Genomic DNA, 89586 nt, shown 5'->3' with positions numbered 1-89586 from the left:
TGTTCTACGGGCCGGGCGCCGAGGGCTACACCGACTACCCCTCCCTCGAAACGGCTTGAGGCCCACGGTCACGCCTGTCCGTGCGGCAGCCCCACTCACCCATGGACAGGCGGCCCGACCGTCGACACCGTGCCCGCCCCTCCGAACCCGCGGTCACACCGGCGATCACCGGCTCCAGGACCCGTCGGGTCCATCAGGGCGTTGAAGGGCCGCAGGCTCCTGGTCAGCAGCCTGCGTTCGGTGACTTCGTCGACACCAGCCGACACACCATCGGCACCTGACCGCGGACCCTGGTACGGCTGAAGGGGTTGGACTATCCGTTGTGTGCTTCGAGCTCGGTCGCCAGCGTCTGTTGGGTGGCCGCCCACGACGCCAGGAGCGCCAAATTGTCAGCGGTCGGTGTGCCCGCGGGTGCGGTGTAGATGTTGAGGTGCAGGCCGGGTTCGGCGGGCAGTTCCAGGGATTCGACGTCCAAGTCGAGCCGGCCCACGATCGGATGGTGCATACGCTTGCGGCCGGACCGGTGCAGCCGCACGTCCTGAGATGCCCACCGCTGCCGAAACAGCTCACTGCACGTTGACAGTTCGCCGACCAGGGCGATCAGTTCCTCGTCGTGCGGATTGCGGCCGGCTGCCATGCGCAGCTTCGCGGCCGCGTCACCGGCAACCTGGTCGTAGTCGACAAAGAAATGTCTGGCCGTCGCGGGGTTCAGATAGACGAACCGCGCTATGTTCGCGGGCCGTCGCGGGTCAGCCAGCACCGGTGAATACAGCGCGCGAGCGAGTTGGTTCATGGCGCGCACGTCATAACGGCCGTTACCGATCCAGGCCGGCGCACCGGAGATCGCGTCGAGCACCTGCTGCAGCGTCGAGCGCACCGCCACGGCGGGCCTGCGCCGGCGTGGGCCGCGGGGCGCCCTCGATTGGCGCGCGAGGTGGAACAGGTGGTCGCGCTCGGCTTCGTCGAGCTGCAAGGCAGAGGCCAACGCCTCGAGCACGCCGTCGGAGGCACCGGCGAGGCTGCCGCGCTCCAGGCGTACGTAGTAGTCGACCGATACCCCCGCCAGTAGCGCGACCTCCTCGCGGCGCAGACCTTTGACCCGGCGGTTGCCGCCGTAAGCGGGCAGGCCCGTCTGCTCAGGTGTGATGCGGGCGCGACGTGAGCTGAGAAACTCCAGGATCTCGGTGCGTAGATCCATCGCGGTCATCTCCTCACCGTAAGCCCGTCCCGCACTCTAATGGATACCCGATGCGGTCGTTGCGGTACCGCCGTCCACCGGGATGATGGCGCCCGTGAGGTAGGACCCGGCCCGGCTGGCGAGAAACACGGCGGCACCCGCCATGTCGTCGGCGCGGCCGAGCCGGCGCAGAGGGGCCGACGCCGCGATCGTGTCGCCGATGGCATCGAGCGTGGACGCCATCATCTGCGACGGGAACACTCCCGGTGCTACCGCGTTCACCGTGATGTGCTGTGGGCCCAGCTCCCTGGCAAGTACCCTGGTGAGTTGATGGAGTGCCGCTTTGCTGCTGGCGTACGAGTAGTTGGGCGACGGGGCGACGTGGATGGCGGCGATGCTGCCGATGTTGATGATCCGTGCGGGATCATCGGCGGTGCCCGCCTTGCGAAGTGCCGGGAGCAGTGCCTGCACCAGCCAGAACGGCGACTTGAGGTTGAGGTCGAGCACGGCATCCCAGGCCTCGTCCGGGAACGTCTCCAGCGGCTCGCGCCGCATCGCTCCCGCGTTGTTGACAAGGATGTCCAGGCGTTCCGAGTCGGCCTGGACAAGATCAGCGAGGCGCTGACACTCGTCGTGCCTGGACAGGTCGGCGGGAATTGCTCGCACGTCGCCGAATTCGGACAGCAGACGCTGTGCCTCCGCGCACGTGTCTGCGTTGCGTGAGCTGATGACGACGCGGGCGCCCGCCTGGAGAAGGCCGCGCGCTATCATCATCCCAATACCTTTGGTGCCGCCAGTGACAAGGGCGTACTTTCCCCTCAGGTCGAAAAGTCCTGTGTGAGTGGTGAACTGGTTCTCCGCCATTGGTCTCCGTCTTTTCTGTCGTAAAAGAATGCGCCGACACGGTCGCTTATTCGGGCAGCTGAATTGAATTGGTGTCGGCGTTTTCGACTCCGCCAGGTTGACAGGCGTGTGGAATTTCGGGGAGACCCTTGTGATACAGGTACTGTCAGAACCCCCTTCCCCGGTGCGCTGAGTCAGGATCACCCCGGCTTGATGCCCGTGGATGGTTCACCCAGAAACGAAGGAGATGCCGGCGACGCTCCAGGCCCGTCGGATCCTTCCGTTCTGCGGCAGGAAGCTGCCGTCCCGGCGGGCGGCCACGGCTCTCTGGATCTGCGCACCGCTGCGGCGAATACACCCGTTCAGGGACAGCGGACGGGCGGTCGCCGTTCATACCGTTCTTGGTGTCACCCCGGCGAGATGAACCGCGGGGTCCAGGACGAAGGAGTCAGCGTGAGCGGCCTGATTGTTCGGAAGACATTCGCCCAGATCGAAGAGATCCGGTCCGTGGCGGGCGAAGGCGACGAGGGCGGCCCGCTGCGCAAGGTGGCGGTGTGCGCGGTGGTCCGTAACCCCTTCGCGGGGCAGGGATACGTCGCCGACCTCTCCCGGATCGTCGAGGGCTCGGACGAGATCGGTACCTACCTCGGGGAGGAAGCGGTCCGCCTGCTCGGCTCGGCTCCGGAGAGCTACGGGAAGGGCGGCCTGGTCGGCACCTCCGGTGAGCAGGAGCACATCAATGCCGCCGTCACCTCGACGTTCGGCAACGCCCTGCGCAAGGCGATCGGCGGTGGCGAGGCCTGGATCACGTCCGTCACCAAGTCCTCCGGCACGGATGCCACGATCGACGTACCGCTCGCCTTCAAGGACGAGATCTGGGTACGCAGCCACTACGACGCCATGACGGTGCACATCCCCGACGCTCCGCACCCCGACGAACTGGTGATCATCGCGGTGGTCGCCAACCGCGGGCGGATCAACGCGCGTGTGGGCGGGCTGACGAAGGCCGAGGCGCAGGCGCGGGTGACGTCATGAGCACCCTCGCCGTCGTCGGCGCCGGCACGGTGTTCTCCGGTGACCACCGCAGTCCGCTGATCGCCGACGCGGACACCGTGGTCAGTGAGCACGGGGTGATTGTCGCGGTCGGCCGGCGCGACGATCTCGCCGGACTCGTCGAGACCGCCGAGGTGGTGATCGACGCGAACGGATCGACCGTCGCCCCCGGTCTCATCGACTCGCACTGTCACGTCGTCCTGGGGGACTACACACCGCGGCAGAAGACGGTGGACTTCCTCGCCAGTTACGTGCACGGCGGCATCACCAGCGTGGTGTCCCCGGGCGAGATCCACGCCCAGGGCCGCCCGCACGACGCCACGGGCGTCAAGGCGCTCGCCATCGCCGCGATGTCCTGCTTCAGGAACTTCCACCCCGGCGGCATGACCGTTCACGCCGGTTCCGTGGTGCTGGAACCCACCCTGACCGACGACGACTTCGCCGACCTGGAGAAGGCCGGCGTGCGGCTGGCCAAGTTCGGGTTCGGACTGTACGAGGACCCCGCCGACGGCTACGACCAGGTGCGCTCGGCCCAGGCGCACGGCATCACCGTGATGTGCCACTCCGGCGGCGCCAGCATCCCCGGAAGCAAGCCGATCACGCCTGACCACCTGCTCCACCTCGCTCCCGACGTGTGCGGGCATGTGAACGGCGGCCCGACCTCACTGCCGGTCGAGGGCGTCGACAAGATTATCGAAGAGACGTCGATGGCGTTGCAGCTCGTACAGGCGGGCAATCTCCGGTCGGCGGTCCGCATCATTCGCAAGTGCCACGAGGAAGGCCGTTTCGATCGCATCGTCATCGGCTCGGACACCCCGACCGGTACCGGTGTGATGCCGCTGGGCGTCATCAAGACCGTGGCAGAGCTCTCCTCGCTCTCCGGTATCGATCCCGCACGGATATGGGCCGCGGCCACCGGCAACAACGCCCGGACGTGGGACCTGCCCGCGGGATTCATCGCCCCCGGAGCGGCAGCCGACCTGGTGGTCATGGACGCCCCCTGGGGATCCACCGCCTCCGACGCGATCGGGGCCCTCGCCATCGGCGACATCCCCGGTATCACGGCGGTCGTCACCCAAGGCGTCCTTCGTAACCTGACCAGCCGCAACACACCGCGTGCCGCCCGCCTCGTCGACGTCACCCCGCCGATGCCGCACCTGTCCGCCGCCGGCCACTAGGCCGCATCACAAGCAATCAGGGAGCGTGTCATGTCCCTCCACGTCATCTTCGAATCGGCCAAGTGCCAGGGGTACGCCAACTGTCTGATCGAAGCGCCCGAACTCTGGGACTTCGACGAGGACAACAACACCGCCGTGCTGCGGCTGGAGAACCCCCACGACGCCCTGCGTGCCCACGCCGAGGCCTCGGCACGCTGCTGCCCGGCCCAGGCCATACGCGTGGAGGGCCCGGCATGAACCGTGTCGTGGTCGTCGGAGCCTCCCTGGCCGGAGTCAGCGCCATCGACTCTCTACGGGAGCGCGGTTTCCGAGGGGACATCGTCCTCGTCGGTGCGGAGGACCGGCTTCCCTACACCCGGCCCCCGCTGTCCAAGGACGCTCTTGCCGCAGGGCTGAGCGAACCGGCGCTGCGCCTGCGGGAGAGGGAGTGGTTCGACGAGAGAGGCGTCACACTGCAACTCGGAGAGGCGGCCACCGCCCTCGACACCCGTGATCGCCGGCTCTGGCTCGGTTCCGAGACGTCCATCGCCTACGACGGTCTGGTCATCGCCACCGGATCGATATCGCGCCGGATGCCCATGACCCTGTCCATGCCGACCGCGCACACCCTCAGAACCTACGACGATGCGCGACTGCTGCGTCAGGCACTGCGGCGTGGCGGTCACCTGGTAGTGATCGGCGCCGGGTTCATCGGCCTGGAGACAGCGGCCACGGCTCGCACCCTCGGCCTGGATGTCACCGTCGTCGACGTCATGCCGACCCCCATGTACCGGTTCGGAGAACAGGTCGGGGTCTGGTACGCCGATCTGCATGAGCGTCACGGAGTCCGGATCCTCTGTTCCACCGGGGTCGACTCACTGCGTGCGGCCGGCGACCGCGCCCACGTGGTGCTCGACACGGGGGAGACCCTGACCGCCGACACGCTCCTCGTGGGTGTCGGCGGCATACCGGCCACGGCCTGGCTGACGGGTTCGGCGGTCGGCTTCGCCGACGGTGTGCGCTGCGAGCCGGACCTGTCCACCGGTGTCCCGGGCGTGGTCGCGGCGGGGGACATCGCACGCTGGCACAACAAGGCCTTCGACGAGACCATGCGCGTCGAGCACTGGACCAACGCCGTCGAACAGGGCGGGCACGCGGCGGGAACGCTGCTGGGCGAGCGCGCCCCCTTCGAGTCCGTCCCCTACTTCTGGACCGACCAGTTCGAAGCGAAGCTGCGCTGCGTCGGACGGGTCTCCCCGGAGGACGACATCGCCGTACTGCGCCGGGACGAGAAGTCGCTCGTGGCCGCCTACGGACGCGACGGCACCATCCGCGGAGCGGTCTGCGTCAACGCCCCCCGACAACTGGCCACTCTGCGCGCTGCCATCGCGGAGCGCGCGGACTTCCGCGAGATCACCGGTACCACCCCGGCTACCACAACGTCCTGACCCATCCTCTGCGAAGGAAGCCCGATGACCCAGTCGTCTGTCGCCGCCAACCGCGACGCCCTCTCCACCATCGAACTCTTCCCCCAGGACGAGGACTGGTCACTGCAGACCATGCGTCTCCTGGCCCAGGTCGCCGTCGGCGGCTCCGACCTGTTCGAGTGTGCCCGTACGGCCGCCCGCATCGGCCGTACCACCACCGACGGCGAAGTGTGGCAGAAGGAATGGAGCCGCACCGCACAGGAGGTCGCCGCCGCGGCCGAAGCCGCTCTCGCCGAGGGCAACATCACCACCGCGCGCCGGGCGTTCATGCGCTCCTGCGGCTACTGGCGTCACTCGGAGTTCTTCCTCAACTCCGAAGACCCGCGCCGTGAACTCGCGTACCTCAGTGGCACCAAGAACTTCCAGCGCGCCGTCGAGCTCTCCGACGGTCTCGTCGAGCGCATCAGGGTGCCCTTCGAGGGCATCACCATGGACGGCTACATCGTGCGCCCCGACAACTCCGGGAAGCGCCGGCCCACCGTCCTGTTCCTCGGCGGCGCCGACTCCTGGGCCGAAGAGCTCTACTTCATGGGCGGGACCGAGTTCCCCTCCCGTGACATGAACGTGGTCATGGTCGACACCCCCGGCCGCGGCAGCTCGCTGCGCTTCAAGAAGCTGTTCAGCCGCCCCGACTACGAAGTCCCCGTCGCCGCCGTCCTCGACTTCCTCCAGCAGCGTGACGACGTCGACGCCGACCGCATCGGCGTGGCGGGCGTCAGCTTCGGCGGCTACTACGCCCCGCGAGCCGCCGCCTTCGAACCCCGCATCAAGGCCGTAGCCGCCTGGTGCGGCACATGGAGCATCCTCACGGACTTCTACGAGTTCTACCCGCCGCTCCAGCAGCAGTTGCAGTGGCTGTCGGGCTCCAAGGACGACGCCGAGGCCCGGGAGAAGCTGGCCGCCTTCACCCTCGACGGCGTCGCCGACAAGCTGTCCATCCCCGTGTACGTCATGCACGGTACCGACGACATCATCATGGACATCGCCGGCGCCCGCCGCTTCGTCGAGGCCCTGACCACCAAGGACGTCACCGTCGACATCTACGACGGCGCCGGTTCGCTGCACTGCAGCTACGACTACTTCTCCGTGGCCACCGCCCGCGTGGCGGACTGGTTCCTCCACAAGCTCGACGCCGGCCGCGCGAGCGCCTGAGCACACCCCGGAGGCGACGTCGTGTACGAGATCCACCAGCTCCTCTGGGACATCCGCCGCGATCCAGAGGTGAAGAAGGCTTACCGGGCCGACCCCGACGCCGTCCTCGACTCCTACGGCATCGAGGACACATACCGGCAGTGGATGAAGGACCTCGACTTCAAGGCCCTGTACGAGAGCGGCATCAACCCCTACCTGCTCTACTTCTGCGCCATTCAGCTCCAGGTCGACCGAGCCCAGTACTACGCCCAGATTCGAGGGGAGACGCAACGATGAGCGGTAACGGACGCATCGTGGGGGTCTTCGCCGCCTCCCACTCACCGGGCATCACCGGCTGGCCCGAACGGGTTCCCACCGATGTCCGCGCCACTGTGGAAGGCGCCTATGCCGAGGTGCGCACGCGGATCGAAGAGCTGCGGCCCGACGCCGTCATCGCTGTCTCGGTGGAGCACTTCACCAACTTCGGCCTCGGCAACCTGCCGGCCTTCGCGATCGCCATGGCCAAGTCCTACCTGGGACCGACCACCGCGGAAATGGCCGCCTTCCTCAACGTCGAACAGCACCAGTACGCCGGTCACGCGGATCTGGGCCGCCACCTGTACGCCCACGCTCTGGGGGCGGAGTTCGACCCGGCCCTGGTCGAAGGCGGTCTGGAGTTCGACGAGAACTTCTGTGTCCCGCTCAAGCATCTCGACCCGGACTCGAAGTACCCGCTCGTGCCGGTCATCGTCAACGGAGTCAATCCGCCCTGGCCCACCCCCAAGCGGTGCTACGACCTGGGCCGGATGATCCGGGACGCGGTCGAGGCCCAGAGCTTCGCCCCGCGGGTCGTGGTACTGGCGACCGGAGGCCTCTCGCACTGGGTGGGCCTGCCGGAATCCGGCTCCATCAACGAGGAGTTCGACCGCGACTTCATCGCCCGCCTCGAGTCCGGAGACCCCGGGCGCCTGACGGACTACACCCAGGACACCATCGACGCGGCCGGCAACGGAGCGCACGAGATCCGTACCTGGCTGGCGGCGGCGGGTGCCGCCGGAACCGGCTTCGACGTCCTGGCCTACGAACCCGTGCCCGAGTGGCTCACGGGCACCGCGGTCGCAGCCGCCCGGCTGTGAGACACCGTTCCCACCCCTCTCTTCAAGGAGAAACCCCATGAGCAAGCTGCCCAAGGTCACCGGTCGCGACATGCGGGGTGTGATGGCCTACCCGCCCACCCCCGCACTGCCGGGCGCCGAGCGCGTCGACGCCATCGACACGGTCGACCTTCAGGAGACCGAGCGCATGATCGGTGCCCTGATCCGTGACGGCGTCGACGCCATCGCCCTCAACGGCACGCTCGGCGAGATGGCGACCCTCACCCTGGAGGAGTGGAAGGCCTTCGCCGCCTGCGCGGCCGAGACCGCCCGGGCCATCGACCCCGACTTTCCCCTCTTCATCGGAGCCACCACGCTCAACACCCGGGACACGGTGTCCCGGATGAAGTTCCTGGCCGACCTCGGTGTCACCGGCACACTGCTGGGCCGTCCCATGTGGGGCGAGATGGTCGCCCCGGTGATGGACCGCTTCTACCGCGACGTGGCCGGCGCGGTGCCGGAACTCGCCATCGTCGTGTACGACAACACCGCGGCCTTCCGCGGGATCATCCCCCGGAGTGTGTACAAGACCCTCGTCGAGCTGCCGCAGGTCGTCGCCGTCAAGTACGCCGGAGGCGCCTCCGTCGGCTTCCGCTACCACAACGACATGGCCCACACCGGCACCAGCTTCCCGCTGATGGCGATCGAGACGGACTGGTTCCCGGCCTGGGAGCTGTACGGCGAGGAGCTCGTCGGCATGGCCTGGTCCTCCACCACGGCCATGGGTCCCGGCCCGGTCCTGGAGCTGCGCGACGCGCTCCAGCAGGGCCGCACCGACGACGCCCGCTGGCTGACCGAGCGGCTGCGCTGGGCCCACGAGCCCTTCCTGGTGGGCCAGGACTTCATGGAGTTCGCCAAGTACAACATCCCGCTCGAGAAGATCCGGGTGAACGGCGCCGGCTACATCAATGTCGGCAAGTGCCGTCCGCCCTACACCGAGGACCTCGTCCCCGACGTACACGTCCGGACGACGGGCCAGCACGTCGAGCGTTACGCGCAGGTCAAGACCGAGATCGAGAAGCGGTTCGGGCCGCGTACGCCGAAGCACCAGGGATGACCGATGACACCACAGGCGGAGCAGCAGCAGCTGGATGCCTGGGTTGAGAACACCCGGGTGGGGATCACCGCCGGCCGGTTCCCCGCCCGGGCGTTCAACGACCAGGCCGTGTACGACCTAGAGCAGGAACGCCTGTTCTCCAAGGCGTGGTGCTTCCTCGCGCACGAGAGCGAGATTCCGGCACCCGGTGACTACGTCACCCGCAAGATCGGCAACAACAACCTCATCGTCGCCCGGGACGAGCACGGCGAGATCCACGCCAGCTTGAACATGTGCCGGCACCGCGGCAACGTGATGTGCAAGTCCGAGATGGGCAACGCCTCGCACTTCCGGTGCTCGTACCACGGGTGGACGTACAAGAACTCGGGCGAACTCATCGGAGTGCCCTACATGAAGGAGGGCTACGAGGGCCAACTCAAGCGCAAGGACTGGGGGTTGGTCGGCGTTCGCGTCGACAGCTACGAGGGCCTCGTCTTCGGGACGCTCGATCCCCGGGCCTCCACGCTCGACGAGTACCTCGGCGACTTCCGCTTCTACCTCGACCTCTACCTCAAGCACGGCTTCGGCGGCGTCGAGGTGCATGGGCCGCCGGACCACTGGGTCGCCGACACGGACTGGAAGATCTGCGCCGAGAACTTCGCCGGCGACGGCTACCACACCCCTGTGGCCCATCAGTGGGGCTTCAACCTGGGCTACTTCCCCTCATCCGGGTCCACGCACAGCCAGGGCTGGGCCGCCAGTGTTCCCGGCAAGGGGCACGGCATCGGGCTGGGGCACAGCCCCGGCTTCCCGGCCTTCGGCGGGTTTCCCGGCGAACTGGTCGAGGAGATGAAACAGACGCTGACGCCCGAGCAGGTCGAGGTCTTCGCCAAGACCCGCACGGCTGTCGGCACGGTCTTCCCGAACCTCTCCTTCCTCATGCAGCCCTTCAGCCTGGTGCCAGGCGAGCCGGGAGTCCGCTTCGTCACCATGCGTCTCTACCACCCGGCCGGCCCCGGACGCATGGAGATGTACTCCTGGTGCCTCGTGCCCAGGAACGCCTCGGAGGAGTACAAGGCGGAGGCGTACCGCGCCTACACCCTGGCCTTCGGACAGGCCGGGACCTTCGAGCAGGACGACTTCGAGAACTGGACCAAGGTCACCCAGTCCGCCGGGGCGACCATGGTCAAGGACCTCGACTTTCCCTACGTCATGGGCATGCGGAGTGAGCCCGACCCCGAGTTCGCCGGTCCCGGCCATGTCGTCACGCCCTACGTCAACGACACCAATTTCCGGAACCTGTGGACCCGCTGGGGCGACTACCTGGCAGGGGAGGCGTGATGGGCGACCGCATTCCCGTGAACCGCACCACGGTGGCCGAGATCCAGGAGTTCCTGTACCGCGAGGCGCTCGCCCTCGACGAGCGGCGGTTCCGCGACTGGCTGGCCATGCTCACCGACGACATCACCTACGAGGTGCCGGTCAGAGTGACCCGTGAGGCCCAGGCCGACTGGGAACTGGCCCCCACCTCGCGCATCTTCGACGACGACCGGCAGACGCTCGAAGTACGCGTGCGGCGGCTGGAGACCGATTTCGCCTGGGCCGAGCAGCCGCCCTCCCGCACCCGTCACTACGTCACCAACGTGATCGTCGATGCCACGGACCTGCCGGACGAGTACCTCGTGCACTCCAACTGCTTCATCTACCGGAGCCGAGGAGACAGTCCGACGCCCAGTTTCTACTCGCTGTCCAGGAAGGACACCGTCCGCAGGGAAGCCGACGGATGGCGGCTCGCGCGCAGGTGGGCGGCGTTCGATCAGGCGCTGATCAACGCGCACAACCTGTCCATCTTCGTCTAGTGCCCCGCACTGATCAGGAGGCCATGGTGGACACGTCGAGCCACACGCCGAACATCGAACGCCCGGACATCGGAGAAGAGTCCCACTACCCCGAAGGGCCGGGAAACGACGGGCCGGTCATCATCGCGAACGAGTTCGCGGACGTGGTCATCCGCAAGGTGGCGACCAGGAACGGCATGCGCCTGGACATCTGGTCGCCCCGCCGGGGCACCCGCGTTCTGCTGGACGCCGTGGCCCTGGACTGCCTCAGCTTCCAGGAGCCCGACTTCATCACCGAGATGCTGGCCAGGAGGCCCGCACCATGAGCGGGCGCCTGGAAGGGATGCGTGTTCTCGTTGTCGGAGGCGGCGCCGGCATCGGCAAGGGCGCCGCGATCGCCTACGTGGAGGAGGGCGCGGTCGTCACCGTGGTCGAACGGTCGGAGCGGCACGCTGAAGCGCTCCGACGGGAGGCCAGGGGCAGACCGCTGGAGGTGGTCGTCGGAGATGCGACTGCTCCTGCCGTGCTCTACCAAGCGCTGTCGCAGGCCATCAGCACGACCGGCGGGCTCGACCATCTCACCTGCTGCGTAGGCGTGTTCGACCACTACGCCTCGCTGCGCGAGCTGTCCGTGGACGAGCTCGTCAAGGCGGCCGAGGAGATCTGGCGGGTGAACGTCCTGGCCACGCTCGTCGCCGTCCGGATCGCCTGGCCGGCACTCCACGAGGCCGGCGGCTCCGTCACCCTGACCCTGTCGGAGTCGGCGTTCCATCCAGTGGGCGGCGGCGTGCTGTACGGAAGCTCCAAGTGGGCCCTTCGGGGGGCCGTACAGCACCTGGCGGCCGACCTGGCTCCGTCCGTCCGTGTCAACGGAGTGGCTCCCGGCGGCACCAGCGGCACGGGTTTCTCCGGCCTCGCCGCACTCGGGGAGAGCGAGTCGTCGGTCGGTTCGGTCACCGGCAGGGACGAGCGGATCGCCGCGGGCACCATGCTCGGGGTGACACCCTCACCGGCCGACCACGCCGGGGCCTACGTATACCTCGCCGATCCGGGAGCCTCCCGGGTGGTGACCGGCACAGTCATCAACAGCGACGGCGGGCGCGCTCTGCGATAGCGCGCACCGGCACCGGGCGCGGTTCCCTGACGGGGAGGCCGGGGTGGGCCGAAGAGCAGGGCGGGTGGAGACCTTAAGGCCTCCACCCGCCCTGCTGTGTCCGCGGAGTGGGGAGTCACCGACCTTCGGGGCCGTGCGTCGAGGCCCAGATCAGCTGGATCAGCCCGGCACGGTTGGTGACGTCCGTCTTGGCGTAGATACGCTTGAGGTGCTGTTTGACCGTGTTCTCGGAGACGAAGGCGCGTTCCGCGATCTGTTTCGTCGTCAGGCCCTCGCTCACGAGCCGCGCGATGTCCTTCTCCCGGTTGCTCAGAACCTGCCAGTCCGGCAGCCGGCCTTCGGACTGCCGCCCGGAGTGCTCGAAGAGCACGGTTGCCGCGGCAGGCGTGCCACCCGCCAGCCGTACGGTTTTCGCGACGACGCTTTTCCCACCTGCCATGGAGACCGTTCGGCTCACCACCTTCTTGCCGTCGTGGGCGAACCGCTCGGTGGCGTCCATGATGGCCCGTGCCAGCCCGTCGGCGATGGGCAGACTGCCGTCGGGGCCCAGCGGTACGGGCCATTCACGTCGAGCGGCACGGTTGAAGAACAACACTCGGCCGCCGAGATCGGTGATGATGACCGGGTAGTCCAGATGGTCGAAGGCGTTCTCGATCAGAGCGGTGCGCTGTGCCGTCGCTTCGAAACGCAGGGCGCGTTCCATAGCCCGTCCGACGTGTTCGGCGATGCGCTGGGCACCGCTCAAGTCGGCATGTGAGAAGGGCTCCTGGGATGTGCCGCGGGCGAAATTGATCGTGCCGAAGAACATCGTGCCCGACATGACCGGGGCCAGGAGCGAGTGGGCGTACCGGGCCACCGCCAGAGCCTGACGGGCTCCACTGCGGTCCCACTGGTTGCCGGGCAGACGTGACGAGTCCAGTGGCGTCCTTTCCTCCATCACTCGGCTCAGGACCGGATCGTCGTTCCTGCCGTACGCCTCGTAGGCGTCCAGGAACTGGTCCGAGGTGACGGCGTGCACGTCCAGAACCCGCCGGGACTGCTCGTCGAGCCGGTACAGGCCGACGGCACTGGCCGGGATCACGGTGCGCGCATGGGTGAGGTAGGCGTCGACGACCTCGCTCCGGGTGAGGGCCGACTGCATCGCGAAGGCGAACCGCTCGGTGCTGTGAGGGCTCGGGCTGGTGGTACTCATGATGGCTCCGGACGGTGGAAGCACGAATGAGGCGTCTGGTGGCAACGACCACGGACCGGACACGAGGGTGGGGCGCTGCCGCCCCACCGCACGCGTCCGGTCACCTGACAGTCCGGCAGTACGGTCCTGCCGGTCAGGGCCTGTCGGTCACGTCAGAGTTGCCGCGTCGCGGCCGGACCTGATGCCGGTGTGGATCGCACCGTCGATCAAGGCGTAACTGCCGCTGGCCAGGTCGGCTCCGGCGAACAGGATCCGCCCCGTTCGGTCCCCGATGAGATCGAGCTGCTGCTGCAACTGTCCCGGCGCGGGTACGGCCCAGGTGCCGCGGAACATCGGGTCGGTGGTCCAGCTGTGCGTGGCGACCTCCAGTACTTCGAGGTCGGGCAGCCATGCGCGCAGTACTCGCTGCACTTCGGCGGGGGAATGGCCATTCACCGCGGTGGCGTCCGGGCCGAAGGCGACAGCGATGTGGTCGTCGCCATGAGGGCGGTCGTACTGAAGCAGTACGAAGGGATGTCCCTCCGGCGCGAACGCCATGTACGGAGCCCTGTCCCCCCTGATGCGGCAGAGGACCTTCAGGCCCGCGGAGATCTGCCCGGCCTCGGCGACGGCGGTGACCTGTGGCCGCTCGGGCGAGAACTCGATCTGCGACAGGACGTTCACCGGCACGGCGCACACCACCGCACCCGCCGCCACCGTGGACCCGTCGGAGAGTTCGATCTCCGCGCCCGAGGACGTCTCGGTTACCCGGCGGGCGGTCGTGGACATTCTGAAATCGGCTCTGGTGTCGGAGACGATGCCGTCGATCAGCAGCCCCGTCCCGCCGGTGATCTTGTAGCGGGAGATGACGTCCAGCATGACCTGCCAGTCCCAGCCGGCCAGCGCCAGCCAGCGGAGTGCGAGGGTCAGGCCCGCTTCGCCGAGCGGCGCCTGGCAGGCGGCCGACCAGAACGAGGACACCATGGCCCTCTCCTGCCGGCTCATCTCCACCCGGTCGAGGAAGTCGCCGAGGCTCAGCTTGTCGAAATCGAGGGCGGCGGGGGAGAAGAGCGGGTCCTGCGGGCGGGGGTAGGCTTTTCGGGCGGCCTCGGCCAGGGCCTGCATGCCCTTGTCGAGGAGGCCGAAGATCTCGTCCTCCGAACCCTCGGTGACGGTGCCGTCGTCGAGGAAGAGCAGCTGCTCCGGTGGGGCGAACTCCTCGATCTCCAGGCCGTAACGTGACACCTCCGACCACACGTGGGGCTGCAGCCAGTGAATGTCGGTGCCACCCATCTCTATCCGGGTGCCGAGGCGGTCGTCGGTCCAGGTCCGTCCCCCCAGCCTGTCGAGCGCCTCGATGAGGATCACGGACCGCCCCAGCTGGGAGGCTTCCCGGGCGGCGGCCAGACCGGCGAACCCACCGCCGATGACCGCGACGTCGTATCGAGAACTCACCGGACCACTCCGATCTCCACCGAGAACTTGCGGAAGGGGGCGTGGAACGTCCAGGTGGACTCGCTTCCACGCGGGAAGAAGGCGGAGTCGCCGGCCCGCAGTACCAGCTCCTCCTCGTTGGTCTTGACGTGGACCTCGCCCTCGATGATCCAGACGTACTCGTCGGAGTCGAAGAGGTAGGGCACCGCGGTGCGGTCCGGGTACGCGCCCTCGGCCACACGGAAGACGCCCGTACGGACATCCTCACGGCCGCGGACTTCGGAGAGCTCCCCGGTCCGGCGTCCCTCGACGAGGAACGGGACGTATCCGTCCTCCAGTTGGGCGGTGTCCACGACGATGTGCTTGGCTTCCACGGGGAGATCCTTTCGGTCGTGCTCCAGAGTCGGCCGGCCCGTCACCGTGCCTCGGCCTTCCGGTCTTCTGACAGGCCCTCAGCACCGCTCGAGGGGCCCGTGGCTTCGCGGGTGGACCGGCCGGGCAGCATGAACCCGGCCACGGCCAGGACCGGGACGATCCAGGGCAGGGAGTTGGCGAACCAGGTGGTGGAACCGGTCTGGACGCTCCAGTTCCTGAGCAGGAACACGGTCACCGTGCCGAAGCCCGCCCCGGCGATCAGCGGGGCCACCAGCCGAACCCACCAGTTCTCCCCGCGGTGGTCACGGCCGAAGAAGTACATGACCGCGACACACAGCACCCCCATGAGCGTGATCAGCCCGAACGTTCCCACGGCCAGCAGCAGGGCGAAGACCGTGGTCGGAGTGACTCCCGCGAAGTAGCAGGCGAGGATGGCGAGTATCGCGATCACGGTCTGCGTCAGGCTGGAGTTGTGGGGTGACTTCCACTTCGGGTGGGTCCGCGCCAGCTTTCGGGGGAGGAGGCCCTCCCGTGCCAGCGAGAACTGGTACCGGGAGACTGCGTTGTGGATGCCCAGGCAGGCGGCGAACGTGCTGGTGACGAACAGGACCTTCATGACGACGACGAAACCGCCTCCGAGGCTGTTGTCCGCGACCGTGTAGACGAAGTTCGTCATGTCGCTGAGTGCCGCGTTCTGCACGTGCGCGGTGCCGTACGCCAGCACCAGCACCCACGAGGAGATGATGTGGAACACCGCGATGACACCGACTGCCACGTAGGCGGCACGTGGGATGGTGCGACGAGGATCCTTGGCCTCCTCGCTGTAGATCGCGGTCGCTTCGAAGCCGATGAAGACCACGACGCAGAACATGAACCCGGCCCCGAAGTCTCCGTGGAAGATGTGGCTCAGCTGGAACGGGGCGGAGGTGAAACCGCCGGCGGGGGTCTGGAAGATGACGGCCACGTCCATGACGGCGATTACGGCGACCTCGGCCAGCATGAGGATGCCGAGCACTCCCGCGCTGAGGTTGACGTCCCGACGTCCGAGGACGCCGACCAGGACGAGACCCGTGAGCATCACGGCGATCCAGGAGACGTTCCAGCCGGTGGCTTCGTGGACGAACGCGGAGGTGGTGAGCGACAGCAGTGCCCACAGGGCGAGGACCATGGTGTGGTAGCTGAAGAGGGCCACCAGCCCCGCGGCCTGCTGTGCCCGGCGGCCGAAGGCGGACCCGATGTAGACGTAGAACCCGCCGGCGTCGACGACATGTCTACTCATCGCTGTGTAGCCGACCGAGAAGAGGATCAGCAGCGCGGCGACGAACAGGAACAGGCCGGGAACGCCCGCTCCAGGACCGAGAGCGAAGGCGAGAGGGATCCCGCCGATGAGGGCGGACATGGGACCGACGGTGGCGACCACGAAGAAGACGATCGCGGTGACGCCGAGCGAGCCGGTTCGCAGAGCGGTGTGCTGGGCAGGGGGCCCGGGCGATGCGGCGTTGCTGCTCACGGTGGTGTCCCGGCTCACTGGTAGGGGTAGATCCGGCGGCCGTGGTTGACCGAGACCCACTGAAGGGTCGTGAGTTCGTCGATGCTCGCCGGGCCGTTGAGCCGGCCGATCCCGGACTGCTTCTCCCCGCCGAACGGCACGATCGGTTCGTCGGCGATGGTGGCGTCGTTGATGTGGATCATGCCGGTCTCCACCTGTCGGGCGATGCGCATCCCGCGGGCGATGTCCCGGGTGTGGACGGCGCCACTGAGCCCGAAGTCGCTGTCGTTGGCGATGGCTATCGCCTCGTCGTCCGTGGTGAACTCCAGCAGCAGCACCACGGGCCCGAACAGTTCCCCCCGAGCGATGTCCGCCGAGGCGTCGACGCCCTCCAGCACGGTCGGGGCGAACACGTTGCCCTGGGCGGAACCCCGCAGCAACGCGGTCGCTCCGCAGTCGACCGCCGCGTCGACCTTCTGCTCCAGCGTGGCCACGGCGCGAGCGTTGATCAGCGGACCGACGATCGTGTCGGGAGCGGCGGGGTCGCCGGTCCTCAGTTCGGACACCTTCGTGAGGAAACGCTGCTTGAACTCCGCCGCGATGGAGGAGTGCAGGAGGACGCGGTTGGCCGACATACAGATCTGGCCCTGATGGGTGAAGCGGCTGAACACGGCCGCGTCGACGGCGTAGTCGAGGTCGGCGTCGTCACACACGATGAAGGCGCTGTTGCCACCCAGCTCCAGAATGGCCTTCTTGAAGTGGCGGGCCGCCACCTCGCCGACATGGCGGCCGACGGCCGTGGACCCGGTGAAGGCCAGGACCCGGGGCACGGGGTGTTCCAGGAAGTAGTCGCCGATCACCGGGATCTCGGTGACGGTGACATTGAGGAGACCACTCGGCAGGCCCGCCTGCTCGAAGATCGAGGCGAGCAGAGTGCCGCCGGTGATCGGTGTCTCCTCGTGCGGCTTGAGGACCACTCCGTTGCCGGTGGCCAGGGACGGCGCCACACACTTCATCGACAGGAAGAACGGGAAGTTGAACGGGCTGATCACGCCCACCACGCCGACCGGCTTGCGGAACACGAAGTTCTCCGTGTCCTCGACCGGGGAGGCGAGGATGCGTCCCTCCATACGCAGGGGAAGCGTCGACGCCTCCTTGAGAGAGTCGATCACGAGTCCGATCTCGAAAGCCGCCTTGAGCCGGGTTCCCCCCACCTCGGCGACGATCAGCTCGGTGATCTCGTCGGCTCGCTCCCGCACGATGCGGGCGGCGTTCTCGAAGACCGCCCGCTGCGCGTAAGCGTTCTGTTTGCTCCACGACTGCTGTGCCGCCGCCGCGGACCGGTACGCCTGGTCGACGTCCTCCCGGGTCGCCACCGCGAAGTCGCAGATCGGGTCACCACTGTAGGGATTGAGGTCGACGAGTCTCTTTTCGCTGGACCCGTCCCGCCAACTGCCTGCTATGTACTGCTGTGCCAACTGCACCGCGTCCATCAGTCGCCTCCGATTAGGGTGACCGGACTCACAGAGGTCCGGCTTGACCGGTGTGGGGCGATCGTGGCACTGGCATCAGCGGTTGACTTCAGTAGAACTACGGAGACGGGCCTGCGGACTACGGAGGCGCGGTACGGATCCTTCGCACCGAAGACGGGAGAAGTTGTGCTGGAGGACACGTTGGCCGAGTACCGTCCGCCGCCGCACGCCGGTCTCTCATCCCGGCCGGCCCTCGCGGTCGGCACAGAGCATCCAGGTGGCGACCTGGGTACGGTTGACCAGCCCAAGCTTCGTCAGGATGTGGTCGACGTGGCTTTCCGCCGTCCTGGGCGAGACGGCAAGCGTGCGCGCGATCTCTCGGTTGCTCATTCCCTCCGTCAGGAGGTGGGCGACCTCCAGTTCCCGAGCCGTCAACGGTGTCGTGGCTTCTCTACGGGGCCGGGCGAGGCCTTCCTCCGACGCCGCTTCCAGCAGTTCGTCCCGGCTGAGCCGTCCACCGCCGGCGTAGGCCTCACCGAACGCCTGCTCGCCCAGCGCGCCGCGACTGTCGCTCAGACATCGTTCCCGGTGCTCCGAGACGAACCGGAAACCGGAGAAATAGCCGCCGAGCACGCTCCACATCCGGTCGGCGACCCCGAACAGCCGGGCCGCGGCCTGATGCCGGCCACCGCGGGAATCGCACCATGCGAGCAGCTCGACGCAGTGGGTGAGCAAGAGCTGGTCGTGAGACGAGCGCAGTACCGAGAGCGCCGACCGCCGTGCGCTCCGCAGGTCGCTCTGCATCCACGCGTTCACGCCGAGCGCGTAGTCGATGTAGTCGCGCCACATCACGTCCTCGCAGTCGTCGCAGGCGGCGAGGCCACGCTGCCCGAGGGCGACGGCCTGGGCGGAGTCCCCGGACAGCGCGGCCAGCAGTACGGCCACTCCGCTCGCGTCCATGAACAGCAGCCGGGCCCGCGCGCCGTCCAGCCGTTCGTAGACCGCCAGCGCATGGTCGAGCCGTTCCCGGGAAGCGTCCAGTCGGCCGTACGCCATCTCGACCATGCCGGCGACCTGCAGACCGAGCCCTTCGCCGAGCCCGTCCTCTGCTGACCGGTTGTCGGACCTGTCGGTGTTCAGCAGCCGCTCCGCCAGGCGCAGTTCGTCCCGCAGTACGTACAGGTAGGCCAGTACGTACCGCGTACGCGAGCGGTCGGCCCCGTCCGAGTCTTCATGGGGGGCGGCCAGAACGCGTCGCAGGACATCCGTGCCTTCGGTCAGGCGACCGCTGACGAACCAGAAATTCCACAGGTCGCCCGCCATCCGTAGGGCGATCGCGCTCTGTGAGGTCGCGAGAGCGTGGTCGATGGCCGCTATGACGTTGGGGTAGTCGAGCTGGAGCTGGTCGAGGCGGCGGAACTGGCCCGGGCCCGGAAGATCGTGGGTGAACCGCCTCAGCACGTGTTCGTAGTGCTCCATGCGCCGATCGGCCAGCCGCTGACGGTCGTCCGCGTTGTCGAGTTTCTCGCTCCCGTAGTCACGTGTGACGCGCAGCAGTCTGTAACGACTGGGGTCGGTGTTGTCGTCGACCATGACCACGGACTGGTCGACCAGGGAGACGAGGACATCGAGAAGATCGACGTCGTCGAGGGGAGTAGCTCCGCACACCGCTTCGACGGCAGCCAAATCGAACGTATCATCGAATATGGTGAGTCGGCGCCACAGGAGCTGCTCCGGCTCCGAGCACAGTGCGTAGGTGCCGGCCGTCAGGGAACGCAGTTCGCGGTGGCGCGGAGCGACGTTCCGCGTACCGGCCCGTGGAAAGTACGGGCTGCCCTGCATGCGGTCGTTGATCTGCTCCACCGACAGGGCCCGCACCCATGAGGCCGCCAGTTCGATGGCCAGCGGAAGTCCGTCGAGGCTTCGGCACAGTGCGGCCACGGCTTCGGCGTTGTGCTCTGTCACCGCGAAGTCGGGTCGTACGAGTCGGGCACGTTCCGCGAAGAGCTGGACAGATCCGTAGCCCACCGCGCCTTCATTCGTCGTCCACGCGTTCATGGGCGGAACCGGCAGGGGCGCGAGGGTCATGAGTGTGCCCCCGTCGACGTAGATAGCGCGTCGACTCGTGGCGACGAACCTCGTGCCGTCGCCGGCTTGCAGCAGTTCCTGAACCGTGGCCACACCGTCCGCCCCGAGCAGCTCGCCACCGTCCAGCACGATCACGGCCTCAAGCTGCCGAAGGCCTTCCACGATGTGTTTCAGAGGCACGGACGCGTTCTCCCGCATCCCCACGGCGGCGGCGATGGCGGAGCACAGCTCCTTGGGCTCACGCACCTCGGAGATATCGGCGACGAAGACGCCGTTGTCGTACTGCCCGGCCCACTCCTGAGCGACCTCGGCGATCAGCCGCGACTTGCCCACGCCGCCCGGTCCGATCAGCCCGACAAAACGACTGGCCTGCACCGCGTGGCGGAGCGTCTCCCCCTCCCGCTCCCTGCCGACAAAAGTCGTGGCATAGCGGACAGGACGTGACCCGACGCCGGCATCGATCAATTCAGTCCTCGTGTCTCCACCACATCCCGCCCGATACGTTGGGTGTCTCGGGCCGGGTGCCGGGGGTGTCCGCGCCGGTCAATGCACCCCTTGACGTCAGGGGAGTGCGCCGACGCTCAGACGAGTGTTCCCGTTGCATGTCCCATGATGGCATCCGGCCGATTCGATGCGAAGGGTTCTCCGAGGCCGACATCCACGAGATCGACGCCCGGGTCGGTGTGCTGATCGAACCGGTGTGAGTGTCTGTGCTGCCTTCCCTCACCATCGGCGCAGGGTGGCGCTGGTCGGCGTGGCGCCGGGATCGCGCAGCACGCCGAGAACGTTGCCGGGGTACCGGGCGGGATGCCCGTTGCCTCTCAGTCCCCGACCCGTACCAGCCCGCTCTCGTAGGCGAAGATCACCGCGTGGATACGGTCCCGGAGGCCGAGTTTGGCCAGGATCCGGCCGAGGTGGGTCTTGACCGTCGTCTCCCCGACGAAGAGTCGGTCCGCGATCTCGCCGTTGGCCAGTCCCCGGGCGACCAGGGCGAGGACTTCCCGTTCCCGTTCGGTGAGAGCCGCCAAGCGGCTGCGCTGGGCGGGTGTGGACGCGGGGGCGTGCAGTACGAAGCGTTCGACCAGGCGCCGGGTCAGCGAGGGCGCCACCATGACCTCGCCTCGCAGCACCGCACGGACGGTCACCAGGATCTCCTCGGCGGGGGCGTCCTTGACGAGGAAACCGTTCGCGCCGGCACGCAGGGCGGCGTAGGCGTACTCGTCGAGGTCGAAGGTGGTGACGACGAGGATCCGGGGCCCATGGGGTCGCGCGCAGAGCTGTTCGGTCGCGGCGAGCCCGTCCAGACCCGGCATGCGCACGTCCATCAGGACGAGGTCCGGCTCCAGGGCGGCCACGCCCGCGATCGCCGCGTCGCCGTCGGCGGCCTCGCCCACCACAGTGAGATCGGGCTGACTGTCAACGACCATGCGCAGCCCCATCCGGATCAGCTCCTGGTCGTCGCAGATCAGCACCCGGGACGGTGACGCGTTGCGAGCCGGGGTCGGTGCCGGGCCGGTCATCGGGTCGCCGTGGTGGGTTCGGGCCCGGCAGGGCGAAGGGTGGCAGCGAGCCGGTAGCCGCCGTCGGGTGTGGGCCCGGCGTCGATACTCCCGCCGTACAGGGCGGTGCGCTCGCGCATGCCGGTGAGTCCGCGACCGGACGGGAGCAGCGGGGCGGGACGCTCGGCCGCCGCTGCGGCTGCCGCTCCGGCTCCGGCTGCGGCTTCCGCTTCGGCTCCCGCTCCGTCTCCCGCTCCGGCCGAGTTCTCCACTGTGACGCGGACCAGCCGTCCGGGCCCCCGCCTCCCGGTGTCGACCCGTACGTGGATCGTGGCGTCCGGCGGGCCGTGCTTGACCACGTTGGTGAGCGCCTCCTGCACGATGCGGTACGTCTGCAGGGTGAGATCCGCCGGAAGGCCGTCCCGCTCGCCGCGAAGGTCCAGCAGGGCGCGCCTGCCGCTCGTGTTGAGGCGTCCGACCAGCCGCCGCAGATCCGCCGAGAGGCGCGTGGTGGCCCCATCGGGACCGGATCCGGTGTCGGTGCCTGTGCCTGTGCCTGTGCTGGAGCCGCCGGCCGAGGCGTCCGCGTCGGGGGTGCGCAGCACCTCCAGCAGCCGGCGCAGTTCACCCAGGGCCTCACGCCCGGTCGCGCTGATGATGCCGAGGGTGCGGTCGACAACGGCGGGGTCGACCTGCCGCATCAGCCTGCCACCCTCGGCGTTCAGCACCATCACGCTCACGCTGTGCGCGAGGACGTCGTGGATCTCGCGGGCGATGCGCGCCCGCTCCTCGGAGACGGCGACCCGGGCCAGGGCGAGGCGTTCCGACTCGGCGAGCGCGGCACGCCGCTCGAACTCGGCGATATAAGCGCGCCGGGCACGGATGTACTCGCCGAACACCCAGGCCCCGGCCAGGAGAAGCCCCACCGCGAGCGGAGTGAGCCAGGCACCCCGGGCGCCCGGGCCCCCGTAGTCCCGCTGCCACGCGGAAGTCCACAGCAGAACGCAGCCGGCAGCACAGACCACCGTCGCCGCGGCAGCCCGGCGCAGGCCACGTACCGTGAGAGTGGCCAGGACAGCGGCCAGGGCGACGGCGCCGCGTCCCGGTTCCTGTCCCCACACCTGCCCGAGGAACTGCGCCCAGAACGCCGCCGTCACCAGGGCCGCGACGAGCACCGGCCGGCGGCGGCGCCACAACAGGGGCAGCACCAGAGCGACGTACAGGCCCGCCTGTACCCAGACCGGACGCCAGCCCGGCTCCGGGCGGATCACCGGCGGCATCGCCACCAGCACGACCAGCAGGACGTCCGTCAGCCACGGGTGGCCCCGCCGTAAGCGGGGCAGAGTCTCCATCAGCCGATGCACCACCTCACGCTACGGCCGGGACCTGATTCCCCACATCGTCCTGACGGGCGTCACGGGGTCCACCCCCGGTCGTACACGCACCGGCCGGGGATACGACGTGCGGCCACCCGGGGGCCTTCCACCATGGCCGCCATGTCAATCACCACCGAGTTCCTCAGACGGCCCCTCATGACCGGTGCAGTAGCGGCCAGTTCGCGACACCTGGCGCACGCGATGACCGAAGGCATCGGTCTGGAGCGGGCCCGGACCGTTGTCGAGCTCGGCCCGGGAACCGGTGTGTTCACCGACGCGATCCTCGCCCGGCTCGCGCCCGACGCGCGACTCGTCGCGATCGAGCTCAACCCGGTGCTCGCGGCACGGCTGTCGGCCACCCGGCGCGACACGCGGCTGACCGTGATACGGGGCTCCGCCGCCGAGTTGGCCGCGACGGTGGGCGAACCGGCCGATGCGGTGATCTCCGGGCTTCCGTGGACGGTCATGTCACGGGAACAGCGCGGGCACATTCTGGACGCCGTAACCAAAGTCCTCACGCCCAGCGGCCGTTTCACCACCTTCGCCTATCTGCACGCGGCCTGGACTCCGCCCGCCCGCCACCTCACCGCCGAACTCGCCTGCCGCTTCAACCGGCTGGAACGCTCGAAGGTGGTATGGGCGAACCTCCCGCCCGCCTTCGTACACCGAGCCACCCAGAGGTACTGACCACGAGGTCGAGGCCGCCTGCGTTCACGGTCTCACCGAACTCGCGGACCTGGCGCAGCTCGACACTGGCGTTTACCCCGGCGTCCACCCCGACAACGATCGGCCGGCAGCCGGTTGCGGTGGACTGGCGAGGTGGACGTCCTCGCCGTGGTCGCCCTGGTCCAGGTCGAAGTCGCCCGGCCACGCCAGATAGCGGGAGACGTCGTCGTTCTCCCGGACGGCGGTGATCAACGACTGCATGCGGTGCGTCCTCCAGCAGTGATCATGCCGCTCCTGAGCCCGGTCGCCGCGGTGGTGATCGCTTCACGATGGACGGTCCGCGGAACAGGTCGTGTACGTGCTGTCAGTCGGCCACCCGCATCGCTCGCGCGTGGTTCAGGAGCCCCTTCAGGCCCACCTCGAACGCGCGGTCCGCGCGGCCCTCGCCCACCGCTGTCAGGGCCTCGGCGAGTTGCGGGGTCGGTGTCGACTCCGTCACGACCCACATCGTCTCCGGCGCCGCGAGGTCGAGGGCCGAGCCCAGGACCAGGTTCTCCAGGGCGATGATCAGCGGCATCACGTCGACGAGCGCGAAGCCCGCGTCCAGCAGCAGTGTCACCGCGCGCTCGTACTGCTCCAGCACCCGGGGCGCGCGTACGGGTGATGTCATCAGCAGTGGGATCGCCTTCGGGTGCGCGGCGAACGCGGCCCGGTACGAGCGGGCCCAGGCGTCCAGGGCCATGTCCCACGGCGCCACGTCCAGCGTCCGGTGGTCGATCGCGGACGCGATCCGTTCACGCAGCATTTCCACGATGCCGTCCCGGCCGTCCACATGGTGATACACCGACCCGGTCTGCGCCCCGAGCCGCTTCGCGATCTTCGGCACGCTGAAGTCTCCGTGCTCATCGACGAGTTGCATCGCCGTGGTGGCGATGCGCTCACGGTCGAGGAGTGGTGTGCGCGGCCGTCCCATGTGTGTGATCCCCCTGAAGGTGCGAGATGGGGCTTCCCGGATCCCCGTGATGAGGCTACATTGCCGAAACCGAAAGCCTTTAGATTAATGAATCCGGGGCCGCCGTCACCCTGCGACGTCCCCGGAAACACCGGTCACCCGCACGCCCGGATCCGTTCCCGTCCGCCGCGCCCGAAGGGCTTGCCCATGTCCGTGACCACCTCCGACGCCTCCAAGGAGAGCACGCCGCCCGCCCCGGCGACTCTCCGTTCCGGCTCCCTCGGCACCGCCGACATCGCCTTCTTCGTCATCTCCGCCGCCGCCCCGCTCACCGTCATGGCCGGCGTCGCCCCCCTCGCGATCCTGCTCGGCGGCATCGGCGCCCCCGCCGGATACCTCATCGCCGGCATCACCCTCGCGGTCTTCGCCGTCGGCTTCACCACCATGAGCCGCCACGTGAAGAGCGGCGGCGCCTTCTACGCGTACATCACCCGTGGCCTCGGCAGACCCGTCGGCATCGGCGCCGCCCTGCTCGCCCTCATCGGCTACAACGGCATGGAGATCGGCGTCTACGGCCTCCTCGCCAGCGCCTCCCAGGACAGCCTGCACGCTCTCTTCTCCGTCGATGTGCCCTGGCTGCCCGTCTCCCTCGCCGGTCTGCTGCTGGTCGGCTACGGCGGTTTCCGCTCCATCAACTTCGGCGCCAAGATCCTGGGCGTCCTGCTCCTCGCCGAGACCGGCATCCTGGTGCTCCTCGCGGGCGGTGTGCTGATCAAGGGCGGTGCGCACGGACTGTCCGGCGTCTCCTTCGCCCCGAGCCAAGTATTCGTCTCGGGCATGGCCGTCGTCATGGCCTTCGCCTTCGCCGCCTTCACCGGCTTCGAGTCGACCGTCATCTACCGGCGCGAGGCGCGCGACCCGGACCGTACGGTGCCGCGCGCGACCTACGTGGCCATCGGCTTCCTCGGCCTCTTCTACGCGTTCATCGTCTGGATCGTCATCCAGGCGTTCGGGAACGAGGAAGTGATCGCGGCCGCGGCCAAGGACCCCGCGGGCCTGTTCTTCTCCGCCATCACCACCTACGTCGGCGGCTGGGCGGCCGACCTCATGCACATCTTCATCATCACCAGCATCCTCGCCTCCCTGCTCGCCTTCCACAACGCGATCAACCGGTACGCCCTCTCCCTCGCCGAGGAGGGAGTCCTCCCGAAGTCGCTGGGGCGCATCCACTCCCGTCACCGTTCTCCGTACGTCGCCGGAATCGCCCAGACCGTCCTCGGCGCGATCGTCGTCATCGCCTTCTGGGCCGCCGGCGCCGATCCCTACCAGCAGCTGCTCCTCTGGGTGAACACCCCGGGAATGCTCGGCCTGTTCATGCTCCAGCTGCTCGCCGCGATCGCCGTGCCCTGCTACTTCCGGCGGGTACGTCACCAGGAGGGCAGCCTGCGCACGGTCGCCGCCCCGCTCTTCGCCGCCGTGATGCTGGCGACGGTGATCGGGCTTGTCATCACCCACATCGACCTGTTCACCGGCGCCTCGCCCACCGTGAACACCGTCCTGATCCTCACGGCCCCCGCCACGTTCGCCGTAGGACTGGTCCTCGCGTGGTGGCTGCGCCGCACCCGCCCGCAGGTGTACGCGAACTTCGCCGCGGAACCGGCCGAAGCCGCCGACCATTCCGAAGCCGCCGACCATGCCGAAGCCGCAGAACCCATAACCCTTGCTCGACCCGCCGAATAGCCTTACGACCAGAGGAGTTCACCGTCTCATGCCCACCCCCGACCTGATCCTCACCGGCGCCAAGGTCCGCACCCTCGACCCCGCCCTGCCCCACGCCACCGCCGTCGCCGTGCGCGACGGTGTGATCGCCGCGGTCGGGGACGAGAGCGACGTACGGGACTGGCGGGGGCCGGGCACGGAGGTCGTATCCCTGGCGGGGGCGCACCTCGTGCCCGGACTCGTGGACGCGCACAGTCACCCCGTGTGGGGCCTGGACATGGCGACCGGTGTCGATCTGTCGGGCGTGGCGGACCTGGCGGGGCTGAGGGCCGCCCTCGCGGGGGCCGAGCGGACCGACGGGTGGGTGCTCGGCTTCGGCCTCGACCACAACGCGTTCGAGGGCCGGCCCATCGACCGTGCGCTCATCGAGGACGCGGTGGGCGGCGCGGCGGCCTTCCTGCGCCTCTACGACGGCCACTCCGCCCTCGCGACCGGCGCGGCGCTCGCCGCGGCCGGTGTGACCGGGCCGCGGGACTTCACCCAGCGGTCGGAGGTGGTCTGCGACGCGTCGGGCCGGCCCACCGGACACCTCGTCGAGCACGCCGCGATGGAGCTGCTCACGGGCGTCATGCCCCGGCCGTCGTACACCGCCCGCCGCGCCCGTCTGGTCGAACTCCTGTCGGCGATGGCGGCGACCGGTCTGACCGGCGCGCACGTCATGGACGCCGGTGATCCGGAGCTGGTCGGCTCGGTGGCCCGTGAGACGGTGCTGCCGGTGCGGCTGCGGTTCGCGCCCTGGTGCATGCCGGGGGTGGATACGGCGGGTCTGGAGGAACTGATCGCCCTCCAGGGCCGGGCCGGCCGGCACTGGGAGGTCGGCGGGGTCAAGTTCTTCATGGACGGCACGGTGGAGGGCGGCACGGCCTGGCTGGCGGACGCCGACTGCCACGGCCGGGGCACCGAGGCGTTCTGGCCGGACCCCGAGGCGTACGCCGCCGCCGTACGGCAGCTGCATGCCGCCGGGGTCCGTACGGCGACGCACGCCATCGGTGACGCGGCGGTACGGCACGTCCTGGACGTGGTGGCGGGGCTGGGGCCGGCTGCGCGGGGGCTCCACAGGATCGAGCACATCGAGACGGCGCCGGACGAACTGCTGCCCCGTTTCGCGGAGTTGGGGGTGGCCGCGTCCATGCAGCCACCGCACGCCGCGTACACACGGGCCGACGGCACGGACGAGTGGTCCCTCCGCCTGGGCGCCGCCCGCGCCGGACACGCCTGGCGCCTGCGCGATCTGCGCGACGCGGGAGCGACGGTGGCCCTGGGCTCGGACTGGCCCATCGCCCACTACGACGTACGGGCAGTCCTGGCCGCGGCACGGGTGCCGAAGGGCGCGGCTTCGACGCGGGCGGGGCTGACCGGGCTGGAGGCGCTGGAAGGCTGCACGACCCACGCGGCACGGGCGGCGGGGGAGACCGGGACGGCGGGCCGTATCGCCCCCGGGCAGCGCGCCGACCTGACGGCTCTGGCCCTGGATCCGGTCGAGGCGCCGGCGGACGAGGTGGGCGAGGCGCCGGTGCGGCTGACCGTCACCGGAGGGTACGTGGCACACCGGGAGCAGTGAGGGCGCGGCCGGTTGGCGGTCGGTTGACGGCCGGTTGACGGTCGGTTGGCGGTCGGGTCGCCGGGTCCGAGGCGGTCGCCCGGCCGCCCCCTCACCCCTCCGCCGCGGCCGGGAGCGTGAGCGACTCGTCCAGGAACTCTTGTACGTACGACAGGACTTGGGCGCGACCCGTGCCGCGCAGGCCGATGGCCACGTGGATGGAGAAGCCGTCGAGCAGAGCGCGCAGCCGGGCCGCGAAGCGGTCGGGGTCGACGCGGCGGAACTCGCCGCGCGAGATGCCCTCGGCGAGCAGCGCGACGAGGTCGCGGTGCCAGGCACCCTCGATGGCGGCCTGGCGCTCGCGGGCGTCCGCGTCGGCGGCGGCGCTCTTCGAGCGGTTCCAGACCTCCAGCCAGAGGGTCCAGTGCGGGTCGCCGTGGCCCTCGGGGACGTACAGGCCGACGTACGCGTCGAGCCGTTCGCGCGCCGGTGCCGGCCGTACGAGCAGCCGACCGCGCTCGGCGCCGAGCCGGCCCTCGCTCCACTCCAGGGTGCGCAGCAGCAACTCGTCCTTGGAGCGGAAGTAGTAGAGGAGATGGCCGCTGCTCATGCCGACCTCACGGCCGAGCGCCGCCATGGTGAGCTTCTCCAGACCGCGCCCCGCGATCATTTCCATGGCCGTGGCGAGTACGTCCTCGCGGGGCGGTGCGGTGTGGCGCCGCTGGGTGGTCACGCGGCGGCCTCCACGGGCCCGCGCTCGGCCGGGCGGAGCCCGCACACGGCGCACAGCATTACGTTCACTGGTCTGTTCTACCTGACTTTCACGGCCGGCGGCTCTCAGGCCTTCGGCTGCTGCTGCGTGATGCAGTGGATGCCGCCGCCGCCCGCGAAGATCGCACGGGCGTCGACGAGCGCGACCGTCCGCTCGGGGAACAGCCGGCGGAAGATACCGGCCGCGAGTTCGTCACGCGGGTCGTCGAAACCGCAGAGCACGACCCCGCCGTTGCAGAGGTAGTGGTTGATATAGGAGTAGTCGGCCCAGTGGCCGTCGGCCTCCAGGGCCGTCGGGGCGGGCACCTCGACGACCTCCAGGCGGCGGCCCCGCGCGTCGGTCTCCGCCGCCAGCAGCCCGATGATCTCCTTCGACACCTCGTGGTCGGGGTGCGCCGGATCCGGCTGGGAGTGCGCGACGACGACTCCGGGCCGGACGAAGGAGGCGACGATGTCGACATGGCCGAGTGTCCCGAAACCGTACGGAGGGTAGTCGGCGGTCAGTCCGCGCGGCAGCCAGATCGCCTTGCGTGTGCCGAGCAGACCGTGGATCTCGGCCTCCACCCGCTCGCGGGTCCAGCCGGGGTTGCGCTCGGGTCCCAGCTGTACGGTCTCCGTGAGCAGGACCGTGCCCTCGCCGTCGACGTGGATCGCGCCGCCCTCGTTGACCAGCTCCGTGGCGTACGTCCGGGCCCCGGCCAGGCCGGACACCTGTCCCGCGATCCTGGCGTCGTGCTCCCAGCGGGCCCACCCCTGGGCGCCCCAGCCGTTGAACGTCCAGTCCACTGCGGCCAGTTGGCCCTTGCCGTCGGTGAGGAACGTGGGGCCGATGTCACGCATCCAGGCATCGTCGAGTTCACACTCGACGGTGTCGATTCCGGGCCCCAGCAGGGCCCCGGCCCCGGCGGCCTGGCCGGGTCCGCACACGACGGTGACCGGCTCGAAGCGGCGGACCGTCCTGGCGACATCCGCCCAGGCCAGGCGGGCCTCGGCGAGGTCTTCAGAGGTGTCGAAGGTGGGGTTCGGGCCCGGCCACGCCATCCAGGTGCGCTCGTGCGGGGTCCACTCGGGAGGCATACGGAAGCCGTCGGCGGCGGCAGAGGTGTCCATGGGGGTCCTTTAGAGGAAGTACAGACGATTGAGGGACACGGACTCGGCGGGCTCGGAGCGCAGCGGTTCGCCGTCGAGCGTGACGAGGCCGGTGCGCGGATCCACATCGACGGTCCCGGTACGGGAGTTGAGGTGCAGGTCGGCGGGTCCGATGCCACGTGTGCCGCGAACGGCCACCCGGCGGCGGCGCGTTGGCATGGCGTCGTTGCCCTGGTCGAGTGCGGCCCGCGCCACGAAGGCCACGGAGATATCGGCGGGCGTCGTACCGTGCGCCCCGAACTGCGGTCCCAGGACGAGGGGTTCACAGGTGTCGGTGGCGGCGCCCGGGTCACCCACGACGCCGTACGCCGGGAAGCCGGACTTCAGTACGAGCTGCGGCTTGGCGCCGAAGTACTCGGGCCGCCACAGCACGATGTCGGCGAGCTTGCCCACCTCGATGGAGCCCACCTCGTGGGCGAGGCCGTGGGCGATGGCGGGGTTGATGGTCAGCTTGGCCAGATAGCGAAGGACGCGCGCGTTGTCGTCGTCGGCGCCGTCCCTTCCCGGGAGGCCCAACTCCCCTCCCTGGAGGCCCGGATCCGCTCCCCGGGGACCCGGATCCGCTCCCAGGGGGCCCAGCTCCGCCTTCATCTTCCCCGCCATCGCGAAGGTGCGGCGTACGGTCTCGCCCGCGCGCCCCATGCCCTGCGCGTCCGACGAGGTGATGCCGATCGCACCCAGGTCGTGCAGTACGTCCTCGGCGCCCATCGTCCCGGCCCTGATCCGGTCGCGGGCCATGGCGGCGTCACCGGGCAGGTCGGTCTTGAGGTCGTGTACGGAGACGATCATCCCGTAGTGCTCGGCGACCGCGTCCCGCCCGAACGGCAGGGTGGGGTTGGTGGAGGAGCCGATGACGTTCGCCACGCCCGCCATCTTCAGTACGTTCGGCACGTGCCCGCCGCCGCAGCCCTCGATGTGGAAGGCGTGGATCGTGCGTCCTTCGAGCACCCGCAGGGTGTCCTCGACGGACAGGCACTCGTTCAACCCGTCGCTGTGCAGGGCGACTTGGACGTCGTGCTCCTCGGCGACCCGCAACGCCGTGTCGAGGGCGCGGGTGTGGGCGCCCATGTCCTCGTGCACTTTGAATCCGGACGCGCCACCCTCGGCGAGAGCCTCGGTGAGGGGCGCGTCGTGGGACGACGAACCCCGGGCCAGGAAGCCGATGTTGACCGGCCAGGCGTCGAAGGCGTTGAAGGCGTGCCGCAGCGCCCAGGGCGAGTTGACGCCGACGCCCCACACCGGCCCGAACTCCTGGCCGATGACGGTCGTCACACCGGAGGCGAGCGAAGCCTCCATGATGCGCGGCGACAGCAGGTGCACGTGTGTGTCGACGGCGCCGGCGGTGGCGATCAGCCCTTCACCCGACACGATGGACGTCCCCGTACCGACGACGACGTCCACACCGTCGAGTGTGTCCGGGTTCCCGGCCCGCCCGATCGACGCGATCCGCCCCTCTCTGATCCCGATCGACACCTTCCGGATGCCCTGCACCGCGTCGATCACGACCACATTGCTGATGACGACGTCACAGGTCTCCCGGACGGCCGCGGCCTTGAGATGCAGCCCGTCGCGGGCGGTCTTGCCGAAGCCGGCGAGGAACTCGTCCCCGTACCGCTGGGCGTCCGACTCGACCCGGATCGTCAGCCCCGAGTCGCCGAGACGGACCCGGTCACCGGCGCGGGGGCCATGGGCGGAGGCGTACTCGTACGGGTTCACCGCTCGGCCCCTTCGGCTGCCTGAGCCCCGGCTCCCAGATAGCCGCAGGCGGAAGCCCTCCGCAGGGCCTCTTCCCTGGCGCCGGGTGCGTCCAGCGGGCCGTCCACCAGCCCGGCGAACCCGATGGCGATCCGCTCGCCCCCGATCGGCAGCAGTCCGGCCTCGACGCGCGCTCCCGGCGCGAAGCGCACGGACGAACCGGCGGGCACGGCGAGCCGCATCCCGTAGGCCACCGCCCGGTTGAAGTCGAGCCGCGGGTTGGCCTCGAAGAAGTGGAAGTGGGAGGTGACGGAGACCGGGACGGTCGCGGTGTTCGTGACCGTGAGGCGTACGACCGCCTCGGGCCGGGCGTGCTCGGGCCCCGGCAGCAGCGCACCGGGAGCCTGGTCGCCCAGGCCGCCCCCGATGGGGTCGGTCACGACCGCGAGCCGCGATCCGTCGTCGAAGACGGCCTCGACGTGCACCTCCGTCACGATGTCCGCGACACCCGGCAGCACATCGTCAGGCCCGAGTACGGCCCGCGCCGCCTCGACGGCCTCCGCGAGGCGCCGTCCGTCACGGGCGGCCTCACACACCGTGTCGGCGATGAGCGCGGTCGCCTCCGGCACGTTCAGCCGCAGGCCCCGGGCCCGGCGCGCCCGAGCCAGCTCGGCCGCTCCGAAGAGCAGCAGTCGGTCACGTTCCGTGGGAGTCAGCCGCACGTGCGGCACCTCCTGCCTTCCCATAGTTAGAGCGTTACTCTAACCATGGTGGCTTTCAGCCGCCCAGGTCGATGCCTCATGGCCAATCTCACATTGAGCGTCGATCCAAGCACCGCGCTGCACGCCGTACGGAGAGTGGCCGCCACCGCGGACGCGGACGCGTCAGACGCCGTCCCAGAAGTCGGCGAGCATACGTGCGCCCCGGGCCGGGTCCTGAAGCATCCACCAGTGACCGAGGCCATCGAGCGTGTGGATCCGGGCGCCGGCGCGGCCCGCGGCCCGTTGGCGCTGCTCGACCGACCCGACATTGCCGTCTTCGGTCGCGATGATGGCCAGCCCGGGCCGCTGAGCGGCCTTGGGCAGGTTCTCCCCCCGCCGCGCCAGAGCCGGCTGGGCGCCGGATCGGTACAGCGCGAGAATCGCGGCGGCCATCTCGGGGCCCTGCCCGTCCGCGACCTCGCGCGCCGCGGGCGGGAGAATCCCCATGTCCCGCATGCGTTCCGCCCGGTCGTCGGTGGTTCCGCCGAAGAGCTCCTCGATGAAGCGCTCTCCCTCGTCCGGTGTCTGCCAGATCCGGGCGACCGGGTGCCACACGTAGTCGGGTTCGAGCACTCCGATCACGTCGCTCGCCCAGCTGTGGACGAGATCGGGGCGCGTCCACACCGCGCCGAGGACGTGCCCGCCGCCGAAGTCGTGGCCGACCAGGTCGACGGGCTCGTCGAACGTGCTCAGCTCGCCGATCAGCCAGTCGCGGTAGTCGTCGACGGTCGCACCGAAATCCGCCGCGCGGGGGGCGCCGAACGCAGGGGGCGACAGGAGGACGACGTCATGGTCGCCGAGAAGATCCAGTTCCTTGATCAGGGGTGTCCAGATCGCCGAGGTCTCGGGGACTCCGTGGACGAGGACGCGCTTGCGACTGTGGTTCTGAGTCATCTCTGTCTCTCGTGGGCGTGGTGTGGTTGTGGTGGTTGTGGTGTGTGGTCAGCGTCCGGCCCCCTTGTCCGGCACGATGCCGTGGTGGATGAGGGTGTCGGCCGCCGCGACGATGGCCTCTTCCGCCGGGCGCGGTGTCCAGCCGAGTTCGCGCTCGGCCTTCTCCGCCGTGACCAGGGTGCGGACGCCGTAGTAGCTGAGCCCCACGCGGACGACGGGGTCGCGCCGCGCGCCCAGCCACATCAGCCAGTACGGCAGTGTGCGGGTCGGGATCCGGTAGCCGCGCGCACCGAACCGGGCCTTCAGGACCGTGGCGATCTCGCCCATCCACAGGGCCGGGGTGGCGCAGATGTACCGGTTCCCGGCGGCTTGGGGGGTCTCCATGGCGAGCAGATGGGCGGTGGCGACATCGCGGACGTCGACGACGGCGTAGTGCAGACGCGGGACGGCGGGGAGCCCGCCGGCCATGAGCAGGCGGACGACCTCCATCGAGGCCTTCGGCGCGGCGTGCAGCAGGGGACCGATCACGAGGCCGGGATTGATCGTTACCAGTTCGAGCTGCCGGCCGGCGACGTACGCCCACGCCGCCTGCTCCGCGTACACCTTGCTCTTGGGGTAGGGGGCCGCTCGCTCCACGTTCGACCAGTCGGCTTCGGTGCGTACGACATCGGTCCGCTCGTGGCCGTGCACGATCGCGTCCGACGAGGAGGTCATCACGACACGGCGGACCTTCCCGGCGACCGCGGCGCGCAGCACCCGCAGGGTGCCGTCGACGGCGGGCCGGATCAGCTCCTCCTCGTCCTCGGGCACCACGGCCGGGTTGGGGGAGGCCACATGCCAGACGTACGCGCAGCCCTCGACCGCCTCGGCCCAGCCCGCGTCGGAGTCGAGGCCGGCCTGGACGAACTCCAGTGAACCGCCGGTGCGTTCGGCGATCGCCCGGAGGTGGGCGACGTCCGCGGTCGCGGGATCGCGGACCGTGCCGCGCACGGCGTATCCGTGCTGGAGCAGTTCGTTGATGCAGTGGCCCGCGATGAAGCCCGTGGCCCCGGTCACCAGAACCCTGACGTCGGTCATTCCGCGCCCTCACTCTCAGCGTCGTATCCGCTGTCTCTGCGCCGCATCTATGCACCGCATAGAATGTATGCACTGTATAGACGCGGGGAGATCGAACTGTCAACCCGACCCGTTACGCTGGCGAGGTGCCGACCAAGGAGGCGCGGGAGAGCTACCACCACGGCTCCCTGCGCGAAGAGCTCATGACCGCGTGCGTGGCCCTGATCGAGGCCGAGGGCATCGGCGCCGTCAGCCTGCGCCGTGTCGCGCGCCAGGCCGGAGTCAGCCCCCGGGCGCCGTACCACCACTTCCCCGACCGTTCGACGCTGCTCGCCGCGATCTGTGTCCAGGGCTACGAACTCCTCGAACCGCGGTTGCGGCAGGCGCGCGAACAGGCCCCGACCGGCGTGCGGTCGCTCGGTGAGATCATCCGGGCGTACGTCGAGTTCGCCCGGAACCACCCGGGGCACATGCATCTGATGCTCCGGTCCGAGCTGTCGGAGCCGAACAAGAACCCTGAGGCCTACAACGCCGGCGCCGGAGCGCTCCAGGTCCTGACCGGGGCCGTCGAGGACTGCCAGCGGGAGGGGAGTGCCCCGTCGGGAGACCCCAACGCCCTGGTCGGCATGGTCTGGGCCCTGGGTGTCGGGATCGTCTCCCTCTGGCTCGACGGCCCCCTCGAAAAGCGCTGTGTCCAGCTCGGCACCACGCCCGAGCGGCTGACCGCGCAGATCGCCGCCATGCTGGAAGCCATGATGCTCGCCGGTGCGCCGGCCGCGGGGACTGCTGGCTGACAGGCCTGTATCGATGCTTGTCGATGTTTGTTGATTCAGGCTTGCGCCTTGTATCGAAGAACCTCAATATAGATGCATGTCGAAACAAGAGCCCGACGGATGCTGCCCCACCCTGCTGGACACCCCGCTGGACGAGGACCGGGCCGCCGATCTGGCGAAGGTGTTCAAGGCGCTGGGCGACCCGGTGCGGCTGCGGTTGCTGTCGATGATCGCCTCCCGCGCGGGTGGGGAGGTCTGCGTCTGTGACCTCACGCCGGCTTTCGATCTGGCCCAGCCGACCATCTCCCACCACCTCAAGCTGCTCAAGCAGGCCGGACTCATCGACTCCGAGCGGCGCGGGACGTGGGTGTACTACCGGTTGCTTCCGCGGATGACCGACCGCCTCGCCGCGATCCTCACGCGGCCCGCCGGCGGGCAGGTGCCGGCCGAGTCGCGAGGAGCCGCGTCGACAGGAGTCGCGTCGCCAGGAGCCGCGTCGCCAGGAGCCGCGTCGTGAGGCGGCTCTCTTTCCGGGGAAGACGTACCTCGACTGGAAGCTCGACGACCCGGCGGGCCGGGGCGTCGACGCCGTACGCCCCATCCGCGACGAGATCCAACGGCGCGTCCGTGGCCTGCTGGCCGACCTCGGCGTCCAGCCCCGTCTCTGAGCACGTGGCGGGACGACTACGGTTCCGGTTCCCGTTCCCGTTCCCGTTCCCGTTCCGGTTCGGCGTCCGGGGCCGCTTCGGCGTCGATGGTCCCGGCCTCGTCGTAGCAGGCCGCCGCCTCCGCGTCCTGCCCGGCCGGCCGCAGCGCGTCGGCGAGGATCCGCAGGCGGGCGGCGGTCAGCGGGCGGTACGTGTCCGGGTCGGTCCCGGCCAGCCGGCGGGTGATCGCCAGCGCCTCGCGACCGCCGGCCACGGCGGCGTCCGGGCTCCCGGCGGCGCGCAGGCGGAGGCTGAGGTTCGCGAGAACACGGGCCAACTCCGGTTCGTACCGCCGCGGATCGCGTCCGGCGGCGCGGCGGTACACGTCGGCGCTCTCCGTGGTGGCCTCGACGGCCTTCCGGAGGGCGCCGTCCTCCTCGTACCGGTACGCCAGGTCGTCCAGCGCCGCGGCGAGCTGCGGTTCGTACCGGTCGGGGTTGTCGGCGGCGAGCCGGGCGCAGAGTTCAGCGAGCTCCTCCAGCGCCGACAACTCCTCTGCTGCCAGGTCCAGTTCACCGAGGTGATGGGAGAGGCACTCCAGAGCCAGGACGAGCGCGCGCTCCCCGGAGGGCCGGTCGTGTCCGACCAGTGTGCGGGCCACGGCGACGGCCTCCTCCGCGGTGTCGCGTGCGGTCGGCAGACCGCCGGTCGCGCCGTGGCACCAGGCCAGGTCGAGCAGGATCTGGACACGCTGCGGCAGGAGCTCGGGGTAGAAGCGCAGGACCCGAGCGTCGGTCTGCTCCCGGGCTCTGGTGGCGACCTCGATGGCCTCGTCGAACCGGTCGAGGTCACGCAGCGCGGTGGCCAGCTCCGCCAGTACGACGATTTCCAGGCGCGCGTGGCTCAGCGACTGCCGCGCCGGCATGTCCCGCAGCAGACCGGCACACTCCTGATAGGCGGCCACGGAGTCCGCCGCGCGGCCGAGCCGGTCCAGTGTCCACCCGTAGGCGCGCAGCGCGTTGACGGTGTGCCCCATCGACCTGTCCGCGCGTCGCGGTACGGCGTCCCGGTACGCGGCCACACTCTCCGCCACCGCCACCAGGGCCTCGTCGAGGCGCCCAGTCCCCGCCAGGGCCGTGGAGCGGACGTGCAGTGTGTAACCGGTCTGCGTCGGTGACCTCCGGGCGCCGGCGACGGCGAGCGACTCCTCCGCCGCGGTGATCGCCTCCTCGTAACGCCCGCTCTCGCAGAGCGCGTTGGCGTACAGCGCGAGCGCGCGGGCCAGACCACTGGGGCGCCGGGGCAGCCGACGGTACGCGACGACGGCCTCACCGGCCCACGCCAGCTGCCGCGCGGCAGCAGGATCGCGCCACCACACCCACCGTGGTGCGACACACCGCAACAGTGCGCTCCCCAGCAGCGCGTCACCGGGCCGCCCACCCACCCGTGCCGCCCATCGCGCCCCTGGCAGCACCATCCGTAAAGCACCCATGCGAACCCCCTAGGCATCATGAGACTCCCGGCCACCGGCATTGGTTGCCCCCGGGGCCGGGCCGGTCAGTGACCGCGGGGCGCGTACATGATGACGGCCATCCCGGCGAGGCAGACGAGGGCGCCGATGACGTCGAAGCGGTCGGGGCGGTAGCCGTCGGCGACCATGCCCCAGCCGATCGAACCCGCCACGAAGATCCCGCCGTACGCGGCGAGGATACGGCCGAAGTTGTCGTCGCTCTGGAAGGTGGCCACCACGCCGTACAGGCCCAGCGCGATCACACCGGCGCCGATCCAGATCCACCCCTTGTGCTCGCGGATGCCCTGCCAGACGAGCCAGGCGCCTCCGATCTCGAACAGGGCGGCGACAGCGAACAGAGCGAGGGAGCGGGCCACGAGCACGGCGAAGGTCTTTCCGGTAGTGGAGACGGACCGGGATCGTTTCACGAGTGACGATCCGCACGTGCTCGTGCGGTCCCCACGTGCTCGTGCGGTCCGTGCGGGCCGTTCGCACGCCGCGATTAGGATCGCGGTCGACAGTCCGGAACCGCGGTGCGAGGAGAAGCTGTTATGAGCAAGGACGAGGCCGAGACGCGTGGTGGCGAGCGCCATGAGCTGATGGCCAAGGACACCAACAGGGACGGCAAGGCGGACGTCTGGTTCCTCGACACCGACGGCGACGGCAAGCCCGATGTGCTCCAGTTCGACACGGACGGGGACGGGGAAGTGGACGTGACGATCGTGGACGTCGACGAGGACGGAAACACCGCGACGGTGCAGGGCGACGGGGGTTACCCCGCGAACAAGGGCTGACGCCGGACCCGCTCCGGGCCTTCCGCCGCCCCCCTCGTGGCCGCCGCCGGCCGGGTGGGGGCGGGAGGCCGGCCGGGAGTGGCCGGAACCCCCGGACGGTGGCCCGACGGGCACCTTCACCTGCTCCGACGAGACCGGAGCGGGCATCAACCTGCCGCGGTGACGGTGAGGTGAGATGAGATGAGGTGAAGTGAAGTGAAGCGGGGCGGGGGTGAGCTGCGCGGGCGGACTCAGGTCGCGGGCGCGTACATGTCGCGCAGCTTCCGCAGCTCACCGCCGACTTCCGGGAGCAGCTCGTTGAGGATTTCGACCTTGCCTCCGATGGCCCACTTCGGGCCCACGAGGTAGGTGCCGCCGTACATGCTCGCGGTGTCCAGCCAGATGTCCTTGAACTTCTCTTCCGGGAACGTCGTCACGATCCATCTGCCCCGCGTGGTGACGCACACGCCCTCGCGGAGCTCCTCGGCCTCGATGCGTATCGAGGCTTCGCAGCCGGTCAGGGCGGCGATCTTCTCGATGTTCGCGGGGGCGGGTGCCGACGCGGGCGCGAGGGAGGGGGAGGGCGAGGCGGACGGGGAGGCGGACGGCGTGCTGCTCGTCCGCTCCTCGGGGCGGGCGTCGGACCGTGTGTCGGCCTGATCCGCCGAGCAGCCCACCGCGAGCGGGGAGAGAAGGAGCGCGGAGAGGAGCGTGGCGATACGTGCGCGGTGGGGACGGGCTGCCGTCACAGGTCGTCCTTCGGTTCGTCGTGGGCGGTGGCTCGGTCGTGAGCGGTGTGTGGGCTTGCGCCTTGTGACGTAATACGGGGCGGATACGCGCTCCGTTCACGCCCCGGCGCGACGAGGTGACCGCGCGACCGGGCCGCGCCCGAACAGTGCGGTACGTGATCGTACGAGTACGCTTCGTGATGTGTGGGTGATGCGGTGTCGGCTCCGGCCCTCGGTGATCGCGGCGGTTCTCGCCGTGGTGCTGGCCGGGCTGGTGCATGTGCTGGCCTGCGCGCACGGGCCCGTGCTCGGGGGCGACACCGGGGCCGACTCCCTGCCGGGCGTGTCCGTCGCGTCCGTATCCAGCACACCTACGAGTGCGATTACGAGTACGAGTAGGACGAGCCCGGCGGCCGGCGCGACCCGGCACCGGCTCGCGCCCGCACCCGCGCCCGAGCCCCGGCCGTCGGAGTGCACCGGCCTCGACGCCCCCAGCGTGCTCTCCCGGCACCTCGACGCCACGGGCGAGCCGGCGGACGGCCCGGCCGCGCGGGAGGAGGCCGAACGCCGCTCGCCCGCCGGGACCGGACCGGCCGCGCCCGCCGCGCGCGGCCCGGGGGCCGGAGGCGACCCGGGGTGTGCGCGGGTGCGGGCGGTGCTCGGGGTGTGGCGGATCTGATCAGGCGCACCGCACGGCGTCCGGGAGCGGTCGAACGGCTTCCGCGGCGCCGGTGCGGGTCTCGCGCGCCCTGAAGATCCGCCACGACCACATGGCCCGTCCCGTCGAGGGGTGCGGCCAGGGAGACCTCACGCGATGAACCGGATGAACCGAATCAACCGGACGAACCGTCCGTGCACCTCAGTACCGCCCTGCACCTCTGTACCGCCCTGCTCACCCACACACCCCCCGTCGCCCGGCGCGCCCGCGCGGGCCGGCTCCGCCGCGCTCAGCCCTGCCGCGCTCAGCCCCGCCGGCCTGGTCGGGGACACCCCGCTGCTCTGGGTCGGCGACCCGTTCACCACCCCGGGGCGGGGTTTCTGGGCCAAGCTCGAAGGCCACAACCCCGGCGGGATCAAGGACCGTACCGCCCTCTACATGGTGGCCCGCGCGCGGGGACGCGGCGAACTGCGGCCGGGGGCACCGATCGTCGAGTCCACCTCGGGCACCCTCGGGCTCGGACTCGCGCTGGCCGGGGTCGCCTTCGGGCATCCGGTGGCCGTCGTCACCGATCCGGGCATGGAGCCGCTCATGTCCGGTCTGCTGACGGCCTACGGCGCCGAACTGCACGTCGTGTCCGAGCCGCATCCGGTGGGCGGCTGGCAGCGGGCCCGCCGCGAGAAGGTACGGGAGATGCTGGCCGAACGCCCGGGAGCCTGGTGCCCCGACCAGTACCACAACCCCGACAACCAGGCGGCCTACGCGCCCCTCGCCCATGAACTCGTCGCGCAGCTGGGCCGGATCGACGCCCTCGTCGTCAGTGTGGGCACCGGCGGCCACTCGGCCGGCATCGGCCGGGTGCTGCGCCGCTTCTTCCCGCACGTACGGATCGTGGGTGTGGACAGCTGCGGTTCCACGATCTTCGGCCAGCCCGCCGCCCCTCGGCTGATGCGCGGACTGGGCAGCAGCATCCACCCGCGCAACGTCGACTACACACTCTTCGACGAGGTGCACTGGGTCGCCGCCGCCGAGGCGGTGTGGGCGGCCCGCGCGCTGGCCCGGGCCCGTTACGCCACCGGCGGGTGGAGTGTGGGCGCCGTCGCGCTGGTCGCCCGCCACCTGGCCGCCACACTCCCGGCCGGGGCCCGGATCGCCGCCGTCTTCCCGGACGGTCCGCAGCGTTACGTCGGTACGGTCTTCGACGACGCCTGGTGCCGCGAACACCGGCTGCTGGGCCGGCCGCCCGCCGACGCCCCCGACGTGCTCGCGCATCCGGGCGAGCGGGTGGTGACCCGCTGGAGCCGGTGCGGAAGCGTGTCCGACCCCCTGGCCGCGGCACCCACGGCGGGCCCGGACACCGCGGCGGGGGTGGCGCGGTGAGGACGCTGTGGGTGACCACGCGGAGTTTTCCGCCCGCCGTCAGGCTGCTGATGGTCAATCAGTTCGCCATCAACCTCGCCTTCTACATGCTCATGCCCTATCTCGCCGCCCATCTGGCCGGTGAACTGGGGCTCGCGGCCTGGGCGGTCGGACTCGTGCTGGGCGTACGCAACTTCTCCCAGCAGGGCATGTTCCTCATCGGCGGCACCCTCGCCGACCGGTACGGCTACAAGGCCCCGATCATGGCCGGATGTCTGCTGCGTACGGCCGGGTTCGCGCTGCTCGGCTGGGCCGACAGTCTGCCGGCCCTGGTGGCGGCCTCGGCGGCCACCGGCTTCGCCGGGGCGCTGTTCAACCCGGCCGTACGCGCGTATCTCGCCGCCGGGGCGGGCGAGCGGCGCGTGGAGGCCTTCGCCGCGTTCAACGTCTACTACCAGGCGGGCATGGTGCTCGGACCGCTCGTCGGACTGGCCCTGCTGGCAGCCGACTTCACCCTCGTCTGCGCCGTCGCGGCCGGAATCTTCGCCGCGCTGACACTGCTCCAGGGCCGGTCGCTGCCCGCCGCCCGGCGCGCCGGGCGATCCGGCCCGGGCGAGGGGGTGCTCGCGCAGTGGCGGGTGGTGGCCGCCAACCGCCCCTTCCTGCTGTTCTCGCTCGCGATGATCGGCTCGTACGTCCTGACCTTCCAGGTCTATCTGGCCCTCCCGATGGCGGCGGGCACCCTGCTCGGCGCCGACGGTACGAAGGTCACCGGCGGCCTCTTTGTGCTGTCGGCCGCCGTCGCCGTGGCCGGACAACTGCGGCTGACCGCCTGGGCCGGGCGCCGCTGGAGCCGGGAGCGGACGATGGTGCGCGGGCTGGCCGCGATGGGGCTGGCCTTCGTACCGCTCGCCCTGGTGGCGCCCGCCCCTGTCCGTACCGACCGGACGGCCGGGACCGCCGCCCAGCTCCTCGCGCTGGCGGCGGCCGTGGTGCTGCTCGCGGCGGGCAGCGCGCTGATCTATCCGCTGGAGATGGACACGGTCGTCACCCTGTCGGCAGACCGGTGGGTGGCCACACACTACGGCCTCTACAACACCGTCTCCGGCCTGGGCATCACCCTGGGGAACCTCGCCACGGGCGCGCTGTGGGACTTCGCCCGGCAGCGCGACGCGCTCTGGCTGGTCTGGGGGGCGCTGACCCTCACCGGAGTGGTGTGCGCGGGCGCGGTGCTCGCGCTGGCACGCACCGGACGGCTCACCGCGCCGGCTCCGGTGCCCGGGCCGGGGCCTGTCGCCGTCTGACCGCCGTACGCGGGTCCGTGCTCTACCACGGACCCGCGTCCGGGCATCGGCCCGTCCCGGCCAAATACCGGACGCGGATTCACAGTTGGCGGACGTTTGGACGTGCATTCGAGCAGAGATGTCGTTTAGGTTGGGCACCGCATGGCCAGGTCCCATGTCCCGTTTCCACAGGAGGCGTTTCCGTGTCCGATCGTGACCCCAGTGTTGAGTCGTCCGCAGCCATCCGGGCGCGGATCGACACCGGAAAGCCGCATTCCGCGCGCTTCTGGAACTACTTCGTGGGCGGCAAGGACAATTACGATGTCGACCGCGCCGTGGGCGATCAGATCAAGGAGATCTTCCCCGGCCTCGTCGATGTCGCCCGTACGAGCCGCTACTTCCTCGGCCGCGCGGTCCGGCACCTCGCCGTGGACCAGGGCGTACGGCAGTTCCTGGACATAGGTACGGGCCTGCCGACCGCCGACAACACCCACGAGGTCGCACAGCGCTTCGCACCGGACGCGCGGATCGTGTACGTCGACAACGACCCGCTGGTGCTCGCGCACGCGCGGGCGCTGCTGACGAGCACGCCCGAGGGCAAGACGGACTACCTCGACGCCGACCTGTACGACCCGGCGGCGATCCTCAAGGCCGCCGAGGGAACGCTCGATCTCTCGCAGCCCGTCGCGCTCATGATCCTCAACACGCTCGGTCACGTCGCCGACTACGAGCAGGCCCGTTCGCTGGTGTCCCAGCTCATGGCCGGTCTGCCGAGCGGCAGTTACCTGGTGATCAGCGACTCGACCTCCACCAGCGAGGGCATGATCGCCGCCTCGGACGCGTACAACGCGAGCGGCGCCGTGCCGTACTACGTCCGCAGCGTCGAGGAGATCGGCGGCTTCTTCGACGGTCTCGAACTGGCGGAGCCCGGCATCGCGCAGGTCACCCAGTGGCGCCCGGAGACGGACGGGTCCGACGGCTCGGACGGTTCCGCACCCGAGGTGGACGCCTACGGCGGCGTGGGCCGCAAGCCGTAACGGTGGGGCCGCGCCGGCCGCGTCTCGGTACGGGGGCCCGTACCGAGACGCGGCCGGTTTACGTCGACCGGTCGACCGGCTTCCGTCGGTCGGCTTCCGTAGCTTGGCTCCGTCGAGCGCTACCGGGGGGCCTCCCACCTCACCGTCGTACCCCGCTCGCCGTCCCCGTCCCCGTCGCCTTCATCGCCGTCGTCTCGTGAGCCGTCGTCCCGTACGCCGTTGTCCCGTACCGTCAGCCGTACCCCGTCCAGGTCTCCCGGCAGCCGGGCCGTCGCGTCGACCTCCACCTCGATCGACGTCACCCCGGACCTGCGGTGCGCGGCGGCCAGCGCGGCCCGCAGTACGGCGAGCAGCTCACCGCCCACCGGTTCGCCGACCAGGGTGTCCACCGGGCCCGTGAACCGTACGGACGGCCGGAAGCCCAGCAGGACCGCCGCGCCTCCCGTCTCGCGCAGCACCTTGCCCCGTACGCTCGTCGGTCCGTCGGCGGGCGGCTGCTGGAGCGCGAAGATCGTGGTGCGCACCTCCTGGATGGTGGAGTCCAGCTCGTCCACGGCCCGGCCGAGCAGCCCGTCGAGCTCCGTGTCCGCCACCCGCCGCCGCGTCGACTCCAGCATCATCTCCGTGGCGAAGAGCCGCTGGACCACCAGATCGTGCAGATCGCGGGCGATCCGGTCGCGGTCCTCGAACACCGCGAGCTGCTCCCGGTCGTGCTGCGCGTCCGCCAGCACCAGCGCGAGCGCCGCCTGTGACGCGAACTGGGTGGCCAGCAGCCGGTCCACACCGCGGTACGGGCGGCCCCCGCGCTTGCGCGGCAGGGCGAGCGTGCCGATCAGCTTGCCGCCGCTCTGGAGCGGCAGCATCATGCTCGGGCCGAACCGCGACCGCACATGCGTGGTCATCCGGGGATCCGTGGACGAGTCCTCGATGAACACCGGCTCACCGCCCAGGAGTTGGACGAGTACGGGGGATCCTGGCTCGATGGTCGTGCCGACGATGTCGCCGGGGTCGTCGACCGTGGACGCGGCGACGATCTCCATCCCGCCCTCGGCGGTCGGCTGGAGGACCACGCCCGCGAACGCGTCGGCGAGCACCCGGGCCGACTCGGCCACCGTCTCCAGCGCGTCCACGGCGTTCCGGCCGGTCAGCAGGGCGGTGGTGACGGCGGCGGCGCCCTCGATCCAGCGCTCGCGCTGCCGGGCCGTCCCGTACAGCCTGGCCGTACGGATCGCGCCGGCGGCCTGCGCGGCCAGGACGCGCAGCAGGCTCTGGTCCTGCTCGGTGAAGGAGCCGGTCCGCTTCTCCGTCAGATAGAGATTGCCGAAGACCTCGCCGTCCAGCTGGACCGGGACCCCGAGGAAGGAACGCATCGGGGGGTGGCCGGGCGGCACCCCGCGGGAGCGCGGATCGGTGGTCAGATCGTCGAGCCTGATGGGCCCCGGCTCCTCGATGAGGGCGCCGAGGAGCCCGGTGCGGCCGTCGGGCAGCCGGCCGATGCGGTGCCGCTCGGTGTCGCTCAGCCCGGCGGTGAACAGCTCGGTCAGCCCGCCGCGTTCGGCATCGGCGACGCCGAGCGCGCCGTACCGCGCGCCGATGAGTTCGGTGCCGGTGTCGACGACGTGCTGGAGCGTGGCGCGCAGTTCGAGGTCCATACCGATGCCGAGTACGGCTTCGAGCAGCCGGGGGAGCGGGGGCGGCGGGGCCTCCGCGCCGTCGTCCTGATCGCCGTCCGCGCCATCCCCGCCGCCCGTACCGCCCGCGTCGCCCTTCACCGGGCCGGCCTCAGTGCGCCTCGGCCAGCGGGTCAAGGACCATCGGCCTGACCTTGCCCTCCAGCATCGCCCCGATGCCCAGGACGGCACAGATGTCGGGCCGGTCCGCGATCGCCACCGGCACACCCGTCGCGTCCCGCAGCATCTGGTCGAGGCCCGGCAGCAGCGCGCTGCCGCCGACCATCATGATCCCGCGGTCCGCGAGGTCGGCCACCAGATCGGGCGGGCAGTCCCGCAGCACCTTGCCGATGCCGTCCAGGACGGCGGTCAGCGGGGTGTAGATCGCGGCCCGTACGGCGGCGGTGTCCACCAGCACCGAGCGGGCGATGCCCGTCGCCACGTCCCGGCCGTGGATCTCCGTGGTCGACGGGCCCTGCGGGTTGAGGCCGTTGCCGCTGAGCGCGAGCTGCAACGGGCGTACGGACTGGCTGGGCAGCATCAGTTCGTGCTGGTGGCGCAGGTACTGGATCACCGCGTGATCGATGGCGTTGCCGCCGATCGGGATCCGCTGCGCCGTGACGATCGAACCGAGCGAGAGCACCGCGACCTGCGTGGTCGCCGCACCGCACACCATGATCATGGTGGCGGTGGGCTGCTCCACCGGCAGCCCGGCGCCGACGGCGGCGGCGATCAGCGTGTCCACCAGCTCGACCCGGCGCGCGCCCAGACCGACCAGGGTCTCCACGGCCGCGCGCTGGGCCAGCGGGTCGCTGTCGTGCGGGGTGCAGGCGGCGGCCCGCAGGAAGGGCTTGCGGCGCAGCTGGCGGCGGAGTTTGTCGCCGATGAGATGCCGGAGCATCCGCTGCGCCATCTCGACGTCCACGACCGTGCCGCCCCTGACCGGCCGGGCGACCTGGATGTAGTCGGGGGTACGGCCCGTCATCTGCTCGGCGAGCGCCCCGACCGCGATGAGCGCGCCCGTACGGGTGTTGACGGCGGCGACGCTGGGCTCGTCCACGACGAGCCCGGCCCCCTTCACGAAGACCCGGGTCCGGGCGGCCCCCAGATCGACGGCGAGGTGACAGCGGCGCAACTGCTCAAGACTGACGGTCACGGCAGGGTCTCCCGAGAGCGCTGAGGTGGGTCACCGGCGGCGGCCGGCCCACTTCGCATCCTGCGGCCGGACGGGTCACCGCGCCCGCCGGGCTGGTCCGTACGGGCGTCCTATGCCGACGACTCCGGCCTACGCCGACGGCTCCGTCCTATGCCGACGGCTCCGTCCTATGCCGACGGCTCCGTCCTACGCAGACGGCTCCGTCCTACGCCAACGACTCCGGCCTCTCCGGCGCCCAGCGCTGCAACAGCCCCCAGGTGAACTCGGCGACCCAGCGCTCCTGATCCTGACCCTGCCCCGGGGTGAAGGCCAGCCGCAGCCGTGTCGGCGCGGTGCCCTCCATCGGCCGGGCGGGCGGGAACGCGCGGGCGACCTCGTCCACCGTGCAGGCCCAGGGGCGCAGATCCGCGGCCGTACGCAGCACGGGGCCCGCCGCGCCCGGCGCGCGGACCAGCCACTCGTTCCAGACCGCGCCGCCGGGTCCGGTCGTCACCTCGAAGCGCAGTCCGGGCCAGAGCGGTACTGGCCACAGCAGCGCCTCGCACTCCAGATCGCCGATCCGCCGCCGTACGGTGTGCTCCGGCGCGCCGAGCGCGGCGCGGTAGCGGGACAGCGCGCCCCGGGCGTGCGGCGAGCGCGCCCGCGCCTGCCAGCGCCGGTTGGCCTCGCGCATGGTGGCGAGGGAGACGCCCAGCTCGCGGCGGGCGTCGTCGACCAGATCGGGCTGGTGGTCGGCCATCCTGCGCAGCAGCACAAGCTGGAATTCGAGCGGCCCGAACGGCCCCTGGGACGTCATACGGCCATTCTGGTCACGGGAGTACGTCCTCGCCCAGCATCCGCTTGAGCAGATCCCGCAGCAGCGACCGCTCCGTGACCGAGAGCCCGGCGAGCGGCTCCCGGGCGAAGTCCAGCGTGTCCCGCATCAGCTCCGCCGTCGCGAGGCCCTTCTCCGTCGGAGCTGCCAGCTTCACCCTGCGGTCGGCCGGGTCGGGCCGCCGCTCCACCAGCGCGCGCGCCTCCAGCCGGTCCACGATGCCGGTGACATTGGACGGCTCGCACTTCAGCTGCCGCGCGATGCGGCGCATGGGCATGGGCTCCAGGGACAGCAGCCGCAGGACCCGCGCCTGGGCGCCGGTGAGGGAGTGCTCGGCGGCGGCCCGCTCGTACTCCTCGTAGTAGCGGGCCACGACGGAGCCGATGAGCTCGACCACTTCGCGGGTCAGCGGGTCTGTGCGGGGCGGTGGGGTGGCCATGGACACCAGCGTACCCGGATGCTTGACAACATGAAATATTCAGGTGCATGGTTGTTTCAGGTGATGAAGCTTTTCCGTCGAGGTGAGGCTCACCGCACCCGTCCGTCCGAGGAGGACCCGCACCCATGACCGCACTCCCCACATCCGGCCGCGCCTGGCATCTCGTCGCCCGCCCCGACGGCTGGCCCAAGCCGTCGGACGTCGCCCTGCGCGACGTTCCGGTGACCGAGCCGGGTGAGGGCCGGATCCTGGTCCGGAATCTGCACTTCTCGGTCGACCCGTACATGCGCGGCCGGATGAACGACGTGAAGTCGTACACCCCGCCGTTCGAGCTGGACCGGCCGATGGACGGCGGAGCGGTCGGCGAGGTCATCGCCTCCCGCGCCGAGGGCTTCGCGGTCGGCGACCATGTTCTGCACGGCCTCGGCTGGCGTGAGTACGCCGAGCTCCCGGCCGCGCGCGCCACCAGGATCGACGCTCCGCTCCCCGCGTACCTCGGGGTGCTCGGTATGACCGGTCTGACCGCCTACGCCGGCCTCTTCGAGACCGCGTCCTTCAAGGAGGGCGACGCCGTCTTCGTCTCCGGCGCCGCCGGGGCCGTCGGCAGCCAGGTCGGCCAGCTGGCGAAGATCAACGGCGCCTCGCGGGTGATCGGGTCGGCCGGTTCGGACGAGAAGGTCAAGCTGCTCATCGAGGAGTACGGCTTCGACGCGGCGTTCAACTACAAGAACGGCCCGGTCAGGGAGCAGCTCAAGGAAGCCGCGCCCGACGGCATCGACGTCTACTTCGACAACGTCGGCGGCGAGCACCTCGAAGCCGCGATCTCCGCGCTGAACGTGAACGGCCGCGCGACCCTGTGCGGTGCGATCGCCCAGTACAACAACACGGGCCCGACCGCCGGCCCGAGCAACCTCGCCCTCATGATCGGCAAGCGCCTGCGCCTCCAGGGCATGCTGGTCGGCGATCACTTCGGTCTCAAGGAGAAGTTCGTCCAGGACGTCTCGGGCTGGATCGCCTCGGGGCAGCTGAAGTACCGCGAGACGACGGTCGAGGGCATCGAGAACGGCTTCGACGCGTTCCTCGGTGTGCTCCGGGGTGACAACACCGGGAAGATGATCGTCACCCTGGGCTGAGCACCACCATCGTCCGCACGGCCGAGGGCCGCACCCCGATCCACCCGGGGCGCGGCCCTCGTCGCTTTGTTCGCTTGTTCGGCATTCTGGACATGGCCCGGATTTTTGGGCGAGGCATTGACGTGAATTCCTGATCGACCGTACGTTTTCGTTCGAAGTTACGGTTGCGGTTCGGCATTTCGGACGGTGGGGTGGGAGCGCGTACAGGGCCGGACCACTCTCGGTCGAAGCGCTTCCGTGTCCGTCCCGTCCCTCCCGTCCCTCCCGTCCCTCTCGTCGCTCCCCGTCCCCGTCCCCGTCCGTATTCGCCGCACAGAATCAGTTGAGGAAGCCATGACCCGATCCGCCCGCTTCACCCTGCACCCGGACTTCACGGTCGGCGAGGTGAACCCCCGGCTCTTCGGCTCGTTCGTCGAACACCTTGGCCGCTGTGTCTACACCGGCATCCACGAGCCCGGCCACCCGTCCGCCGACGAGGCCGGACTCCGTACGGACGTCCTCGAACTCGTCCGCGAGCTGGGCCCCACGGCCATCCGCTACCCGGGCGGCAACTTCGTCTCCGGCTTCTGCTGGGAGGACAGCGTGGGACCGGTGGACGAGCGGCCCCGCCGGCTCGACCTGGCCTGGAAGACCACGGAGTCCAACCGCTTCGGGCTCGGCGAGTTCATCGACTTCGTCCGCAAGGCCGGCCCCGAGGCCGAGCCGATGATGGCAGTCAACCTCGGTACGCGCGGGGTGGCCGAGGCCATCCAGCTCCAGGAGTACGCCAACCACCCGTCCGGCACGGAGCTCTCCGACCGCCGCATCGCGAACGGCGACAAGGACCCGTACGGCATCCGGCTCTGGTGCCTGGGCAACGAGGTGGACGGCCCCTGGCAGACCGGCCACAAGACGGCCGAGGAGTACGGGCGGATCGCCGCCGAGACCGCGCGGGCGATGCGGCAGATCGACCCGGACGTCGAACTGGTCGCCAGCGGCTCGTCCAACTCCACCATGGACACCTTCGCCTCGTGGGAGGCGACGGTCCTCGCCGAGACGTACGACCTCGTCGACTATGTCTCCCTGCACAGCTACTACTGGGAGACGGACGGCGACCGGGACTCCTTCCTCGCCTCGGCGGTGGACATGGAGGCGTTCATCGAGAAGGTCGTGGCGACCTGTGACCATGTCGGGGCCCGGCTGAAGTCCGACAAGAAGATCAACCTCTCGTTTGACGAGTGGAACGTCTGGTACCTGGAGAAGCCGAACCCGCACCCGGTCGAGGACTGGCAGGAGGCCCCCCGCCTGCTGGAGGACATCTACTCGGTGACCGACGCCGTCGTCTTCGGCTCACTGCTGATCGCGCTGCTCCGGCACGCGGACCGGGTGACGGTCGCCTGCCTCGCCCAACTCGTCAACGTCATCGCGCCGATCATGACCGAGCCGGGCGGCGCCGCATGGCGGCAGACCACCTTCTACCCCTTCGCCCAGGCGTCGAAGTACGGGCGCGGCACCGTGCTGGACGTACGGGTCGACTCGCCGTCGCACACCACGAAGAAGCACGGCGAGGCCGACCTGCTGCACGCCACCGCCGTCCGCGCCGAGGACGGCTCGGTCACCGTCTTCGCCGTCAACCGCAGCCAGACCGAAGCGCTGCCGCTCACCGTGGAGCTGGCCGGCCTCGGTCTGACGACGGTCGTCGAGCACAGCGTCCTCGCCGACGCCGACCCGGAGGCCAAGAACACCCTGGAGCACCAGGACCGCGTCACCCCGCACGCGGGCGAGGGCACGTCCCTGGCCGACGGCTCCCTGACGGCCACTCTGGAGCCGCTCTCCTGGAACGTGATCCGGCTGGCGGGCTGACGCCAACGGCATGGCCGGGTAAAGCACTTCTCATCGGTACGGAAACTCTGTACGGGCATGAAACGCCCACGCGGAGATCGCCATCTTTCGGGGCGAGCAGGCTGGAACGGATGATTCCGTTTCACTCGCTCACAGAGAGATGTGAACCGTGAGAAAGAGGCCCAAAGTGGAACTTTTCAATGGCGGTAGCGGCGTCCGGAACAACGGGACCGGCCGGCGCGGCGCGCGTGCGCTGCGCCGGACCGGCGTGCTGGCGCTCGGGAGCGCCGTGGTCGCCGGTTCGCTGCTGGGGGCGGGCGCCGCGTACGCCGCGCCCGCGCACGTCAAGCCGTCACCGGCGCCGGTCCCGGTGACGGGCCGGGCCGGGGGCGCGGAAGTGAGGATCGTCGACTGGTCCTCGCACGCCACGCTGAAGCCGGGCGGCAAGGCCGAGACGTTCATCCTCCGCGTGCACAACGACACCGGACACACCCTCGAACACGTCCGGTTCGGCTACAGCACCTACGCGCCCGAGCAGCCGGTGCTGAAGGAGCTCAGCCACGGCACGTGGAAGAAGGTGCCGTGGGGGCACACGCCCGAAGGGAAGCGCGGTGAGCACTCCTTCGCCGGGCTCGGCGAGCGGACCGTGAAGAAGGGCGCCACGGTCAGCGTCAAGGTCCGGGTCTCGCTGCCCAGGCACTGGGACAGGAAGGTCACCCATGTGAAGGCCGAGGCGGGCGCCGAGGGCAAGGGCTGGACCGACTTCAAGCCGGTGGACTTCAAGGTCGCCGAGGCGCGCTGAGAGCCGGTTGGAGGCGCGTGCCCGTACGGTGCCCCGGTGGAGCGCTCCACCGGGGCACCGCACGGGCACGCGCACCCGGCGAAGGACGTCTGCGTGAACCGTTGACGCGCAAGCGCTTCGACTCTAGTTTCCCGTCCGACACCGCGCGTGCGGTCCGGCATGCCGAACGGGATCCGGTTCCGCCGGCCGCGCTTTCTCCCCCCACGCCGTAAGGAGAGTCCGCGTGAGCCGCACCTCCCGCAGAACCCTGCTCCTCGCCCTGCCCGCCGCCCTGCTCCTCGCCCTCGTCCCGAGCAGCGCCTCGGCCTACCCCAACCCCGGCCGGGTCACCGGTGACATCGTCGTCCACGACCCGACCATGCTCCGCACCCCCGCCGGGCAGTACCTCCTCTACTCCACCGGCGACGGCCTCCAGGCCCGTACCTCCACCGACCGCGTCGCCTTCGGCCGCGCGGGCTCCGCCTTTCCCACCCGGCCCGCCTGGTGGTCCACGTACTCCCCGGCCAAGGACCCCTGGGCGCCGGACATCTCGTACCACGGCGGCAAGTACCTGATGTACTACGCCGTCTCGACCTTCGGCTCCAGCACCTCCGCCATCGGCCTCGCGGGCTCCACCACCGGGCAGCCCGGCAGCTGGACCGACTACGGCACCGTCTACACGTCGAACGCGAGCAGCGACTACAACGCCATCGACCCCAACCTCTTCGTCGACGACGACGGCACCTGGTGGCTGACCTTCGGCTCCTGGTGGACGGGGATCAAGATGATCCGGATCGACCCGTCGACCGGCAAGCAGTACGCGGGCGACACCACCCGCTACGCCCTCGCCTCCCGCCCCACCGGGACCAAGGCCGTCGAAGCGCCGTACCTGGTCAAACGGAACGGCTTCTACTACCTCTTCGCCTCGTACGACACGTGCTGCGCCGGCACCGCCTCCACGTACAAGATCAAGGTCGGCCGGGCCTCCCGGGTCACCGGGCCCTACGCCGACAAGAACGGCGTCGCCATGATGAACAACGGCGGCACGCCCGTGCTGGAGAGCCACGACCGCTACATCGGCCCCGGCGGACAGTCCGTCATGGCGGACACGGACGGCGATCTGCTCGTCTACCACTACTACGACGGCCAGGACAACGGCACGCCCAAGCTCGGCGTCAATCTGCTGAGCTGGTCCGGCGGCTGGCCGACGGCGTACTGACGGGCGACGCGATCCCATGACGCACACCACGACACGGAAGATGACGCGCACCACGACGCGGAACACGAGCCGGACCACGGCACACGTCGACCGGCCGCCCCCGCCCGCCTTCCTCTTCGTCCTGCTCTGCTCCGCCCTGGTCGCCTTCATGTGCTTCGTCGCGATCGTCGCGCCACCGGCCGGGGCAGCCGAGGGCCGCCCGTACACCAACCCCGTCAAGTCGCAGAAGGGCGCCGACCCCTGGATCCAGTACCACGACGGTGACTACTACCTCATCACCACGTCCTGGACCTCCGAACTCACCATGCGCAAGTCGCCCACCCTGGCCGGGCTCGCCACCGCGCCCAGCGTCCAGGTGTGGTCCGACTCCACCTCCTCGCGCTGCTGCAACATGTGGGCGCCCGAGATCCATCTGGTCAACGGGCACTGGTACCTGTACTACGTGGCCGGCCAGGGCATCACCGACTACAACCCCACCCAGCGCGTCCACGTCCTGGAGAGCGCGGGCACCGACCCGATGGGCCCGTACACCTACAAGAACCAACTGGGCGGCGGCTGGATGCTCGACGCCAGTCTCCTCACCCTCGACGGCCGCCTCTACCTGCTCGGCAGCGCGAGCGGCGGCGGTACGCAGAACCTGGTCATCGCGCCGATGTCCAACCCGTACACCCTGAGCGGCGGCTTCTCCACGATCTCCACGCCGGGCTACGACTGGGAGAGAGCGGGCGGCACGGTCAACGAGGGGCCCGAAGTGCTCCAGCGGGGCGGGAAGACGTTCATCGTCTACTCGGCGAGCGGCTGCTGGACCCCCGACTACAAGCTCGGCCTGCTCACCTACACCGGGACCGACCCGCTGAGCGCGTCCTCCTGGACGAAGAAACCCACCCCGGTCTTCTCCCGCTCCGACGCGGCGGGGGTCTACGGCCCCGGCCACAACGGGTTCTTCACCTCGCCCGACGGAACGGAGAGCTGGATCGTCTACCACGCCAACAACTCCGCGAGCGGCGGCTGCGACAACGGACGGACCACCCGCGCCCAGAAGTTCACCTGGAACGCGGACGGCACCCCGGACCTCGGCACCCCCGTCGCCCCCGGCCGCACCCTCCCCGGCCCGTCCGGCGAGAGCGCGGCCACCCCCACCGGTTACACCCTGGTCAACCGCAACAGCGGCAAGTGCCTTGAGGTGGCGGACGGTTCGACGGCCGACGGCGCGAACGTCATCCAGTGGAGCTGCGACGGCGGCACCCACCAGCGGTGGCGGATCGAGGACCTCGGCAACGACACCAGCCGGCTCGTCAACACCGCCACCGGCAAGGTCCTCGACACCGCCAACTGCTCCGTCGCCGACGGCGCCGATCTGCGCCAGTGGTCCTGGCTGAACAACACCTGCCAGGCGTTCCGGTTCGTCGTCACCGACCGGGGCGGCTGGGTACGGATCGTCGGCGCCCGCAGCGGCAAGGTCGCGGACGTCGAGAACTGCTCGACGGCCGACGGCGCCGACGTACGGCAGTGGTCGTGGCTGAACAACACCTGCCAGCAGTGGCAGTTGAAGCCGGTGAGCTGAGGGCCGGGGGCGGTCGCTCGCACGGCCGCCCCCGGCACCTCCGCCCGTACGGCCAGCCCGTACGGTCACCCCGTACGCCGGCCCTCGTGTCAGCCCGCCGCGCCCAGCAGCGCCCGGCCGACCTGCGCGAACTGCCCCTTCGGGTGGTCCCGGAAGAGCGGCTCCGTGCCGAACAGCACCACCGGCGCGCCCACCGCCGACGTACCGCTGACGACCGACGCGCGGCCCGCCGCGTCCGCCCGGCCGCCCGTGCCGTTGGCGAGCGCGCGCCAGTGGCCGGAGACCAGCGGGTCGCCCGTGGCGTACGACTGGTCGACGCGTACGCCGGAGCCCAGGGCGGTGAACCAGCGCGGCGAGTACACAAAGGCGTGCGCCGGGGCGCCACCGGTGACCGGGCCACCCGCGTTGACCACCCGCACCACACCGTTGGCGTCACCGTTGCCCGCCACCGGACGCGCCTCCAGCAGCCCGGCGGCCGTGTTGAACGCCGACCCGGCGGAACCGACCGCGACCACCCGGCCGCCCCCGGCCAGGAAGCCGTTCAGCGCCGTGCGCGCGGTCGCGTTCAGGGCGCCGTACGACAGCCCGGACGACACGTACAGCACCTCGGCCGCCGACCAGTCGAAGCCCGCGTTGAGGATCGCGGTCGACACCGGTGTCACCTCGAAGCCCATCTCGCGCAGCGCGAACTGCTCGCCGGGGGTGACGGCGGCGGCGACGCGGGTACGGTGCAAGGCTGCTGTCCCCGGCTCGCTCGCGGCGCCGAAGGCGACCCCGTACCGGCTCGCGAGTACGGTCGCCTGCGGACGTGCCGACGCCGGTACGACGGCCGAGCCGTCCGCCGCGCGCCGTACCGAAACGCCCTGCGCGAGAAGCGAGTTGAGCGCCGTCAGCTCCTTCGCGTCGTCCAGCGCGAGCCGCAGCGCGCCCCGGCCCCCGGCCACGGAACCGGTCGGCGCGGCGGCCACGACCCGGCGCCCGGCCACCGGCAGCCGCCCTGCCACCCGCTGGACCTTGTCCACGCTCGCGCCCCACAGCAGCCCGAGGCTCCACCCCGAGATGTCGTACATGGTGGAGACATCCGCGCTGATGTCACGGCCCTCGCCCAGGATCACATTGGCGAGACCGCGCTTCGGCTGACGCATGTCGACGACGTACGAACCCGCCGGATACGCGCGTCCGTCCAGCCGGAACCCGGCGGCGGCCCGCTCCACCCGTACGTCATTGGCGACCAGATGGTCCACCAGCCGCGCGGCGGCCGTCGCGGAGCGCTGACCCGCGCCCGCCGGAATCACGTACGCGCGCGGGAAGTCGGTGGTGTACACGTCCTCGGGACCGATGCCGGGCACCCCCGGCACGGTCTTCTCGGACACCGGCCGCTGCGCCTCCCCCGCCGCGCCGCGCCGGAACACCTCGATCTGGTCGGCGAGCACCGAGGTGCGGTGGCTGAGCGTGTAGTCGAGCGTCGCGCGCATCACCGCGCCCGCGATGTCCGTGTTGATCGCGGAACGCCGGCGCAGCTCCTCGGCCGGCAGGGAGTCGTACGAGCTGTTGTTGACGCGCATCGGGAACTCGACGGTGTGCGAGGCCACCGCGCCCTGGAAGGCCATGTACTGCGGGGTGAAGATGGGCGGCCAGTCGTCCCAGCCCTCCTGCTGGTCGCGGAAGGGGATGACGGGCGGCTGGACGCCGTCCTTCGCGGGCGTGTAGCCGAGGTCGTTGACCGCCTTCTCCATGCCGAGGGCGTTGGCGTAGGTGTTCTTGAGGAAGAGGTCGTACTCGTAGTTCTCGCCGTGCGGCGGGGTCGTCGGCTCGATGAGGGTGCCGTTGACGTACCCGTGCAGATCGAGCATGACGGCGGGCTGCTTGTCGACGGCGATCTGCCGCATGGCGCGGACCTCGGGCTGGGACGCGGTGATGAAGTCCCGGTTGAGGTCGAAGCCGTTGGCGTTGGCGCGGGTGCCGGCGATACGGCCGTCGGGGTTGGCGGTGACGTTGAGGTAGATCCGGTTCTTCGCCAGCAGCCCGGCGGTCTTCGCGTCCTTGGCCTTCGCCAGCTCCTCGATGAGCGCGAGGGCGGCATCGGTGCCCTCCCACTCGTTGCCGTGGATGTTGTTGTTGATGAAGACCGGGGTCTTGTACGACGACTTGACCGCCCGGTCCTTGGCGGCGGTGGCGGGGGAGTTCCCGATCAGCTCGCGCATCCGGTCCTGCTCGCGGGCCTGCCGGGCGCTCTCGGGCGCGGTGACGGTGACGAGATACAGCTCGTGCCCGCCCGCCGAACGGCCCGCGACCTCGACGCCGACGCGATCACCCAGCTTCTGGAGGGCGTTGAGCCGGGGAGCGAGCGAGTGGTACGGGGCGAGGCCGAGCTTGATCGACTTGTCGGCCGGGTTTTCGGGCGGCGCGCTCAGGACGGTACGGCGCGGATAGCCACCGTCTTTGCGGAGCGCGGGCGCGGCACTGGTGCCGGCACCGGTACCAGTGCCGGCACCGGCGGGCTTGGCCGGCGGAAGCGCGGCGGCGGTGCTGGTGCCGGCGTCCGGGCCGCCGCGTTCCCGTACCGGGTGCGGGTGCTGACGCGCGGCTGCGCCGGGGTCGGGCGCGGCGACGGCGGTCGGGAGCGGGACGAGCAGCAGGGCACCGGCGGTGACGGCGGCGGCGGTGGTGGTGAGCAGGGCGGGTCTGGAGATACGGCGGGGTGTGCGGCTGGGTATGCCCATAGGTCTGGTTCCTCCGGCTGTAGAGGGAAGCGATAGACGATGATCGGTGGCGCTGATCGTCAGGCAGGGTCTACCCGTTGTGTTCCGGAACGACCACCTCCGTATGACGGGGAGGGGTCGGCCGCGTCCGTCCCGGACGGGACCGGGGCTGTCAGAGGGCGCCGGTAGTCTGCTTGCCATGCGTCCCATGCGTGATCTCACGGCCGGATTCGGCTATCTGTTGAAGGGCCAGCGGTGGGCCGGCACCCACGGCCGCCGGTTCGGCTTCGGGCTGCTGCCCGGACTGATCACCCTGGTGCTGTACGCGGGTGCCCTCGTCGGCCTCGGCTTCGGCGCCGACAACCTGGTGGCGTGGTCGACCCCGTTCGCCGACGGCTGGTCCTCGCCCTGGCTGGGCCTCTTCCGGGGTTCCCTGACCGTGCTCGTCTTCGCGCTCGGCCTCTTCCTCGCGGTGATCACCTTCACGGCCGTCACCCTGCTGATCGGCTCGCCGTTCTACGACGTGCTGTCGGAGGACGTCGACCGCGAGGCGGGCGGCGAAGTCCCCCAGTCCGGCCTGTCGTTCTGGCACGACCTGTGGATATCCACCCGGGACAGCGTCCGGATCCTGGTCCGCGTCGCGCTGTACGGCGTACTGCTCTTCGCGCTCGGCTTCATCCCGGTCATCGGACAGACGGTCATCCCCGTCCTGGGCTTCTGCGTCTCCGGCTTCTTCCTGGCCGAGGAACTGACAGCGGTGGCGCTGGCCCGCCGCGAGATCCAGCTGAAGGAACGCCTCGTACTGCTCCGGGGCCGCCGCATGCTGGCTCTGGGCTTCGGCGTACCCCTGACGCTCGCCTTCCTCGTACCGTTCGTGGCGGTCTTCCTGATGCCGGGCGCGGTGGCGGGCGCGACGATGCTGGTGCGGGAACTGGCGCCAGTGGAACCGTCGTTGGATCTGCCCGAGCCGACTCCGGCGGCGGCGACCAGGGACGCTTCCCAGACGCATCCGATCATGGAGGGGTGAGTAAAGAAAAGGTAAATCAGGTGTGATGTATGCCATGTTTCCGCAAAGCCTTTACGTGCGCTGTTTCGGGCCTCCCTTGGGTAACTTCCCACTCTTCACATTCACTTCACGGAATGCGCAGGGTGGATCATGGGACAAGATCAGCGGTCCCTCTCCGTCGGAGAGGGGCGGATGTGGCACGAGAAGAGCGCGAGTCTGCGCTGGACAGCCGGGGCCCTGGCGGTTCTGCTGTCCGTAACGGTCATGGAGGGCGTGGCGGTTGCCGATGCGGGCGATACCGGCGCCGGGGCCTCGTCGGTGAAGGAGAGACCCGTCGACGGGGTGCGTCAGGCAGCGGATATCGCCTCGGCGAAGGTCGCGGCCCGTCTGTGGGGTGAGCGGGTCGAGGCTCTGTCGGAGCGTACGGAGACCTCCACGACGTGGGTGAACAAGGACGGCACGCTCACCACCGAACTGGCGGCCGGGCCTGTGCGGTTCGAGCATGACGGTGAGTGGACCGATGTCGATGTCTCCCTGAGGTCGGACGGTGAGGGAGGTGTAGAGGCTGCCGCGCATCCGAACGGGCTGCGTCTGGCGGGCCGTACGGGCACGCCGCCGCGCTCGCTGGAGGCGGGGCAGCGGGAAAAGGCGACGGATCTGGTCACGCTCGGGGAGGGCGACGAGCGGATTACGTTGAGGTGGAAGGGCGGTCTGCCTGAACCGGAACTTGACGGCACACGCGCCACGTACGTCGATGCGGTCCCGGGCGCCGATGTGGTCATCGAGGCGACCCGGACGGGGTTCGAGCAGTATGTGGAGATCAAGAGGCGTCCGGACACGGATGACTACACGTACACACTTCCGCTGAAGGCCGAGGGCCTGACAGTGAAGGAGCAGGCGGACGGCAGTGTGCTGTTCACTGATGAGGAGAACAGGCGCCGGGCCGTGATGCCGGCGCCGATGATGTGGGATGCCACGGTGGATCCGGTCTCCGGTGAGCACACCCGGCGGGTTCCGGTGGCGATGAAGGTGGTGGGCAAGGGCTCGTCCGTCGACCTGGTGGTGACTCCCGACGCCGGCTTCCTGGCCGATGCGGAGACGAAGTACCCGGTGACGGTGGACCCGTCCACGTCCTCCCTGAGCAACGTCTTCGACACGTATGTCCAGCAGGGTGAGACGCGTGACTGGTCCACGGACACCGAGCTGGACCTCGGTAATCCCGGCACGACCAACTCCAATGGCACACCCCGTACGGCGCGTTCGTTCATCACGTGGAATACGGCGCCCTTTGCGGACGCGCTGGTGTCCAGTGCGAAGCTGAGCCTGTGGAACTTCCAGTCGGCCAATCAGGACGACTGTGCCGCGAAGCCGTGGGAGGTGTGGTCCACCGGTGCGGCCTCGACGGCATCGCGCTGGACGGACCAGCCGGCCTGGACTGCGCGCAAGGCCACCTCGACCGAGACCAAGGGCAACCCCGCCTGCACAGCGGATGGTTGGATCAATGCTGATGTGACGAGTCTTGCGCAGGAGTGGGCTTCGGCGAAGGCCGCCAAGGGGCACATGGGGCTGCGTGCTACCAGCGAGACCACAGTCGCGCAGTGGAAGCGGGTCAACTCCGCCAACGCCGCGTCCAATCCGCCGAAGTTGGTGGTCAACTACAACTACCGGCCCCGCACGGGAATGAAACAGGAGGCCGGTCCGCCGTACTTCTCCTACGACGGTGCGTACGTGGTCAGCACCCTGACGCCCACCCTTCGGGACACCTTTGTCGACCCCGACGGTGACAAGGCGAACGGGACCTTCCAGGTCTACGACAACGCTACCAACGCCCAGGTCGGTGCCAATTACGTCTCGAAGTTCGTCGCTTCGGGGCAGCCCGCCTCGGTGACGGTCCCGGCTGGGGTGCTGGCCGAGGGGAAGACGTACAAGTTCCGTACCTCGCCGTATGACGGGACGCACTACAACACCGGCTGGTCGGCGTGGAAGACCTTCACGGTCGACACGAAGGCCCCCTCCGCGCCGACAAGGATCGTCTCGACGGACTACCCGGTGGGGCAGTGGGTCAAGGGCGAGGGCCAGGCCGGTACGTTCACGCTCACGCCCCCAGCCGCCGACCACCACTGGCTGGAATGGTCCCTGGATGGGGTGACCTGGACCAAGGTCACCACCAACGGCGCCGCGGCGGTCAGGGCGATCAGCGTCACGCCGCCAAAGAACGGCACACATGTCCTCCAGGTCCGCGCCGTGGACAAGGCGGACAACAAGTCCGAGGCACTCGAATACACCTTCCACGCCGGGGCCGGCGGCTTCGTACAGCCATCCGAGGGCGAGCGCACCGCACGCCGACTGCCACTGGTCGCCGAGGCCGACGGCACCAAGTACAACCAGGTCGCATACTCCTGGCGCCGCTCCGAGGCCGACGCCTGGGTACGCATTCCGGTGGGACAGGTGACCTCCGGCGGCACCGCCCTGTCCGCGTGGCCGGTACCGCTGGTCAACGGCAAGAACGCACCACTGGTGTGGAACGCCACTGACACCGTCGACCCGGACGGCAGCGTCCAGATCAAGGCTGACTTCACCGGCCCGGGCTCGGCGGCCTCCAGCACCGTACCGCTGACCGTCGTCGTCGACCGCAATGCCTCCGGCGCCGCCGCCAGTGAAGTGGGACCTGGTTCAGTGAACCTGCTCACCGGCGACTACACCCTCTCGGACACCGACGCCTCGTTCTTCGGGATGTCGGTGACTCGTTCCACGTCCTCCCGCACGCCCAACCAGGGTGCGAACCAGGAGGGCCAGGCGCCGATCTTCGGCAAGGAGTGGGTGGCCGGTACCGTTGCGGAGGAGGCCGATTCGGACTACAGCCACGTACGACGGGTCTCCGACACCGCGGTCGATGTGGTGCTGGACGAGGGCGACGCGATCCACTTCACCGCCAACGCGGCGAGGACCGGTTGGATACCGGAGCCCGGAGCGGAGGACTTGACACTCAAGGGCTCGGTGACCAGCACTTTTACACTGAGTGATACTGAGGGAACGGTCACCACGTTTACCAAGCCGGACGCGGCGGCGATCACCTGGCAGGTCAGCAGCGTGCTGCTGGACGGTCTGGCCAACTCCACCACGAAGACCGTCTCCGAGACGGTCACGGTCGACGGCAAGAGGCTGGCCCGCCCGAAGCGGATCATCGCGCCGACCACTGCCGCCACTACGGCAGCTTGCGAGGCCGGCCCGTCGACCAAGGGCTGCCGAGTGCTGGACTTCGTTTACGCGAGCGCCACCACCGCCACCGGTACTCAGACCGACGTGCAGTTCGGTGACTTCAAGGACCAGGTCAGCGAGATCAGGGTCTGGACCACCGCCCCCGGAGCGAGCGCGGCCACCGCGACGGCGGTGGCGAAGTACCGCTACGACTCCAACGGCAGCCTTCGCCAGCAGTGGGATCCCCGGCTGAGCCAGGCCACCCAGACCCAGTACGCCTACTACGGCGGCCGGGTCACCTGGCTGGATCCGGCGGGGCAGTTGCCGTATACCTTCACCTACGGCAACGCGGGTGCCGGAACGGTGCCTTCGGCCGGCATGCTCCTCAAGGTCTCCCGTCAGGCCCTCAAGCAGGGCACCAAGGACACCATCGAAGGTGACGCCGTCACCAGCCTTGTCTACGGTGTCCCGCTGACCGGCGCCAAGGCACCGCATGACATGGGCGCCTCCAATGTGCTGAGGTGGGGGCAGCTCGACGCCCCGACCGATGCCACGGCCGTCTTCCCGGCAGACGCCGTCCCCGCTGTGAACGACGGGGCCGATCTGGGGGCGGCCGACTACCGCCGTGCCACGGTCAACTATCTGAATGCCTCGGGCCGTCAGGTGAACACGGCCGACCCGGGTAGGAACATCTCCACCGCCGAGTACGACCGCTTCGGCAACGCCGTCCGTGAGCTGACCGCCGGCAACCGCGTCGTGGCGCTGGGCGCCACGGCCGGGGACAAGGCTGTCCTGGAGGACCTGGGGATCAGCTCCCTGTCCAGCAGCGAGCGTGCGCAGTTGCTCTCCACCACCTCGCTCTACAGCGACAACGGCATCCGGAACACCGAGACCTTCGGCCCGATGCGCCGCGTCGACCTGACCGAGGACCTCAAGGACGGCTCCACGGTCCTGGTGACGGCGGGCACTTCGGTCCCGGCGCGCGCCTGGACCGTCAACGAGTACGACGAGGGTCGTCCGACGAACGGTACGGCGACGGTCAAGGACCAGCTCACCATGACCGTCACCGGGGCGCGAGTGCGCGACTACTACTCGGTGATGGGCGAGCAGCGTGTCTCGCAGACGGTCTACGACTGGGTGAAGGGCCTGCCCACCCTGTCCATCCAGGACTCCGGCGGCCTCAGCCTCACCACCACGACCGGGTACGACTCCCAGGGCCGGGTCACCAGCCAGGTACTCCCCGGCGGCACTGGGAGCGACGCGGCCAGCCGTATCACCGTCTACTGGTCGGCGTCCGGCACCGGCTGGTGCCAGGGCCGTCCCGAATGGGCGGACCAGGTGTGCTGGACCGGCCCCGGCGGTAATATCACGGGCGGCGGGAGCCGCCCCAACCAGACGATCGACACCAGCACGGAGTACGACCGCTGGGGCAACCCCAGCACAGTCGTCGACACCGCCAACGGCGCTACCCGCACGACCAGCACCACCTACGACGCCGCGGGGCGGGCGGTACGGACCGCGGTGACGGGTGGCATCGGCCAGGCGGTCCCGGAGACCACCACCGAGTACGATCCCGCGACCGGCCAGGTCGTCAGGGTCACGTCTCCGACCGGCGGAACCATCACCAAGGAGTATGACAGGCTCGGGCGTCAGATCTCCTACACGGACGCCGACGGTGGCGTGACCAGGACCGAGTACGACCTGCTGAACCGTCCGGTCAGGGAGAGCGACTCCGTCCCCTCCACCGTCACCTACACCTACGACCACACCGTCGAACCCCGTGGTTTGGCCACCCGACGCACCGACTCGATCGCCGGTTCCTTCCAGGCCGGCTACGACGCGAACGGCTCGGTCAGCACGGAGAAGCTGCCCGGCGGGTACACCCTCACCGTTACCGAGGACACCGCCGGAACCGCCGTCAACCGCACGTACACGCGTGACAGCGACGAGCTCACGGTCTACTCCGACACGGTCACCGAGTCCGTCCATGGGCAGAACACCACGCACGCCGGGTGGTCGGACCAGACCTACCGGTACGACAAGGTTGGCCGTCTCACCTCGGTGGAGGACACGGCGGGCATGGTGTGCACGAAGCGCACGTACACCTTCGACAAGCGCACCAATCGCACCTCTCGCACCACTGCCACCGGTGAGAACGGTGAGGACTGCCCCGCCATCGGAGGCGCCACCCAGAACTCCACCTACGACAGCGCCGACCGCCTGCTCGACGCCGGTTACGTCTACGACGGGTTCGGCCGCACCACCACCGCACCGGGCAACGGCACGATCGGCTACTACGCCAACGATCTTGTCCACCGGCAGACCATCGACGGCAGGCGCCAGACGTGGCAACTGGACGCGGGCCTGCGCTTCCGTTCCTGGACGACGGAGACCGGCGGCGGCATTGACTGGGCCCTGACCGGCTCCAAGCTCAACCACTATGACGGCGATGGCGACAACCCTCGCTGGATCGTCGAGGACACCGCTACGGGTGCTGTGACCCGTAACGTCGAATCCGCTGTTGGAGACCTCTCCGCCACCACAGGCAAGGACGGCGGTACGGTCCTTCAACTCTCCACTCTCCATGGGGACATAGCCCTCCAGCTCCCCTTGGACCCGGAACAGGCTCCCGTGGCCCTGGACAGCGACGAGTACGGCAACCCCCGTGAGGGGCAGCAGCCCACTCGCTACGGTTGGCTCGGCGCCAAGCAACGCGCGACCGAGACCCTCACGGGCCTCAGCCTCATGGGCGTCCGGCTCTACAGCCCCGCGATTGGGCGCTTTCTCTCCGTGGACCCGGTCTACGGCGGGAACCTGAACGCCTACGAGTACGCTCACGCCGATCCGCTGAACCGCTTCGATCTCGATGGGAAAAAGAGCTGGTGGAAGCGGGGGCTGGCTAATCGCTATGTTCGTGGAGCGGCTATCGGGATCGCCGTCGGCGCCATATGTATAGGTAGTGCGGGAGTCGGCTGTGCTGTCATAGCCGGCGCTACCGTAGGTGCCGGGCTGGGGGCGCTCAATTATCGAGTAAATACCCAATCCCGCACCAGGAGTGGATACGGAGATGCGCTGTATCGGGGGGCGATTCAGGGGGCATTCGTCGGCGGGAGAGGTGCCATTTTCTCACGGTACTCTTACAGCCTGAAGACGAGGTACGGATACAGCGGATTCCGCGGTGGTCGGCCGACGGGGCGCCATGCGCGGGTGAAGAGGAAGTCGTACATGGGTGCATTCAAATTCAGTCAGCAGATGATCAGACACAAGCGTCACTTTGGCAGCTGGAGATAGCGCGAGACTGCCGGGTTCGGGATGCTTGAGTCCCGAACCCGGCAGTGCGCAGCTCTACCCGAAAATGCATCGGAGAAAGAGTGTACCGAAAGAGAGATTTCGCGCGAGTTGCCCTGGTGGCATTGGTTATTGTTACCAGTGTGCCGGCGGTGGCTCTGGTGGATTCCCGCGTTCGCTGGTGGGTGTGGGGTGTTGTTCTGCCCGCTGTCGTGTTTCTTTTCTGGCGGCTTTGGCGGATTGCCTTCGTGGAGGATCAAGAGGGGGTGGCAAACCCTGATGAGGTTTTGCGGCGGAGCGACTTCGAGAGATTCCCTCGTGATATCGAGACGATCGGTCATGCGGTTCGCGATCGGCGTTTCCGGTCCGGAAGGTTCGCCAACGGATACAAGAAGGATGAGGTTGATCGATTTTTCGACAACGTGTCGAAATATCTTGATGGCGAGGGGGTGGGTATAGCCGTCTCCGAGATCCGGGGCAAGGAATTCACCTGGGCCGTGAGGAGTTCTGGCTACGATCAGACCGAAGTCATGGATCTCCAGAGAAGGGTGGCGCGCGATCTGGGCCGGATTCTGGGAAACCCGACGGATCGCCGGTAGAGGGTTCCCGGGCCGGGCGCGCCTCCCCGTTCCGTACCCCGGGTGTATCGGGGGAGTGGCCGTGCGGGTGCCGGTGGCTCAGGTGGTGGACGCCTCGATCGCCACCTGGATGATGGTTCTCACCTGGGCGATGATGTCGGCCCGGTTCTGCTCGAAGACCGGGTCGGTCACCGTGCCCGTCCAGGGGCTGATGTTCCCCGCTCCGAAGCGGAGTACCGGTGTGTGGATATGGCCGCCCGGGATGTCGAGGCCGAGGCGGTCGCGGAGCAGGGTGGCGCGGTAGGCGATTTCGTTGGAGAGGTAGTTTCCGCCGCCGCCGAGGCGGGCCTCGGAGCCGGGGGTTGGTCCGTTCGGGCGTACGACCGCTGTGGTGCCGCCCGCCGGGATCTCGGTCACCGAGGTGTTGTCGTAGACGGGGAAGGGGCCGGTGGCCGCCGCCGTGATCGCGCCGTACGGCAGGCTGGTCGTCGTCCACTGCGGCTGGGTCGCCGGGTCCCGCACCGGTACGGGGCCGGTGAACTCCGCGCCCTCGTTGTCGGCAAAGCCGCCGCGCCAGGCGCCGTTGAAGCGCTCCACGTCGATCCGGCCCACCCGGCCCTGGCTGACCGTGGCGAAGAGATCAGCCTGGGCCAGCGGGCGGCGCAGGGTCTTCTCGACCGTGCCGTCGGCGAAGTCCTGCCAGCGGACCGGGAAGACGGCCGCCTTGACCAGGGCCGGCCCCTCGGCGGCCTCGATGACCGTCCCGTCCAGGGCCAGCGCGGTCGCCCCCGACGGATTGCTGATCCGCACATCGGTGTCGAGGGTGAACGGGTCGAAGCCCGTCACCACGATCCTTTTGAGCTTCTTGGCGCTCTTCTTGGTGCTCTTCTTGTCGGCGAACGTCAGCGCGTCCTGGCCTCGCGACGACCGTTCCAGCTTCCCGAGCAGCCGCGTACGGGCCTCCTCGGACAGCGTGAACTCCGGCTGCCACTGCCGCAGTTCCAGGATCATCCCGAGCCGCGCCCAGTACAGCGGACGGTCGTCGTTACGGTTCAGATCGCCCCCGTCGGGACCCCGGCCCTGGGCGCGGTCCACCGCGCGCTTCCACAGCGCGGTGCCGTGCCGCTCGACGGTCCGCGCGGCGGCGGCCGGTGTACGGGCGTCGCGCAGCGCCCCCTCGAACGCGGGCGCCACCGCGTCGAAGCCCGAGCGCCGCAGGATCTCCTGGGGCACGTCCTGGGCGAGGCGCTGTATCTCGACCACGGGGAACGCGGTGAGCTTCACCGTCCGGTCCTCCGCCGACGCCGAAGACTCCGCCGTCTCCGCCGCCGCTGCTGGTGCGGGCGACGCGGTGAAAGTGAGCGCGGTGGCGATGAGGAGCGCCGGGCCGAGCCGCCGCGGCCGTACCCGTAAAGTCCGTTCCCCTGCTCGTTCTTGGCTGTGACGTGTGTGCCGGGTGAGTCGCATGGTGATGGTGTTCCTTCCCTCGACTGGCGGAAGTACTACCCGCGTGATCGCGCCGCTAGCCATGGCGCGGGCGCCGCCGGCCATGGCACACCGCCGAGGCCCTTCACCCCTCCCGGTCCGGCTCCCCCGTCCGCAGCAGCGCCACGAAGTCGCGGAACACCGCCGGCATGTCCACCGACTCCGGGTCCAGCAGCCACTGGTACTGGAGCCCGTCCATCACCGCCGTCAGCAGCGGCGCCGCCCGCTCCGGGGTGAGGCCGCCCGGCAGCCGGTCGCCGAACTCCTCGCGCAGGACACCGGCCATGTCGTCCCGTACCAGCGCGTAGCGGTGGGTGAAGAAGTCCCGCGCCGGGTGGTCCTCCGTCACACTCTCGCCCAGCAGCGCCGAGAACGTCTGCACGATCCCCGGGCGCATCGCGTTGTACTCCACCAGCGACTCCAGCAGCTCCAGCCGCCAGCCCCGCCGGCCGCCGATCCGTCCGCCGCCGATCCGCCCGCCACCCGTGTCCCACTGGTCGCGCTCCTCCAGGACGGCGATCAGCAGCGCCTCCTTGGCGGGGAAGTAGTGGAGCAGCCCCTGCTGGGTGAGGCCGACGCGCTCGGCCACCGCGCTCAGCGTGGTCCCCCGGTAGCCGCGCTCGGCGATGACTTCGAAGGCGGCGCGGAGGATCTCCGCGCGCCGTTCCTCGCTTCTGGCGCGCCCCATCGGACACCTTTCCCTTCGGCGTCGGTTCTCGCCGCTCGAATATCACAAATGAATAACGAACCCTACCGGTACACAGGTGCGAGGATGATTATGTAACCACTCACCTCACCGACGAGGAGGTACGGACGTGGCCGCACCCATCACCCGGGCCGATCGCACCACCCAGACCGACCGCGCGCGCGAAACCGCCGTCGAGGCGGCGCTCGGCACGCTGGAACTGGCGGACAAGGCACGGCTCCTGGCCGGGCAGGACATGTGGTCGCTGCCCGCGCTTCCCGCCATCGGGCTCGGCTCGCTGGTGATGTCGGACGGGCCGATCGGGGTACGGGGGGTGCGCTGGACGGCGGACGACCCGTCGGTCGCGCTGCCGTCCCCGACCGCGCTGGCCGCGAGCTGGGATCCGGAGCTGGCGCGCAGGGCGGGCCGGCTGCTCGCGCAGGAGGCACGCCGCAAGGGGGTGCACGTACTCCTCGCGCCGACCGTCAATCTGCACCGCTCGCCGCTCGGCGGGCGGCACTTCGAGGCGTACAGCGAGGACCCGTACCTCACCGGGGAGATCGGCACGGGGTACGTGCTCGGGGTCCAGGACGGCGGAGTCGGCACGACGGTCAAGCACTTCGTCGCCAACGACGCCGAGACCGACCGCTTCACCGTCGACAACATCGTCGCCCCGCGCCCGCTGCGCGAGCTGTATCTCGCACCCTTCGAGGCCATCGTCAAGAACGCCCACCCGTGGGGCATCATGGCCGCGTACAACCAGGTCAACGGCTCGACCATGACCGAACACCGCTACCTCCAGAACGACATCCTGCGCGGCGAATGGGGCTTCGACGGCTCCATCGTCTCCGACTGGCTCGCCGCCCGCTCCACCGCAGGGGCCCTCCTCGGCGGCCTCGACATCGCGATGCCCGGGCCGCGCACGGTCTACGGCGAGGCACTCGTCGAAGCCGTACGGGCCGGTACGGTGCCCGAGCGGGACGTGGACGAGGCCGTCCGGCGCGTCCTGCTGCTCGCCGCCCGGGCCGGCATCCTCGACGGAGCCCCCGCCGCCGTTCCCGCCGCCGCACTCCCGGCCCCGGTCGACGGCCCCGCGCTCGCCCGCGAGATCGCCCGCCGCTCCTTCGTCCTTGTACGCAACGAGAACGGCACCCTGCCGCTCACCCCGGGCGCGGACACCACCGTCGCGCTCAGCGGCGCCGCCGCCCGCCACGCCCGGATCCTCGGCGGCGGCTCCGCCACCGTCTTCCCCGACCACATCGTCTCCCCGCTCGACGGCCTCGCCGCCGCCCTGCCGCCCGGCGCGCTGACCTACGCGCTCGGCGCCGATCCCAGCGACGAACTCGCCGACGCCGACGAGGGGTTCGAGCTGACCGCCGTCTGCCGCGACGACGCGGGACGGATCCTCGGCACCGCGTCCGTCCCCGGCGGCCGGATCCAGTGGGCCGGCACCGACCTGCCCGACGGCGTCACCCACGACACCCTCCACACCGTCGAACTGACCGGCACCTTCACCCCGCGCGAGAGCGGCGAACACACCTTCGGCACCCGGGGGCTCGGCGGCTTCGCGCTCACCGTCGGCGGCGAGCGGCTCTTCGAGGGCGCGGAGGGCTTCGGCGACGCCTCCGACCCGTTCGAGGCGTTCTTCGGGGCGCCGGTCGAGCGCGCCCGTACCGAACTGACCGAGGGGAAGCCGGTCGAGGTCTCGCTGCTGTACACCGTCCAGCGGATCGCGGACGCCCCGATCGACGCCGTCGCCGTCTCCCTGCTCCACCTCGGCCCGCGCCACGACCCCGACGAGCTGATCGCCGAGGCCGCCGAGGCCGCCCGTACCGCCACCACCGCCGTCGTCGTGGTCGCCACGACGGAGAGCGTCGAGTCCGAGGGCTTCGACCGCACGGACCTGCGCCTCCCCGGCCGCCAGGACGACCTTGTCCGCGCCGTCGCCGCCGCCAACCCGAACACCGTGGTGGTCGTCAACACCGGCTCCCCGGTGGAGCTGCCGTGGCGCGAGGAGGTCGCGGCCGTACTGCTCGGCTGGTTCCCGGGCCAGGAGGGCGGCGCCGCGCTCGCGGACGTCCTGCTCGGCGCGGCCGAACCCGGCGGCCGGCTGCCCACCACCTGGCCGGCCGTCCTGGCCGACGCCCCGGTCTCCGCCACCACCCCGAAGGACGGCGAACTCCACTACGACGAGGGCCTGTTCATCGGCTACCGGGCCTGGGAGCGCTCGGGCACCGCCCCCGCGTACCCCTTCGGCCACGGCCTCGGCTACACCACCTGGGAGTACGAGACGCTCACGGCCACCCCCGAGGAGGCCACGGTACGGCTGCGCAACACCGGCGCCCGCGCGGGCCGCGAGACCGTACAGATCTACCTGGCCGCCCCCAACGACCCCGTCGAACGCCCGGCGTGCTGGCTCGCCGGCTTCGCCCTGGCCGAGGCGGGCCCGGGGGAGAGCGTCGAGGTGCGCGTACCGCTGCGGCGGCGCGCCTTCGAGATCTGGGACGAGAGCGCCGGGGACGGAACCAGCGGGGACGGGACCGCCGGCCGCTGGACGCTCGTCCCGGGCACGTACGAGGTCCGGGCGGGCCGCTCGGTGGCGGACCACCGGCTGACCCACCCGGTGGAAGCGGTCTGAGTCGGCCGCCCTCATACGTACGGCCCCGAGGCGGACCTGACACCGCACCGGGGCCGTATGCCGTACGTCGTAAGTGGTGCGCGGTGTACGGCGGTTCAGCGCGCCGCGAAGCCGTAGACCGTCGTGGAGCGGAACTCCTCGCCCGGCCGCAGCACGGTGCTGGGGAAGCCGGGCCGGTTGGGGGAGTCGGGGAAGTGCTGGGTCTCCAGCGCGATACCGGCCCCCGGGCCGAACGGCCGCCCGTCGAAGTGGTCGCCGGTGTAGAGCTGGAGGCCCGGCTCCGTGGTCGTGACGGTCAGCACGCGCCCCGACACCGGGTCGTACAGCTCGGCGGCGGCCTCCCCTTCGGCGACCTCGTCCAGCACGAAGTTGTGGTCGTACCCGGGCCCCACCACGCGCCGCTCGCGGAAGTCGAAGCGCGTGCCGGCGACCGGCGCCAGCTCCCCGGTCGGCAGCGAGGCCGCGTCGACCGGGGTGATGTGCCCGGCCGCGATCCGCAACTCGTGTGCGGTCGCGGGGCCGTTGGCCACGCCGCCGTCCGCGTCGCGCACACCGCCCAGGTTCCAGTACGTGTGATTGGTGAGATTGAGGTGCGTCGGGGCGTCCGTGACCGCCCGGTAGTCGATCCGCAGCGCGCCGTCCGCCTCCAGCGCGTACGTCGCCGAAAGCTCCACCCGGCCCGGGAACCCCGCCTCGCCGTCCGGGCTGACCAGCGACAGCCGCACCCCGTGGGCGCCGTCCGCCACCGCGTCCCACACCCGCCGGTCGAAGCCGGGGCCGCCGCCGTGCAGCGTGTTGGGGCCCTCGTTGGCCGTCAGGCGGTGCTCCACACCGTCCAGGGTGAAGGCCGCGCCCGCGATCCGGTTCGCGTACCGGCCGATCAGCGCCCCCACGTACGGGCCGCGAGCGGCGGGATAGTCCCCGGCGTCCGCGAAACCGAGCGCCACCTGCGCGGTGACACCGTCCCGGCCGGGGATCTCGACCGACTGCACGACCCCGCCGTACGTCAGTAGCCGTACCCGGGTACCGGCCCGCTCCAGGGTCCAGCGGTGGATGGGCGTACCCTCGGCAGTCGCGCCAACGCGTTCCGTGTTCATGACAGTCACGATCAAGAATTTTACGCCGGAGGCCGGGCCGCCGTGACATTGCGGTAGGCGATGTCCGCCAGCTCGCCCTGCCCGTCCTTGCTGGGATGGAACCAGTCCCAGTGGCTCAGCTGCTTGCCGGTGAACCGGTAGTCGAAGACCGCGCCGCCGTCGTACCGGCAGCGCGCGTCCTTCGCGCACACCTCCGACAGCACGCCGTTGTACGCCACGACCCGGTCGTACACCGTCTCGCGCCGTTTTTGCGCCTCCGCGCTCATGTCCTGCGCGTCCCCGAGCATCGAGGCGCACAGCCCCAGCTTCCAGATCTGCCGGCCCAGCGGATTGCCGCGCCCGGTGGACCAGAGCCGCTTGAGGTCAGGCACGCTCGACACGTACACCTGCGCCTTGGGCGCTTCCGCGCGCAACGTCCGCACGGCGGACTCGAAGGACGTACGGAAGGCGGCGACCGACGTCATCTGCTCGGGGGTGTCGCGGCAGGCGTCGTTCGCGCCCGCCATGACGGTGACCAGCTCGGGCTTCTCGCGCGCGGCCCGCTCCATCTGATCGGCGAGATCGGCCATCCGGGAACCGGTCACGGCGTGGTTCCAGCTCTTCTCCGCCGCCGAGGGCGCGCCGAGGAGCCGGTAGGCGAGGCTGCGTACGTCCTCGTCCGAACCGGTCGCCCAGGACACCTCCGGGCAGTCCGCGAGCACCGCGCAGGCGTCGAAGCCGCGCGTGATGGAGTCGCCGACGGCCGCCACCGAGGCGGGACTGCGGTTCCAGACGGGCATGGCGGGAACCCGCTTCACCTCCGGCCCTGGCGGGGTGGAGCCGCCGGAGCCGCAGCCGGCGAGGACGCCGGTGAGGGCGCCGGTGAGGGCGGCGGCGGTGGCGGTGGCGCGCAGGGCCGCGCGCAGAGGTGCGGCCCGGGGCGGGGGCCGGAGCGTGGTCCGGGGCGGGGGCCGGAGCGTGGTCCGGGTCGTGGACTGGGTCGTGGTCCGGGGCGTGGGCCGGGGTGTCTCGGGTCGTGGTGATGTCCGCATCCTGACTCCCTCTGACTCCCTCCTCCGGGCCGTACGGACATCCCGTCCGGCCCTCTCGGGCATCCGGCGGCGCCCTGCCGAGTGAAAGCTTCGCGGATATCCGCCCCCGGACCGACCGTACGTCACCGTAGGTCCCCCGCCGCACGATAGCTTTTCCCACGTCCGCACCAGAGACACCCGATCATCGGCTCCGGTAAATTTCCTCACGTCACTTACTGTCCCTTTTGCGGAGTTTCACTCCCGATGCTGTTTACTGAGGCGCTGGGAAAGGCGAACCTCGTCCCACACTGGAGGTCCCGGTGACGACACGTGGAGTTCTGTACGTGCACTCCGCACCGCGCGCGATGTGCCCGCACGTCGAATGGGCGGTGGCGGGCGTGCTCGGCGTGCGGGTCCAGCTCGACTGGATCCGGCAGCCGGCCTCGCCGGGCACCTGGAGAGCGGAGGTCTCCTGGAAGGGCCGGGCCGGCACCGCCTCCAAGCTGGCCTCCGCCCTGCGCGGCTGGCAGATGCTGCGCTTCGAGGTGACCGCGGAACCGTGCCCGACCGCCGAGGGCGAGCGCTACAGCGCCACCCCGGACCTGGGCATCTTCCATGCCGTCACGGGCATGCACGGCGACATCCTGATCCCGGAGGACCGGCTGCGCGCCGCCCTCGTCCGCTCCCAGCGGGGCGAGACGCAGCTGGAGGCGGAGGTCGCGAAGCTGCTCGGCAAGCCGTGGGACGACGAACTGGAGCCGTTCCGGTACGCGGGCGAGGGCGCGCCGGTGCGGTGGCTGCACCAGGTGGTGTAACGGCGGGCGCGGGCGGTTGCCGTCGCCGCGTCATACGCTGGTGATCATGACTGATCAAGCGATGACCGGCCGCCCCGCCGTGGCGGTCCTCGGCACCGGCATCATGGGCGCCGCGATGGCCCGTAACCTCTGCCGCGCCGGACACGACGTCCGCGTCTGGAACCGCAGCCCGGCCAAGGCCGAACCGCTGGCCGCGGAGGGCGCCACGGTCGCCACGACGCCCGCGGAGGCGGTGCGCGGCGCCGATGTGATCCTCACCATGCTGTACGACGGCCCGGCCGCGCTGGCGGCCATGACGGCCGCCGCGCCGGGTCTGCGACGCGGCGCGATCTGGCTCCAGTCGACGACGACGGGCGTCGAGGCGATCGCCCCGCTGGCCGAACTGGCGCACCGCGAGGGCCTGGCCTTCGTCGACGCGCCCGTCCTCGGCACCCGGGCCCCGGCGGAGAGCGGACAGCTCCTGATCCTCGCGGCGGGCCCGGCGGCGGTACGCGCCCCGCTCGCCTCCGTACTCGACGCGGTCGGCTCCCGTACGGTCTGGCTGTCCGACGACGGCGCGACGGGCGCGGCGAGCCGGCTGAAGCTCGTCTGCAACAGCTGGGTGCTGGCCCTCACCAACGGCGCCGCCGAGGCCCTGGCCCTGGCCAAGGGCCTGGACGTCGACCCCCGCCACTTCCTGGAGGCGGTCGCGGGCGGCCCCCTGGACTGCGGCTACCTACAGGCGAAGTCCACGGCCATCCTCGACGGCGACTACACCCCGAGCTTCACGGTCACCACCGCCGCGAAGGACGCCGCCCTCATCGCCGCGGCCGGCACGGCGTCCGGCGTCCGCCTCGACCTCGCCGCCGCGGGCGCGGAACGCTTCCGCCGGGCGGAGGCGTGGGGGCATGGCGAGCAGGACATGGTGGCGACGTACTTCGCGAGCTTCGACGAGTGACGCGTGGCGGCTGCGCCCGGGCGCTCAGGAGTAGTCGACGTCTTCCCCGTCTGGGGCCTCGTAGCAGGCGGAGACGACGTTGACGACCAGCCTGGGCTTTCCGTCGTCGCCCTCGCCCTGCTTCCAGAACTCGACGTTGAGACCGAACTTCTTCGCTGCGTGATCCGCCGTCAACTCAAGAGTTCTGTCACGGCTCGAATTGGGGCCGTACTGGACGATTCTCCATCCCGCGCCCGGGAGTTCGTCCTTGAGGCGAAACATGGCTTTCCCCAGCTCCTCTTCGGAGGATCCCGTAATACTCCACGGGTGGTAGACGGTGAAGAGCTGCCCCGGGGCCGCTCCTTCACATGTGGTCACGCCTGGGCCAGGCTCGGAGACTCTACCTTTCACCGCGATGATGTCGAGGATCTGGCTGGAGGTTTTCTCAGCAGCCGACTTCACATCGTCCACGGCCCGCGTTCCTTCGGGCTTGGGACTGTTCATGGCGCATCCAGTGAGTGTGAGAGACAGTGTCGCACTGAGCAGTGCGCCGACACGGGGCCTGTTCATTTGAGTTTCACCTTGCCGTAGGCGCCTGCGACAACAGCCGCCTGGTTCTTCAGGCTTACCGAGCCCGGATTCCAGTAGTCGCTGTGCCCTGACGTGTCCGTCCGCATCTGATTCGCGCCGAACAGTTCGTCGTCAGGCGTGATGCCTCTGATCGTTTGCCTGCCGGACGCGTAGCCGTCCGGGCCCGCCGTACGGACGGTGTCGACGTCTTGCGTTCCGCCGTGGCCCCAACTACCGACCGGCGGTACGAGATCCCACGAGGCGGCCTCGTTCCAGACGTGGCCCTCCGGGACGTCCAGATCCGTCGCCTTTCCCACCTGAACGCCGGGGCTGCCCGCAAGCACCACATCGTCGGCGTTGAGGTCCCCCTGCCGCGCGGCCGAGCCGATGAGTGTGGTGCCGTAGGAGTGGCCGATGACGGTGTGATGGCCGCCGGACCCGCTGGTATTGGTGGCGTGGAGGCCGTCCACGAATTTGTTGAGGTCCGGCGCGCCGTCGTCGGCGAAGTGGCTGTCCGGCGAATTCAGGACGATGTTCTGCGGTGCGTCATATCCGAGCCATGTGACTGTCGAGACATCTCCGGTAGTCATGGAGTTCGCCTCCCGCCATACTCGGGTCATCCGGCTGATATCTCCCTCGATGCCGCCGAGGTTTGCCGTTGTCCCTGGCACGTACACGGCTGTGTGATCCGCGGTGTCGGGGTTTCCGTTGGCGATGATCGCCCGGCCGGTGCCTTCCGGACTGAAACCCAGCAGATACGCCTCGGGCATACCTTTGACCCCGGTCTGGTCGAAGCGCTTCTGAATGGAATCCATTCCCCTGAGAGAGGATTCCAGATGCTCCTTCCGGTCCTTGTACATGTCGCGCCACGCGAGCCATTCGTCCGAGTACGCCACCACATCGGGACCCAGCCTTCTGAACTTGTTCGTCGGCTCCGGCGGAATCGCGTCCAGTTCCCGTCGGTACCGGCCGCGCTGCTCCGCCAGCACCGTGCGGTTCGCCTCGTCGCGGATGTCCGACGGGAGGCCGTCCAGCGCGCCGATGCGGTCGGGGTGGAGGGCGAGGTAGGTGGACTGGTCCTCCGAGGTGAGGGAGTGCCACCAGGACGCGTTGGCGTCGGGGGTGGCGTTCTTCGGGGGGTCCGGGAGGTCCCTCAGGTACGGCGAGGCGACACCGCGGACGGCGGCCATGTCGTCCGCGGCGTCCGCCATGTCCGCCGCAGAGACCGTCAGGTCGTCGTCGGCCTCCAGGCGGCGCAGGTGCGGGGCCCACTTCTGGTCCACGGCGGTGGCTTCGCGGAGGGCTTCGGCGATGCGGTCCGCGCAGTCCTGGGCGTGCGCGAAGTTCGGGTTGGGGTCGAAACGGGCCGCCTGGCGGTTGAGCGCGCGGGCCGGATCGGTGGTGGTGCCGGTCGCCGTGCCGCCCCTGGGGAGCCGGCCGTCGACCTCCTCACCCCCGGCCGGATAGCCGACCGAACCGTCGGGGCCGACCGTGAACCTCCGGGCCACGGCGTCCGCGACGGCCGCGTCCAGTTTCCGCTTCGCCGGGAGCACATCCGCCGCGAAGGCCCGCAGCGCCGTGGTGACCAGGCCGCACGCGATCTGGATGTAGTGGAAGTCCCGCTTCAGCTCGCCCAGTTCGCGCAGCGCCGCCTCCGCCGCCTCGCCCGTCAGCGACGCGCGCATCGTCGCCGCGATGCCGTTCTCGACCTCGTCCTTGGTCCGGGAGGCCATCGTGACGGCCGCCTGATAGCCGCCCGCCGCGTCCTCGTACGCCGAGGGCCTGAGAGATGTGAGCGTGGTGAAGTCCATCGCGCCGGGTCACCTGCTCCCGTCGTGGCCGCCGAGGGCGGGCGTGTCCTCGTACGCGCCCCGCAGCTGTTCGAAGCTCCGCCCGATGGCCTTGTCGTCGCCGTGCAGCTCGCCGCCCGCGCGCTTCAACTGCTCCGTGATGGCCGCGCACCGGGCCGAGACCTTCGCCAGGTACGCGTGCCAGGACCGGTGTAGCTGTGCCTGGGCGTGGGCCACCGCGCACTCCACCCCCGCGTCGTTCCCCGCCCCCAGGCTCTCCTGGCCCTTGTCCAGTTCGCCCCGGGCCTTGGCGATTCCCGCGCCGAGGAGGCCGACCTCGTTGCCCGCGGCCGTCCACGCGGACCTCGTCGATCTCACCTCTCCGGAGCCGCTCCTGGCCGCCGCGTCCTGCTTCAGTTGGTTCCACTCCGTGTCAAATGCCGTCATACGTTCGTCCGTCCGCGTCGTACAACACCGTTCGCGGTGGCAACGAATGAGAGGGCACGGGCGAAACGGAACGGGACGATCACGCCTTGGTATCGTCCCGGCCCGGGACAGAGACGTGACGTGGGGAAAGGGTGGTAACGGGTGGCGGTGCGGGTGGTGGTCGCTGATGACCAGGCGCTGTCGCGCGGCAGTTTCCGGGTGCTGGTGGACAGTGCGCCGGGGCTGGAGACCGTCGGGGAGGCGGCCGGCGGCGAGCAGGCGGTGGAGGTGGTCCGGCGGGAGCGGGCCGATGTTCACCCAGGCGCTGCCGGCGCCGTGGGACGCACGGGTCAGCTCCGTCCTGCCGGGCGCGCTTCCGGGCAGCTCGCGGGTACCGGCAGCGCGTACACGGTCTGTGGCGCGGTGCTGTCACCGGCGTTCGCAGCGCTGGTGCCGTGTCCGTACGCGACCGTACCGGTGGTATACGCGACGGTCCGGATCGGGCGGCGGGACGCCTGAGGATACCGGGGCGCGGGTACGGATGCGGGCGCGCGCGGGTACGGACGCGGCTACGGCGAAGGCGCCCGGCCGGGGAGATCTCCCCTGCGCCGGGCGCCTTCGTGCGAGCTACGTGTGATCAGGTGGCCTTCAGACCGTGCGCAGCGCCAGCACCACGTTGTGGCCGCCGAAGCCGAACGAGTTGTTGATCGCCGCGATCGTGCCGCCCGGCAGCTCCCGGGCGTCGCCGCGCACGATGTCCGCGTCGACCTCGGGGTCGAGGTGGTCGATGTTGATCGTCGGCGGCGCCACGCGGTGGTACAGCGCGAGGGTCGTCGCGACGGTCTCGATGCCGCCCGCGCCGCCCAGCAGATGGCCGGTCATCGACTTCGTCGCGGAGATCGCGACATGGTCGAGCTCGTCGCCCAGGACCCGGCGCAGCGCCTTGATCTCGGCCAGGTCGCCCTGCGGGGTGGACGTCGCGTGCGCGTTGAGGTGCACGACCTCGGAGGGCTTGAGGTCCGACGAGTCCAGCAGGTTCTGCATGGCCTTCGCGATGCCCCGGCCCGTCGGCTCGGGCTGCGCGATGTGGTGGGCGTCGGACGACAGGCCCTGGCCCAGTACCTCGCAGTAGACGCGCGCGCCGCGCTTCGCCGCGTGCTCGGCGGACTCCAGGACGACGACGCCCGAGCCCTCGCCGATGACGAAGCCGTCACGGCCCGTGTCGTACGGGCGGGAGGCCTCGGTGGGGTGCTCGTTGTTCTTGGACATCGCCATCATGTTGGCGAACGCCGCCATGGGCAGCGGGTGGATGGCCGCCTCCGTACCGCCGGCGACGACGACATCGGCGCGGCCGGTGCGGATCATCTCCACGGCGTAGCCGACGGCCTCGGCGCCCGACGCGCAGGCGGAGACCGGGGTGTGCACGCCCGCCCGGGCGCCCACCTCCAGGCTGACGTTGGCCGAGGGGCTGTTCGGCATCAGCATCGGCACGGTGTGCGGGGAGACCCGGCGCTCACCGCGCTCCTTGAGCACGTCGTACTGGTCGAGCAGGGTGGTGACGCCGCCGATGCCGGAGGCGATCACCGTCCCGAGCCGGTCGGGGTCGACCGACGCGTCCTCGCCGGCGCGCGCGGTGAAGCCCGCGTCGGCCCACGCCTCACGGGCCGCGATCAGCGCGAACTGCGCCGAGCGGTCCAGCTTGCGGGCGAGCGGACGGGGCAGGACATCGCCCGGGTCGACGGCGGCGGTGGCGGCGATACGTACCGGCAGGTTCGCGAAACGCTCGCCCTCCAGGGGGCGTACCCCGGAGCGGCCCGCCAGCAGACCTTCCCAGGTCGATGCGGTGTCGCCACCCAGCGGTGTGGTTGCGCCGATACCGGTGACGACCACGGTGCGATTGGTCGGGCTCACTGGAATTCTTTCTCCACGTGTAGAGGGTGCTGAATTTACGGCGCCACCACCGGGTGGCGTCAGCCGCGGTGTCGGGTCAGGACTGGTGCTTGGCGATGTAGTCGGCGGCGTCGCCGACCGTCTTCAGGTTCTTGACGTCGTCGTCCGGGATCTTGACCTCGAAGCGCTCTTCGGCGGCGACGACGACCTCGACCATGGACAGCGAGTCGACGTCCAGGTCGTCGGTGAAGGACTTGTCCAGCTTGACGTCCTCGACCGGGATGCCGGCGATCTCGTTCACGATCTCGCCGAGACCGGCGACGATCTCTTCCTGGGTGAAGGCCATGATGGCGCTCCTTTGTATCGCAGAGGGATGAAACGGGTACAGCGGGTGAAACGGGGAACAGCAGCGGTAACTCCCCGGATCCCGAGGAGGGATCCGGTTGTGGTGCGCCTAGGGGAGGGTAACGACCATCGCGGCGTAGACGAGACCCGCCCCGAAGCCGATGACGAGCGCGGTGTCACCGCTCTTCGCCTGTCCGGTCGCCAGGAGCCGCTCCATCGCGAGCGGGATCGAGGCGGCCGAGGTGTTGCCGGTGGTCTCGATGTCACGCGCCACCGTGACGCTGTCCGGCAGCTTCAGAGTCTTCACCATCGAGTCGATGATCCGCATATTGGCCTGGTGCGGAATGAAGACATCCAGCTCTTCCGAGGTGATTCCGGCCGCGTCCAGCGCCTGCTGCGCGACCTTCGCCATCTCGAAGACGGCCCAGCGGAAGACCGCCTGGCCCTCCTGCGTGATGGCCGGAAACTTCTCCGGCCGGCCCTCACGGTAGTCGTCCCACGGCACGGTCTGCTTGATCGTGTCCGACTTGTCGCCCTCGGAGCCCCAGACCGTGGGGCCGATCATCGGCTCCTTCGCCGGTCCGACGATCACGGCGCCGGCGCCGTCACCGAACAGGAAGGCCGTCGCGCGGTCCTCCAGGTCGGTCAGGTCGGAGAGCCGCTCCACGCCGATGACCAGCACATACTCCGCCGAGCCGTCCACGACCATGCCCTTGGCCAGGGTCAGGCCGTAGCCGAATCCGGCGCAGGCCGCGGAGATGTCGAACGCGGCGGGACGGCCCGCGCCGATCCTGTCCGCGATCTCCGTGGCGATGGCCGGAGTCTGCTTGAAGTGCGAGACCGTGGAGACGATCACGCCACCGATCTGCGCGGGCGTGATCCCCGCGTCCGCGATCGCCTTGCCGGCCGCCTCGACGGACATCGAGGCGACGGTCTCCTCGGGGGAGGCCCAGTGACGGCTGGCGATACCGGAGCGGGAGCGGATCCACTCGTCCGACGAATCGATCGTTTCGAGGATCACCTCGTTCGGCACGACCCGGGTCGGGCGGTAGCCGCCCACACCCATGATCCGCGCGTACGGGGCGCCCTGGCTGGGCTTGATCTTCGACATGCTCTCGGGCTCCTATTCAGCCGTGGAGGAGTGTTCGGCGATCAGCGCGCGTGCCGCGTCGAGGTCGTCGGGGGTCTTCAGCGCCAGGGTCGACACCCCGGGCAGGGCGCGCTTGGCGATACCGGTCAGGGTGCCGCCGGGGCAGAGCTCCAGCAGCGCCGTCACGCCCCGCGCCCGGAACGTCTCCATGCACAGGTCCCAGCGCACCGGGTTGGCGACCTGCCCGACCAGCCGCGCCACCACATCCGCGCCGGTGGCGACGGTCTCCCCGTCGCGGTTCGACACGTACGGCAGCAGCGGATCCGCGGGCGTCAGCGGCGAGGCCGCCGCTTCGAGAGCGGCCACCGCGGGCGCCATGTGGCTCGTGTGGAACGCCCCGGCGACCTTCAGCGCGACCACGCGCCGTACGCCCTCCGGCTTGTCCTCCGCCAGCGCCGCCAGCTGCTCCAGGGTGCCCGCGGCCACGATCTGCCCGGCGCCGTTCACATTCGCCGGCGTCAGACCGAGCTTCTCCAGATGCGCGAGCGTGGTCTCCGGGTCGCCGCCGAGCAGCGCCGACATCCCGGTCTTCGTGACGGCGGCGGCCTCGGCCATCGCCAGTCCGCGCGCCCGGACGAGCAGCAGCGCGGCGTCGTCGTCCAGCACCCCGGCGAGCGCCGTCGCGGCCAGCTCGCCGACGCTGTGGCCCGCCGTCGCGCCCACGGCCCGTACGACGTCGTCCGTCGTCGGGAAGAGCTGACGCGCCGACAGCAGCGCGGCGGCCACCAGCAGCGGCTGGGCGACCGCGGTGTCCCGGATCTCGTCCGCGTCGGCCTTCGTGCCGTAGTGGACCAGATCCAGGTCGATGGCGGCCGACCACGCGCGCAGCCGGGCTTCGGCGCCGGGCAGATCGAGCCAGGGAGTCAGGAAGCCGGGCGTCTGAGCGCCTTGGCCGGGAGCGACGAGTACGAGCACTCTCACACTCTCTCTTGGGGACGGTCCTCACCGCCCGTGGGGACAGGAACGAAGAACCGTGAGGGTAATTGTTGGAGTACGACAAAAGTCTAGGACCGTGGGGCACCGTCGGCCAAGCGCCCCAGGATCAGCGCGATCCGCAGTGTGAACGCCGACCTGACGTCGGACGGTGACCATCCGGTGACGTCAGTCACACGTCGTAGCCGGTAGCGGACGGTATTGGGATGGACGAAGAGCATTCGTGCCGCGCCCTCCAGACTGCTGGCCTGCTCCAGATACACACTCAGCGTCTCGAGCAGCGCCGACCCGGCCTCCTCCAGCGGTCTGTAGATCTCCTCCACCAACTGCTCGCGCGCCGCCGGATCGGAGGCGATCGCGCGCTCCGGCAGCAGATCGTCCGCCAGCACCGGCCGGGGCGCGTCCTGCCAGGCGAAACACGCCTTCAGCCCGGCCGCCGCCGCCTGTGCGGACTTCGTCGCCGCCAGCAGGTCGGGCACCACGGGGCCCGCCACCACGGCGCCCGCCGCGTACGGGCCGATCAGCGCCTTGGCGACCTGGAGCGGATCGTCGCTGCCACCGGCGATCACCACCAGCCGGTTGCCCAGCACCCCCGTCAGCACCTGCACCTTCGCGTGCCGCGAGGCCCGGCGGATCGCCTCCACCGTCAGCTCGCTGTCACCGTCCGGCGCCGTCCCGAGCACCACACAGACATGCGTGGGGGAGTTCCAGCCGAGCGCCGCCGCCCGGGAGATCGTGCCCTCGTCGGCCTCCCCGGAGAGCACCGCGTTGACCACGAGCGACTCCAGCCGGGCGTCCCACGCCCCGCGCGCCTCGGCGGCCTGCGCGTACACCTGGGCCGTCGCGAAGGCGATCTCCCGCGCGTAGACGAGCAGCGCCTCGCGCAGCACCGACTCGTCGCCGGGCGCCGCGATCTCGTGGACCGCCGCCTCCATGACCTCGATCGACGTCCGCACCATCTCCACGGTCTGGCGCAGCGTGATCGCCCGCGTCAGCTCGCGCGGCGCGGTGCCGAACACATCGGTGGAGATGGCCTGCGGGGTCTCCGGATGCCGGAACCACTCGGTGAACGCGGCGATCCCGGCCTGGGCGACCAGCCCGATCCACGAACGGTTCTCCGGGGGCATCGCCCGGTACCAGGGCAGCGTCGCGTCCATGCGCGCGATGGCGTCCGCGGCGAGCCGTCCCGAGGACCGTTCCAGCCGCCGCAGCGTCGCGGGATGCGGGTGCGGATGGAGCGGGTGGGCGGGTGGCTTATGCGGTTCGTTCGAGGGTTCTGGCACGTGACAAGACTGCCTCATCCCGACGGGCGGGTGCGGGCCCGGGGCGCCGGTGCGGCGGTGATTCCCGTACGGTACGCGGGCGGGTCTCGTACGGTACGCAGGTGATTCTCGTGACGCGCGCGGCCGACCGGTACCCCGGAGGCAACCCGGCGGAGGGCATCGAGTCCCGGCACGCCTTCTCCTTCGGGCGGTTCTACGACCCGGACAACCTGCGCTTCGGCGCGCTCCTGGCCTGCAACGAGGAGCGGCTCGCGGCGGGCGCGGGCTTCGCCGAACACCCGCACAGCAACACCGAGATCGTCACCTGGGTCGTCGAGGGCGAGCTGACCCACCGCGACTCGGCCGGGCACGCGACGGTCGTCCGCGCGGGCGACGTCCAGCGGCTCGGCTCGGCCGCCGGCGTACGGCACGTGGAGCGCAACGACGGCCAACACCCGCTGGTCTTCGTACAGATGTGGCTCGCTCCGCGGGAGCCGGGCGGCGAGCCCGCGTACGAGGTCGTCCGCTCCCTCGCGGACACCACGCCGTACGCCCTCCCGGCGGCGGGCGCGCTGCTCCACGTACGGCGGCCGGCGGCCGGTGAGCGTGTGGCGGTGCCGGGGGCGCGGTTCGTGTACGCGCATGTGGTGCGCGGCGCGGTCCGTATCGAAGGGGTGCGTACCGAAGGGGTACGTGCCGAAGGCGCCGCCGGTCCGCTCGGCCCCGGCGACTCGCTCCGCCCCGGCGACTCTGCGCGCGTCACCGACGAGGAAGGGCTTGAACTCGTCGCGGAGGCGTCGTCCGAGGTGCTGCTCTGGGAGATGGCGGACTGACGGCCGTTACCCCCGGGCCCCCGCCAGCTCCGCCAGCACCGCGTCCGTGAACGGCGGCCACGCCTCGACGGCCCACGGCCCGAACGCCCGGTCCGCCAGCGCGACACACGCCGCGCCCGCCTCCGGGTCGACCCACAGGAACGTACCGGACTGGCCGAAGTGCCCGAACGTGTGCGGCGAGGAGGCGGCGCCCGTCCAGTGCGGGGACTTGGCGTCGCGGATCTCGAAGCCGAGGCCCCAGTCGTTGTTCTTCTGGAACCCGTAGCCGGGCAGCACCCCGGAGAGCCCCGGGTGGACGACCGTCATCGCCTCCAGCACCGTACGCGGGTCGAGCAGCCGGGGAGTCTGGAGCTCGGCGGCGAACCTGACCAGGTCGTCGACCGTCGACACCCCGTCCTTCGCGGGCGACCCGCCCTCGGCCAGCGCGGTCGAGACCATGCCCAGCGGCTCGAACACCGCCTCGCGCAGATAGTCGGCGAACGGTATCCCGGTGACCTTCGCGAGGTGCTCGCCGAGGACCTCGAACCCGGCGTTCGAGTAGAGCCGCCGGGTCCCGGGCTCGCCCGCTGTCCGGTGCTCGTCGAAGGCCAGCCCGCTGGTGTGCGCGAGCAGATGCCGTACGGTCGCCCCCGCGGGACCGGCCGGCTCGTCCAGCTCGACGGCCCCCTCCTCGTACGCCACGAGCACGGCGTACGCGGTGAGCGGCTTGGTCACCGAGGCCAGCGGAAACCGCCGCGAGGTGGGGCCGTACGCCCCGGCGACGGTGCCGTCCGCGCGGACGACGGCGGCAGCGGCGGCCGGTACCGGCCAGTTCTCGATCATCGCCAGGCTCTGCATGAGGATGAGCCTAATTCTTTCCGCTTGCTTCGAGTGCACTCGAAGCATCTAGCGTGGACACCATGACGCTGACCGAGATCAGTTCACCTCCCACGGACCGCGTTCAGTCCTGTTCCGCCGCGCCGTCCAGGCACCCCCGTGCCGACGGCGCCGACCACTACACGATCAGCGAGGTCGCCGCCCTCACCGGCCTCACCGCGCACACCCTGCGCTGGTACGAGCGCATCGGGCTGATGCCGCACGTCGACCGGTCGCACACCGGCCAGCGCCGCTTCCGCAACGCGGACCTCGACTGGCTCGACTTCGTCACCAAGCTGAGACTGACGGGGATGCCGGTCGCGGACATGGTCCGTTACGCCGAGCTCGTCCGGGAGGGCGAGGAGACGTTCGAGGAGCGGCGGGAGCTGCTCGCGCGGACGCGGCGCGACGTCCTCCACCGGATCGCCGAGCTGCGCGACACCGTCGCCGTGCTCGACCACAAGATCAGTTACTACGCGGACGCCGGCCATCCGGCGGAGAGGGCCTGAACGATCATGAACCAGACGAGCGACACCAGCGGCACGAACCACACGAGCGAGAAGATCCCGGCCGTGCTCCTCGGCACCGGGGGCCCCGAGGTCGGTGTCCAGGGCATCGGCTGCATGGGCATGAGCGCGTGGTACGGCCCCACCGACGCCGACGAGGCGCGCGCCACCCTGGAGCGCGCCCTGGAGCTGGGTGTCACGCTGTTCGACACGGCGGACGTGTACGGCGACGGCGAGAACGAGAAGTTCATCGCGCCGTTCGTCCGGGCGCACCGCGACGAGGTCGTCGTCGCCACCAAGTTCGCGCTGACCGTCGACGAGGACGACCCCACCAAGCGGGTCATCCGCAACGACCGCCCCTACATCCGCCAGTGCGTCGAGGCCAGCCTTGCCCGCCTCGGCGTGGACGAGATCGACCTCTACTACATGCACCGGCGCGATGTGCGCGTCCCCATCGAGGAGACCGTCGGCGCCATGGCCGAGCTGGTGGCCGAGGGCAAGGTCAAGTACCTGGGCCTCAGCGAGGTCACCGGCGGCGAACTGCGCGCCGCGCAGGGCGTGCACCCGATCGCGGCCGTGCAGTCCGAGTGGTCGCTGTTCAGCCGCGACCTAGAGGCCGGTGTCGTCCCGGCCGCCGCCGAACTCGGGGTCGCGCTCGTGCCGTACTCCCCGCTCGGCCGCGGCTTTCTGACCGGCGCGTTCGTCCACGCCGACCGGGAGCTGAGCGCGGACGACTTCCGGCGCCAGCAGCCCCGCTTCACCGGCGACAACGCCGCCGCGAACGCCGCGCTGCTCGAACCCGTACGGAAGATCGCCGAGGGCCGGAACGCCACGCTCGGCCAGGTCGCGCTGGCCTGGGTGCAGCAGCAGGCGGCGGTGCACCGGCTGACCGTCGTACCGATCCCGGGGACGCGCAAGCGCTCCCGCGTCGAGGAGAACGCGGCGGCGACACGGCTCATCCTCACCGAGAGCGAACTGGCGCTGCTGGAGCCGATCGCGGGTCAGGTGGCGGGCGGCCGGTACGCGGACATGACGTTCACCTCGGCGAGCCGCGAGTAGGACGGCGGGTGCCGGTGGTGACGTACACGCGGGTACGTCACCACCGGCACCCACCCCGTTCACCCCAGCACCCACCCCGTTCACTCCACCACCGGCACACCCACCCCGTTCACCCCAGCACATACACCGCGAACCCCGCCGCCAGCAGCCCCGCCACCGCGCGGCGGGCGCGCGCCGTCGTGGTCCCCGTCCGCCACGGGCCGTCGAAGCCGCGCGCGTACCGTCCGACGAGGACCAGCAGCGCCGCGAAGAGCGGCAGCCAGCACAGCCGGGCCAGGATCCACCCCACCGAGTCGGGCGCGGCGACCAGGCCCGGGACCGTACCGCTCACCAGCGAGGCGGGTACGGCCGCCGCCAGCATCGCGGTCTGGTGCCAGCACAGGATCGTCATCGCCGACAGGTTGACCACGACGACCGGCGCCCACACCCGGGGCCGCCGCAGCAGCCTCCCGATCCGGTCCCGCAGCAGGACGGCGGCACCGCTCTGCGTGGCGGCCAGGGCCAGCACCAGCAGGGACGGCGGGTGCGAGTTGGTACGGAGCTCCCCGGGGACGCCGACCATCGACGCCGGATAGCCGAAGCCGGCCAGCAGCACGGCGAACAGCAGCGCGCCGCCGCCCAGCAGCGTCCACGCCGCGCGCCGGTCCACCCGGCCCTCGCCCCACACCACCCCGAGCTGGTACGCGAAGAGCCAGCCCGGCAGGATGTTCAGCACGCTCAGCCAGCCGGGCATCGCCCCGGCGTACGGCCCGTACCGCAGGAAGTCCACCACGGCGACGCTCACCACCAGCGGCGCCACCGCCCACACCCCCAGCCGCCGCGCGGCGCGCACGCAGTACGGGGTCAGCGCGGTCACCACCGCGTACACGCCGACGAACCACAGCGGCTGGATCACCAGCGTCGACGCCGTACGCAGGGTGGTGCCGGGCACCCCGAGCACCGACAGCACCGGAAGCAGCACCGCCCAGACGGCGCACACGCCGAGCACCGGCCTGCCCAGCCGCACCAGCCGCTGCCGCAGCCAGCCGCCCGTGGAGGCCGCGCGACGGTACGAGAGGACCGACGCGTACCCGCCGACCAGGAAGAACACCCCGAGCATCTGGAGCACCCAGCTCACCGGCGCGAAGCTGCCGAAGGTGCTCAGCGGGCTCGCGTTGTGCAGCGCGCCCGCGCCGTCCGCGGTGAAGCCGCCGAGCAGCCAGTGCCCGGTGGGCACGGCGAGCAGGGCCAGGGCGCGCAGACCGTCGAGGGCGCGGTCGCGGTCCACGGGGGTACGCGCCTCGATCCGCTCGGCGAACGCGGTCACTTCACCTTTTGAGGTGGTCATCGCGCGTCCCCCTCCGCGATGGCGGCGAACGCGCGCAGCGAGTCGGTGCCGGGGACGAAGTAACCGGTGTGGCCGTCCGCGTGTTCGGCGGGCACACGGCGCGCGCCGAAGCCCGCACCGGCCGGATCAGGACCGTGGCCGAGACCGGCGAACTCCACGTGCGGGACCTTGGAGATCCAGTCGGAGGAGTCCTTGGCGGCCCAGACCCGCGCGGTCGTCCGCAGCGCGCGCACACTGTCCGCGCGCATCCCGGGGGACCCGAACACCACGATGTCCGAGGCGTTCACCTCATGGGCGGCGAGCCCGCACACCACCGAGCCGTAGCTGTGGCAGAACAGCGCCGGCTTCGGAGCCCCCACCGCCGCGAGCCCGCGCGTGAAGCGGGCCAGCCGCGTGGCACCCGCCGAGGCGAGATCGCCGGTGGCCGCGTCGATCCCCACCCCGACCGGCGTCGTATAACCGGTCCAGGCGATCACGGCGGTACGGTCCCCGGTCGCGTCCCGCAGCGCGCCGGCCATCCCGGCAGGTGTGCCGTACGGATCCTTCGTACGGTCGAAACTGCCCGCGTCGATGTCGGAGCCCGGCACGATCACGGCCACCTCGCGGGCGGCGGTCAGGTCCCCGTACACCTCGGCGACCTGCCCCCGCCCCCGGGGATCGAAGGCGAGGATCCGGCGGCCCGGCGAGGCGAGCCGGTCGTAGCGGGGGTTGTGCTCGGCCCGTACGGCACGGGCGTTGGCGGCGTACCGGAGGGTGACGGGCGCGCCGTCGAGATTGCCGACGACCAGCGGATGTCGCCGTACCAGCGCAGCGGTCTGACGCTCCGTCAGCCCGGCGAAGAAGGCGGCCACCGCGCGCGGCGAGGCGGTGGCGGGGTCGGGCAGGGTCCGGCCCAGCGAGGTATCGGCGCGCCAGGCGGCCGTCCCGGGCGGCGGCCCCGTCACCGCCTGCTGCGAGGTGCCCGACGCCCAGCCCGCAGTCCCCGCGACCACGACGGTCGCCAGCGCGGCGGCGACCAGGGTCCTTCCGTAGCGGCGCATATCCGTCTTCTCCCTCGTCTCGCCCGGTGCGACGGCGAGAAAGATAGGAAGACGGCATACGACGGGTCGTCACTCCAGGGAGCCAACTGCCGCGTCATACCAGGGCGCTACAGGGGTGACACGGATCGGTCAGGCCGGTGCGTCCCCGGGCGTGACGAGCCCGGACTCGTACGCGAAGATCACCACTTGCGCGCGGTCGCGCAGCCCGAGCTTGGCCAGGACGCGGCCGATATGGGTCTTCACGGTCTGCTCGGCGACCACGAGCCGGTCGGCTATCTCCTGGTTGGACAGGCCCCGGGCGATCAGTTCGAGCACCTCGGTCTCCCGGGGAGTCAGCCCGCGCAGCCGCTGCGAGCGCTCCCGGCGCGGTACGGGCCGCTGCTGGGCGAAGTCCGCGATCAGCCGCCGCGTCACGGACGGCGCGAGCAGCGCCTCGCCGCTCGCCACGATCCGTACCGCCGCGATCAGATCCGCCGGGGGCGCGTCCTTGAGCAGAAACCCGGAGGCTCCGGCGCGCAGCGCCTCGTACACGTAGTCGTCGACGTCGAAGGTCGTCAGCATCAGCACCTTCGGGAGATGGACCACCCCGGGCGGCGGGCTCAGCAGCTCGCGGGCCGCCGCCAGCCCGTCCATCTCCGGCATCCGTACGTCCATCAGCACCACGTCCGGATGGACGGAGCGGCTGACCTCCACCCCCCGCCGCCCGTCCGGAGCCTCACCGACCACATCGATATCGGCCTGCGCCGACAGGAGCGCGGCGAACCCCGCGCGCACCATGGCCTGGTCGTCGACGATGATCACGCGGATGGTCAAGGAGCGTCCTTCAGTGTGGCGGGGTCGATGGACTCGGCGGGCTCGGTGAGCGGCAGCCGCGCGGCGACCCGGAAGCCGCCGTCGGGCAGCGGCCCGGTGTCCAGCGTGCCGCCCGTCAACCGTACGCGCTCCCGCATCCCCACCAGCCCATGGCCGGTCCCCGCGCTCTCCACCAGCGAACTGCGCCCGGCGGCGGGCCCGTTGACGATCAGCACGGTCAGCCAGCCGTGCTGCGCGAGCACCGACACCAGAGTCCGCGCGCCGGCCGCGTGCCGCACCACATTGGCCAGCGCCTCCTGCACGATGCGGTACGCGGACAGATCCACGGCGGGCGGTACGGGCCCCAGCCCGGCGGGCAGCGACAGCTCGGCCGGCACCCCGGCCCGTACCGTCGCCTCCACCAGCTGCTGCACCCGGTCGAGCCCCGGCTGCGGGGTCCGCTCCCCGTCGGCGCCGTCGCTGCGGAGGACGGCGAGCAGCCGCCGCATCTCGGTCAGCGACTCCCGCGCGCTCGCCGCGATGGTGGCGAACTCCTCCCGGGCCGCGGGCGGCAGCCCCTCGATCCGGTACGGCGCGGAGTCCGCCTGCACGGTGATCACCGACATGTGGTGCGCCACGACGTCATGCAGCTCCCGCGCGATCCGGGTGCGCTCCTCCAGCAGCGTCCGCCGCGCCCGCTCGGCCTCGCTGATGGTCTCCTGCTCGGCCAGCCTGCGCTGCGCGTCGCCGCGTTCGCGCAGGGCGGCGGCGACGACGAGGAACGCCCCGCTGAGGACGGTCATCAGCATGTGCGTACCGCTGCTGTTACTGCTGCCGCTGCCGCCTGGCTGCCCGATGACCTCGAAGAACGCCCCGGCGAAGCCGGTGGCGAGCCACACGGCGACCAGCGTACGGCGCGATTCGCGCAGCCCCAGGCAGACCATCAGCACCAGGTAGCCGACGATCACCGCCGGCGTCCACGGCCAGGGCCGCTCCGCGACGCCCGCCGCGCTCTGCAACAGGAGGCCGCCGACGACATCGGAGGCGAAGATGATCCACCACGCCTGGAGCGGCCGGGTCACGGCGAGCACCAACGGCGCGGCCTGCGTGATCGCCAACGCCCCGGCCCACCCGCCGCCGAGCCGGTACTCCTCGGTGAGCGTGGTGGCGGTGACGGGCAGCAGCACGACGGCGAACACCAAGGTCACCGCGTACGGAGCAAGCCGCTGCCACCGCCGGGACGCGTGCGCGAGCAGCGGCTCGGTGGAATCGGCGGGGGTCCGCAGGGCGTCGAGGAGAAGCCGCAGCGTGGCGAGAGCCTTGGCGAGCGGCCTGGCGGCGGCGGTGGGGAGAGGAGTCATGACCTGGCCCAGCGTAGGTAGCGGGGGCGGCGGGCGCGTCATACCGGGGACCGGAGGGCGGGGTCATACCCAGGTATGACTTTGCGCCTCCCGGCGAGGGGCCGTGGCCTGTTTTGGGCTCGGCCCGGTGCGGGCCTGCGGGTGCTGGCCGGGGGCAAGGGTCTGTTCGGGCTGGGCCCGGTGGCGAGGTGCGGTTGTTGCCGGGTGCGGGGTCGCCTCTCGGCGAGGGGCCGTGGGTTGTCCTGGGCGGGGCCCGGTGCGCGCCTGCGGGTGGCGGCCGGGGGCCGGGGTCCGTCTTGGGCTCGGCCCGGTTCGTACGTGCGGGTTGTCGCCGGGGTCCCCTCCGGGGGCACGTGCCCGGACTGCACGATTTACGCCGCGTGGCGGGCCGGACGGTACGCGCGGGTTTCGTTCAGCGGCACAAATCGCGCTTTACGTCCGGACACATACCCCCTGCGGTGCCCCCTTCCCCGGCCCGTCACGGACCCGCCGGGGCTCGGCCCGGGA

General features: G+C 70.4%; 79 protein-coding genes and 2 pseudogenes. 38 read left to right on the top strand and 43 right to left on the bottom strand.

From position 1 onward, the window contains the following. Positions 1 to 313 precede the first annotated feature (313 nt). Both AB0389_RS27640 and AB0389_RS27635 read right to left on the bottom strand, forming a co-directional pair. Entirely contained in the window at positions 314 to 1198 is an 885-nt protein-coding gene (locus AB0389_RS27640) for a helix-turn-helix transcriptional regulator (RefSeq protein WP_366398212.1), read from the bottom strand. A gap of 36 nt (positions 1199 to 1234) precedes the next feature. Beyond that, complete coding sequence (locus tag AB0389_RS27635; protein ID WP_366398205.1) at positions 1235 to 2041, bottom strand: SDR family oxidoreductase; 807 nt, start codon at positions 2039 to 2041, stop codon at positions 1235 to 1237. Positions 2042 to 2473: 432 nt separating this feature from the next. Here AB0389_RS27635 and AB0389_RS27630 point away from each other — a divergent pair, with 432 nt between their 5' ends. From AB0389_RS27630 to AB0389_RS27575, 12 genes are read left to right on the top strand one after another with little or no spacing between them, the layout of a single operon-like run. Then, positions 2474 to 3055: an amino acid synthesis family protein gene (locus AB0389_RS27630; protein ID WP_366398204.1), complete on the top strand. Its 582-nt coding sequence runs from the start codon at positions 2474 to 2476 to the stop codon at positions 3053 to 3055. After that, positions 3052 to 4251: an amidohydrolase family protein gene (locus AB0389_RS27625; protein WP_366398203.1), complete on the top strand. Its 1200-nt coding sequence runs from the start codon at positions 3052 to 3054 to the stop codon at positions 4249 to 4251. Before AB0389_RS27630 ends, AB0389_RS27625 begins: the two co-directional genes overlap by 4 nt. Positions 4252 to 4281: 30 nt before the next feature. Then, a complete protein-coding gene (locus AB0389_RS27620) occupies positions 4282 to 4488 on the top strand; it encodes a ferredoxin (RefSeq protein WP_366398202.1) in 207 nt (68 codons plus the stop codon). After that, positions 4485 to 5678, top strand: a complete 1194-nt coding sequence (locus AB0389_RS27615; protein ID WP_366398201.1) for an FAD-dependent oxidoreductase — start codon at positions 4485 to 4487, stop codon at positions 5676 to 5678. Before AB0389_RS27620 ends, AB0389_RS27615 begins: the two co-directional genes overlap by 4 nt. Positions 5679 to 5702: 24 nt before the next feature. Then, complete coding sequence (locus AB0389_RS27610) at positions 5703 to 6869, top strand: alpha/beta fold hydrolase (protein WP_366398200.1); 1167 nt, start codon at positions 5703 to 5705, stop codon at positions 6867 to 6869. 21 nt (positions 6870 to 6890) lie between these two features. After that, the gene (locus tag AB0389_RS27605) at positions 6891 to 7145 is read left to right on the top strand and encodes a hypothetical protein (protein ID WP_366398199.1); all 255 of its coding nucleotides are present in this window, start codon (positions 6891 to 6893) and stop codon (positions 7143 to 7145) included. Further along, positions 7142 to 7984: a hypothetical protein gene (locus tag AB0389_RS27600; RefSeq protein ID WP_366398198.1), complete on the top strand. Its 843-nt coding sequence runs from the start codon at positions 7142 to 7144 to the stop codon at positions 7982 to 7984. Before AB0389_RS27605 ends, AB0389_RS27600 begins: the two co-directional genes overlap by 4 nt. A gap of 37 nt (positions 7985 to 8021) precedes the next feature. Further along, positions 8022 to 9059, top strand: coding sequence for a dihydrodipicolinate synthase family protein (locus AB0389_RS27595; protein WP_366398197.1), 1038 nt, complete (start codon positions 8022 to 8024; stop codon positions 9057 to 9059). 3 nt (positions 9060 to 9062) lie between these two features. Continuing rightward, positions 9063 to 10379 carry an aromatic ring-hydroxylating dioxygenase subunit alpha gene (locus AB0389_RS27590; protein ID WP_366398196.1) on the top strand — a complete coding sequence of 439 codons (1317 nt, stop codon included), beginning with the start codon at positions 9063 to 9065 and terminating at the stop codon, positions 10377 to 10379. Then, entirely contained in the window at positions 10379 to 10897 is a 519-nt protein-coding gene (locus AB0389_RS27585; RefSeq protein ID WP_366398195.1) for a 3-phenylpropionate/cinnamic acid dioxygenase subunit beta, read from the top strand. The genes AB0389_RS27590 and AB0389_RS27585 overlap by 1 nt, the downstream gene beginning before the upstream one ends. Continuing rightward, the gene (locus AB0389_RS27580) at positions 10897 to 11202 is read left to right on the top strand and encodes a hypothetical protein (RefSeq protein ID WP_366398194.1); all 306 of its coding nucleotides are present in this window, start codon (positions 10897 to 10899) and stop codon (positions 11200 to 11202) included. The genes AB0389_RS27585 and AB0389_RS27580 overlap by 1 nt, the downstream gene beginning before the upstream one ends. Continuing rightward, the gene (locus tag AB0389_RS27575; protein WP_366398193.1) at positions 11199 to 11990 is read left to right on the top strand and encodes an SDR family NAD(P)-dependent oxidoreductase; all 792 of its coding nucleotides are present in this window, start codon (positions 11199 to 11201) and stop codon (positions 11988 to 11990) included. Before AB0389_RS27580 ends, AB0389_RS27575 begins: the two co-directional genes overlap by 4 nt. Before the next feature lie 115 nt (positions 11991 to 12105). On the opposite strand, the gene AB0389_RS27570 is transcribed toward AB0389_RS27575, so the two are convergent. The 8 genes from AB0389_RS27570 to AB0389_RS27535 form a co-directional block, all read right to left on the bottom strand. Then, entirely contained in the window at positions 12106 to 13182 is a 1077-nt protein-coding gene (locus tag AB0389_RS27570) for a LuxR C-terminal-related transcriptional regulator (RefSeq protein WP_366398192.1), read from the bottom strand. A gap of 147 nt (positions 13183 to 13329) precedes the next feature. After that, a complete protein-coding gene (locus tag AB0389_RS27565; RefSeq protein WP_366398191.1) occupies positions 13330 to 14616 on the bottom strand; it encodes an NAD(P)/FAD-dependent oxidoreductase in 1287 nt (428 codons plus the stop codon). Beyond that, positions 14613 to 14969: a cupin domain-containing protein gene (locus AB0389_RS27560; protein ID WP_366398190.1), complete on the bottom strand. Its 357-nt coding sequence runs from the start codon at positions 14967 to 14969 to the stop codon at positions 14613 to 14615. The genes AB0389_RS27565 and AB0389_RS27560 overlap by 4 nt, the downstream gene beginning before the upstream one ends. A 41-nt stretch (positions 14970 to 15010) precedes the next feature. Then, entirely contained in the window at positions 15011 to 16480 is a 1470-nt protein-coding gene (locus tag AB0389_RS27555; RefSeq protein ID WP_366398189.1) for an APC family permease, read from the bottom strand. A 14-nt stretch (positions 16481 to 16494) separates the two neighbouring features. Beyond that, entirely contained in the window at positions 16495 to 17952 is a 1458-nt protein-coding gene (locus tag AB0389_RS27550) for an aldehyde dehydrogenase family protein (RefSeq protein ID WP_366398188.1), read from the bottom strand. A 216-nt stretch (positions 17953 to 18168) separates the two neighbouring features. After that, entirely contained in the window at positions 18169 to 20394 is a 2226-nt protein-coding gene (locus AB0389_RS27545) for a LuxR C-terminal-related transcriptional regulator (protein ID WP_366398187.1), read from the bottom strand. A 446-nt stretch (positions 20395 to 20840) separates the two neighbouring features. Then, positions 20841 to 21539: a response regulator transcription factor gene (locus tag AB0389_RS27540; RefSeq protein ID WP_366398186.1), complete on the bottom strand. Its 699-nt coding sequence runs from the start codon at positions 21537 to 21539 to the stop codon at positions 20841 to 20843. Further along, entirely contained in the window at positions 21536 to 22870 is a 1335-nt protein-coding gene (locus AB0389_RS27535; RefSeq protein WP_366398185.1) for a histidine kinase, read from the bottom strand. The genes AB0389_RS27540 and AB0389_RS27535 overlap by 4 nt, the downstream gene beginning before the upstream one ends. A 144-nt stretch (positions 22871 to 23014) precedes the next feature. Between AB0389_RS27535 and AB0389_RS27530 the strand changes: the two genes are divergently transcribed. Beyond that, positions 23015 to 23581 (top strand): methyltransferase domain-containing protein, encoded by a 567-nt coding sequence (locus AB0389_RS27530; RefSeq protein WP_366398184.1) that lies wholly within the window; start codon positions 23015 to 23017, stop codon positions 23579 to 23581. Between the two features lie 72 nt (positions 23582 to 23653). Here AB0389_RS27530 and AB0389_RS27525 read toward each other — a convergent pair whose 3' ends face one another. After that, complete coding sequence (locus AB0389_RS27525; RefSeq protein WP_366398183.1) at positions 23654 to 23821, bottom strand: hypothetical protein; 168 nt, start codon at positions 23819 to 23821, stop codon at positions 23654 to 23656. A gap of 103 nt (positions 23822 to 23924) precedes the next feature. Then, positions 23925 to 24533 (bottom strand): TetR/AcrR family transcriptional regulator C-terminal domain-containing protein, encoded by a 609-nt coding sequence (locus tag AB0389_RS27520; protein WP_366398182.1) that lies wholly within the window; start codon positions 24531 to 24533, stop codon positions 23925 to 23927. Positions 24534 to 24719: 186 nt separating this feature from the next. Here AB0389_RS27520 and AB0389_RS27515 point away from each other — a divergent pair, with 186 nt between their 5' ends. Beyond that, entirely contained in the window at positions 24720 to 26252 is a 1533-nt protein-coding gene (locus AB0389_RS27515) for an APC family permease (protein ID WP_366398181.1), read from the top strand. 28 nt (positions 26253 to 26280) lie between these two features. Then, positions 26281 to 27852 carry an amidohydrolase family protein gene (locus AB0389_RS27510; RefSeq protein WP_366398180.1) on the top strand — a complete coding sequence of 524 codons (1572 nt, stop codon included), beginning with the start codon at positions 26281 to 26283 and terminating at the stop codon, positions 27850 to 27852. A gap of 91 nt (positions 27853 to 27943) precedes the next feature. Here the strand turns inward: AB0389_RS27510 and AB0389_RS27505 are convergent, their stop codons facing one another. From AB0389_RS27505 to AB0389_RS27480, 6 genes are all read right to left on the bottom strand, one after another. Next, positions 27944 to 28507 carry a TetR/AcrR family transcriptional regulator gene (locus tag AB0389_RS27505; protein ID WP_366398211.1) on the bottom strand — a complete coding sequence of 188 codons (564 nt, stop codon included), beginning with the start codon at positions 28505 to 28507 and terminating at the stop codon, positions 27944 to 27946. Between the two features lie 161 nt (positions 28508 to 28668). Then, entirely contained in the window at positions 28669 to 29712 is a 1044-nt protein-coding gene (locus tag AB0389_RS27500; RefSeq protein WP_366398179.1) for an agmatine deiminase family protein, read from the bottom strand. 9 nt (positions 29713 to 29721) lie between these two features. Continuing rightward, positions 29722 to 31467, bottom strand: a complete 1746-nt coding sequence (locus AB0389_RS27495; protein ID WP_366398178.1) for an urease subunit alpha — start codon at positions 31465 to 31467, stop codon at positions 29722 to 29724. After that, a complete protein-coding gene (gene ureA / locus AB0389_RS27490) occupies positions 31464 to 32168 on the bottom strand; it encodes an urease subunit gamma (protein WP_366398177.1) in 705 nt (234 codons plus the stop codon). The genes AB0389_RS27495 and ureA overlap by 4 nt, the downstream gene beginning before the upstream one ends. A 162-nt stretch (positions 32169 to 32330) precedes the next feature. After that, entirely contained in the window at positions 32331 to 33101 is a 771-nt protein-coding gene (locus AB0389_RS27485; protein ID WP_366398176.1) for an alpha/beta hydrolase, read from the bottom strand. Between the two features lie 48 nt (positions 33102 to 33149). Next, the gene (locus AB0389_RS27480; RefSeq protein WP_366398175.1) at positions 33150 to 34178 is read right to left on the bottom strand and encodes an aldehyde reductase; all 1029 of its coding nucleotides are present in this window, start codon (positions 34176 to 34178) and stop codon (positions 33150 to 33152) included. A gap of 125 nt (positions 34179 to 34303) precedes the next feature. On the opposite strand from AB0389_RS27480, the gene AB0389_RS27475 reads away from it, so the two are divergent. The 3 genes and pseudogenes from AB0389_RS27475 to AB0389_RS27465 all read left to right on the top strand — a co-directional run. Then, complete coding sequence (locus AB0389_RS27475) at positions 34304 to 34951, top strand: TetR/AcrR family transcriptional regulator (RefSeq protein WP_366398174.1); 648 nt, start codon at positions 34304 to 34306, stop codon at positions 34949 to 34951. A 76-nt stretch (positions 34952 to 35027) separates the two neighbouring features. Further along, positions 35028 to 35447, top strand: coding sequence for a metalloregulator ArsR/SmtB family transcription factor (locus tag AB0389_RS27470; protein WP_366398173.1), 420 nt, complete (start codon positions 35028 to 35030; stop codon positions 35445 to 35447). A gap of 7 nt (positions 35448 to 35454) precedes the next feature. Further along, a pseudogene (locus AB0389_RS27465) lies at positions 35455 to 35598 on the top strand (phosphotyrosine protein phosphatase); the annotation flags it as partial. A 16-nt stretch (positions 35599 to 35614) separates the two neighbouring features. On the opposite strand, the gene AB0389_RS27460 reads toward AB0389_RS27465, so the two are convergent. Continuing rightward, the gene (locus tag AB0389_RS27460) at positions 35615 to 37069 is read right to left on the bottom strand and encodes a tetratricopeptide repeat protein (protein ID WP_366398172.1); all 1455 of its coding nucleotides are present in this window, start codon (positions 37067 to 37069) and stop codon (positions 35615 to 35617) included. Positions 37070 to 37134: 65 nt separating this feature from the next. Next, positions 37135 to 37470, bottom strand: coding sequence for a YnfA family protein (locus AB0389_RS27455; RefSeq protein ID WP_366398210.1), 336 nt, complete (start codon positions 37468 to 37470; stop codon positions 37135 to 37137). Between the two features lie 168 nt (positions 37471 to 37638). On the opposite strand from AB0389_RS27455, the gene AB0389_RS27450 reads away from it, so the two are divergent. Continuing rightward, entirely contained in the window at positions 37639 to 37881 is a 243-nt protein-coding gene (locus tag AB0389_RS27450; RefSeq protein ID WP_366398171.1) for a hypothetical protein, read from the top strand. A gap of 230 nt (positions 37882 to 38111) precedes the next feature. Here AB0389_RS27450 and AB0389_RS27445 read toward each other — a convergent pair whose 3' ends face one another. Then, complete coding sequence (locus AB0389_RS27445) at positions 38112 to 38609, bottom strand: hypothetical protein (RefSeq protein WP_366398170.1); 498 nt, start codon at positions 38607 to 38609, stop codon at positions 38112 to 38114. A gap of 190 nt (positions 38610 to 38799) precedes the next feature. Between AB0389_RS27445 and AB0389_RS27440 the strand changes: the two genes are divergently transcribed. From AB0389_RS27440 to AB0389_RS27425, 4 genes are all read left to right on the top strand, one after another. After that, entirely contained in the window at positions 38800 to 39267 is a 468-nt protein-coding gene (locus AB0389_RS27440) for a hypothetical protein (RefSeq protein ID WP_366398169.1), read from the top strand. A 144-nt stretch (positions 39268 to 39411) separates the two neighbouring features. After that, complete coding sequence (locus AB0389_RS27435; RefSeq protein ID WP_366398168.1) at positions 39412 to 40626, top strand: PLP-dependent cysteine synthase family protein; 1215 nt, start codon at positions 39412 to 39414, stop codon at positions 40624 to 40626. Beyond that, positions 40623 to 41909 carry an MFS transporter gene (locus AB0389_RS27430; protein WP_366398167.1) on the top strand — a complete coding sequence of 429 codons (1287 nt, stop codon included), beginning with the start codon at positions 40623 to 40625 and terminating at the stop codon, positions 41907 to 41909. The genes AB0389_RS27435 and AB0389_RS27430 overlap by 4 nt, the downstream gene beginning before the upstream one ends. A 182-nt stretch (positions 41910 to 42091) precedes the next feature. Beyond that, on the top strand, positions 42092 to 42925 hold the full coding sequence (locus tag AB0389_RS27425) for an SAM-dependent methyltransferase (protein ID WP_366398166.1): 834 nt from the start codon (positions 42092 to 42094) through the stop codon (positions 42923 to 42925). Between the two features lie 119 nt (positions 42926 to 43044). Here AB0389_RS27425 and AB0389_RS27420 read toward each other — a convergent pair whose 3' ends face one another. From AB0389_RS27420 to AB0389_RS27405, 4 genes are all read right to left on the bottom strand, one after another. After that, entirely contained in the window at positions 43045 to 44577 is a 1533-nt protein-coding gene (locus AB0389_RS27420; RefSeq protein ID WP_366398209.1) for a GAF domain-containing protein, read from the bottom strand. Between the two features lie 130 nt (positions 44578 to 44707). Beyond that, positions 44708 to 45751: a rod shape-determining protein gene (locus tag AB0389_RS27415; RefSeq protein WP_366398165.1), complete on the bottom strand. Its 1044-nt coding sequence runs from the start codon at positions 45749 to 45751 to the stop codon at positions 44708 to 44710. Positions 45752 to 45956: 205 nt separating this feature from the next. Further along, complete coding sequence (locus AB0389_RS27410; RefSeq protein ID WP_366398164.1) at positions 45957 to 46547, bottom strand: hypothetical protein; 591 nt, start codon at positions 46545 to 46547, stop codon at positions 45957 to 45959. Between the two features lie 13 nt (positions 46548 to 46560). After that, entirely contained in the window at positions 46561 to 47004 is a 444-nt protein-coding gene (locus tag AB0389_RS27405) for a MarR family transcriptional regulator (protein ID WP_366398163.1), read from the bottom strand. Positions 47005 to 47129: 125 nt separating this feature from the next. Here AB0389_RS27405 and AB0389_RS27400 point away from each other — a divergent pair, with 125 nt between their 5' ends. From AB0389_RS27400 to AB0389_RS27380, 5 genes are all read left to right on the top strand, one after another. Then, positions 47130 to 48137 (top strand): NADP-dependent oxidoreductase, encoded by a 1008-nt coding sequence (locus tag AB0389_RS27400; protein ID WP_366398162.1) that lies wholly within the window; start codon positions 47130 to 47132, stop codon positions 48135 to 48137. A gap of 333 nt (positions 48138 to 48470) precedes the next feature. Further along, complete coding sequence (locus AB0389_RS27395) at positions 48471 to 49979, top strand: alpha-N-arabinofuranosidase (RefSeq protein ID WP_366398161.1); 1509 nt, start codon at positions 48471 to 48473, stop codon at positions 49977 to 49979. A 166-nt stretch (positions 49980 to 50145) separates the two neighbouring features. Next, positions 50146 to 50760 (top strand): hypothetical protein, encoded by a 615-nt coding sequence (locus AB0389_RS27390; RefSeq protein ID WP_366398160.1) that lies wholly within the window; start codon positions 50146 to 50148, stop codon positions 50758 to 50760. A 223-nt stretch (positions 50761 to 50983) separates the two neighbouring features. Further along, positions 50984 to 51958 (top strand): arabinan endo-1,5-alpha-L-arabinosidase, encoded by a 975-nt coding sequence (locus tag AB0389_RS27385; RefSeq protein WP_366398159.1) that lies wholly within the window; start codon positions 50984 to 50986, stop codon positions 51956 to 51958. A gap of 148 nt (positions 51959 to 52106) precedes the next feature. Beyond that, a complete protein-coding gene (locus tag AB0389_RS27380; RefSeq protein ID WP_366398208.1) occupies positions 52107 to 53522 on the top strand; it encodes a family 43 glycosylhydrolase in 1416 nt (471 codons plus the stop codon). Positions 53523 to 53611: 89 nt separating this feature from the next. On the opposite strand, the gene AB0389_RS27375 is transcribed toward AB0389_RS27380, so the two are convergent. After that, a complete protein-coding gene (locus AB0389_RS27375; RefSeq protein ID WP_366398158.1) occupies positions 53612 to 56245 on the bottom strand; it encodes a M14 family zinc carboxypeptidase in 2634 nt (877 codons plus the stop codon). 187 nt (positions 56246 to 56432) lie between these two features. On the opposite strand from AB0389_RS27375, the gene AB0389_RS27370 reads away from it, so the two are divergent. From AB0389_RS27370 to AB0389_RS27360, 3 genes are all read left to right on the top strand, one after another. After that, positions 56433 to 57251, top strand: coding sequence for an EI24 domain-containing protein (locus AB0389_RS27370; protein ID WP_366398157.1), 819 nt, complete (start codon positions 56433 to 56435; stop codon positions 57249 to 57251). Between the two features lie 171 nt (positions 57252 to 57422). Further along, a complete protein-coding gene (locus AB0389_RS27365) occupies positions 57423 to 63719 on the top strand; it encodes a DNRLRE domain-containing protein (RefSeq protein ID WP_366398207.1) in 6297 nt (2098 codons plus the stop codon). Positions 63720 to 63799: 80 nt separating this feature from the next. After that, entirely contained in the window at positions 63800 to 64315 is a 516-nt protein-coding gene (locus tag AB0389_RS27360; protein WP_366398156.1) for a DivIVA domain-containing protein, read from the top strand. 78 nt (positions 64316 to 64393) lie between these two features. On the opposite strand, the gene AB0389_RS27355 is transcribed toward AB0389_RS27360, so the two are convergent. Both AB0389_RS27355 and AB0389_RS27350 read right to left on the bottom strand, forming a co-directional pair. After that, positions 64394 to 65761 (bottom strand): pyroglutamyl peptidase, encoded by a 1368-nt coding sequence (locus AB0389_RS27355; RefSeq protein WP_366398155.1) that lies wholly within the window; start codon positions 65759 to 65761, stop codon positions 64394 to 64396. Positions 65762 to 65864: 103 nt separating this feature from the next. After that, on the bottom strand, positions 65865 to 66467 hold the full coding sequence (locus AB0389_RS27350; protein WP_366398154.1) for a TetR/AcrR family transcriptional regulator: 603 nt from the start codon (positions 66465 to 66467) through the stop codon (positions 65865 to 65867). Positions 66468 to 66594: 127 nt separating this feature from the next. Here AB0389_RS27350 and AB0389_RS27345 point away from each other — a divergent pair, with 127 nt between their 5' ends. Further along, positions 66595 to 69102, top strand: a complete 2508-nt coding sequence (locus AB0389_RS27345) for a glycoside hydrolase family 3 C-terminal domain-containing protein (RefSeq protein WP_366398153.1) — start codon at positions 66595 to 66597, stop codon at positions 69100 to 69102. A 95-nt stretch (positions 69103 to 69197) separates the two neighbouring features. On the opposite strand, the gene AB0389_RS27340 is transcribed toward AB0389_RS27345, so the two are convergent. Both AB0389_RS27340 and AB0389_RS27335 read right to left on the bottom strand, forming a co-directional pair. Further along, entirely contained in the window at positions 69198 to 70199 is a 1002-nt protein-coding gene (locus AB0389_RS27340; RefSeq protein WP_366398152.1) for an aldose epimerase family protein, read from the bottom strand. A 20-nt stretch (positions 70200 to 70219) separates the two neighbouring features. Beyond that, entirely contained in the window at positions 70220 to 71230 is a 1011-nt protein-coding gene (locus tag AB0389_RS27335) for an SGNH/GDSL hydrolase family protein (protein WP_366398151.1), read from the bottom strand. 299 nt (positions 71231 to 71529) lie between these two features. Here AB0389_RS27335 and AB0389_RS27330 point away from each other — a divergent pair, with 299 nt between their 5' ends. Both AB0389_RS27330 and AB0389_RS27325 read left to right on the top strand, forming a co-directional pair. After that, positions 71530 to 72024, top strand: coding sequence for a DUF3145 domain-containing protein (locus tag AB0389_RS27330; protein WP_366398150.1), 495 nt, complete (start codon positions 71530 to 71532; stop codon positions 72022 to 72024). A 61-nt stretch (positions 72025 to 72085) separates the two neighbouring features. After that, on the top strand, positions 72086 to 72961 hold the full coding sequence (locus tag AB0389_RS27325; RefSeq protein WP_366398206.1) for an NAD(P)-dependent oxidoreductase: 876 nt from the start codon (positions 72086 to 72088) through the stop codon (positions 72959 to 72961). Between the two features lie 24 nt (positions 72962 to 72985). On the opposite strand, the gene AB0389_RS27320 is transcribed toward AB0389_RS27325, so the two are convergent. From AB0389_RS27320 to AB0389_RS27310, 3 genes are all read right to left on the bottom strand, one after another. Further along, positions 72986 to 73411, bottom strand: a complete 426-nt coding sequence (locus AB0389_RS27320) for a hypothetical protein (RefSeq protein ID WP_366398149.1) — start codon at positions 73409 to 73411, stop codon at positions 72986 to 72988. 95 nt (positions 73412 to 73506) lie between these two features. Continuing rightward, entirely contained in the window at positions 73507 to 75321 is a 1815-nt protein-coding gene (locus AB0389_RS27315; RefSeq protein ID WP_366398148.1) for an alpha/beta hydrolase, read from the bottom strand. Positions 75322 to 75330: 9 nt separating this feature from the next. Continuing rightward, positions 75331 to 75747, bottom strand: coding sequence for a hypothetical protein (locus AB0389_RS27310; RefSeq protein ID WP_366398147.1), 417 nt, complete (start codon positions 75745 to 75747; stop codon positions 75331 to 75333). Between the two features lie 141 nt (positions 75748 to 75888). Between AB0389_RS27310 and AB0389_RS27305 the strand changes: the two are divergent. After that, positions 75889 to 76041: pseudogene (locus AB0389_RS27305) on the top strand (DNA-binding response regulator); the annotation flags it as partial. A 333-nt stretch (positions 76042 to 76374) separates the two neighbouring features. On the opposite strand, the gene fabF reads toward AB0389_RS27305, so the two are convergent. From fabF to AB0389_RS27280, 5 genes are all read right to left on the bottom strand, one after another. Beyond that, complete coding sequence (gene fabF / locus AB0389_RS27300) at positions 76375 to 77637, bottom strand: beta-ketoacyl-ACP synthase II (protein ID WP_366398146.1); 1263 nt, start codon at positions 77635 to 77637, stop codon at positions 76375 to 76377. 76 nt (positions 77638 to 77713) lie between these two features. Continuing rightward, positions 77714 to 77962: an acyl carrier protein gene (locus AB0389_RS27295; protein WP_366398145.1), complete on the bottom strand. Its 249-nt coding sequence runs from the start codon at positions 77960 to 77962 to the stop codon at positions 77714 to 77716. Positions 77963 to 78070: 108 nt separating this feature from the next. Next, positions 78071 to 79072 (bottom strand): ketoacyl-ACP synthase III, encoded by a 1002-nt coding sequence (locus AB0389_RS27290; protein ID WP_366398144.1) that lies wholly within the window; start codon positions 79070 to 79072, stop codon positions 78071 to 78073. A 12-nt stretch (positions 79073 to 79084) separates the two neighbouring features. Continuing rightward, positions 79085 to 80026, bottom strand: coding sequence for an ACP S-malonyltransferase (locus AB0389_RS27285; protein ID WP_366398143.1), 942 nt, complete (start codon positions 80024 to 80026; stop codon positions 79085 to 79087). 89 nt (positions 80027 to 80115) lie between these two features. Beyond that, positions 80116 to 81327, bottom strand: a complete 1212-nt coding sequence (locus tag AB0389_RS27280; RefSeq protein ID WP_366398142.1) for a helix-turn-helix domain-containing protein — start codon at positions 81325 to 81327, stop codon at positions 80116 to 80118. A gap of 101 nt (positions 81328 to 81428) precedes the next feature. On the opposite strand from AB0389_RS27280, the gene AB0389_RS27275 reads away from it, so the two are divergent. Then, entirely contained in the window at positions 81429 to 82139 is a 711-nt protein-coding gene (locus tag AB0389_RS27275; RefSeq protein WP_366398141.1) for a pirin family protein, read from the top strand. 6 nt (positions 82140 to 82145) lie between these two features. Here the strand turns inward: AB0389_RS27275 and AB0389_RS27270 are convergent, their stop codons facing one another. After that, complete coding sequence (locus AB0389_RS27270; protein ID WP_366398140.1) at positions 82146 to 82976, bottom strand: serine hydrolase domain-containing protein; 831 nt, start codon at positions 82974 to 82976, stop codon at positions 82146 to 82148. 62 nt (positions 82977 to 83038) lie between these two features. Between AB0389_RS27270 and AB0389_RS27265 the strand changes: the two genes are divergently transcribed. Continuing rightward, positions 83039 to 83503 carry a MerR family transcriptional regulator gene (locus AB0389_RS27265; protein ID WP_366398139.1) on the top strand — a complete coding sequence of 155 codons (465 nt, stop codon included), beginning with the start codon at positions 83039 to 83041 and terminating at the stop codon, positions 83501 to 83503. A gap of 6 nt (positions 83504 to 83509) precedes the next feature. Then, positions 83510 to 84559, top strand: a complete 1050-nt coding sequence (locus AB0389_RS27260; RefSeq protein ID WP_366398138.1) for an aldo/keto reductase — start codon at positions 83510 to 83512, stop codon at positions 84557 to 84559. 109 nt (positions 84560 to 84668) lie between these two features. On the opposite strand, the gene AB0389_RS27255 is transcribed toward AB0389_RS27260, so the two are convergent. The 4 genes from AB0389_RS27255 to AB0389_RS27240 form a co-directional block, all read right to left on the bottom strand. Next, positions 84669 to 85886 (bottom strand): acyltransferase, encoded by a 1218-nt coding sequence (locus tag AB0389_RS27255; protein ID WP_366398137.1) that lies wholly within the window; start codon positions 85884 to 85886, stop codon positions 84669 to 84671. Beyond that, complete coding sequence (locus AB0389_RS27250; protein ID WP_366398136.1) at positions 85883 to 86926, bottom strand: alpha/beta hydrolase; 1044 nt, start codon at positions 86924 to 86926, stop codon at positions 85883 to 85885. Before AB0389_RS27250 ends, AB0389_RS27255 begins: the two co-directional genes overlap by 4 nt. A gap of 129 nt (positions 86927 to 87055) precedes the next feature. Next, entirely contained in the window at positions 87056 to 87739 is a 684-nt protein-coding gene (locus AB0389_RS27245; protein ID WP_366398135.1) for a response regulator transcription factor, read from the bottom strand. Beyond that, complete coding sequence (locus AB0389_RS27240; RefSeq protein WP_366398134.1) at positions 87736 to 89079, bottom strand: sensor histidine kinase; 1344 nt, start codon at positions 89077 to 89079, stop codon at positions 87736 to 87738. The genes AB0389_RS27245 and AB0389_RS27240 overlap by 4 nt, the downstream gene beginning before the upstream one ends. Positions 89080 to 89586 lie beyond the last annotated feature (507 nt).

The organism is Streptomyces sp. NPDC093109 (assembly GCF_040701725.1).
In the GTDB taxonomy this organism is placed as follows: domain Bacteria; phylum Actinomycetota; class Actinomycetes; order Streptomycetales; family Streptomycetaceae; genus Streptomyces.
The sequence above is the reverse complement of the archived record's forward strand: the minus strand, read 5'-3'. Positions and strand labels throughout refer to the sequence as shown.

Bases quoted from the DNA above. Each gene is read 5' to 3' on its own strand.
- AB0389_RS27640 (WP_366398212.1), bottom strand. From the start codon at position 1,198: ATGGATCTACGCACCGAGATCCTGGAGTTTCTCAGCTCACGTCGCGCC.
- AB0389_RS27635 (WP_366398205.1), bottom strand. From the start codon at position 2,041: ATGGCGGAGAACCAGTTCACCACTCACACAGGACTTTTCGACCTGAGG.
- AB0389_RS27625 (WP_366398203.1), top strand. From the start codon at position 3,052: ATGAGCACCCTCGCCGTCGTCGGCGCCGGCACGGTGTTCTCCGGTGAC.
- AB0389_RS27620 (WP_366398202.1), top strand. From the start codon at position 4,282: ATGTCCCTCCACGTCATCTTCGAATCGGCCAAGTGCCAGGGGTACGCC.
- AB0389_RS27615 (WP_366398201.1), top strand. From the start codon at position 4,485: ATGAACCGTGTCGTGGTCGTCGGAGCCTCCCTGGCCGGAGTCAGCGCC.
- AB0389_RS27610 (WP_366398200.1), top strand. From the start codon at position 5,703: ATGACCCAGTCGTCTGTCGCCGCCAACCGCGACGCCCTCTCCACCATC.
- AB0389_RS27600 (WP_366398198.1), top strand. From the start codon at position 7,142: ATGAGCGGTAACGGACGCATCGTGGGGGTCTTCGCCGCCTCCCACTCA.
- AB0389_RS27595 (WP_366398197.1), top strand. From the start codon at position 8,022: ATGAGCAAGCTGCCCAAGGTCACCGGTCGCGACATGCGGGGTGTGATG.
- AB0389_RS27590 (WP_366398196.1), top strand. From the start codon at position 9,063: ATGACACCACAGGCGGAGCAGCAGCAGCTGGATGCCTGGGTTGAGAAC.
- AB0389_RS27585 (WP_366398195.1), top strand. From the start codon at position 10,379: ATGGGCGACCGCATTCCCGTGAACCGCACCACGGTGGCCGAGATCCAG.
- AB0389_RS27575 (WP_366398193.1), top strand. From the start codon at position 11,199: ATGAGCGGGCGCCTGGAAGGGATGCGTGTTCTCGTTGTCGGAGGCGGC.
- AB0389_RS27570 (WP_366398192.1), bottom strand. From the start codon at position 13,182: ATGAGTACCACCAGCCCGAGCCCTCACAGCACCGAGCGGTTCGCCTTC.
- AB0389_RS27550 (WP_366398188.1), bottom strand. From the start codon at position 17,952: ATGGACGCGGTGCAGTTGGCACAGCAGTACATAGCAGGCAGTTGGCGG.
- AB0389_RS27540 (WP_366398186.1), bottom strand. From the start codon at position 21,539: ATGACCGGCCCGGCACCGACCCCGGCTCGCAACGCGTCACCGTCCCGG.
- AB0389_RS27535 (WP_366398185.1), bottom strand. From the start codon at position 22,870: ATGGAGACTCTGCCCCGCTTACGGCGGGGCCACCCGTGGCTGACGGAC.
- AB0389_RS27530 (WP_366398184.1), top strand. From the start codon at position 23,015: ATGTCAATCACCACCGAGTTCCTCAGACGGCCCCTCATGACCGGTGCA.
- AB0389_RS27525 (WP_366398183.1), bottom strand. From the start codon at position 23,821: ATGCAGTCGTTGATCACCGCCGTCCGGGAGAACGACGACGTCTCCCGC.
- AB0389_RS27520 (WP_366398182.1), bottom strand. From the start codon at position 24,533: ATGGGACGGCCGCGCACACCACTCCTCGACCGTGAGCGCATCGCCACC.
- AB0389_RS27515 (WP_366398181.1), top strand. From the start codon at position 24,720: ATGTCCGTGACCACCTCCGACGCCTCCAAGGAGAGCACGCCGCCCGCC.
- AB0389_RS27510 (WP_366398180.1), top strand. From the start codon at position 26,281: ATGCCCACCCCCGACCTGATCCTCACCGGCGCCAAGGTCCGCACCCTC.
- AB0389_RS27505 (WP_366398211.1), bottom strand. From the start codon at position 28,507: ATGGAAATGATCGCGGGGCGCGGTCTGGAGAAGCTCACCATGGCGGCG.
- AB0389_RS27500 (WP_366398179.1), bottom strand. From the start codon at position 29,712: ATGGACACCTCTGCCGCCGCCGACGGCTTCCGTATGCCTCCCGAGTGG.
- AB0389_RS27485 (WP_366398176.1), bottom strand. From the start codon at position 33,101: ATGACTCAGAACCACAGTCGCAAGCGCGTCCTCGTCCACGGAGTCCCC.
- AB0389_RS27480 (WP_366398175.1), bottom strand. From the start codon at position 34,178: ATGACCGACGTCAGGGTTCTGGTGACCGGGGCCACGGGCTTCATCGCG.
- AB0389_RS27470 (WP_366398173.1), top strand. From the start codon at position 35,028: ATGTCGAAACAAGAGCCCGACGGATGCTGCCCCACCCTGCTGGACACC.
- AB0389_RS27460 (WP_366398172.1), bottom strand. From the start codon at position 37,069: ATGGGTGCTTTACGGATGGTGCTGCCAGGGGCGCGATGGGCGGCACGG.
- AB0389_RS27450 (WP_366398171.1), top strand. From the start codon at position 37,639: ATGAGCAAGGACGAGGCCGAGACGCGTGGTGGCGAGCGCCATGAGCTG.
- AB0389_RS27440 (WP_366398169.1), top strand. From the start codon at position 38,800: ATGCGGTGTCGGCTCCGGCCCTCGGTGATCGCGGCGGTTCTCGCCGTG.
- AB0389_RS27435 (WP_366398168.1), top strand. From the start codon at position 39,412: ATGAACCGAATCAACCGGACGAACCGTCCGTGCACCTCAGTACCGCCC.
- AB0389_RS27420 (WP_366398209.1), bottom strand. From the start codon at position 44,577: ATGGACCTCGAACTGCGCGCCACGCTCCAGCACGTCGTCGACACCGGC.
- AB0389_RS27410 (WP_366398164.1), bottom strand. From the start codon at position 46,547: ATGACGTCCCAGGGGCCGTTCGGGCCGCTCGAATTCCAGCTTGTGCTG.
- AB0389_RS27405 (WP_366398163.1), bottom strand. From the start codon at position 47,004: ATGGCCACCCCACCGCCCCGCACAGACCCGCTGACCCGCGAAGTGGTC.
- AB0389_RS27400 (WP_366398162.1), top strand. From the start codon at position 47,130: ATGACCGCACTCCCCACATCCGGCCGCGCCTGGCATCTCGTCGCCCGC.
- AB0389_RS27395 (WP_366398161.1), top strand. From the start codon at position 48,471: ATGACCCGATCCGCCCGCTTCACCCTGCACCCGGACTTCACGGTCGGC.
- AB0389_RS27380 (WP_366398208.1), top strand. From the start codon at position 52,107: ATGTGCTTCGTCGCGATCGTCGCGCCACCGGCCGGGGCAGCCGAGGGC.
- AB0389_RS27375 (WP_366398158.1), bottom strand. From the start codon at position 56,245: ATGGGCATACCCAGCCGCACACCCCGCCGTATCTCCAGACCCGCCCTG.
- AB0389_RS27370 (WP_366398157.1), top strand. From the start codon at position 56,433: ATGCGTGATCTCACGGCCGGATTCGGCTATCTGTTGAAGGGCCAGCGG.
- AB0389_RS27365 (WP_366398207.1), top strand. From the start codon at position 57,423: ATGTGGCACGAGAAGAGCGCGAGTCTGCGCTGGACAGCCGGGGCCCTG.
- AB0389_RS27355 (WP_366398155.1), bottom strand. From the start codon at position 65,761: ATGCGACTCACCCGGCACACACGTCACAGCCAAGAACGAGCAGGGGAA.
- AB0389_RS27350 (WP_366398154.1), bottom strand. From the start codon at position 66,467: ATGGGGCGCGCCAGAAGCGAGGAACGGCGCGCGGAGATCCTCCGCGCC.
- AB0389_RS27340 (WP_366398152.1), bottom strand. From the start codon at position 70,199: ATGAACACGGAACGCGTTGGCGCGACTGCCGAGGGTACGCCCATCCAC.
- AB0389_RS27335 (WP_366398151.1), bottom strand. From the start codon at position 71,230: ATGCGGACATCACCACGACCCGAGACACCCCGGCCCACGCCCCGGACC.
- AB0389_RS27325 (WP_366398206.1), top strand. From the start codon at position 72,086: ATGACCGGCCGCCCCGCCGTGGCGGTCCTCGGCACCGGCATCATGGGC.
- AB0389_RS27315 (WP_366398148.1), bottom strand. From the start codon at position 75,321: ATGGACTTCACCACGCTCACATCTCTCAGGCCCTCGGCGTACGAGGAC.
- AB0389_RS27310 (WP_366398147.1), bottom strand. From the start codon at position 75,747: ATGACGGCATTTGACACGGAGTGGAACCAACTGAAGCAGGACGCGGCG.
- AB0389_RS27295 (WP_366398145.1), bottom strand. From the start codon at position 77,962: ATGGCCTTCACCCAGGAAGAGATCGTCGCCGGTCTCGGCGAGATCGTG.
- AB0389_RS27290 (WP_366398144.1), bottom strand. From the start codon at position 79,072: ATGTCGAAGATCAAGCCCAGCCAGGGCGCCCCGTACGCGCGGATCATG.
- AB0389_RS27270 (WP_366398140.1), bottom strand. From the start codon at position 82,976: ATGCAGAGCCTGGCGATGATCGAGAACTGGCCGGTACCGGCCGCCGCT.
- AB0389_RS27265 (WP_366398139.1), top strand. From the start codon at position 83,039: ATGACGCTGACCGAGATCAGTTCACCTCCCACGGACCGCGTTCAGTCC.
- AB0389_RS27260 (WP_366398138.1), top strand. From the start codon at position 83,510: ATGAACCAGACGAGCGACACCAGCGGCACGAACCACACGAGCGAGAAG.
- AB0389_RS27255 (WP_366398137.1), bottom strand. From the start codon at position 85,886: ATGACCACCTCAAAAGGTGAAGTGACCGCGTTCGCCGAGCGGATCGAG.
- AB0389_RS27250 (WP_366398136.1), bottom strand. From the start codon at position 86,926: ATGCGCCGCTACGGAAGGACCCTGGTCGCCGCCGCGCTGGCGACCGTC.
- AB0389_RS27240 (WP_366398134.1), bottom strand. From the start codon at position 89,079: ATGACTCCTCTCCCCACCGCCGCCGCCAGGCCGCTCGCCAAGGCTCTC.